The sequence below is a fragment of the Bacteroidales bacterium genome (genome assembly GCA_021648725.1).
GTDB lineage: Bacteria > Bacteroidota > Bacteroidia > Bacteroidales > JAADGE01 > JAADGE01.
On record JAKISF010000010.1, the window covers coordinates 1 to 96,822 of the forward strand.

Below are 96,822 nucleotides of genomic sequence, written 5' to 3' on the forward strand. Positions count from 1 at the left end.
GAATGGATTGAAAATATCCTACATGGTGTTGCAACAAAATATTTACAAAACTATTTAAACTGGTTTAGGTTTAAGGAAATATATAAGGGAGTTGATATTATCAAGGAAATGATTAATAGTGCTCTTGACCCGACAGGCTATCTGAAATATCAAAATATTGAAGTTAATTATGCAATGTTTATTAAATCACAGAATATTTAAACCATAGCCTTGCTTTTTCATATGATATTATCTCGTTTTAAACTAAAAGCATCTTATTTTGGGGTAATTTACCCTGAAAAATTGTTTTATTTTGACTTTGTAAAAAATATTGAAATTTTAACAAATATATATTGGGCTGACAATCAATAAAATATAAAAAATTCACATAAGGGATAAAGTATTATAATATTTTTTAATTTTAATATAAAAAACCGAATAACCATAAAGGAATCTTATTTGCAAATCCTGTTTCAATATTATCAATTGAAAGAAACGAATTTTCAATATTCTTAATTTGTTTATTATCCTTATTTTTTCCGCCAATTTCAAACGTATATTTATTATCTATCAAGAAATCACTGCTTTTAGTATAATTAACAACATGTTTATATCGTAATTGATTCATAAAAAAAGTTTCTCTTTGAGTTCCTCTATTTATATTGTTTTTATCAATTGCAAAGGCTAAATTTGTATTATTTAAAAATATTTTTTGCGGCTTACTAAAAATTCTATTACCGATTACTTTTGCTCCGAGCGTATTAATAAGTTCTGCTTTTTCCAGCAAATTAAAATATTTAATTAATGTTCTTTGATCTGTAATATACAGTTTATTTGAAATATCACTTAAATTTACCGAATACGGAACAGTAGTTGCAACTGAAAATAATAATTGTTTTAATTTGGACAATGTTTCATATGAAATATCCGAAACATAAGGAATGTCAGTTTCTATAACAACATTAATAATATCTGCTAATCTGTCATTATATTTTTCGGAACTTTCAATAAAAAAAGGATAATAACCGGTTTGTAAATATTGTTTAAATTCCGGTAATATTTTTATTTTATTTATAATTTCATTACTGATATCTTGATGATTACTTATAAGTTCACTTAAAGAAAAAGATTTAAAATCTATTTCTCGATAAAATTGTAAATATTCTCTAAAAGACAATCCATTAAGAGAGTAAGAAGATTTTCTGCGACTTAAATCACCTTTACTTTGATATAATTGCAAAATCGAAGAACCTGAATATACTACAAATAAATCCGGTATAGTATCATATATATTTTTTAACTCTTGTGCCCAGTCAAGTTCTTTTTGCTTCTGAGGATATTTATGAACCTCATCAATAAATAAATATTGTCCGCCGTATTTAAAATACTCTTCGGCAGTTTCAAATAATTGGTTTTTATAAAAATAAGGAATATCTAATGAAATATACAAAACATTGTTACCCGTATCACTTAATTCTTTCGCCTTTTGAAGCATTAATGTTGTCTTACCCACACCTCTTGCCCCTTTAATTTCAATTAACTTTTCATTCCAATTAATTTGAGTAAATAAACTTCTTTTAAAATTTAATTTAACAGATTTTAATAACCTGTTGCTTATTTCGTGTAATTGTTCCATTTATCTTTTTTACAAAGATAAACAATTTTGTAATTAATTACAAACTAATTTAGCAGAAACATGTAATGTATTACAATTTATTTGCAATTCTTTTCTGCGTTATGTACAGCTTTTCAACACCATATATTTTAACATTTGAATCTATATTTTAAAACCATATTAAGTAAAAACTTGTTAATTAGAAATATAAGCGATAAAAAAATACGATTATAAAATATTTAATATTCATTTCATTTTTTTACTTTACTAAACTTAAAACCTTTTGGTGCTTTTTGAGAAATCTTTTTATGGTATGGGCTAATATAAATTGTTGCAATTTTTTCTTTAGCTACTGAAATAATATAAGCATCAATCGGATTCTCAATATTATTAACACTCATAGAACCTCTCCTTTTAAATTCAATTTTATTTCCATCATTTGTTATCAGTCTTTTTAGGTAAACCGTGCTTCCAAAAACACTATTAACCGGTACCGGATTTGTAATTTCAATTCCAAATTCTCCGAATCCTTCGGGTATAATATCTAAATCCGTCCCTTGTGGATTTTCATCTGACATTAGTTTCATTAGTTCCATTAATTCTTTCATTTTATAATTTTTTGTTATTTTATAATAAATTTTTCAATTCTTGTTTTTGTATATTCCGGCAAATCGGAATTGTAAAGCTTAAATGAGTTAACATTCATTTCTGTAAACCATTTTGTCAAATATGCTTTTATTACATCTTCATCATTTTTATGTTGAGGTGAAGGATTAATTTCTAAAACCAAAATGTCAAGATTGTTCAAATCGTTACGTGTTGTAATATAGCCATAATCATCTTTTGTAATTTTTTCTTCCCAATTTGAATTTCGTAAATTATTTGATTTTATCAATTTTGGGAGTAAATACGAAGTCCTATTTTTTTGTTTATCTCTTGTATCAAAATGATATAAATAACCATCAGTTATAAGAACTAATATATTTCTGTAATTCTCATCTTGCTCTATACAATAATCTACAACATCATTCTTAAAAAAGCGCCAAGTGTCAGAACCGAGATATTTCTTTGTTTCAAGTGTTTTCGTATATATTTTTGATAAATTACCTTTAAAACTTGATGAAATATTATTAAATATTTGTTTTTTTTCTTTTGGGCTTCTAATTTTTGACAAATCAATACTCAATTTTGAAGCAACGGTATTTACCTCGCTATCTTGAGGACGTGGGCTAAATATAACTTTTAATTTCCCTTTTGTATTAAAAGCACCCTTACTTTCCATATCTTGCTTAAATAATTCAGTAAAATAATTAACAATTTCAATATCTCTTTCAAAATGTTCCGGGCTTGCGGGATATTTTGTAGGTTCTATCCTATCTGATAGATCTAACAAAATTGTAATATTTAATTGCTTCTCTTTTTTAGTATCTACAATGTTAGTATCACTTGTGGTTTCTTCGCCTGAACTGTTGCCGTTCCCGCAACTATACAAACTTAACAAAATAATTGGTATTATATAAAACTGTATCTTTCTCATAATAATTAATTTACGTTATGTATTTTAAATTCTCTAATATTTATTTTAATAAATTCATCTGCTTTAAATGTTGCTTCATCAATTCTTATTTGGTCTAATTTATTCGCATTCATCCATTCTAACCAACCTCCTAAGAATTCATGTAATATTTTGTCAAACTCTGTTGTATCTATTATTACTCCATTAATTTTACCTTGCAGATTCTTTATAATTTTTTTAATCTCTGAAATATCATCAAATAATTTTCCAACTTTTAATCTTTTTGTATTTAAATCATCTTTTATATATGATATTTCCCTTTCTCTTGCTTTAATTTCTTGTTTTATTACATCAAGTTTGTCATATGCTGCTATAGTAAAATCGAAAACAAATCCCCAAATAATATAAACTACAAAACCTGCAAAAATAATTAACCAAAAATTTACAGATTTAAAAGCAAGATCAAAATTATATTCAGGCAAGTCTTGAAAACTATTACCAACCTTTATATTATATATCTTTTCTGTTATTTCATAAGCTAAAATTGCATCAAATACAAAAGTCACTAGAATTAAAGCTATAATCTGAAAATACTTTTTTAATCCTTTACCTTTTTGAAATTGGTGTATCAAAAATCCCATACCAATAAAAACAAAAGGCATAGAAATAATAAGTATTAACTCTGTAACCCCATCTTTATATGCTTCTGAAATTGCATTTGGGTCAAATATTGAACTTGCAACACCTAAATCACTTAAAGAAAATGATTTAAAGAAGGCTGAAAAAGATGCTGAACTATAAAAAATAAATAGGTAAATTGTTAAAACAAGTAAAATTAACAAGCCAATAACAAATCCAACTTTACTCAATTTATCTGGCATCACTAAAATAGAGTTCTTTCTAATTTCGTTTATTTCTCTTTTTAATTCCTCAATTTTATTTTCTTTTTCGGGTATGATTCTTTTTTCAATATGTCCAATTTTATCCTCTTTATCCTCTTTTTGCTCTTTATTAGAATTAAGTTCTGCAATTAATGGTTCTTTTAATCTATTTTGTGTATTCTCATCTCGTTGAACCATTTGTTTATGGTCTTCTCTTATTAATGCTAAACAAGCAAGTAAACCGGTATTTGCACCGTTTAATTTTTTTGCTTTATCAAAACCCCAGTTTTCATAGGATATTTTTTTTGGTTTATTTGTTTTATTATCAAACTTTTTTTCTTCAATATTCCTTGTATTTGTCAAATTGTTATTGTTAATTTTTGTCTTTAAACTTTCTTTTAATTTACTAAATTTCGTCATAATCTTAGCTATTTAATAGTTTGTCAATTTCTTTATGTAATTGATCGTTCGTTAAGTCATTTTTTGCAATATCCAATAACCATTCTGTTAATTCGTTTGCTGTTTCACCTATAAACCCAAATTTATTACAAAAATCTAATAATGAAATGCGTTCTCTATCATCTACTTTACCGTCTGCCCAAATAATTCTTGCAAAATCAAACAAATATTCAATTTTTATAATAATATCATCCGGGATTGTAAATGGAACATTAGTTGGTTTAATGATAATTTGTTCAAATTCATTTTTACTAATACCTTTACTTTCTGCTATTGAGATAATTGTTTCCATTTCTTTTTCATCAAATTCTGCATCACTCATAGCAATTAGATACATATTTAATAAATGGCTCTTCAACTCTTTTGTAAGCATATCTTTTATTAAGTTTAAGTTCACTTCCAATTCCCAAAAAGCAAATTCATAAAAAAAGAGGCGTGGGAACTGTAACAAATCTGAAATCGAGGTATCCCCATACCCACATTGACAAATAAGAACAGCCCACGCCATAGGCGTGAGCATTAATCTTATTTCTTGTCAATGATAAAAAAATAGGGATTTTCGATTTCAAGAAAATAAGCTAACGCTTTTATCTTTAATTATTTTTATTTATGTCATAATATTTGTTTTTTTGTTGTTTCTGTAAAAGTATATTTTTTGTTCTTTAAAACCTAATAATTATTGTTTTTACTAATTGAATTTACAAAATTTAATTTATGAACACATTCGGACAAATTTTCAAAATACAAATCTTCGGAGAATCGCACGGTGATTCTGTCGGTGTGGTAATTGACGGTTGCCCTGCCGGAATTTCAATAAAAGAAGAAGACTTTAAACATGATTTATTAAGACGTAAAAGCGGTGCAAAAGGAACAACTTCTCGAAAAGAAGAGGATAAACCTCAAATTATCAGTGGGATATACAATAACTTTTCAACCGGTGCTCCGATAACGGTTCTTTTTAAAAATACAAATACCCGTTCTTCCGATTATAATTTCAGAAATCATCCCAGACCGGGACATGCCGATTTTACAGCCGATAAAAAATACAATTCATATAATGACGACAGGGGAGGTGGTCATTTTTCGGGAAGATTAACTGTAGCACTTGTTGCTGCCGGTGTAATTGCAAAAAAGATTATTTCAAAAATTACAATAAAAGCAAAACTGACGGAAGCAGGAGGAAGTACAAATATTAATGAAGCCGTTGACGAAGCAATACAATCAAAAAACTCAATCGGCGGTATTATCGAATGCAGAGCAAGCAATATTCCTGTCGGTTTAGGCGAACCGTTTTTTAATTCAGTTGAATCTTTAATAAGTCATGCAATTTTTTCAATCCCGGGTATAAAAGGCATTGAATTCGGCAGCGGTTTTGAAGCCGCAAGAATGAAAGGTTCCGACCATAATGATTTGATTATTAACAAATCAGGCGAAACAAAAACCAATCATGCAGGGGGCATAAACGGAGGCATTACAAACGGAAATGACTTATTTTTTAAAGTTGCGGTAAAACCGACTTCAAGCATTTCTATTCCGCAAGAAACCTATAATTTTGAATCAAATAAAATTGAAACATTAGAAATTAAAGGCAGGCATGATGCCTGTTTCGCACTCAGAGTTCCCGTAATTGTTGAAGCAGTTACGGCTTGTGTTTTGGCAGATTTGTTTTTAATTTCGAATTAATAAAAAGTGGATTTTATTTCAATCATAATCATAGCAATCGGATTGTCTGCCGACAGCTTTGCAGTTTCGGTTTCAAACGGAATAAGCAAAAATATGCTTAAATTTAAACATATTTTTTTGATTGCTGTTTTGTTTGCTTTTTTTCAGGCAGGAATGCCTTTAATAGGTTGGTTTGCCGGAAACGGTTTTTCTGAATACATTAAAACAACCGATCATTGGATTGCTTTTGTTTTATTAAGTTTTATCGGAATAAAAATGATTTACGAAAGTTATAAATCAAAAGAAAATCAAGAAAAATCAGGATTTAATTTTTTAACAATTACGGCACAAGCAATTGCTACAAGCATTGATGCTTTGATTATAGGAATAAGCTTTGCATTTATTGATGTTTCAATTTATTCGGCAATATTAATTATAGGAATTTCCACTTTCATATTTTCACTCGTAGGTTTTGGCTTCGGAAAAAAATACGGAAAAAAAGTTTCAAAACATGCCGAACTTATCGGCGGAATTATATTAATTTTACTCGGGATTAAAATATTGATTGAGCATCTATTTTTTCATTAAATTCATTTTCACATAATATATATAATAAATTACAATGATTTTCAGACAAGCAAAAGAACAAGAACGAAACGTAATCGCCGGTTTTCAGCAAAAAATGGCATTAGAAACGGAAAACTATCATTTAAATATTGAAACTGTTTTAGAAGGAGTTCAGGCTGTTTTTGATGACTCGAAAAAAGGAAAATATTATATTGTTGAAGAAGACGAAAAAGTTATTGCATCATTGCTCACAACTTTTGAATGGAGCGATTGGCGAAACAGTTTTGTAATTTGGATTCAATCGGTTTATGTGTTGCCGCAATACAGAGCAAAAGGCGTTTTTAAATTAATGTATAACGAGATTAAAAAGATTGTTTCTGAAAATCCTAACTATTCCGGAATTCGCCTTTATGTTGATAAAACAAATACAAATGCCCAAAAAGTTTACACAAAAATAGGAATGCAAGGCGAACATTACAGTTTGTTTGAAGATATGGAATAAAAAACCCGATTCATAAAATGAACCGGGCATCCTAATTACTAATTCTACTATTATGAAAACTACTCAGCTGCTACTTCTTTCACTTCACTTTGCCACAAACCGTGTTTAGTGCAGTAAGCCATTGCAGTTAATTTTAAATTACTTTTCGTAGGAACAATATAGAAGTCAACTTCTGCATGTCCTGAAACGTTACCGAATGTTCCCGGAGGAAAGCTTGTTTGAGCTAACATTGTTTCTCCGCTCCATAATTGAATATATTTAATGAAGTGGTCAAAATCATCCGGATGCGAATATTCATTTCCCATTTGTACTTTTACTTTAAATTTTTCACCTTTTTTTGCTTTATCATCACAATGAATAAAAGGTGAATGTCTGTCAATATAGTCTTTTTTTGCTTCTCTTTCTACTTGACTTATATCTTGATATTGATTAATTTTTGCCATTTTACTTTCTTATTAAGATTAAAAGATACTTTTATGTTTATTTATACATTTGCAAATATAAAACAAAAAATATTAATATGCAAGCTTATTTAGAATTATTTTAAATAATATTTTATTTATGAAAAACGGTCTTAATATTTTTTAATATTTTAAGCCTGTTTATCAAATCAATCATTTGTTTTTTATTATTTACTTTCGCAATTACATTTCCTTCAAACATACTGTTTTTTAATGATTTAAGAGATATTGCCTGCATTTTCAAATTAAATTCTTTTGTAATAATATCTGAAATAACAGATGTAATTCCCGTAAAATCTTTACCTGAAATATAAATATTTGCAGAAAAAGACGAATTAATATCAGAAATATTCCATTTTGCTTTTACTGCCCTGTAAGGATACCTTCCCAACATATCTTTTGCATTAGGGCAAGTTTTTTTATGAATTCTTGTTCCTTTATTAACTGTTACAAATCCGAAAATATCTTCACCGGGCAAAGGGTTGCAACACTTAGATAATGTATAATCTAAATCAGAAATATTTTCATCAATTAATAAAAAATCACCGTAATTAACATCTTCCTTTTCTTGACTTCCGGTATCAGTTTTAATTTCAGTAATTATTTCGTCTTCAATTGTTTTTTTCTTTTCAAAAGCTTGTTTTATTTTTGAAATATCAACTGTACCCTCTCCTACACTATGATAAAATTCAACTGCTGTTTTAAAATTAAAATGGTCAGTAAGAAGTTCAATGTTTTTTTCGGAAAATCCGAATTTTAAACGTTCCAGTTTTTCTTTAATAATATCTTTACCGCTTTCTGCTCTGTTAAAAGTTATTGATTTTAATGCTCTTTTAATTTTATTTTTAGTCCTTGTACCTTTTGCTATATCAAGCCATTCAGTATTAGGTTTTTTATTTTTATTTGTTAAAATTTTTACGGTATCTCCATTTTTAAGGATATAAGATAAAGGCTGAATTTTATTATTGACAACAGCTCCCGAGCAAGTTTCGCCTACTTTTGTATGAACGGAAAAAGCAAAATCCAGAACTGTATAATCTTTTTTAAGACTTTTTAAATCACCTTCCGGTGTAAAAACTAATATTTCTTCTGAATATAATTGACTTTTAGAACTTTCGTCCGTTTCGTTTTCATAATCTCCTGCATTTTCAAGTGTTTCTCGTATTTTTGCCAACCAATTATTGCTGCCGCCTTCTTTTCCTGTTTTATATCTCCAATGTGCAGCAGGTCCTTTTTCAGCAACTTCATCCATTCGTTCGGTTCTTATTTGAACTTCAACCCATTTATTTTCAGCACCTAAAACCGTTGTGTGCAAAGATTCATACCCGCTTAATTTCGGTGAAGAAATCCAATCTCGAAGTCGTTTTGGATTAGGTTTATACAAATCGGTAATAATTGAGTACACATTCCAACAAACAGATTTTTCATTATTAAAGTCAGATTTTAAAATAATTCTTATCGCAAATAAATCATAAACTTCTTCAAACGGAACATTTTGCGATTTCATTTTATTCCAAATTGAGTGAATAGATTTCGGTCTGCCTTTTATGGTAAAATTATAACCGGCTTCTTTTAATACTTTTTTTAACGGAGTAATAAAACTTTCAATATATGTGTCTCTTGTTGCCTTTGTTTCTTTAAGTTTTTTTGCTATAAAACGATACATATCTTCCTCCGAATATTTCATCGTTTTTTCTTCAAACTCGGTTTTTATATTGTATAAACCGATTCGGTGTGCCAGCGGTGTATATATAGCTTTAGATTTATTGATAATTGAAGCTTTTTCTTCTTCATTATATTCATCAATATGTCTTATTTTATACAACTCAGCGGCAAGCATAATTAAAATTGCTCTTACATCGTCCGTAACCGTCAATAAAAATTTTATAAATTGTTCTGCTTGTTTATCAATTTTTTCTGTTTTAAGAATCGGGATTTTATATAAACCCGTAAGAATTTTTAATACATTAGTACCATATTCATTTTTAATATATTCAGAATCTATGTCTTCTTTTTTATAAAAACTGTAAAAAACGGCAGCAATTAAAGTGTTCACACCACCTCCGGTATCATTTATTATAATATTGCAAATTTCGGAAGTATATTCTGAATTATTCTTAATTATATTTTTATCGCTGCCGGATAAAAGATTTAAGACTTTATATATTTTTTCCTTGCTTTCCCTATTATCAAACTTATCGGCAAATTTGATTAATTCGGCAAATTGAAATTTAATATTCTTGTTAATTGTTTCTTGCATTATATTTCTCCGGTGTTATTAAGTAAGATACAGGATTTAAAATATTTTTTTAACTTTGCAATTCTGTTTTATAAAACAGTATTTATGAAAAACACTTTTTACATTATTTTATTATCTTCTTTTATGTTTATTTCTTTTAAAAAAGATGATAATAAAAATTTTGAAGCAAAATTAGCAGATATTCAATATTATTCGGTTAATAAATGTAATTCTGATGAGCATATATACGTAATGGTATTGTATGAAGTTAATTATAAGAACCTTGCTTCACTAAAGATGAAACATGAGTTTGACGGAAAAATAAGTACCTGTTCTCCCGTAATCGAAACTGATAAAAAAGGGAATGTTGTTTATGGTTTCTGTTGTTCAAAAAATGATAACAAAACATTTACAACAAAATTTATTTCTCCGAAAGGAAGAGTAAGCAATAATGTTTTTGTGAAAATAGACTTTTCTGTTGCTGAAATTATCTCAGGAACACCTCCGCTTACAAAAAAAATCGATTGATTGCCTAAAAAAACTTCCCGTAAGCAGAGCTCAGGGAAGTTTATGCTGTGATTTTACTTTTTTACAATCCCAGTTCTTTTAAACCTTGCTCAAATACAATATCTACCGGTATTCCTGCTTCGTTTACTTTTTCTAAATCTTTTTTTAATTCTTCTCCGATTTTCCCTTTTTCTTCAATCCATTTTTTTGCTTCTGCATAATTTCCGTCTCCTTGAATAACTAAAATCTTTTCTGTTAAAGAATTCATTGCTTCTTTCATCTTTTCAAAGTTTACGCTGTATTGTCCGGTTTCGGTATCCTTAGAGAAAGCACCCATTTCTTTAAAATAAAAGAAACGTAACATATTTGCTTTTCCGTGGGAACTTGAAACTCCGAATCTTACAGAGCGAAAAATTCCTGCCATAAATGTAACATAGTTATCCATTAAGTCTTTTTCGGGAAATTCTCCGTCATCAAATAATTTTGTTACAAAAAATAATCCGAGGATATCAGCCTTCCCTTCTTCTATTGTTGTTGCATATTCTTTTAAAGCATCGCCTACGGTTTTTGTTTTATCATTCAGCAAATACTTAATACCCAGCCCATGAGCTGTTTCATGAAACATTGTATTTTCAAAAAATGCATCAAAAGTTATATGTTTTTGTTGTTCTTCTGCAATTAACACTTTACTGATGGGAATTAAAATTTTATCGAATTTTGCTTGCATTGCATTTTTTAATTGTAATCTTCTGCTGCCTTTTGCAAGGTGAACTCTTTTATCATTCGGTAAGTTGATGGCAATAGTTTTGCTGCCGGCATTACAATCACCTGCATAATAAACTACGTCATAAGCTCCTAAGTCAGAATTTCTTCCGGGAACTTCTTGCTTATATTCTTCGGTAACAGGTAATGCTTTTTGCATATCAGGCAACATAGCAGCATATTTTGCTAATTTATCACTCCAAACTTTATCTTTTATTAAAATAAATGCTTCATGTGCTGCTTTATAACCATACAGGGCATCTTCATAATTTTCAATAGGACCTACAACAAAATCTATATCATTGTTCTTCATATCCATCCAAGCCATATCGCTTTCTAAATAATCATCAGTAAGTAATGCTTCGGCTCTTAAATTTAAATAATTTTTAAAGCCTTCGTCATCAGCTAACTCGGCAGCTTGTTTTAATAAGTCGGCTAATTTTTCTGTTTGCTCTTTATATGCATCGTGGTACCAAACAGTTTTTAATTTACCGTTTTCATCTCGTTGTATTAATGTGTATAACGAAGTTTTGTTTTTATCTTCAATATTTTCAAATTCTTCTTCGGTCATATCTGCAGGATAAAAATTTGCTCCTTTCGGTTTTTCGTTTATTCCTTCAATAAATGATTTATTTCCGTTAAGTCTTTCCCACGGTCCGTAATTTATTTCAAGAAATTTCTTTGTATATTCATCAATATTTTCCGTAAACAATTCTGTTTTATCTCCATAAGCTTGTGTCCAGTAGATTTCATTACAGATATCTGCCGCTTCAAACAACAAAGGTAACATTTGCTTCTGATTGTCAGAAAGATGCTCAGTATTTGCAGTTAATTTAAAGCTTATAAATTGCTCTGTTTTTGCTTTCATGGGATTATCATTTTCATTTGTTTGAACTTCTTGTTCGGTTTCTTTACATGCACCCAAAATAAAAAGAAATAATACTGTTGATACTAAGAAAAAAAGTTTGTTTTTCATTTTTTTAACTTTATGATTTATATTTTAATTGCAAATATATTGTTTTAATACTTAAATTTTGAAACTTTTTTAAATATATTGCGTATTCTAATATTAAAACTGTTTATTAACTAAAAAATAATATATGAGTTCAATAGTAAAATTTTCGGAAGCAGCTTCAATAGGGCTTCACGGAACGGTATTAATTGCAAAATCAGAAAATTTCCTAAATGTTAATAAAATTGCTGAGAAAATAGGAAGCTCTCGTCATCATGTAGCCAAAGTAATGCAACGCTTAGCAAAAGACGGATATATAAGGTCAATGAGAGGGCCTACGGGCGGTTTTGTATTACTTAAGAAACCTGAAAAAATCAGTTTTTTAGATGTCTATGAATCAGTAGAAGGAAAAGTTTCAACCAACGATGAATATTCAAATATTAAAGAAACAGAAGCAATTGATAAAAAGATATTAAAAGATATTACAAAAAAAATGACTCAAGATTTTATTAATTATATGAAAAAGCAACATATTTCTGATTATATTTAAAAAAAAATCCCGAATGTTTCGGGATTTTTTTTAGTTCATATCATTTATAATCCTGTATGATTCTTCAAGATAAATATCCTTTTTCAAATTTTTAATCCATGATTTTACTCTGTCAATTTTAATTGTATCAGAATAAACTTTGAGAGAATCTACTCTTGAAACATAAAATTTCAAACCGGAAATTCTTCTGTCTGCATTTCTAAATCGCTTATTTATTTTACTTTTATTTTCTTGTTCTTTTCTGTATTTATTTAGGTTCAACGTAAGTAATGTTTCGTCTTGCGACTTTTTTAAATAATCGGAATACTCATCAATAATAATAAATGATGTATCTGCCGAAACACGATTATTGCTTTTTTGTTTAATTTTCTCAAAATTAATATTTGTATTAAAAACAGAATATTCAGCTTTCGGAATTTCATCCCATTCAATAGGGTTATCCATGTCTTTTTCGCCCATATCCATCTTTGAATAAGCATCGGGTAAAACTATGTCAGGTTCTACTCCTTTTAATTGAGTTGCACCTCCGTTAATTCTGTAAAATTTTTGAATAGTGATTTTCAGATGCCCGAGAGGTTTTAAATCATCATTAGAACGTGTCATTTGGTCGAAGGGAATAAATCTTTGAACCGTTCCTTTTCCGAAAGTACTCTTACTTCCTACAATAACCCCTCTTGCGTAATCTTGAATTGCAGCAGCCATAATTTCAGAAGCCGAAGCACTGAATTCATTGACCATTACAAGCAATTTTCCGTCATATAAAGTACCGGCTTTTTTATCTTTTAATACTTCCGGCATACCGAATCTGCTTCTTACCTGAACAACAGGACCTTTATCTATAAACAAACCTACTATATCAATAGCATCAATTAACGAGCCGCCGCCGTTGCTTCTCAGGTCTATAATTATTCCTTCAATATCTTCTTTTTTAAGTTTCTCAACTTCTTTTTTTACGTCAACTGAGCTTCTGCGACCGTTTTTATCTTCAAAATCAGCATAAAATTGAGGTAAGTATATATATCCTATTTTTTTTCCTGAAATTGAATCTTGAATTACTATTGATTTTGCAAAAGTTTCTTCAAGAATAACAACATCCCTGATAATGGGAATGATATGGATGCTTCCGTCAGCTTTTTTTACGGTAAGCCTTACTTCTGTTCCTTTTTTTCCTCTTATCATTTTAATTGCTTCGTCAAGTCGCATATCAACAACATCAACAGGTTCATCAGCTCCTTGTGCAACTTTAAGAATTAAGTCGCCGACTTCAAGTTCCCCTTGTTTCCAACAAGCACTTCCGGCAACAATTCTTTCAACTTTAATATATGCATTAGGTTGCGAAAGTGTTGCACCTATTCCTTCTAATTTTCCGGAAATGCGAATATCGAAATTTTCTTTGTCTTTCGGAGGAAAATAACTTGTATGAGGATCAAAAAATCCGGCAACAGAATTAAAATACATTCTTAATAAATCTTTTTCATCTATTTTTGTCATTCTGTGATACCAATCTTCATAAGTTTTTTTAACTTCTTCCCTTGCTTTTTTTTCAAGTTCTTCAAATGTTTTTATTTCAATAGTTGTATCATTATCTTTTTTAGCTTTTTCCTGAATTTTAAGTTTTGTTGCTAACTTTGTCATTACGGAGTGCTTCAAATATTTCTCCCAATTTTGTTTTAATTCTTTTTTGCTTTCTGCAAAATTTCGTTTTTCAGAATCAATTTCAATAAATTCGTCTTCGGTAAAATCAAAAGGCTTTTTTAACGCAGCTTCAATATACTTATCAACTTCTTTAACCCTTTCAATATAAGTGTCTTTTGTTAATTTAAAAAAGGTAAAATCAGCATCTTTAACAGCTTCGTCAATTTTATATTTATATGCAGCAAATGTATTAATGTCAGATTGTAAGAAGAAGCGTTTGTTATAATCCATTTTTTCCAGATACAAATGAAAAACTTCTTCAGAGAACTCATTATCAAACTTATGTTCATAATAATGATATGTTCGCAAGCTTTGCTTCATTATTTCCAAAATCAATTTATTTTTTCTGTTATCATTATTGTCAGAAGTAAATGAAACAATAAATGAAAACAGTATAATTATATATATCGGAATATGTTTTTTTCTCATAATTTTTTATTTAACTAACGATAATTATTCATTTTATGTTTTGTAATATATTTTATAATTTTCGGAAATTTTATTAAATATGGAATTATTTTCATTTCCGTCGATTGTTAAACCGGATGCAAAGATATTAATTTTAGGAACAATGCCGGGAAAAACATCTTTAGAAATTAATGAATATTACGGCTACAAACATAATGTTTTTTGGAAAATAATGTTTGAACTTTTTGAAATTGAATATTCAAATAATTACAAAATAAAGAAAAGCTTACTTAAAAATAATAATATTGCACTTTGGGATACTTTGAAATATTGTGAAAGAAAGGGAAGTTTAGACTCAAATATTAAAAATGAAGAGATTAATGATTTTAATGTTTTTTTCTCGGAAGCCCGGAATATAAAAGCTGTTTTATTTAACGGAAAGTCGGCATATAATTTTTATAAAAAACATATAGGATTTAATGATGATTTCCGTTATTATTCTTTACCCTCAACAAGCCCTGCAAATGCAAGCATGAACTTTGAAACAAAATTGAAACATTGGTCAATAATTAAAACATTACTAAATGAGTAGCATAACAAAAAAAGATTTCAGAATAATTTTTATGGGAACTCCTGATTTTGCTGTTGAAAGTTTAAAGTCATTATATAAAAACCATTTTAATATTGTTGCGGTAATAACTGCTCCCGATAAACCTGCCGGCAGAGGAAAAAAAATACAAACTTCCGCAGTTAAAAAATATGCAGAAGAAAATAATCTCTTGATTTTGCAACCCGTAAATTTAAAAAATGAACAATTTATAAAAGAACTGCAAGAACTTAAAGCAGATTTACAAATTGTAGTTGCATTCAGAATGTTGCCGGAAGTTGTTTGGGCAATGCCTGAGTTCGGAACAATAAACATACATGCCTCTCTCCTGCCCGACTACAGAGGTGCAGCACCTATAAATCATGCAATAATAAACGGAGAAACAAAAACAGGTGTTACAAGTTTTTTTATTGAAAGGGAAATTGATACAGGAAAAATAATTTTTCAAAAAGAAGTTAAAATTTTACCGAATGAAAATGCAGGGCAATTGCATGATAAATTAATGACAGCAGGCGGAAAACTCATAGTTAAAACTGTAAATGCAATTATTAATAAAACCGTAAATCCTGTTTCACAGAAAACAGTTAATATTTCTGAAATAAAACCTGCGAATAAGATATTTAAACAAGATTGTGAAATTAACTTTAATCAAAACACAGTAGATGTTTATAATTTTATCAGAGGTTTAAGCCCGTATCCGGCTGCTTGGACAAAACTTACCGATAAAAACGGCAAAAATATTACTTTAAAAATATTTGCGACTGAAATGATTATTGAAAATCATTCAAATAAAGCAGGTAAAATAATATCAGACAATAAAACTTATATTAAAATCGCAACACCGAACGGCTACATAAACATTGCGGATTTACAGTTACAAGGAAAGAAAAGAATGCCCGTTAAAGATTTGTTAAATGGTTTTGACATTTCTGAATACATATTAAATTAGCAAATTACAATAAGCTTTTTATTCTTTTTATTTTTTCCTCAAGAGGAATATAACCGTCAATTTTATAAATTTTATGTCCGTCTTTTTCCATTTTTCTGAACCACGTCATTTGTCGTTTTGAGAACTGATGAATTGCAACTTCCAACTTATCAAACATTTCATCACGGCTTAATTCTCCGAGAATAAATTCCGTTATAAATTTATACTCCAAACCGTAATATTTTAAGGTCTCAACAGGAACATCTTTTTTAATTAATATTTCAACCTCCTCAATCATACCGTTTTGCAAACGCTCTCTTAATCTTTGCGTTATTCTTCTTCTTCGAGAATCTCGGTCAAACACAACTTGAATACTCAAACTGTTAATTTTAGGATAACTGAAATCAATTTCTTTATTTTTTTGATAATAAAGGGCAATTTCAACCGCTCTTATCAGTCTTTTTCTGTTTGATGTATCACTTCTGTTATGTAATTCTTTGTTTGTTTTTAAAATTTCAATTAATTCTTTATCTGTTTTTTTTTCTAATTCAGCTTTTAAACTTTCGCTGTGCGAAACATTAATCAATTTGTAGCCTTTCAGAACTGCATCAATATACATTCCTGTACCGCCGCTTAAAATCGGGAATTTGTTTCTGTTCTTAATATCTTGATAAACAGACAGAAAATCTTTCTGATACTCAAATACATTATATTTGTATCCTGCATCAACAATATCAATTAAATAATACGGAATTTGTTTTCCTTTAACGGTATAATCTTCCAAATCTTTGCCCGTAGCTATATCCATTCCTCTATATACTTGACGTGAATCAGCACTTATTATTTCTCCGTTTAATTCAGAAGCTAAATTTGCCGCTAATGAAGTTTTACCTCCGGCGGTTGCTCCGAGAATGGTAATTATATCGTATTTAGGCTCTTTATTTTTCAAGATTACAAAGATAATTATAAATTTGCAAGCTATGGCAAATGTACTGAACATAAAAAACAAAAAAGCAAGGCATAATTATGAGTTGCTGGATAAGTTTATTGCCGGAATTCAACTTTACGGAACAGAAATTAAATCTATAAGAGCCGGGAAAGTCAGTTTAAATGATTCGTATTGTGTTCTTTTAGAGCAAGTAAATAAACCGGGAGTTTTTGAAGTTTGGGTTAAAATGCACATCTCGGAATATACTCACGGAACTTATTCTAACCACGAACCGAAAAGAAACAGAAAATTGCTGTTGAACCGAAAAGAAATAGATAAAATTGTTAAAAAGGTAAAGGCATCTTCACTTACAATTGTCCCTACCCGACTGTTTATCAACGACAGAGGACTTGCAAAATTAGAGATTGCCATTGCAAGAGGAAAAAAATATCACGACAAAAGACAAAGCCTTAAACAGAATGATGATAAAAGAGAAATGGATAAATTGAAGAAAATGAGGTTGTAGTTACCGGTAAAAAGTTATTTGTTCCTTCCCGTAATTTCAAACTTCTTAATTAGTTTTTCTCCTTTTTCATCAACTAAAGTCAAAATATGCTCTCCTTCTTTCGGGCTCAGTTCAATTTGATGAATTTTAATTGTTTTTCCGACAAGTTTACTGTCAACATACCAAAAAATCGTTGTTTTTTTATTTCTGTGTGCCGCTTCAAAAACAGTTTTTCCGAGTTTGCCGTCTAAATCAACGGGAACATAAATTTTTGAATTATGAAAAGGGTAAATCAACTCCATATCTTTATTTGTTTGTTCAATATTATTGGAGCAATCATATCGATACGGCGGTAAATATTTATAAGATGCATTTCTTTTTTTATAATAAAATTCAACCGAAGGAGGAAGAATAAACCAAGGTTTTGAAACAATATTACTTACTGATTCACAATTTCCGTTTACACGATATTGTTCAGTTTCATCAAGGTAAATTAAAGTGTGATAAGGGCAAACATCTGTTCTGTTTCCTGTTGAAGGAATCCACATTTCTTCTGTATCATCGCAAACCAAAGAAGCTAAATGACCGCTTTTTTTACAAATTTCTGCTTTTATCATATCCTGCTCAGGCATTGTAAACCAATTTTGAGCATCAGGCAAAATATCAAATACATCAAACAAAACCGGAGCAGCGGCTCTTACTCCTACAATTCCGGGGCGACCTTCACCGTCGGCATTTCCTGCCCAAACACCCACAACATATTCAGGAGTTACACCTATTGCCCAAGCATCTCTGAAACCGAAACTCGTACCAGTTTTCCATGCAATGCGTTCCGAAGATTGAAACATTTCCCAATTATTATCATCATCAGGTCGTTCAACATCCAACATGGCTTGAAAAGTTAAATAAATTGCAGATGCAGAAAAATATGAACTGTTTTCAAAATGTTGCCAATCTTCGTCAATATTTCTTTGTTGTTTATCTTTCAAAATATAAACAGGCGGGTGAAAATCATTTTTATCGTATTGATAACCGTATTCTTCATAATGATTTAAAGTTCGAGCCATTGACGCATAAATTCCGCAAATATCCCATAAAGTTCCTTCGCAACCGCCGAGTATTAACGATAAACCGTAATAATCGGCATTATTATGCAAAGTAGTCATTCCGATGTCTTCGAGTTTTTTGTATAACTTTTTGTTTCCGTATTCTCGCAACATTATTACGGCAGGAATATTAAGAGAACGAGCCAAAGCTTTATGTGCGGGAACTGCACCGTCATATCCTCTGCTGTAATTCTTCGGTGTATAACCGCCTATTCTTGTAGGAATATCATAAATTAAAGTATTAGGCAAAATCTCTCCTTCCGTAAGCATGGATGCATACAGAAAAGGTTTTAAAATACTTCCTGTGCTTCTTTCGGAAGTTATAATATCAACAGAATTTTCATTAGAATTATCCGAAAAATCATTAATATTTCCGATATATGCCGATACATCTCCGGTTTCAACTTCGATTACCAAAACGGCTAAATTATTTATTTGATTTCCTGAAAGTCTTCTGTGATGTCTTTTAACTATCTCATTTACTTTCTCTTGCAAATCAGATTTTAAAGTTGTTTTTACTACTTTACTTCCTTCATTTTTTACTTTCATTAAAAGATGCCTCGAAATTGACGGGAATGACTTTGTGATTTCAGGCACTTCTTCTTCCTTTGCCAATTCATAAGTTTCTATATCAATTATATCTTTTTCGTATAAGCGTTTTAAAAGTCTGTTGCGTTTTTTAAAAAGAGCATTTCGGTTTCTGCCGGGATGAATTAATGCCGGAGCATTAGGTAAAACAGCCAAAGTTGCCGCTTGTGCCCAAGACAGTTTATCTGAATTTACACCGAAATATCGCCAAGATGCAGCATCAATTCCTACGACATTCCCGCCAAAAGGTGCATGAGATGCATACATTGCAAGAATTTCAGTTTTGGAATAAGAAAATTCTAAACGAGTTGCCAGAATAATTTCAATAATTTTTTCCCAAACAGTTCGTTTTTTGCCTTTCCGGGAAAGCCTGATTACTTGCATAGTTATTGTACTTCCTCCGCTTATTACTTTACCTGCCGATAAATTTTGTTTTATTGCTCTTCCGAGACTTATTATATCAACACCCCAATGATATCTAAATCTTTTATCCTCAAAAGTAATAATTGCTTCTTTAAACTTATCGGGTACTTTTTCCGTGAGGGGAAAACGATATTGTCCGTCTTCGGCAATATGAGCACCGAGTAATTCTCCGTTGCAATCTTTAATAACGGTGCAATACGGGTCGTTAAATAACTGCGAAGGAAGTATTTGCCAATAAATTATTATCAGAAGTAATATGACTGATAATTTTAATATTTTTTTTACTTTTTTGGGCATTGGTGCTTATTAAACTTAAAATTAGACATATTTCAGCTGCATATATCATATACTTTTCCAATAATTTTTTGTATGTTTTTTTCAGAAAGTTAATTTCTTCCGACAACTTTATCATATCTTTTCTTCCGGGATTTCCTGCACCAAGAACAGCTGTTGCATGTTCGCCGCCGAAACCTTTACTTTTTAATTTATAAACAAAATAATATAAAGGGTTTTATTCATAACACTACTCAATATAAAAAACTGCCGATTTCAAAGAAATGACAGTTTAGCTTATTGAAATTATTTTTTCAGATACTTTCTAAATCATTTTTTAGTTTCGGTAAATGCTTTTTTATAATTTGCCATACTTAATATTCATCAACTCCGAAATAATCATGTGCAACTATATTTCTGAATGATTATATTTTATACCATTCAACATAACTATTTGTATTTTTAAAACTCTCACTAAACTTTAAAGTAGTTTCTCCAAGAGCAATAAAATTCATTAAAACTGCATCAAAACTTTTTTCATCTTTTACAAACTCGTCTGCATTACTAAATTCAGATATATAATCAAAAATCTTATCGATTGTTTGTATCATCAATAAGCATAATATATCATCTTTATTAGACATAGATTACTTCGTTTAAAATGAAGGTTTTAAAAATAGGTTTAATTGAACGCTCTCTGCATAAATCAATCTCTCGGTTATACTTTTGTTTTAATATTTTTTTTATTTCTTGTTTTTTTTCAAATATTTCTTCAGTATCTAATTCCATTTCAATCAAAATATCTATATCACTTGTTTCATTTTGTTCATCTCTTGCAAATGAACCGAAAATACCAAGTTTAATAACATTATACTTTTCTTTGAACATTTCTTTGTTCAAAGAAAAAAAATATAATATTTCTTCTTTTGTTAACATTATTTTCAGGTTTATCTATTTCTCAACAATTTCATTTATTCCTGAATTATACGAAAGTCCGTGTTTTTTTAATGATTCTTGAAATTCAGATACGGTAAGTTTTCCGGTACGCCAAAGTGCAAGTTCTTTATTTAAATTTTCAATTTTAATTAACATCCAATGCTTTTCATCATCAGATAATTCCTTTTTTGAACTGATTTCAACAAGCTTATTTTCAGTCTGTTCACTTCTTTTTTTTATGCCGGCAGAGGCTAATAAATTATCAAGACCTCCTTTAAAGCTTTTCTTTGCCATTTTAGTTTTATTTAGTTACCGAATTTTTCTTCCATATCAATAACTTCTTGTACAATTCTTCTGTAGTCAAATGCTCCGTTACTGTTGTTGTCGTATTCAAAAATATCTTGACCTACGGCAGGTGCTTCCGCCAAAGCAATATTTGTTCTTACTTTTGTTTTAAAAACTCTGTCGTCGAAATACATAACAATTGTGTCTAAAACATCTTTATGAAGAATTTTTCGTTTATCAAACATTGTTACGAAAACACCGCTTATTTCAACTTTTCTGTTCACATTTGCTTTTATGTTATTTACAACTTCAATAATTTTAGCTAAACCTTTTACTGCCAGAAAATGCGGTTGTATCGGAATGATTACTTCCGTTGAAGCTGCAAATGCATTTAATGTAAGTAAACCTAACGAAGGCGGACAATCAATAATGATGTAATCATATTTGCCTTTTAAGGGTTCAATTAATTTTGCAATAGAATTTTCCTTATTTTCTTCAGATTTTAATTCTATTTCGGCAATAGCTAAATTGGATGATGCAGGAATCATATCAATATTTTCCCTGACAGAAATCGGCTTTAAACCGTTTCCGTTAGTGTATGCATCATAAATATGATTTTCTGATTCTGAAAGCCCGTAACTTATTGTTAAATTTGCCTGCGGATCTAAATCAATTAACAGCACTTTTCTTCCGTGCGATGCCAATCCTGCACCAATATTAACAACACTTGTTGTTTTTCCTACACCGCCTTTATGGTTACTTACTGATATTATTCTGTTCATTTTTTGATAAAATCTTAATTTATATGCCTTACTAATATTGAGTTACGAAAATATTTAAATTTTGTTGCAATAATCTTGCAAAAGACACTAAATTATAAAGTAAAATTAACTTTAACAAGAATATTTCAATATTTAGTTATACAAGTAACTTTTTTTGATAATCTAAAGCAATTATTTAATTTTGTTAAATACTAACATCTCGGTTATGAAAAAATATTTGAACATTATTATACTTTTATTTTTACCTGTTATTTTTTATTCGCAAGGACAAAGTCCTAACTCGGTAAAATGGGCAGAAATAAATACAGAATATGCACAATTTATTTTTCCGGAAGAAATTACAACAGAAGCACAAAGAGCTGCAAATCTCATAGACTATCTGTATTCTTTTGAGACTAAAACGCTTAACTCGAAGCCGAAAAAAGTTCCGATAATATTATACAATCAGTCAACAACTTCAAACGGATTTGCAGCATTAAGACCCCGACGTTCTGTTTGGTTCTCAACACCATCACAATATGCAAGTGATTTAGGGACTGACGATTGGTTTTATACTTTGGGAACACATGAATTCAGGCATATTGTTCAGTACTCGAAAAATAATAAGCATTTCACAAAACTTTTAAGCATTATTTTCGGTCAAACAGGTTTGTTAATGGGTGAATATTCAATACCTTATTGGTTTTTTGAAGGAGATGCCGTTTGTATCGAAACTGCATTATCAAAAGTTGGGAGAGGCAGAATTTCTCAGTTTGATATGGGAATAAGAACAATACTTTTAAATGATATTGATATTTCTTATGATAAAGCAAAATTTCGTTCTTATAAAACATTTTATCCCGGACATTATAATTTAGGTTACTTAATGACATCGCAAGCACGGGAAATATACGGTGCAGATGTTTGGGATAAAACTTTAAATCATACTTCAAAAATATCATTTTGGCCATATGCGTTTTCAAGAGGACTGAAAAAAACAACAGGGCTGAATGAAAAAAAATTATACAAAAAAATAATGAGTCGCTTAGATTCTGTTTGGACAAAGGAATTAAAAAATACTGAAACTTTTGAAGCAAATATTATAAATAAATCAGAAAAAAAATCTTGGACTAAGTACACAGAACCCAACTATTTAAATGATAATCAGATAATTGTAAAAAAATCAAGTTTAAGAAGTGATATTACAACCTTTTACATAATAAATGAAGACGGCACAGAAGAAAAAGTTAAAGCAACCGATGCCGGATTAATTTCAACAGCAAAAAATAAAGTTGTTTGGTCAAGAAAATATCATGACCCCAGATGGCAAGTGAGAGATTATTCTGATATAATTATTTTTGATATTAATACAAAAAAAGAAAAAAGGCTTACAAAAAACCGAAAATTATTTGCTCCCGCTATTTCAGAAAACGGAAAAACTATTGTTGCGGTCAGCTACGATTCAGAAATGAAAACTAAGCTTGTATTGATTGACTCCGAAACAGGCAAAGAAATAAAATACTTCACAAGCCCGAACAATGATTTTATCAGAACTCCGGCTTTAGATGAAAATGCCGAGCGAGTTGTTTTTACGCGAACAAATGCAAAAGGAACAGCACTATCATATATTGACTTAAAAACAGAAATTATTTACGACCTTACAGAATATACCGCCGAAAATATCGGCAGACCTGTATTTTATAAAGACTTTATAATATATAACTCCCCTTACAGCGGAATAGGAAATATTTACGCAATAAATATTAAAACAAAAGAAAAATATCAACTTACATCTGCAAAATACGGTGCTTATAATCCTAAAATATCGGATGGTAAAATGATATATATTAATTACGGTAAAAACGGTTATGATATTGCAGAAATTAATCTTAAAGAAATTAATTTTAAACCTATTTCAGAAGTTGAAGAATATTCTTTTAAAACCGCTGAGAATCTACAAAAACAAGAACAAGGAAAAGTTATTTTGCATCCGGATTTAATTCCGAATAAAACTTATGAAGTTAAAAAGTATAAAAAACTAAAACATGCTTTTAATATTCACAGTTGGGGATTAACAAGTAATTACCCCACTTATTATGATGCCGATTATCTGCAAAGTTTTAAACCGGAAATAGGAGCAGAAATATATACCGCAAATATGTTAAATACTGTTTTCGGTTCTGCAGGCATAAAGTATAATACTGATGATAAAACATTTAACACAAACATTTCATATATCCTAAAAAAATATTATCCGGTATTTGATTTTACAAGCCGCTGGTATCAAGTTTCTGATAATAATTATATACAAAACAGCATCGGAGTTAATCTGCCCTTAAATTTCTCGAAAGGAATATATTACAGCGGAATTAATTTAAACACAAGGCTTGCATATAATAACTTAATAAATAATACTTCTGATTATTTTATGCCTTCTGTCGATAATTTCTCAGCTCTAAGCTATTCCGGAAGTATTTATAAATTCAGGCAACAAGCAAACCAAGACATTAACCCGAAATTCGGTTATTTTTTCTATGCCTCCTATGCTCATACATCTTTCGAATCTGTTTTTACAGGAAATCAAACTGCACTTTTAGGTTCTGTTTATCTACCGGGCTTAATAAATCACCATTCAATTAACATTAAAGGGGGTTATGAAAGGCAAAATACAAATTTAGGAACTGATAATATTTTCAGAAATACAATTTCTTATCCAAGAGGATATACATTTTCAGCGTTTTCAAAAATTAATAAAATAAGCTTTGATTACTCCTTTCCTGTTTGGTATCCCGATTTTAACATAGGACCTTTTGCATACCTTAAACGAATAAGAGCAAATTTGTTTTTCGATTATGCTGAAATTGACGATTTAATTATTAACGGAACTCAAAATTTACAATCAACAGGCTTAGAATTATTATTTCAAGTATATTTTTTCAGATTAGGAGAACCGATTGAAATAGGCGGGCGTTTTTCTTATTTATTAGGAAATAACATGTTTAGCCCGGATAACATTATTCCTGAATTTTTAATTTTAAATATTCCGTTTTAGATAAAAAACGATAACAGCCTTAAAAATTATAATTAATTACTAAGTTTGAACTTATGTTTTATTCCGGATTAAAGCAAATACTTATTTTAATATCTTTATTTTGTTTGCTGATACCGGTATATTCTCAAAACAATAACATAGCTGACAGTTTATTAAACAAACTAAACAAAACAAAAGTTGATACTGATAAAGTTAATATTCTTAACGAATTAAGCTGGTTGTATAATAAATCTGACTTTCAAAAAGCATATACTTTTGCAGACAGTGCATTAAAACTTTCACAAAAAATATCATTTAATTCAGGGATTGCTCTTTCATATACACATAAAGCCTATGCTCAAATACGCCTCGGGAAACCTGATGATGCCCTCATAAATATAAATAAATCTTTGGCTGTTTATGAAATTCTTAAAGACAAGGTAAATATTGCAAAAAATTTAACTACAATCTCTCAAATTTATTACGGAAAACAAGATTATGATAAAGCTGTTGAATATACTGAAAAATCAATTGAAATTCGAAAACAGAACAATATTTTAAAAGACACCGAAATAAACTATATGATACTCGGCGTAATTTATACCGAACAAGGGAAATATACCGAAGCACTGGAAATGCTGTTTATTTCTGTTGATAATTGTGAGAAAAACAGTAATAAAAACAGTTTAGCAAGTAATTATAATAATATAGCAATAGTTTACAGAAAATTAAACGACAGCGAATCTGCAATTGAATACTACAATAAAGCACTTGATATATACAAAAACCTTAACAATATATACGGTGAGCTTAAAATATTAAATAATTTAGCTGTTATTTATGAAAAAGATAAAAATCTTGAAAAAGCAAAAGAGTATTACTCAAAAGCATTAGAATACAGCAAAAAAGTGAATTTCCCGAAAGGAATTGCAATGACACTCTCTAATTTGGCAGGAATTAATATATCAGAAAAAAAATATAACGAAGCAAATGAAAAATTGGACGAATCAATTAATATTTATTCGACAATAAATGACAATTACGGAGTAACTAATGTCAATTTGCTGAAAGGTCAAATTTATTTTGAAACAGGGAATTATGAAACTGCTTTAATTTATACCGAAAAAGCATATAATAAAGCAAAAAAAATAGGACTGCTTAAACATGAATCAGAAGCTGCTCTTCAACTTTCAAAAGTTTATGAAAAGATGTTAAATTTTAAGAAATCTCTTAAATATTATCACGAGTTTTATAAAACAAATGACAGTATCTTTAACATTGAAAACTCAAAGATTACAGAAGAAATGAAAAACAGATTTGAAGTTGAAAACAATAAAAAAGAACTAACCATTAAAAATCAAAAAATAACATTACTGGAAAATCAGAAAAAAATAAATTCTGTCAAGAACATTGCTTATATTTCTGTAATTATACTAATCTTTATTTTTATTTTATTTACCGTCATTTTCTATAAAAACAAAATAAAACGAAAAAATGAACTGATTGAGAAAAACAAAAAGATTAATGATATTGAAAAAAAAGCACTTCAAATAGAAATTGAAGCAAAAGAATTCAAAACAAAACAACTTGAACATGAAATTGAATATAAAAATAAAGAACTCCAAACTTTTGCTCATTACATCATTGACAAAAATGACTTTATTATAAAAATTCAAAAAAATATAAAAGATATTCAAAAAAACCTTTCGGTAAATTCACATAAACATTTGCAATCAATTCTGATAGACATTAATAATAAAATTCAAGCAGTAAAAGAAAACGAAGAATTTTTAGCCCATGTTGACCATATTAACAGTAACTTTTATTACAAACTAAAAAATACATATCCCGACATTTCTGAAAACGAACAACGTTTGGCATCACTTCTTAAAATTGGCTTATCTTCAAAAGAAATCGCTTCAATTCTTCATATTACATCAAAAAGTGTAGATACAAATAGGTATCGTTTAAGAAAAAAGCTTAATTTACATCAAGATGTTAATCTGAATATATTCTTCCGAAATTTGTAAAAGTTGAGATTTTAAAACACATTAGCTCCACATTATCAGCAATATAATAAATATGTTGTTGTGATTATAAATGCAAATAATCAAAAATTGTAGTTATTAAACCAATAGTATTTACTTGCTGCTGACATAAAACCGTTGTATAATTGCACTAAAATAATTTATAAAAATTTATTGATATGAAAAACCTTGTGCTTATAATACTAATCTTTATCGGAATATCTGACACGGTTGCCATAAATACTCCGACACAAAGTTCGCCTGCAAGCGGAACAGTCAATTTACACACAAATACAGTTTTGTGGATTAATCAAGTAACCGGTGCAACAGAGTACGACTATTTGCTTGATACTGTACCGACTTATGATTCACCCGCATTAAGAACAAAAACTCATTCAAGTTCATTCGGCGGATGGACTACAAACGACCTTTTTTACGGAAAAACCTACTACTGGAAAATCAGAGCAAGAAACACAACAGATACATCTGCATGGTCGTCAACTTGGACTTTTACGACACACAGCATCGGAGTATCACAAAGTTCGCCGGCAAGCAATGCCTTACAGATGGATTTAAGCTTAGTTTTGTGGATAAACAGATTAGGTTCTGAAAATTATGACTATCAGTTAGATACTGTTCCTACATTTGATTCTCCCGATTTACAGGAATACACACATACAGATGTTTACGGAGGACAAACCGTAAATGACTTAAGATACGGAAAGAAATATTATTGGCGTGTAAGAGGAAGAAATAGTTCTGATACTTCAAATTGGACAGGAACTTGGAATTTTACTACTAAAAATTACGGGGTAACACTGCAAAGCCCGTATAATAACACTACAAATATAGATCCTCAGATATCTTTGTTCATCAATAAAGTAACAGGTTCTGAAAACTATGACTACCAATTAGATACTGTTTCAACATTTGACTCGCCGAACTTAAAGGAATTTTCACATACAAGCTCATACAGCGGTTGGGCAGTTTCCGACTTAAGATACGGACAAAAATACTATTGGCGAGCAAGGGGAAGAAATAGTTCTGATACTTCAAATTGGACAGGAACTTGGAATTTTACTACTAAAAATTACGGAGTAACACTGCAAAGCCCGTATAATAACACTACAAATATAGATCCTCAAATATCTTTGTTCATTAATAAAGTTACAGGCTCTGAAAACTATGACTACCAATTAGATACTGTTTCAACATTTGACTCGCCGAATTTAAAGGAATTTTCGCACACAAGCTCATACAGCGGTTGGGCAGTTTCTGATTTAAGATACGGACAAAAATATTATTGGCGAGCAAGGGGAAGAAATAGTTCTGATACATCAAATTGGACAGGAACATGGAATTTTACTACTAAAAATTACGGGGTAACACTGCAAAGCCCGTATAATAACACTACAAGCATACCGCCATTGATTGCATTATTTATAAATAAAGTAACAGGTTCAGATAACTATGATTATCAACTGGATACCCTGTCAACTTTCGATTCTCCGGACTTACAAGAATTTTCACATACAAACTCATACAGCGGTTGGTCTGTTTCTGACTTAAGATATAACAAAAAATACTATTGGAGAGCGAGAGGAAGAAATGATACTGATACATCCGGTTGGACAGGAACATGGAACTTTACCACTAAGGTTTACGGTGCAACACCATCCTCACCTGCAAGCGGATCTATAAGCATATCAACAAATACCACATTATGGTTGAATAAAGTAACAGGAAGTGATAATTATGATTATCAAATTGATACAAGTTTAAACTTCAATTCTCCTTTACTTGCGGAATATACGCATTCAAGCACTTACAGCGGAATAGGTATCAGTTTAACACGTTACGGTCAAAAATACTACTGGCGAGTAAGGGGAAGAAATGATACTGATACTTCACGATGGTCATCTGCTTGGAACTTGACAACTTTCTTTGAACTTACAGAATCTCCGGTATTAATTGCTCCTGCAAACGGAAGTATTGGTATTACTTACAGTTCTGTTTCTTTAGATTGGAACTCAATTGCAAGTGTTAGTTCATATCAATATGAAGTAAGTACAAGCAATGATTTTTCTGCACTTATTAAAAGCGGAACAACATCTTTAACTGATCGTACAATAACCGGCTTAGACCCTAACACAGTTTACTATTGGCGTATCAGAGGTGAAAATTCTAACGGATTCTCTCCTTGGTCAGAAGTATGGAGTTTTACGACGGAAACAACCACAATGACAGCTCCTGTTTTAATAAGCCCTGCTAATTCCGCTACGAATATTTCTTCAACTTCAATTGACTTTTCATGGCAAAGCGTATTCGGTGCAAATGAATATATTTTTGAAATTTCACAAGATAATACATTTACAACAGGTGTTACGACTCAAAATATTTCAAACACATCAAATAATTTAGTCGCACTTAACGAAAACACGACTTATTATTGGCGTGTTGCTTCAACTGACGGTTATACAACAAGTTCGTGGAGTGACGTTTGGAATTTTACGACAGAAGGAACTTTACTTGCTCCTTCATTAATCAGCCCTTCAGATAATGCAACAAATCAATTAACAGATATTACACTTAGTTGGAGTGCCGTTACAAATGCTGCAAGTTATGAATATCAATACAGTACGGACAATAGTTTTTCAACATACATCAGCGGAACAACAAACAATACCGATTTCTTAATAAGCGGCTTAAACAATAATACAACCTACTACTGGAAAGTAAATGCAACTGACGGAACAAACTATTCTGCTTGGAGTGAAATATGGAGTTTTACAACTGAAAATAACAGTAAAGTAGGTAATATAAACAATATTAACACAGATATATATCCGAACCCTGCCGATAATGTATTTAATATAAAATCTGATATCGTTATTGATTATATAAATATTACAGATATTTCAGGAAAAGAGGTTTATTCGAGCAAAAAAGCCGATAAAGAATTTACCATTCAAACAAACAACTTTACGGAAGGAATTTATATTATTAAATTATTTTATTCGGATAAAAGAGAAGTTAAAAAGATTATTATTACACATTAAAGCAATTTATTTTCTCAGTAAAAAGCAAGGCAAAAAATGGTCTTGCTTTTTTATTGCAGTTTTTCCAAATAATCAATAATCATATTGGCAGCATCAACGCTTTTGGCATATTCAGCCATATTCATTTTTTTAAACATTATTTTCGGGTTTGCACCGTTGTCAATAAGAAGTTTTATCATAGGGAAATTTGCCTCTGCAATTGCCATGCTTAAACAAGATTCGTGATATTCATTTTTAAAGTTAACATTTGCTCCGGCATCAATCAAAACTTGTGCAGAAATATATTTATTATAATCAATTGCTTGCATTAAAGCCGTTTTATTAAAATACCCCGAATACTCCAAATTTGCTCCGGCATCAATTAATAATTTCACAATTTCATCATTATCTGTATATACCGCAAACATTAAAGCTGATTTTTTTGTCCATTCTTTTTCGTTAGGGTTTGCACCCTGCTCTATATAAAATTTAATTAAATCAACATTTTTGCTTTTAATAACTTCTAAAAAAGGATAATCGGCTGTCGATCTGTCTTCCCTGTACATAATGTTAACTCCTGCATTTTGCAGTTTCTTTATTGTATTAACATCTCCGTATTTTATTGCTCCGAATATTAACGGATCTCTGTCAGGAAATTTCCCTGTTGAAGTATTATTCAAGCCTGCTTCAAGAAGTATATCAAGAATTTTTTCATTTCCGAATAATATTTTGTAATCAAATTCAGAATTATTAACATTAGGCTTTAAGTTCAATACACGTTTTAATAATTGCTCATTTTCTAAGGCAAAATTAATATCAATTGTTTCATTATCTGCACCAAGTTCAACCATCTTTTCTAACACATCAATATTTTTACAACCTGATAAATTTGCATATTCAACTTTACATCCGGATTCTAAAAGAAGATTTATAATTTTCTTATTATCAACACTTAATGCAACATCAATCGGAAATATTTTATTCTTTGAAGGGGCATTTACATTTGCTTTCAATTCAATCATTTTTTTAACTACATTATATTTGCTTGTGTTTATTGCTTCTAAAAAAGGAGTTGAATTATCTGAATAAGTTCTGTATCTGTTTCTGTAAAAATGTTTAATAATCGGAATATAAGTTCCTGCTTTTCTTATCGAATACTGATATTCTATTACGGCATCAGGATTTGCTCCTTTATTGATAAGAATCTCAATATTCTCAATAAACTTTGTTTCTGAATACTTTTCATATTCCGTAATCAAATTAAATAATGCTAAATCTAATGAATCTTCCGAAATTTTAATTTTGTCAAAATCAATTGTATCTTTCGGATGATAATCTGTATCTGAAATTTCGGAATTTAATATATCTGATAAATTTACAATTTTCTCATCTTTATTATTTTTAGAACTTGTTCTTATACAAGAACCTAACAATATCAAAACTATTATTGAAAAATATATTTTCTTCATGGTTATCGTTTTAAAAAGTTTCCTTTATTTGCTTTTTGTAAAGATAATTGATTATTTTTAAAAACAATATTACCTTTTAATAAAATAAACTCGGTTTTACCCTTTATTATTGCAGATTCAAAAATATTCAAATCACAATTTTGATGATGTTTTTTTGCAGAAATAACACTTTCCGCTTCTTTATCCCAAATAATAATATCGGCATCGGAACCTATTGCAATTTCTCCTTTCTTAGGGTATAACCCAAAGATTTTTGCGGCATTTGTTGATGTTAAAGCAACAAATTCATTCAGGTTAATTTTATTTTCAAGAACACCGTAAGTGTAAAGTAAAGACAATCTGTGCTCAACACCACCGGCTCCGTTGGGTATTTTTCTGAAATCATTTTCTCCTTGTTTTTTTTGCTCAAATGTAAAAGGGCAATGATCTGTACCTACAGTTTGAATTGTTTTATCTTTTAAAGCATTCCAAAGAGCATTATTATCTTCCTTTTTTCTTAAAGGCGGACTGAAAACAAATTTTGCAGTTTCTTCAAATTTCCCTTTTAATTTTGAATCGTCAAGCAAAAGGTATTGCGGACAAGTTTCACCATATACATTTACACCTTTTTTTTGTGCTTCTTTAATGTATTCTACTGACTCTTTGGTCGATACATGAACAATATAAACAATACAATTTGTTTGCTCGGCAAATGCAATTACTTTTTTTACCGCTTCGGATTCACTTCTGTTCGGTCTTGACAAGGCATGATATTCCGGGCTAAGTTTATTTTGTTCGGCATAAGCATTTCTTAATTCTTCAATCTCATCACCATTTTCGGCATGAACGGTAATAATTCCGCCGGCATCTGCAACAGTTTTCATAACTTTTAATAAAACATCATCTTCCAAACCGATGCTGTTTTTATATGCCGTATAAACTTTAAAAGAAGTTATGCCTGCTTTAATTACTTCTTCAATTTCGTTTTCTATATTCTTGTGCCAATCAACAGGGGAAACATGGAAACTGTAATCAATAACAGAATTTTCGGCTTCTTTTTTTCTTTCATTTAATGCTTCAATCAGACTTTGAGCTTTTCGGGGAGTAACAAAATCAATTATTGTAGTTGTTCCGCCAAAAAGAGCGGCTTTGCTTCCTGTATAGAAATCATCGGCTGAATATCCTGCCGGTGTAGGAAGGTGCATATGAACATGTGGGTCAATTCCGCCGGGAAAAATATATTTATCTTCGGCATTAATAATCTCTGCGTTTTCAATATTTGAAATATTTTCAGATATTTCTGAAATAAAGCCGCCTTTAATTAAAATATCCGATTTAAAAGTTCTTTCGGAAGTTACAATTATACCGTTTTTAATTAAAAGTCGCATTTTTAATTATTTTTCTCGAGAATTTTAATGTAATTTCCGTCTTCTTGTCGAACAAAACCTATTTTTTTCAGATATTTTACATGATTATACGATTGAGGGAAAACAATAATTTGTTCAATTCCGTCTTCAATAAAATTATTTCTTAATCTTCCGTAAACAAATTTTGCATTTTTATAATCTCTGTATGCAGGAACAACAAAATCAAGACCTACTTTAAGTGTCTTTTTATCAATTTTATGAGCAAGAAAGATACCTGCAACAGCCATATTTCTTAATATGAAAAAACTGATTGTATTAAGTTCCGGTTTATAAGTGAAACCGGGAAAAAATTTATCAATTTCTTTTTTATGAAACTTTAAAAACTCTAATAAATATTTATTTACACTGCGAATTTCAATTGTAGTAAAAAGCTCTTTTTTATTGTAAATTCTTACGAGGTAAAAAATATCAACAGAAATAATGAACGTGTTTAAAACAACAATAGGTATTGCGTTAAATAAAATACCGTATGTTAAAAAAAATGATGCTCCGGCTAAATTTATCCATCTGAACTTAACAATCGAGTTCATTGTCATTGACACGGCAATTATTATTGATGCGATGTATCCTATTATTTGAATGTAATCCATTAAATTAGTTTAAAGTTTAAAGAAAAAAGTAAACGCAAAGCAAAGTCAAAACTTTTACTTTTCAAAATATTATTTCTCATTGAACATTATTAATTTCTCATTGAACTCCAAAGACGCAAAGATTGTTCTTGTGCAAATTGCATTATTTCGCTTTCATTCACATTTTGGATAATTCTGTTTTTAACAATTAATTTACCGTTTGAAATAACGTGCTGAACATCGTTTGAGTTAAACCCGAACACAAAATGACCGAGAAAATTATCTTTTGTAAGTGGTGTGGGCGATTGATAATCCATCACAACCAGGTTGTTTTCTCCGTCGCCTGCAAAGCTATTTTCTGCAAGATAGTTATGTACATTACGAAAACGTTGATAAACACCGGGGTAATCAATTGTGTCGAAACCTTGACCTACAAAAAAGGCTTGTTGTGCCGAACGCAGCATATCACTGTGCATTCCGTCAGTGCCTAATAATAAGTTGTTTCCTAAATCTTTTGCATTAAAATAGCCTACATTATTATTTAAATTACTTTCTGTGTTTTGAACCACATAAGCTTTTGAGTTTTTAATCAGTTTTTTTTCATTATCAGAAAGGTGCAAGCAATGCCCAAGTATTGTTTTTGATGAATTTAAAACACCGTAATCATCCAATCGTTCAATAACCCTTTTGCCGTAATTGATTAATGAATGGTCTTGGTCGTAACGGTCTTCGGCAACATGGATGTGAAAACCGGAATTATATTTTTGCATTAAATCAGCAGCTTTTTTCATGCTTTTGTTTCCTACGGTGAAAGAAGCATGCAAACCAACAAGAGCTTGGTTGTTTTTAAGATAATTTTCTGTTTCTGCAAGTCCTTGTTCTGCTTTTTCAAGTCCGTCACGATCTGTTATTTCATAACATAAAAGGTGACTCACCCCCACTCTGTCGAATGCATTTGCGATGATATCCAAAGAGCCTTCAATAAAATTTGGCGATGCATGATGGTCAATGGCAAATGTAGAACCTGCCTTTGCACATGCAATTGCCGTAGCCAATGCACTTGCTTCAATCATGTCCTTATCCAAGGATTTATCCAGAGTCCACCAAACATATTTTAGGATTTCATAGAAATTCTCGGGATTTTTTTTCGGAGCCCCCATGCCTCTTGCTAATGCTGAATAAACATGATGATGCCCGACTGCAAAAGATTTCGTAACAATTTTACCGGTGCAATCTATCACTTCAGCACCCTTAACATCTGCATTTCCGGAAAAGCTTATTCTTCCTTCAATTCCTTCTTCTGCAAGAATATTGGTTTGTTTAATTTCCAGGGTTTTATAATCTATAAATGTTGCGTTTTTTAAGAGTATCATTCTTTACAATATATATATTAAACATTATTAAAGTAACACATTCCTTACATCAACCGCTAAATGTTCATATATTCAGCGATTACAATCCCCAAACTTACATTTTTTAAACATAAATATTAAAACTTCTTCGTATAAAAATGACAATAAGGCGTTGTGCCTTTATGCTCATAGTAATCTTGATGATAATTTTCTGCTTGCCAAAACTTCGGTGCTTGTGTAAGTTTGGTAACAACTTTGTAAGCTTTTTCTTTCAATTGTTTAATTAATTTCTCCGAAACTTGTTTTTGATTATCGGTTGTATAAAAAATTTCGGAACGGTATTGATTTCCGATATCAGGTCCTTGTCCGTCAACTTGAGTTGGGTCGTGTGTTTCAAAGTAAATTTTTGCAAGTTCTTCATAAGCAACTTCTTCCGGATTAAAAATAACTTTTACGGCTTCGGCATGGCCGGTAGTTTTACTGCAAACTTGTTCATAGGTCGGGTTTCTTACGTGTCCTCCTATATAGCCGACTTCCGTAGAAATTACGCCTTTTTGTTTTTTCATCCAATACTCAGTTCCCCAAAAACAGCCGGAAGCAAATATTACTGTTTCGGTTTTCGGCAATTCAATGTCTTTAATCATTCCTTTTAACGGACTGAATGAAAGAGAGACTGAGTTTACGCAATGCCTTGTATTTTTATCAGTAAAACCTTCTCCGAGAAACACATGCCCCAAGTGTCCGCCGCAATTTGCACAAACAATTTCGGTTCGCATTCCGTCAACATCCGGAATTCGTTTTACCGCACCTTCTATTTCTTCATCGAATGAAGGCCAACCGCAATGTCCGTTAAATTTAGCATCAGATTTGTAAAGTGCTGTTCCGCATTGCTTACAATTAAAAGTTCCTTCTTCAAAAAAGTCGTTATAAATTCCGGTATGCGGTTGTTCTGTTCCTTTATTCAGGATAACATTCTGTTCTTCTTTTGTTAATTTATTATATTTCATTGTTTTATTATCTTGTTTATTATCAGATGTTTCCGGATTTGTATTTTTATTATTTTGACAACTGACTGTTGTTATTAAAAATAGCAAAGCTACTATGTTTATAATTTTTACCATAATATTTTATCTTCAAAACGAAGAATAAAAGACATTGTTGTCTCCTATTAAAAAATGCCTGTATATTATTCAACTTTTCTTATTGCAACAAACAATGAAATAAGCATACTTCTTAAATATACAATTGAAATTCAAACTTAACCCAAGCTAATATTACAGCAATGATTAAAGCAGGAAATAGATTAAATACTTTTATTTTTTTTATATCCAGAATATTTATTCCTAAGCCGATTAATAATATTCCTCCGACTGCTGTCAATTCATTTACAATAATGACATCAATAAATTCTCCGAAATACATGGCTAACAAAGTTAATCCGCCTTGAAATATAAGCATCGGAATAACAGAAAAAGCAACACCGATTCCGAAAGCAGATGCTAATGCTATGGATGAAAACCCATCCATCACCGATTTTGTGATTAAAAGCGTAGAATCATTGTTCATGCCTTCTTCCAAAGCACCCAATATCGTCATTGAACCCATGCAATACAATAAAAAAGCAGTAAGCATACCTTCCGAAAACTTATCTCCTCCGAATTTGATTTTTTTCTTAATTGCATCTGCTTGCCGTTCGGTAAACTTTTCAATATTTAAAGCTTCACCAATAATCCCGCCTATTACAAGGCTGAATACCAATATCAAATAAGAACCGGTTTTCATGGCCATTACAAAACCCAAGAATAATGTAAATAATCCTAAGCCTTGAAAAACGGTAAGTACAATTCTTTTCGGAAGTTTGGTTTTTAAAAGCAAACCTATACCGCTTCCGATGATTACGGCAATGATATTGATTATGGTTCCTGTCATAAAATACTTTTTTATTGCAAATATACTTTTTGCGTATGATTAATCGTTTTACCTGAAAGTTGAATAAAGAAAATGCCGTGCAGATTATTTAATTCGTAATTAATTTCATTATAGCCCGAATTAAACATTTGTGATTCAATATTTTTAATTGTTCTGCCTTGTACATCGTATATTTTAATGCTTACAAATTGTTCTTGCGTAAGCTTAAACGAACAAAACTTATCGGTAATTCTAATCTCCGTTTCATTTACAGAATTTATATCCGTTCCCGGAAGAAATATTTCTTGTGCAACTGAACCGGTCGCATATTCCATATCTACATCAAGAAGTAAGGATGCTGTTACGGCAAAATCAGGAAGAACTCGATAAGTATCGGATATATAATTTTGTTTAACATCAGGTCCAATAGCCAGAAACATAATATGCTTGCAACCTTCACAACCGCAACCATGCCCGGAAAAATCATCTGTATGTCTGCCGTGGTCATTTGTAACCAATAGAGTTGTATTGTCTTTATAAAAAGGATCATTTTGAATGAAATCCCATAATCTAAAAACAAGACTGTCAGCAGTTTTTATAGCTCCGGTATAGTTCTCCCAAACATCGCTGTGTCCTTCAGAGTCGACATTTGCCAAATACACCCATAATAATTGGGGTTGGTATGTAGCCATATCTGCCTTGGCTTGAATAACAACATCTTCATCAGAATAATTTTGACTGACTGTATAAGGCCAATAATCCGAACCGTATTCATTATGAAAACTTTGTAACCAAAGTGAACTGACATACTTTAATTCATAAATACATTTTGTATCCGGTTGATTTTTTTGTTTTCTGAAATATTCAAATAATGAAGGATCAACGGTATATTGTGTATTTGAACCTTGATAATTAATACCTATTACATCCGTCCATAATCCGCACCATAAAGCCGGGACAGCTCTTGATGTATAAGTAATGCCGTCATTATAGAATTCAGAAATTATGGTTCCTTCCTCTGCCAGTGCTGCCATTTTAGGAATATAAGTATGTGCAGGATCTCCGAATGTTTCTGTATATCTTGCTCCGTCAATAATGACAACAACCACATTTTTTGTTTGGGAGAACAACAGTTCTAATTTGAAAAATAGTAGGATTGCTAATAGGATATGTCTTAGTTTCATTTTATTCTTATATTAATTTTATAAAGCAATTATAGGTTTGTCATCCGAACAGTTTTCCGAAAAAACCTTTATTTTTTTCTTTCGGAACTTCTTTTATTTTTATCTCTGTTTGAATTTCTTCTGTTTGAACATCAATTTCCTTTATTTTATTTTTACCTATACCTATAGTTTGCATTACCGAACCGCAATACGGACAAGCAGAACTTTCTGAAAGTGAAAAAGGAGCGGCACAACCGGGACAAACCACTTGCCGGTTTTCAATATCATTTGTTGTTCCGCAAGTTTCGCAAACTTTTTGCTTGCTGCCTTCCGGAATAGTAAGTTCACTATTACAAACAAAACACTTTGTTTTAATTTGCGAAATATCTTCAATTTCAACAAATTCCGATTTAAATCCGAATTTTTCAATAAGTTTTTTAATCGTATCTGTATCGTACATCTGTATAACCATATTCATACTTTGCTTATACATTACATCCTTCGTTCTGCTTGTAACCGGTTCGGGATATTTTTCCATACATTCCATTTGCATATTTTCATCAATAGATGTTTTAATGTATGCATCCATTTTTTCAATATAATTATTAAAGTTTTCATCATATTCAGGAATACATTTACCGCCTTCATAACTAAATTTTAAACCGGTATTTAATTCTGAAAACATTTTTTGAGTTTCTTTATTTTCATTAAAATAACCCACGGCTATTTTTTCAGACCAATAGCTTTTATAATAGTCAAGAAGCCTTTGCCTGAAAGCGTTTTGTTTTATTTTAGGAGAAAATCGTTTCGGAAATAAATCAAATTCCAAAGTATGTATTTCACATTGTGTTGTTACAAACCCGTCTGCATTCTCGGTTTTTATATGGCTTGCAAGTTCTTGCAGCTTTTGAGTATATATTTGTTGTTTTTTTGTATTATCATTTTCTGCGGAAAAAACTTCGGATGACTCTTCTGTCATTTTTTCCATATCAAAATCTATTAATGAACTGCAATAATCACAATAAACATATCCGGTAGATATTTCGTCTGTTTTATTTCCGCCGCATGACGGGCATTTGTATTTTCTTACTAACATAATTTATTTTTTCGGAAATAAAGGCAACTTAAAACGCCTAATCTTATCAAACTGGTACAAAGCATTTGCAACTGCTCCGGCAGTAGGAACAAGTCCGATTTCTCCGATACCTTTTGCTCCGTAGGGTCCTACGGGATCTTTTACTTCTATGCCTTTTACAATTATTTCGGGTGTTTCGTGTGCTTTTAAAATACCGAGTTTTCGGTATTTGTCATGAACTAAATAACCGTCTTTCATCGGCAAATCTTCTGTTAAAGCATATCCTAATCCCATGTGTACACCGCCTTCAATTTGTCCTTCAAACAGCATTTGATTCATAATTTTACCGGCATCGTGAGCAGCAACTATTTTTTCGACTTTACCTTTATCATTTACTACACAAAGTTGGGCTGCATACCCATAAGAATAGTGTATAATCGGCTCTTCGACTTCATCACCGGGTTTTGTTGTCCAGTCGCAAACAAATTGCCCGAAATATGTTTTACCGCTGAGGTCTTTTAATGAATTCCTTTTCAAATCTTCGTTTAATGCTTTTGACGCATTTATTACTGCTAAACCGACTAATGCCGTTCCCCTTGAAGATGTTGTCATGCCGGTTTTGATGTTGGCATCAGTATCTACAATTACGTCAACGATTTCAGGAGAAATTCCGATTTCCTCGCATAAAGTTTGAATTGCCATATTATGAACACCTTGCCCCATTTCCGTCCAACCGTGTTCAATAATTATTTTATTTTCAGAGATGATATTTATTTTAACTTTTGATTCATCAATCATACCGTTTCCTACACCTGAATTTTTAATGGCACAAGCTAATCCGGCATATTTTGCGGCATAAAAGTCACCTTTTATTGCTTCAAGGCATTTTCTTATACCTACCCCCGTTACTTTTTGTCCGGTAGATGTTTTCAGTCCGTCAATTAAAGCATTATCCCAACGGAATTGCCAACGGTCGAAACCGGCTTGTTCGCAAATATCATCAATACAACTTTCCAAAGCAAAAGCCACTTGATTTGCACCGAAACCGCGCATAGCTCCGCAAGGAATATTATTTGTATAAACTGTCTTTGCTTCAACATCAACATTAGGCACAAAATAACCGCCGGTAGCATGCCCGGCAACTCTTTCCAATACTTTTGTTCCTACTGATGCATAAGCTCCTGTATCTCCGACCGCTCTTAATTTTATGGCAGTTAATTTTCCGTTTTCATCCGCACCGAGTTCAATATCCATAAAAACAGGGTGCCTCTTCGGATGCAACCGTATGGATTCTTCTCGTGTTAAAGTGATTTTTACGGGCTTTTGCATCATAAAAGCGAACAATGCCGTATGTCCTTGAATACTCAAATCTTCTTTTCCGCCGAAACCGCCGCCGTTAGGAACTAATGTAACTTTAACTTTTTCAACAGGTAAATTTAATATATCGCCTACTTGTCGTTGGTCTTCATAAACACCTTGCGATTGTGATAATACTTCAATACCTCCGCTTCCGTCAGGACGAGCAATTGCAGCTTCTTTTTCTAAAAAACCGTGTTCAATTCTTTGAGTTTCATACTTTCCTTTTGATGTATATTTTGAAACTTTAAGAGCATTAGCTGCATCTCCTATTGTAAATTGTGTTGTATTAAAGTTATTCGGTTTATCAGGATGAACACGTTCGCCGTTAATTGCTTTAAAAACATCAGTTTCAGGCTTAAGCACTTCATATTTAATTTCAATTAAATCAACTGCTTGCCGGGCAACTTCATCAGTTTCAGCAACTACACCGGCAATAACATCTCCGATATAGTGCGTTGTTTGCCCTTCATCAATCATTACTGACCAATCTTGATAAATTAAACCTATGATTTGTTTTCCGGGAATATCCTTAGCCGTAATAATACGATGAACACCTTCTAATTTTTCAGCTTTTGAGCTGTCGATTTTTAATACTTTTGCTTTCGGATAATCTGAGAATTTCAATGCACCGTACAACATTCTTTCAAAAACGATATCATCGACAAATTTTCGCTCGCCTATTGCGGTTTCATAGGCTTCGTATTTAGGTTGAGATTCTCCGATTTTTCCGGATGTTTTCCGTATTTGAAGTTTTTTACCGGTTTTAATTGCATCGGCAGCCTTTAAAATTCCTTTTTCAATCTTTTTATAACCTGTACATCGGCAAATATGTGCTTTTATAGCTTTACGAACTTCATCAATCGTAGGATTGGAATTTTCTTGCAACAGTACCTTTGTTCTGCTTATGAAACCCGGCGTACAAAAACCGCATTGCACTCCGCCTTCATTTACAAGTGCTTTTGCTATGGTATCTTTCACGTATTCGGAAAAACCTTCGGGTGTAAAAATTTCAGTATCTTGTAACTTACTCATTTTTGTTACACAAGACAAAACGGCTTTTCCGTTTATTTCAACCGTACAAGCACCGCACGCAGCTTGTCCTGAGCAACCGTCTTTTACGGAAGTTAAACCTTTATCATTTCGAATATAGTCAAGTAAAGTTTTGTTTTCGGTTCCTGTATATGATATTTCTTCGTTATTTAGTTTAAATTTAATCATAATTCTGAAAATTTATTTAATAGCCCGTAAAAATATAAATATTTAATCAATTCTTTGTAGATTTGTATGAACAGAAATCAATACTTATGAAAAAAATAACACTCCTTTTTACAGCTACTCTATATTTTATTACGATTCAAGCATTTGCTCAACAACCTGAGGTTTCAATAACAACAGGGCATTCAGGTTTAATTATGCGAGTTGCAATTGCTCCTGCCGGGAATTTGGTTGCGAGTAACGGTGCAGACCACCTGATTAAAATATGGGATAAAAATTCCGGTAAGGAAATAACAACACTGAGCAATAAAGTGAAAGGTGTTGATAATGAGCAAAGAATTGATGATTTAAAATTTTTTGATGACGGAAAGCATCTTTTAACTTCCGATGAAAACGGCTCAATAAAAATATGGAATATTGAGAAAGAAAAAATTGTAAAAGATTATGAAAGTGCAGGAGGAATGCCCGGCTTAACAGAAGACATTGCCGGTAAAAGAATTGTTTTTATTGACAAAAACTATTTACTTGCAGTTACGGAAACAAATAATCCGGAGATTAAAACATATTCTGACTTTAGAATAAGAATTGTAAAAATTAATCCGAATAATCCGAATGAAGTATTTGTTGTTGATCTTCAAAATAACTTCTTTATGTTTAATATTGAAACAGGTTTAAAAACAACAACTTTTGAAAAAACAGACAAATATGTTTTCAAGGTTGCAATAAGCAATAACGGGAAATACCTTTCAATTGTGTTTAGTGATATGACTTTAAAAATTTGGGATATTAAAACAGGTAATTTAATAAAAGAAATTAAAGGCATTAAGCCGACAAACATTTATTTTCATCCGATTACGGGTGAATTTGTTGCATTAATTCAAGATCCGATAAAATTTCAGAATATCATATATGTGTTTGATAATAAAAAGTTTGAACTTAAACGTAAAATTGAAAATATCGGTTATTTTGCTTCTTTTATGGATTTATCGGCAAACGGAAAACTTATTGCATTAAATTCAATGGTAATGAAAAACAATTCTTCTTCATACACCATTAATCTGATTGATTGGAAAACAGGTAAATTAATAAAAATTTTAAGAAGCAGAGCTCATTCTGTTTGGCAGATTGAAGCAGCAATAAATTCACCCAGAATTGCATCCTTAAACGGTGATTTGAATTTAAGAATCTGGAATATTTCTACTTTACAAATTGAAAAAGTATTTAAATTCATACAAAAGATTGCAATAAACACCGACGGAAATATTCTCGCCGTGCACGGTTATCATAAAGAAGGTCCGGGTTATACCTGCATTGCTCTTTGGGATTTGGATTCAATGAAAATTAAAAGCTATTTACCTGTTCCGGATATTTTAAGCGATTTAAACTTCTGTGCTGATAATGAACACATTATTACTTCTACACTATCAAGCCGAATATCGGTTTGGAATATTAAAAGCGGTAAGCAAATTTACACAATTCAAGGCGATATTTCGGGAACACAAAGTGCCGTTATTTCAAAAGACCTTAAATATATTGCATACGGTTCTTCCGGAACAGGCGGAGTTAAAATCTATGATACAAATTCCAAAAAAACAATTAAAATTGAAGAAGCTCATAAATATCTCGGAGCAAGTGATCTTCGTTTCAGTTCAGACGGAAAATATTTGTTATCGGGAAGTTTTAACAGCGAAGTTATTGCTTGGAAAATCGGAACATGGGAAAAAGCAACAGATTATCTCGGAAATATCGGACCCGTAAGTTGCATTTCGTATAACTTTAACAATACCGAAACAGCAAGCGGAAGTATGGGCAGTGCTGTTACGGAAACTGACTATGCCGTTAATGTTTGGAATACCGAAACCGGAAAACTTAAATGTAAGTTACTGAATCACGACCTTGCTGTTACAAGTATTGCTTTTAACGAAAAAAATCATTTGCTTTTCAGCGGAAGCAATGACGGAACAATAAAAATATGGTCGTTAGACAGTTGTAAAGAAATAATGTCGTGCATTGCCATAGATTATGACGATTATATTTTTGTTACACCCGATTATCATTATACCGGTTCAAAAGATGCATTGAAAGGCGTAGGTTTTAAAATGAACGGCGTAAAACTTTATCCTTTTGAACAATATGATTTACGCCTTAACAGACCGGATATTATTGCCGAACGATTAAATATTGCACCGCAAAAAATGATTGATGCTTTTAAAAGAGCCTATCATAAACGTCTTGAAAAAATGGGATTTAATGAAAATATACTAAACAATGATTTTAATCTGCCCCAAATAGAACTAATAAATAAAAATGAAATTACATTTCAATCGGCAACAAACGAATTGTTACTTGAAATTTCTGCAAAAGACGAAAAATATATTTTAGACAGAATCAATATTTGGATAAACGATGTTCCGCTTTACGGAAGAGAAGGCATTAACTTATTAAGTGAAAAATCAAAAAAGATAAACAAAAAGGTAAAGATATTTCTTTCGGAAGGAAAAAATAAAATTCAAATTTCAGTTTTAAACAGTAAAGGTGTTGAATCTTTAAAGGAAACCATAGTTACAATAGCACCTTCTTCAAATAGAAAGCCGGATTTATACATTGTGGCAGTCGGAGTTTCGGATTATATTAATGATGAATATGATTTAAATTATGCTGCAAAAGATGCAAATGATTTAACGGATATCTTTGAAACTAAAAAAAACAAATTTGAGAACATACACATTATAAAAGTATTAGACCATGACGCAACTAAAGAAAACATATTAAAAACAAAAGAAGAACTAAAAAACAGCAATATTAACGATTTGGTAATTATTTATACAGCCGGTCACGGATTTCTGGACGATAACTTAGATTATTTCTTTGCCACAACCGATATTGATGTTTTAAACCCTTCAAAAAACGGACTTTCTTATGACGAACTTGAAAGTTTATTGGAAGATATTCCGGCAAGAAAAAAATTATTGTTGATGGATGCTTGCCACAGCGGAGAAATTGATTTTGACGAATATGATTTATATGTTGAAAACATGGGCAATAATGTTGTTGCAAGAAATATCTATGTTTCAAAAACTTCGGCATCGCATATCGGTTTAGATAATTCGTTCAGGCTGATGAAAGAATTATTTGCCGACTTACGAAGAGGCTCCGGAGCCGTTGTTATATCATCTGCCGGAGGAGTAGAATATGCTTTTGAATCAGACGAATTAAAGAACGGCGTATTTACTTATGTTTTGATAAATGCTTTAAAATCAATGAAAGCCAATTCAAATTATGATAAAGTCATTACCATTTCAGAACTTCAAAAATATGTGATGAAAACTGTAAGCGAATTAACCGGAGGCAAACAAAATCCGACAACACGAAGAGAAAACTTGGAATTTGATTTTGAGATTTGGTAGTTTAAGTGGTTATTGTATAAAATACTCTAAAATTTGTAAATATTATTTTTATTTTTTACATTGCACTATATTTATTAGTATAAAAAATGTCAATCTTAAAAATAAAAATATGAGAAATAAATACCTTTTTATACCAATTATTATCTTTATAGGGCTCTTTGCTTCTTCTTTCACTATTGAAAAAGACTTATCTGTATTTGAAAAAAAGGTTGAGTTAAGAAAACTAAATGCTTCTTTAAACAAAATAAATATTGATAACAATGAATTTCAAAACAGAAGGAATCAAAAAAACTATATCGTAGATTGTGATAATATTATTTTAAAGAACGGAAAAGAAATATCAGGAAAAGTTTTAGAGGTTGGGATTACTGAAATTAAATATAAAAAATGTGATAATCTGAATGGACCTATTTTTACATTAAAAAAATCAGACATATTAATGATAAGATATTCAAACGGCACAAAAGATATATTCCCGACAGAGGATATAGTTAAAGAAATATTTCCTGCCGAAAACTCAACCATAAACAACCGGGCTGCTTCTGTAGAAGCATTAGGCTTAGTTGGTTTTATCTTAAGTATTGTAGGGTTAATAATATTAGGAATTCCTCTCGGATTAACGGCAATAATACTGGGAGCAATAAGTCTGAAAAAAATAAGGACGAACCCTAAAAAATTTAAAGGGAGGGGGTTTGCTATTGTAAGCATAATTATTGGAATAATTGATATCGTCGGATATTTGATTTTATTAGCTTTAATTTTATAATAAGGACAGCTTTTAATTTACTAAAGCGAAGTTTCCGAACTTCGCTTTTTTATTATTGGCTTGTTTATAAACTAACAATTAATACCGGTTAAATGAAAAAATACAAATCAAATAATTAATCTCACGCCTCCTAATTCTTCAATTCTGTACGGGAATTTATCTCCGGGAGAGCCCATAAACATAAAATTAACAGGAATATTCCATTTTATTGATAATTCTTGGATTAATTTTGGTTCAAACTTACCTTTTATTATAACAAATTCAATCGTTATATCAGGATACTCTCTTCTTAAAAACTCCAAATCAGATTTTAAATCTTTTGACCTTTTTCCTGTATCATTAATATTTACAATCTTTAACTTTTTTGTATGTTCATTTTTGCAAATATATATCATTGCTTTATTCAGGTTTGCAATATTATCTCCTTTTGTAAAAAATACAAACTCCTGAGATCTGATTTCATCAATAGTTTTTAATAAATACCTATCAATTCGAATTACAAACTTTCTGATAGGATCAAACAGAAAATGAATAAAATTTAACAAAAATTTCATTATTAATGTTCTGTTAAGCATAAATGCAACAAAAAGAACTGTAGGAATAAAATAATCAAGAAATACGGTAAAGTTAGAGCTTTGATTCGGGTCGTCAGGTTTAATCAATATATTTCCGACTATTGCAGTAATCACTGCCGAAAAAGCTACAAAAAGACTTAACCAGCCGGCATTTACAGGACGAGGTAATCCGGCTCTGCGTACTTTTAAAAAAACATTACCTATAACAAATAAAGCCATGACAGATAAAAACGAAATTGTATATACACCTGCCAGTGATTTGACATTTCCTTCGGTAATTAATAATATTGAAACTGATAATAGAAAGAAAAAAATAATAATTCTGTATGAACTGCCTTTTTTATTCTTTTTCAAAAAATAATTAGGCATAATTCTGTCAAGTGTTAATCGTTCCAATAGCCCTGAAACTCCTATAAAAGAAGTTAAAACAGCACCGCTTAATACAAGAACAGCATCAATTGAAATAACATAAGAGAGCCATGATTTTGCAGAAATTTCCGCCATGTGAGATAATAAAGTATTTGCATATAATTCTTTTACTTCGTGAAGCGGAACTAATGATAATGCTAAAAATGCCATTAACGGATTTAATATACTCACAACAATCCACATATTTCTCAGCGTTTTAGGGAAAACCCCTTTTTCTTGTTCTTCCACAAAATTTGCTGAACTTTCAAAACCCGAAATACCTAACATAGATGCCGAAAAACCAAAAAAGATTGCCATTAATATACTTCCGCCTTTTAAATTTGTATGCCAATTTTCAAGAAACACAGAAAACCCGTTTTGAGACAGATAAAGAAAAACAAAAATAATTAATATAAACATAGAACTGAGATGGAACAAAAAAATTCCGACAGCAACTTTTGACGACTCGGTTATTCCTGATATTGTAAGACCTGCAAAAATTGCTAATAAAACTATAGTTGCAATAATAACATTCAGACTTGGAATTAAGCTGTGTAAATAGTGCATACCTTCATTGGCAGAAATAACAGCCGTTGCCATATATGACAAAAGAGTTAATGTTGCGGCAAAAGATGCCATAGATTTACTTGTGGTATTCAGTAAAGCATTGTAAGCACCTCCGTTTAACGGTAAAGCACCGACAACTTCTGTGTATATTTTTCTGAAAAGAAATAAAACAAATGCAACAATCAAAAGTGTAATCCAGGCATATTGTCCGGCATATATTATTGATAAAGCCGATACATAAAGAACTGATGAACTTATATCGTTACCGCAAATTGCTGTTGAAGCAAGTTCTTTTAGTTTGATTTTCTTAATTTTTGTACTTCCCATTTGAAATCTGTTGAAAAAACAAATTTATATTTCTTTTTTTACAATATTTGAAAATCTCCGATTAAATTTTCAACATCCGGTTCAACAGCATCCGGTATTGAAATAACAGATTGTACTGATTTTAAATCTTTTAATCCGCTGCCGGTTAAAAGCACAACATTGTTCGAGTCAGCTTCTAATTTATTCATAATCATGTAATTAGTAATCCCTGCAAAAGCTGTTGCCGCTGCCGGTTCGGCAAATAATCCGGTATTTTTTGATAATTCTGCCGATGCACTTATTATTTCATTGTCAGAAACAGTCATAAGTTCACCCTTGTATTTTTGAATAAATTGCTTATGCTCAAAGACGGAGAATACTCAATATGAATGTGAACATGATTTTTACTTACTACTCCTTTAATATTTGAACATTTTCTGTATTACATGTCTGAACTATCAAATCCCGACATCGCTTTTGAATATCTCCTTTTAAAACATTATAACGATATTTCGTTACCCAAACTATATGTGCCGTTAAACGACTTACTGTATGTGAACTCGTTCTGTAATTCATACAGTAAAAGTAAAAAATTTATAGAAACTAAAGTAACTGCAATGGAATTGCAGAGTTTTAACTTAAATAATAGAAAATAAATATAACAATTTCTTTTTAGTATATTAAATTCTATCATTACAACATTTTAGAATTTAAGTATTAATTTAAATTCCCGTGTAATTTTCCGGCGTAATTTGTTTTAGCTCTTGTTTAATATCATCACTTACATCAAGTCCGTCAACAAACTCAGAAATTACTTCTGCGTTAATAACTTTATTTGTTCTTGTTAAATCCTTTAATGCTTCATAAGGGTTAGGGTAATTCTCACGCCTTAAAATTGTTTGAATAGCCTCTGCAACAACAACATAGTTATTTTGCAAATCATTTTGAATGGCTGTTTCGTTTAATTCAAGTTTTCCTAAACCTTTCAATAAAGATTTAAATGCAATCATAGAATGTGCAATCGGCACACCTATATTTCTTAATACCGTAGAATCCGTTAAATCTCTTTGCAATCTTGAAATAGGAAGTTTAGCTGAAAAATGCTCATAAAGTGCATTTGCAATCCCTAAGTTTCCTTCTGCATTTTCAAAATCAATAGGGTTTACTTTATGCGGCATTGCCGATGAACCGACTTCGTTTTTATTTATTTTTTGTTTAAAATAATTTTGTGAAATATATGTCCAAAAATCACGAGACATATCAATTAAAATTGTATTAATCCGTTTTAAGTTATCAAAAAATGCAGCCAAATTATCGTAATGTTCAATTTGAGTTGTGGTTTGTGAACGGTCTAAATTTAATACATGGTTTACAAACGAGTTTGCAAATTGCACCCAATCAATTTCAGGATAAGCCACATAATGTGCATTAAAATTACCGGTTGCACCACCAAATTTTGCAGAAAACGGGACTAATTGCAAATGAGATATTTGCTTACGCAACCTTTCAATGAATACTTCGATTTCTTTACCGAGTTTTGTCGGAGATGCAGGCTGTCCGTGTGTTCTTGCCAACATCGGAATATCAGCCCATTGCTCTGAAAGTTCAAATAATTTTTCGATAACTTGTTTTACCGAAGGTAAAAAATCAACCTCAAAAGCATCTCGAAGCAACATCGGAGTTGCTGTATTATTTATGTCTTGTGAAGTCAGTCCGAAATGAATAAATTCTTTATGTTCGGACAAACCGAATTCATCAAACTTTTCTTTCAAAAAATACTCAACAGCTTTAACATCATGATTAGTAATCTTTTCAATATCTTTTATTTTTTGAGCATCTTGCAATGAAAAATCATCAATAACTTTCCTTAGTTTACGAAATACTTTTTTGTCAAAACATTTTAGTTGCGGCAAAGGTATTTCGCAAAGGGCAATAAAGTATTCAACCTCAGTTATTAATCTGTATTTTATTAAACCGAATTCCGAAAAATATTTTGCAGTTTCAACAATCTTGCTTCTGTATCTTCCGTCAACCGGTGATATTGCGGTTAATTCTGCTAAATTCATATTCTTTATTTTGTACAAAAATATGAAAAAACCGCATAAGATATAATGAATTATTAATTAAAATATTGCTAACTTTACTTTTCAATGAAAAATAATTACAGAAAAATAATACATATAGATATGGATGCCTTTTTTGCTTCAGTTGAGCAAAGAGATAAGCCCGAATTGAAAGGGAAACCTGTTGCCGTCGGCGGAAAAGGTGCAAGAGGTGTTGTTGCCGCGGCAAGTTATGAAGCTCGAAAATACGGTGTTCGTTCGGCAATGCCTTCAAAAATTGCAATCAGAAAATGCCCGCATTTAATTTTTGCAGACTCAAATTTTAAAAAATATAAAGAAGTTTCAAATCAAATACGTGAAATCTTTTTTGAATATACAGATTTGGTTGAACCTTTATCTTTGGATGAAGCTTTTCTTGACGTTACCGAGAATAAAATTAACTTGCCTTCCGCAACTTTGATTGCAAAGCAAATTAAGAAAAAAATTAAAGAACGAACTCAATTAACGGCATCTGCCGGGGTTTCATTTAATAAATTTTTGGCAAAAATTGCTTCCGATTATTATAAACCCGATGGATTTTATGCTGTAACACCCGATATTGCTCAATATTTCATTGAGAAATTGCCAATTGAAAAATTTTTCGGAGTAGGAAAAGTAAGTGCCGAAAAAATGCACAAACTCGGCATAATAACCGGTTTTGATTTAAAGCAAAAATCTTTGCAAGTATTAATAAATAATTTCGGAAAACAAGGGAACTACTATTATAATATTGCAAGAGGAATTGATAACAGAGAAGTAAATCCTGACAGAATAAGAAAGTCAATAGGTGCAGAAAAAACTTTTGCTTATGATATTCAAAATATTGAAAATATTTACAACAGAACAGAGCAAATTGCGGAAACATTAATTGAACGTTGCAAAAAAGCCGAAACATACGGCAAAACCTTAACTTTAAAGATTAAATATTCTGATTTTAAGCAAATTACAAGAAGCAAATCCGTAAGTAATAAAATAAAAAACATTAATGATATAATGCAAATAAGCGATGAGTTATTTGAACAAATTGATTTTTCATACAACTCAATACGATTAATAGGATTATCAATTACAAATTTGGACAATCAACCGGAAAATGTTGCTTTTCAATTAAGTATTGAATTTGATATTTAGTGTAAAAATTCTCAAGCAACCTTATTTTTATTATTTTTGTCATATCTTTGTTATTATACGAGTAATTCTCAAAACTATGAACCTTAAACAAATCTTAATATTAAGTGTAATTTACATTATTTCTGTAAACACTTCTTTTTCACAAGCAAATGCAGGCGTTGATCAAGAAGTTTGTACCGATGCTACAACACTGGCTGCCGACCCGCCTCTTTCGGGTTATACCGGAGAATGGACTGTAATTAGCGGTGCTTGCACTATTAATAATAAAACTTTATACAACACAACAGTAAGCAGTTTACTACAGAACTTTAATGAATTACGTTGGACAATTACAAACGGCACAAACACTTATACAGACGAAGTAATAATTACAAACAACTACCCCACGCAAGCATTAACAGCTTCCGATGAAGAAATATGCAATAATTCATATACATTAAATGCAAATATATATGGTTCGGGAGAATCAGGCATTTGGACTGTTGAGAGCGGAAGCGGAACTTTATTAACACCCACAATTAATACTTCTGATGTTACAGGGCTTGCATCCGGGAACAATACTTTCAGATGGACAATAAACAAAGGTATTTGCAGTTCTTTCGATGAAATCATTATTACAAATCATACTGTTACGGCAAACGCAGGTACAAACGAAACAATTTGCGAAGATTATACAAGTCTTTCGGCAAATAACCCTTCACCCGGTGCAGGAACATGGTCAGTTGTTGCATCAGACGGAAGTCCTGTTTTCGGAAATATAAATGATTTTAATACTACAATAAGCGGTTTAGGTCCGAATACAAATTCTTTACAGTGGACAGTAACATACGGCATTTGCATCGCATATGACAATGTCATTATTACAAGCAATAAACCTACTGTTGCCTTAGCCGGAACATATCAAATAATTTGTGATAACAATACATTCCTTGCCGGAAACAACCCTGTTCAAGGTACCGGAAAATGGAGCATTGTTTCGGGTACGGCAACTTTTATAGATATAAGCAATTACAACACACAAGTTACCGGAATCAGTAATTTTTCTAATATATATAAATGGACAATCAACAAAAACGGATGTATTTCGGAGGATAATGTTGAAATATATTACGATTATTTTGTTGCAGATGCAGGAACAGATGATGTTACATGTACTGACAGTTATAACCTGAATGCAAATCCGCCGGCTCCCGGAACAGGAGAATGGAGAGTAACCGGGGGAAACGGTACTTTTGTTGACGCAACCCTTAATAATACTGTGGTAAATAACTTACTTGCAGGAGAAAATACTTTTGAATGGAAAATTACACATGGTGCATGCATACAAACTTCTTATGTTATCATTACCAGAAATACCGCATCAACAGCCGATGCAGGTTCTGATATTGAAACTTGTAACGGAACAACTACGCTGTCTGCATTAAGTCCTTCGGTCGGAACAGGTTATTGGTCTCTGATTTCAGGAACAGGAATATTTGTAAATTCTCTGCAAAATAATACCGATGTAACAAATGTAGGGTTAAATTCTAATACATACAGGTGGACAGTTACAAATCTCGGGTGCTCAAATTTTGATGACGTAACAGTTACAAACAATTATGTTTATTCCTATGCCGGAGTCGATCAAATTATTTGCGGAACAAATTCTGTTTTAAGCGGAAACCAACCGCAAACCGGAGAAACCGGAGAATGGTTATTATTAGCGGGGACAAGCATAATTTCAAATCTTACGCTTTATAACTCAGTTGTAAACAATTTAAATTCCGGCTTAAATAAATACCGTTGGACAATTACAAAAGGAACTTGCAATGCTTTTGACGAAATTGATATTACAAATAACCAATACATCGCAAATGCCGACATAAGCGGACCTTCTGATATATGTAGTGATTCTTCCGCTATTTTAGGAAATTCTCCGCCGACAGGAGGAACAGCTTATTGGACTGTTGAAACAGGCACAGGAATAATTGATAATTCTGTTGACCAATCTACCTTTGTAAGAAACTTATCTCTCGGTGCAAACATAATAAGGTGGACAATTGTAAAAGACGGTTGTTCTGATTTTGATGAAATTACAATAAACAGAAATACTGTTTTTGCCGATGCCGGAGTAGATCAAATAATCTGCGATAATTTTACAAGCTTATCTGCTGTTCCTGCAGGAAGCGGACTTTCAGGAGTATGGACTGTAGGCGGAGGTTCAGGAAACTTAGCAGACCCGAGCTTAGCAAATACACAAGTAACAGGTTTAACATCAGGTTTAAATACATTTATTTGGACAATTTCCGGAAACGGTTGCTCAGCGGATGACATAGTTGAGATAACAAACAATATGTTTTTCACATCAACAAGTTCAAATCAAGAAATTTGTGTGTCTTACACTACAATAAGTGCAACGGACCCTTTACCGGGAACAGGATATTGGGAACTTATTTCGGGTTCGGGAGTATTCGGTAATGTCTCAAATTATAATACAACGGTAAGTAATATTTCAAATAATTCAGTTAATATTTACAGGTGGAATGCAACTTTAAACGGATGCAATGCTTCTGACGACATTCAAGTAAAAAATAATTTTGTTCCCGCTGATGCAGGTTCAAATATAACAGTTTGTACAAATTATGCTGTTTTATCGGCAGTAACTCCCGATGCCGGCACAGGTTTATGGAGTGTGCAATCAGGTGCAGGATTATTTGCAGATGAAAATTCGGCAAGTACATTAGTTACAAGCATTAACTTAAATGAAAATATTTATCGTTGGACAGTTACAAATATTGTATGCTCAGATTATAGCGATGTTTCAGTAACAAATAATAATGTTGTATCATCTGCCGGAGGCGACCAAGAATTGTGTTACGACTACACACAATTATCTGCAGAACAACCGCCGGTAGGAGGAACAGGAAACTGGGAGTTAATTTCAGGATTTGCAAATATTAATAATACAACTTTATTTAATACAAATGTAACAAATCTACAAAGCGGAATTTCTGTTTTTAAATGGACAGTATTTAACAACGGATGTTCAAGTGGTGCAGGAGATGAAGTTTCAATAAACAATAAGAGTTTTACCGCTTATGCAGGAGAAGACCAAGCACTTGAACCCTTTGTAACATCAACAAATTTAGCAGCCGTTCTGCCTGAGAATGCTACAGGAGAATGGATGCTTGTCGGCGGAGGCGGAACTGTAAGCACAATTTCTGACCCTAGTACGGCGGTTACAAATATGCCTACGGGAATTAATACATTTATGTGGACAGTAAACAAGAATCTATGCACTTCTTATGACTATGTTGAAATTACGGTAATAAACTTTACGGTAAATGCAGGAATTAACAGAACAATTTGTACTGATTCTGTTCAATTAAACGCAGCTGATTATACAGGAGCAACACAAAGCTGGTCTGTAGTTCAAGGAACCGGTAATTTTGATAACCCAAATTTATATAATACTTGGGTAAGAAACTGCAGCATGGGAGCAAATATATACCGATGGACAGTTACACAAAGCGGTGCAACAACTTATAATGATATAATTGTAACACAAATATTTGCCTATGCCGGAGAAGACCAACTTGTATGTACAAACAACATTACGCTTGAAGGAAATATCCCCGGTAACGGTTACTCCGGGTTGTGGTCTGTTGTTTCGGGAACCGGAAATATTATCTCTCCCACTTTTTATAATACCGAAGTTCAAAATATTGACTTTTTAAATAATATTTTTCAGTGGTCGGTAATTTCACCTGAATGTATTATAAGTGATTATGTTTATGTATATAATGATATGGTTACTGCTGATGCCGGAACAGATCAAGAAATAGAAACACTTGATACTTATCTTAATGCTGTAATGCCTTTCAATACAAATACAGAATTATGGTCAGTTATAAGCGGCTCAGGTACCTTTACAGACGATACCGACCCCGGCACATATGTATCAGGCTTATCGGAAGGCGAAAATATTTTCAGATGGACTGTTTCTAATGATAATTGTTCAGATTTTGATGATGTTACCGTAAGATATATATATAATAACGGAGGAGGAACATATATTAATGATATTAATGATAATTTTAGAATATACCCAAACCCTAATTCCGGTAAATTTAATATAGAAAAAAATGATAATACTGCATTTAATATCGAAATTTCAGATTTATACGGTAAATTAATTTATTTTGAAGAGAATATTTCAGAAAATAATAAAACAATAAATCTATTAAATGTTCCTGCCGGAATTTATTTCTTAAAAATTACATCCGGGAAAAGTAAAAGAACCATTAAAATAGTCAAAAGGTAAGATGAACAATACAAAAAGTATATAATAGCAAACATTTACAACTAAAAAATAAATTTTTAACTTTTATTAAGATTTATAATTAGTATTTAACAATAAAATAACATAAATTTGTAGTAATTAAAATTAAGTTTTCATAGTTTTAAGGTTTAGGTTAATAAAGAAGGTTGGAAAAAGCACTCACTCGGGTGCTTTTTTCTTTATTATTCTAATTTAATTAGTTTTAATTATGGTTATTGCAGTAGATTTTGACGGAACAATTGTTGAGCATAAATATCCTAAAATAGGGAAAGTAAAACTTTTTGCATTTGAAACTTTAAAACAACTTCAAAAACAAGGTCATAATTTAATTTTGTGGACATACAGAGCCGGTAAAGAATTAGAAGATGCTGTTTTATTTTGCAAAGATAACGGAATTGAATTTTATGCAGTTAATTCAAACTACCCGGAAGAACAATTTGATGAAAAAAAAATAAGCAGAAAAATTTATGCCGATATTTATATTGACGATCGAAATATAGGCGGCTTTTTAGGTTGGAGTAAAATTTGGGAATTAATATCCGATTCACAAGAAAAAATATCAACAGCAGAAAAAGAAATCAACAAAACTGATTTTTCACAAAAGTTTAAGTCTATATTCAGGAAAAAATAGTTATTTCTTAATTTTACCGGTAAATGTTTTAAGGAAATCTGCAAATTTTTGTGTTAAATATTTTTCATCTTTAATGTAAGTTAAAATAGGTTCTAATTGCGAGGCAGATAAAAATCCGTGAACTTCGTTAATTTTTTGTTTCTTACTGTTAATAAAAACAAAAGCCGGAAACTTAAAATTTTGGTTTAATAATGAATATGTTAACTTATGAGGTTTCCCTTGTCCGTTTCCCGAAAGTTCCTGCCCGAATAAAACAACCTTTTCCTGAGAAGCGGCATCAAAATTTACAAAATAAAAATTATTATTTAATAAATCTGCAATTACGGGGTTTCTAAAAACTAAACCTGTTTCAATTTTACAAGATTGACACCAATTTGTGTACATATATATCAAAACGGGCTTATTATTCTTCAAACATAACTCTGATGCTTCTTTTAAGGAATACCGGTTTACAACTCCGCTTGTATCAAGAACTTTATTTTTGTTCTCTTTTAATTCTTCCTCATAATTTTTCGGATAATTATGTTGATAAAGATTTTTCCATTCATCATAAACCAATGTTTTATTAATATCTTCATTAAAATAAACTAATAAAGGCTCAATCTCTCTCACTTTCATATAACCGGGTATTTGATACATTTTTCTTTGCTTATCAACATAAACTATTGTAGGAAAAGAATAACGCCCTTTTAAAATAAAATCAGCAAAATCATGCTTCGGCTTTGCTCCTGTTCCTTTATTTGTATATACTTTGCCTTGGTATTTAATTGTGTCATAACCTTCGGCATCAAACCTTACCGGGTAAAAATTATTGTTGATATATGCAGCTATTCCTTTATTTGCAAAAGTTGTCTTCATCATTTGTTTGCACCAACCGCACCATTCGGTATAAACATCTATCAACATTGGTTTAGGAAAAACATCGAACAAACTGTCTGCCTGCTCAACCGTGTACCATTTTATCGGAGACGGTTCAACCGTAACCTGAGAAGATGACACCTTTAATAAAAAGAATAATAATATTGATAAGGTATAATTTCTTAATTTCATAAATTCAGATAATTTTGTGCAACTTTTAAAGATTAACGAACAAGATTAATAAAAATTTTACAAAAAAAGAATGAAATATTCATTTGTATTAATATTCTCTGTATTAACTTTTACACTACTTTCGCAAAGTTACGATAAAAATTATTTTGATTCTCCTGTTCATATTTCTATAAGATTAGTAGGAAATTTTGGAGAAATAAGACCAAATCATTTTCATTCGGGAATTGACATTAAAGTTCCTTATTCAGGTGTCAAACTTTATGCTCCTGCCGACGGTTATGTTTCCCGAATAAGAAAGTCTCCCGGAGGATACGGGAATGCACTTTACATCACACATCCTAACGGTTTAATGACTGTTTACGGGCATTTACAAAAATTCAATAAAAGATTTGAGCAATATGCAGACAGTATTCAATATGCAGAAAATAAATTTGAATTTACAAAATATCCCGACTCAACAGAATTAAAAGTAAAAAAAGGAGAAACTATAGGTTATGCCGGAAATACAGGAAGATCATACGGTCCGCATCTGCATTTCGAAATCAGAGATGCCGAAAAAGATATACCGATAAACCCGTGTTATTTTAATTTTGACATAAAAGATAATATTAAGCCGAAAATTTTCAGCCTTGCAGCATATGCGATTGACGAAAACGGAAAAATTAATAATTCCTATAAAAAACAAAAGTTTAAAGTTTACAAAAAAGGAAATACATATTACATAAACAAAATAATTAAATACACCGGAAGAATAGGTTTTGCAATAAGAGCAAATGATTATCTGAATTCCGTAAAAAATTCTCAAGGAATTTATTCAGTAAAACTATTTTACGATAACGAATTAATATATTCTCATAAATTAGACAGAATAAGTTTTGAAGAATCAAGATACATAAACAGTTTCATTGATTTTGAAGAAAGACAAACAACTAATTTGAAATTTCAAAAATGCTTTATAGAACCCGGAAATAAATTAAGTGTTTATAATTTTAATCTAAATTCAGGAATAATTAATGATCCTGACAAAAAGTTACACAAAGTTCGCATAGAAGCTGCTGATATTTACGGAAATACATCAATATTATATTTCAAAATATCAGGCACAAAAGCTTCAGGAACAGTTAAAAATGATAAATTATTAAAATATAATGAAGATAATTTTATTGAAGAAAAAGATTTCAGAGCATATTTAAAAAAAGGAAGTTTATACACGAATATTGAACAAAATTATAAAGTTATTCCAAACACAAGTCAATTTTATTCAGACATACACAAACTTAACTCATATAAAATTCCCTTGCACGAAAAGATGTATGTTGCAATAAGATCGAATAAATTACCTAAAAAATTGCTGGGAAAAGCGTTTATCGTATTAATTAATAAAAACGGAAATAAAAAATATTTGGGAGGAACATACATTAATAACTTTTTTGTAGCAGAAAGTAAAGCATTCGGTAAATTTGCAATAGCAGTTGATAATACTCCGCCCGAAATAATAGAAGAAAACTTTAATTCTGAAAAAGATTTCAGTAAAATGAAGAAAATTTCATTTAAAATCAAAGATAATATGTCAGGAATTGAAAAATATTATGCAACAATTGATAAAAAAAATATTATATTCGCTTACGATAAAAAAAATAACAGGATAAGTTATACTTTTGATAATCATATAGATTACAAAAAAAATCATAAACTTATTATAACACTTTATGATAAAAAAAATAACAAAACTGTTTACGAAACAATTTTTTTTAAGTAGATTGCAAATTATATTAAACCTAAAATAAACATTTTTTATGAAAGTTCTGATTGTAGAAGATGACAGTGCATCAAGATTTTTTTTAGAAAGCTTATTGGAAAGTAACAATTATGAATTTCGTTCGGCTGCAAACGGTATCGAAGGCTTAAATATTTTTGAAGAATACCGACCTGATATTGTTCTGTCTGATATTCAAATGCCTATAATGGACGGCTTAGAGTTGTTAGAAGCCATAAGAGATAAAAAATCTGACACCATCGTAATAATGGTTACCGCATTCGGAACTGAAAACTACGCAATTCAAGCACTTCACCTCGGTGCAAACAATTACTTGAAAAAACCTGTATCAGGACAAGAATTACTGAGGTTACTAAAAAAATATCAAGCAATACTTACAAGTAAATACTCGCCGGATGCATTACCGGGAAGACTTGTCAGCAGAAATTTTATTTTAGAATTTAATACTGAATTCAATAAAATACCAAAAATTGTTGATAAAGTTATAGTTGAATCTGCAATTGATATTGATGATAATGAAAAGGTTAATATTGAACTAGGCTTAGTTGAACTAATTACAAATGCAATTGAACACGGCAATTTAAATATAGATTATTTTGAAAAACAAAAAGCTCTTGATGAAGGAACATTAGGCGAATTATATGATGAAAGAATGACCAGCCCGGTTTATAAACACCGAATTATTACTATTAAATTTTTTGCCGATAATGAGAAATACCAATGGACTATTATTGATGAAGGAGATGGTTTTGATTGGAAATTGCTCCCCGATCCTACTGATGAAGCACATATTCTTGAATTAAACGGAAGAGGTGTTTTTATTTCACGGTTTTTATTTGACGAAGTTGAATATCTCGGCAAAGGAAATGCTGTTATTGCTACAAAATTTTTAAAAAGCTGTTCATAATTATTTTTTACAGCAACTCTTTTTTGAATTCCCCAAATACTCTTTGTTAAAAAATGTTAAATATTTGACAATAAGAAATATTCATTATTATTCTTCGTTATAACATTGAAATCAGAATATTTACTAAATTATTAATTGCGTATGAAAAAACCTTATACTTTTATTTCTTATTCTGTATTAATAATAAATAAATCAGTTGTTAAATCTGTATTTGTAAAAAACAAAAAAGTTAAAAACATATACAGAAGAATCTCACAAGCATTAAGTTCTTTTAAGCTGTGTCCGAGAGATGAAGTTGTTAACAAAATACTGAAATATGCTGATTTATAGCACTTAATACAGTCAATAATTTAACCGCCTTTCGGCGGTTTTTTTATATCGCAATATGTAACTTTGCATATTTACTTATAAATTATTTTGAAAAAACTAATGAAAAAAAAATATTCCCTTTTCACTAAAATCTCTTTACTGATTACCGGCGGTATTATTATTCTGCTGTTTCAAAGCACGGCATCTTTTAAAAATTATGAAAAAAGTTCCGCCTCACAATATAAATCAAATAATTGGATAGACTCTATTATCTCAAAAATGTCACCGGATGAACGTCTCGGACAATTATTTATGGTTGCTGCATACCCGAAACAAGGGAAAGAACATAAAAATTACCTTACTAAAATTATTAAAGATTATAAAATCGGGGGGCTGATTATGTTTCAATCAGGGCCGGTTCAACAAGCAAAACTTACAAATTATTATCAATCAATTTCAGAAACACCTTTAATGATTGCCGGAGATTATGAATGGGGACTTTCAATGAGAATAGACAGTACCGTAAGATATCCTCGGCAAATGATGCTCGGTGCAATTCAAAACGACTTATTAGTTAACGAATTCGGTATCGAAGTTGCAAGACAATGTAAAAGGCTCGGAATACATATTAACTTTGCTCCTGTTATTGATGTTAATAATAATGCCGACAACCCCGTAATTAACAGTCGTTCTTTCGGAGAACTAAAAGAAAATGTTGCTCGAAAAGGCTTGGCATATATGGTTGGTTTACAAGACAATAACATACTCGCAACAGGCAAACATTTTCCCGGACACGGAGATACTGATGTTGATTCTCATAAAGATTTACCCATAATCTTACATTCCAAAGAAAGACTTGATTCTTTAGAAATGTACCCTTTTAAAGAGCTTATTAAAACAGGCTTAGGAGGAATAATGATTGCACACTTGAACATTCCTTCGTTAGACCCTTCCGAAAATGCTGTTTCAAGTTTATCGAAGCCTATTGTAACCGATATTTTAATCAACAAATTAAAATTTAAAGGATTAATATTTACCGATGCTCTCGGAATGAACGGTGTTACAAAACATTATGAACCCGGAGAAACAGAAGTTGCCGCCCTAATTGCAGGAATTGATGTTTTATTAATGCCGAAAGATGTTCCGCTTGCTTTTCAAAAAATAAAAGAAGCAATAAAAAAAGGCTTAATAACTCAAGAAGAAATTGATAAAAGATGCAGAAAAATTTTACTGGCAAAAAAATGGTTCGGTCTTAATAATTACAAAAAAATCAAAATTAACAACATATACAAAGACTTAAATTCTGAATATGCTAAAAATTTAAATCGAAAACTAATAGAATCTTCTTTAACATTAGCAGTAAATAAAGATAAAATAATACCGTTTAAAAACTTAGACAAAGAAACAATTGCCTCAATATCAATAGGAAACGGACAAATAAGTAATTTTCAAAAAACTCTTAATTTATATGATAAAGTTGAAAATTATACAATCCTGAAAGATGCAAATATTGATGTATTTAATAAAAGAATAATACAGCTTTCAAAATATGATAAAGTTATTGTAAGCGTTCATAAAATGAGCCGAAGACCCAAAACATTCGGCATCAATCAAAATACAATTAATTTTGTTAACAAACTGTCCGAAAAAACAAAAGTCGTACTCGTGCTTTTCGGAAATCCTTATGCTCTCAGTTTGTTCAAAAAACCGGAAAAGTTAAATGCAATATTAGTTTCTTACAACGATTGGAAACTGACAAGAAGTTTATCAGCACAACTTCTTTTCGGCGGAATTACTGCACAAGGGGAATTACCCGTTTCGGCAGGAGAACTTTTTAAAGCCGGAACAGGGAAACTGTCAGTTAAGCAAAGACTTAAATATTCAAATGCTTTTGAATTGGGACTAAAACAAGACACCATAAACAAAATTGATTCGGTTGTAAATGATGCAATTACAAAAGGTGCAACACCCGGAGCAACGGTTTTGGCAATAAGAAACGGCATCGTATTTTTTCAAAAATCCTACGGATATCACACATACTCTAAAAAAAGAAAAACAAAAAATACCGATATCTACGACTTGGCTTCTTTGACGAAAATTGCATCAACATTACCGTCTTTAATGAAATTATTTGACGAAGGAGAAATTGATATAAATAAAAAACTGTCAGTTTATTTACCCGAACTTCGCAATACTAATAAAAAAGACATTTTAATTAAAGACATTTTAGCTCATCAAGCACGTTTAAAACCTTGGATTCCTTTTTACAGAGACACCTATGAAGATGAAAACAAAACAGTTTTAAACAGCAAAATTTACTCAACATATAAAACAGGGAAATTTACCGTGCAAGTTGCAGGTAATCTTTTTATTAATGAAAATTACAGAGATACTATTTATCAAAAAATTTATGATTCGGAGTTAAGAAGCAAAAAAAAATATAAATACAGCGACTTAGGTTTTATACTTTTCCACAAGTTAATTGAAGATATTACAAAGGAGCAACAAGAAAATTATGTTTATGAAAAATTTTATAATTCTCTCGGAGCTAACACATTAGGTTACCTTCCGTTAAATCGTTTTAAGAAGTCTGAAATTGTTCCTACCGAACAAGACAACTTTTTCAGACATCAATTAATACAAGGATATGTTCATGATTATGCAGCAGCAATGACCGGAGGCGTTAACGGACACGCAGGACTTTTTTCTAATGCAAACGATTTAGCAAAACTTTTACAAATGTACCTTCAAGGAGGGAAATACGGAAAAATAAGATATATTTCAAGTAAAACATTGAAGAAATTTTCATCCTGTGCTTTTTGTAAAAATCATAATCGCAGAGGCTTGGGGTTTGACAGACCGCTCAGACCAACAGGAGGACCGTCGTCGCAATACGCATCTGATTTAAGTTTCGGACATTCAGGATTTACCGGAACTTTGGTTTGGATTGACCCGAAATATGATTTTGTTTATATTTTTCTTTCAAATAGAATTCATCCAAAAAGCGAAAATAATAAATTATTAAAAATGGATGTAAGAACAAAAGTTCAAGATTTATTTTACAAATCATTTCCTGATTTAGATACTTTAAAAACAACAGCAAGCATAAATTAATACTAAAAATATGAAAGTAATGATATTAGCTGCCGGGCTGGGAACTCGACTTAAATCATTAACCGAAAATAAACCTAAAGCTCTTGTAGAATTACACGGAAAACCGATTCTTGAACATCTTATCCTAAACCTAAAATTGCAAGGATTTAACGATTTTGTTATTAATGTTCACCATTTTGCCGATCAAATTGAAAATTTCCTTGAAAAGAACAATAATTTTGAGTCAAATATAGAAATTTCAGACGAAAGAAAAATGCTTCTCGAAACAGGAGGAGGATTATTAAAAGCAAAAAATTATCTGTCTGATTCAAATACTTTCATTCTCCATAATGCCGATATATTTTCTGATATTAATTTAAATGATTTAGTAGCTGCTCACGAAAAAAACGATTCATTAGCAACACTTGCCGTTCAAAACAGGGATTCATCAAGAAAATTGCTTTTTGATGAAAATAACTATCTTTGCAGTTGGCAAAATTTTAACACCGGAGAAACTAAAAAATCAAGAGAACCCGAAGGTAAATTGACAGCCCGAGCTTTTACCGGCATTCATATTATTAACTCCGAAATATTTAAATACATAACAGAAACCGGTAAATTTTCAATTATTGATTTATATTTAAGGCTTGCAAAAAGTTATAAAATTTCAGCCTTTGAAACAAAATACAAATATTGGTTCGATTTAGGAAAACCTGAAGATATTGCTGATGCCGAATTACTTTTCTGAATTGATGCAACTATTTTAAGATATAATTAATCTAAATAATTTAAGTTATTAGTCAAAATGAACAAAATCAAACTTATTCTAATCTTTTTCTTTATCATTTCTTTTTCTTTTGCTCAAAAACAAGAGAAGATAGCAAATACATTATTGAAAGAAATTGAAAATAAAGGTACAGATAAAAACTTTACTGTTTGGATTTTCTTTAAAGACAAAGGAGAAATTACAGATAAAAAATTAAACAGTTCTAAATCTTTACTGAGTAAACATTCCTTAGAAAGAAGGCAAAAATTACTAAAATCAAAACCTTTAGTTGATTTTTACGATATTCCTGTTGAAATATCATACATTAACTCTGTAAAACCCTATATTTCAAAACTTAGGCATCAATCAAAATGGTTAAATGCTGTTTCTGCTGAAGTAAACGGAATCCAACTTCAAAATATAGCTTCGTTAAATTGTGTTAAATCAATAGATATTGTACGAAAAGGTAAATATAACAATAATTTAATTCAAGGAAATGAAATTAAAAACGAAACTTCCTATAAAAGTACAGCTTATAATTTAAATTACGGAGCTTCTTTAACTCAATCAGAACAAATAAATGTGCCGATTATTCATGATTTAGGATATAGCGGCAACGGTATAATAATATGTTTATTAGATGCCGGCTTTAATAACTTGGAGCATCAAGTATTCGAAAATATTAATATTTTAGATCAATGGGATTTTGTTAATAATGACGGAAATGTTGATGACGAAAGTGATATGGGCTCAGGAAGTCACGGAACCATGACACTAAGTACAATAGGAGGGTTTTATGAAGGACAATTAATAGGTACAGCATACGGAGCAAGTTACTTATTAGCAAAAACCGAAAACACAGATTCTGAGACACAAGTTGAAGAGGACAATTGGGTTGCAGGTGTTGAGTGGGCAGAAGCCTTGGGAGCAGATATCACATCAACTTCATTAGGATATATAAGTTTTGATGACGGAAGCGGATACAGTGCAGCTGAACTTGACGGAAATACTGCAATTATTACAATTGCCGGAGATATTGCTGCCGGCAAGGGTGTTTTAGTTGTTAATTCTGCAGGAAATGAAGGAAGCGGTATTACTACAATAATTGCTCCTGCCGACGGTGACAGCATTCTTACGGTAGGAGCAGTATATTCTGACGGAAACAGAACTTATTTCAGTTCAGTAGGACCTACCGGAGACGGAAGAATAAAACCTGACGTTATGGCTATGGGAGCAAGCGTTGTTGTTGCAGAAACTTCGGGAAACGGATATACAACATCAAGCGGCACATCTTTTTCTTGCCCCATAGTTGCAGGTGCAACGGCTTTACTTCGAGAAATATTCCCCTTTGCAAGTAATATGGAAATTATAGATGCCTTAAAAAAAACAGCAAATAATACAAACAGCCCGAATAATGAATACGGTTGGGGAATTATTGACCTGTTTGCTGCATATAATTATTTAATTCCGAAAAACTCTTATTCTGCTTCTTTTAATGTTATAAATAAGGAAAATTCTGTTGAAAACGCAGAAATTATCTTTAAAACAAACAAACAAACAACTGATGTTAGGGGATATGCCGTTTTTCAAGATATACTGGCCGACAAAAATATTGAATACCGAATATCTAAACCCGGGTTCTGTACATATTATGATACAATACCTTCTTTTAACCGAGATATTAATATTACTGTTGAATTAATCGAAACATCAGTTCTTGTATATCCTGCACCTGCCTCAAACTATATAATATTTGATATTAAAGAAGATGAACCAAATAATAACTCTCTGTTATTTTATAATCTAAAAGGGCAAATAATTAAATCGGTTAATAAGTATGAAAATAAAAGTAAGCTGGATATATCCTCTCTTGCTGCCGGAATTTATTTTGTACAAATAAAAATAAATAACTCTGTTTACCTAAAAAAAGTAATTATATCAAGATAATAAAAACTATCTATAAATCAAAGCTTTTGAATATCAATAATAAACTCCTGAAGTATTTTTTTATTATATGCCTTCCAGCCGCCTCTAAAATCACGGCTTGATATTTCAATAAATTCTTCCATTTGCTTTGAGTTTAATTGTTTTAACAATTTTTTATAATCACCGAAGTATTTTATACAATAACCAGAATAAAAAGTTGATTTTGTATCATTAATTAAAATGAAGTTAGGTTTTTTATTCATTGGAGAAAACAAAATCTTTTTACCGAAACTTGAATTTAAACTTTGGGTTCTTCCGAAAGCATACCAAGCAACTTTATTTGGTTTTCCGTTGTCTCTTTTATCTAAAACATCTTTAACTGACAATAAATATTTATATGCCGAAGGATAATTTGTCTTTAATTCGACTTCATCTATTATCTTATTTTTACCATTTATTTTTTTATAAGGAAACAGAATTATCCTCCTTTGCTTATCTTTCAAATTCCCTAATAATGAAGCCTTTATAATAGGTTTTAATATAGCTTTTTCTATTTCGCAGTCTCCTTTCAGTTCTGTTTTTACGGTTACTGTTTCACCCTTCTCTTTTACAATTTCAAATATATATGCTTTATCAGCAAGCGTAGTTATCCCTACATGAATATTGCAAATATCACCGAGCCTTTTACCTTTAATTTGATTAGTTTTATTTACCGATAATTGCCAAAAATTACGATTATTTAATTCTGAATAATTTATTTTTCTGTGTAAAAAGCTGTTTTTATTTTTTGCTTTCTCATATAAAAAAGATTCGTATTTCTGCTTTGAAAAAATTGTAATTGCACTGTATGTTGTTGCATTTTCAAAAAGTTGTATTGCACCGTAGTTTGTGATTTGAATCAAATTCTTTTTCAATTCAAAAAAATTCCGTAATTCTTTTCCGGTTTCAGTATTAAAATATGTATTTGGAGTAATAAAACCACATATTCCGTTATTTTTCAATAATTTATAGGCAGATTCAAAAAATGCAATGTATATATCAGTTGAACCTTTTTTACAAAAATTATAATGTTCTTGAATATATAATCTTTGCTTTTTTTCTAAATGTTGAATTCTGATATACGGAGGATTACCTACAATGAAATCAAATAACTCTGTTTTTTTTTCTTTTAAAGTATCTTTTTTAACTAATTTCCAATCTATTTTAAAATGAAAATCTTTAATCAGTTCATTCAAATTATTTCTTGCATCTTTCAATGCAACTTCATCTATATCCCAACCTTCTATCTTTTCCAAATTTTCTTTTAAATTTTCTTCGGAAGAAAAACGAATTATTCTTTTTGCTGTCTCACATAAGAATCTGCCGTCTCCACATGCCGGGTCTAATATCGTTTTTCCTAAAGAAGCAACTTCATTAAATTTAATATCGTTTAATATTTTGTTAATAATAAAATCAGGGGTATAAATTTTACCGTTTAATTTTTCGTTGCTGTATATTTTTTGAAGTGATGCCATTTATCTTAAAATCAACTTGTTAAAACCTTCAAAGCTTTTTATTCTCGGACTTATAAGCGGAGTTTTTATATCTTTAAAGCACACTTCATAAGTATCTTCATAAAAAGTAAAAGAAGTTTTATCTGCACGTATTCTCGTTGTTCCTTTTTTATATAAAATACCGATTTTTCCTTTCGATATATCTTTTTTAAGAACATATCCTAAAAATGATGCAAACATAGTTTTTGCTTCTTCATGCAAACTTATACAAAAGTAATAATCTGTAATACTGTCATTTCGATGTATATTCCTTGCGGGAATATTTAAAACATATTTTTTGAAAAATACATTAGATTTTCTGTGCATGGTTTTCACATCAAAAATGTATTTTTTATTATGATAACTTAATTCAAAATCTTTACCGAAATCTTGTCCGTCAATTGCTCCGAAAGAACGAACCGGTCTTTTTAACTTATATGTATCTGCGAAAATAACTTCTCCTGTTGTTCCCGTTATCCTCATCTTTTTTGTATCATCTTTTTTTTCCTTGTCCCAAATATTACTTATCGGATGATTCTTTAAAGAAAATTCAACAAGTTCATTTGCATATCGAATTTGCTCTTTGCTGACTTTTATTGAAAAATAAAAACTGTTATACATACGAGAATAGAAAATCTTCGTCAAAATTAAAAAAAACAGACTATAGTTAAAATTTATCTTAACCGTAATAAGTCTTTTGCTTCTTTAACAGTTTTAACCGGCTGATTACAAACATTATTTTCACACACATATATTAGTGTTTTACCTTTTTTAAATCTGTTTTGAAAAATTGGAATTTTACTCTCATTTTCGCTTCCGGCAAAAATAATATCCGGTCTGAATTCTTTTCTCAGCTCTTTTTCAATTTCTTTATATTTTTTTCCGATAATTATTAATTCAAAAGAAGGTTTTGAAAAATGCAGACTTAATGAAGCCCAATTTGCAAAATAATTCAAATTTGCTAATGTATTTTCTTGAATATTTGCCGTCATCTTCTCAGAAATATTCATATAAACTTCATCTGTAAAAAATAATCCGAGAATGTAAAGGTTTTTTGCCATTGAAGAATTTGATGCCGGAATTACATTATCCGATACTTCTTTTTGTCGAACGCTTAATTCAGAATTTATATCAGAAGTATAAAAAAACATATTTGATTTTTTATCGTAAAAATGTTTCAACATATAATCCGTTAATTGTTTTGAAATCATCAAATAATCTTCTTTTCCGGTTGCTTGATACAACTTTATAAAAGCTTCAACAGTAAAACTGTAATCATCAGAAAACGCATTAATCTTTGAGTTACCGTCTTTATAACTTCTTTTTAAAGCGAAATCTTTACTTAACATTTTGTTTTTAATAAATTCTGCTGCTTTTGTTGCAGAATTTAAATACAGTTCGTCTCCAAAAACCTCATAAGCATCCAAAAAACCGATAATCATCAGCGCATTCCAAGATGTTAAAATTTTATCATCCAGTCCGGGTTTTATTCTTTTATTTCTTTGTTCTGAAAGGATTTGTTTTGAATGCTCAATTTTCACGGTTAATTGTTCTTCCGAAAGTTTATATTTCTGTAAAATCTTTTCAAGATTATCTTTTACTAACAGTATATTATTTCCGTGTTCCCAATTTCCGGTTTGCGAAACATCATAATAATCGCAAAATAAACCGGAGTCATCTTTTAATAAACTGTCAATTTCTTTTTTAGACCAAACGTAAAATTTACCCTCCTCCCTTTCACTATCGGCATCATAAGAGGAATAAAAAGCATTTTCGGAAGATGTCATTTCATTAATAATATATTCCGATGTTTCTTTTACAACTTTTTCAAACAAGAAATTTTCACTTAATTTATAAGCGATGCTGTATAAACTTAACAGTTGAGCATTATCATATAACATCTTTTCAAAATGAGGAACTTTCCATTGTGCATCAACCGAATAACGAGCAAAACCGCCTGCTAAATGATCATAGATTCCGCCGTTTGCAATCTTTTCAAGCGTTAATAATACATGCTTTTTTATTTCTTCATCTTTTGAATAATGGGCATATTCAGTTAAATATTTCCACACAGCAGGCATAGGAAACTTTGGTACGCGGTTAAAACCTCCTTCTTTATAATCAAAATTATTTTTTAATTTTTCAGTTGCTTTTTTTATTTTTTCAAAAGAAAAAATCTGTTCACTTTCAGAATTGAAGTTAAATTCTGACTTTTCAATACCAGTTTGAATATTTTCTGCTGATTGCAAAAACCTTTTTTTATCAACTTTATATGATTCAGACAAAGAAAGCAGCATCTTCTTCCAATCGCCGGGTTTGAAATAAGTTCCTCCGTACACCGGACGACCATCAGGCAATGCAATACAATTTAAAGGCCACCCTCCTCTGCCCGTTATTAATTGAACAGCTGTCATATATATATTATCTACATCAGGTCTTTCTTCTCTGTCAACTTTTATACAAATAAAATTATCGTTCATAACTTTTGCAATATCCTCATTTTCAAATGATTCATACTCCATAACATGACACCAATGACAAGCTGAATATCCGATACTTACAAGAATTAATTTATCTTCATCTTTTGCTTTTTGAAGAGCTTCATCTCCCCAAGGATACCAATTAACAGGGTTATGGGCATGCTGAATGAGATAGGGACTGTTTTCATTTATGAGTTTATTTGTATATTTATATGTTTGTTCCATTTTATGAGTTTGTGTTTTAACTGTATTTTGACAAGATAATAATGTCATAATCATTATTGTAACTAATAACTGTTTCATCTTTTTTTGTAAAGATATGCAATTTAGACTGATTCTAAATAACTTTTCCCGATAAAAAAATTAAACCCTCAAAAAAACACATTGAAAAACTTGAATAACTGATATTTTTTTAGTATATTACCTGCAAATAATTTAATTATTAATTCAAAACTCTTTTACCATGAAGAAAGATACCCGAAATGTTATTTTAATACCTACGGATTTTTCCGAAGTATGTGAAAATGCAATTAAACATGGTTTGATTTTAGCAAAAGCAATGAAAAGTAATGTTTGGTTATTGCATGTTATTAATAAAGATACGAATAAATTTCTTGACGAAAAGAATTTAGAAGAAGGCAATATTGAAGAAATGCTGAAAGAATCAGCAGAGAAATACAGTAAAGAATATGGTATTCCCGTAGAGACTTTTATCAGTTCGGGAAATATATTTGAAAAAATAAAGGAAGTAAGTGACAAATTAGGAGCTAAGTTAATTATTCTCGGAACTCACGGTAAAATAGGCTTTCAAAAAATTGCAGGAAGTTATGTATTGAAAGTTATAACAACAACGGGAACGCCGACTATTGTTGTTCAGAAAGAATCAAATACGGCAGGATATAAAAATATTGTTTTCCCTATAACTTCTTCAACACAAGACAGACAAAAAGTAGCATGGGCAGTGAGCATAGCGAAAGTATTCGGAGCCACAGTTCATTTAATTCCTAAGTTTGAATCTGAGAAGTTTCACAGAAACCGAATTATGACCGTAACAAAACAAATCAAAGATATAATGAAAGATTACGGTATTAAATTCGTTGATAAAGTATCTTCTCCCGAGGCAGGTAACTTTGCAAAGCAAGTTATTGATTACAGTGTTGAAAACAAAGCAGATTTAATAATGACTTTAGTCGATAAAGATAAAACATTCTTTTTCTCATCTTGGGATGAACAAATTATTTATAATTCTTCACAAATTCCGGTTATATGTATTAATCCGGTTGCAACAAAAAAAACAGCTTGGGATAAAGGCTGGTAAAACACTTAAGTCGGTTTTCCCTAAAACAACAGATACAATTAAAATTTTACTGAGTTTGTTTCTTTATGATTCAAACTCTTTTTAATTAATGCTTTATTCCTACTTTTGCAATTTACGATTTATCATTTACTTTTGAACTTAAACTTTAAAAATGAAACAACACTTATTCGGTAAAACTTTAACGGAACTTAAGGAAATTGTATCCTCACATAAACTTCCGGCATTTACTGCAAAACAGATAGCTGACTGGTTATATAAAAAACAAATTTCAGAAGTTGATGAAATGAGTAATCTGTCAAAAAAAGCAAGAGGATTACTGAATCAAGATTACGACATAGGATTAAAAAAATATGTTTCTGTTCAAAGTTCAAAAGACGGAACAAAAAAATATCTTTTTAAAACAGGAGAAAATTTTATTGAGGCAGCATATATCCCTTCAAGCGACAGAGCAACGCTTTGTGTCTCATCACAAGTAGGTTGCAAGTATGCCTGTGAATTTTGTATGACCGGCAGACAAGGATTTCAAGCACATTTAAGTGCAAATGAGATGCTGAATCAAATTAAAAGTTTACCGGAATTTAATACATTAACAAACATTGTATTCATGGGAATGGGTGAACCTTTTGATAATTTAGATGAAGTATTGAAAACTCTTGAAATTATGACTTCTGACTACGGTTTTGCATGGAGCCCGAAACGAATAACAGTTTCAACAAACGGAATTATTAAAGGTTTAATACGTTATTTGGATGAAAGCAAGTGCAACTTGGCTATAAGTATTCATACACCTTTTGATGACGAACGGTTAAAAATAATGCCCGTCCAAAAAAATAATCCTATTAAAGAAATTTTAAATGTTGTTAAAAATCATCATTTCGGCAGACAAAGACGAATTTCTTTTGAATACATTATGTTTAAAGATTTTAATGACAGTATGAAACATGCTGATGAATTAGCAAGATTAGTCAGCGGTTTTTGGGCGAGAGTAAATTTAATTCGTTTTCATGAAATACCCGGTACTGATTTAAGAGGAACCGATGAAAAAAGCATGGAACAATTCAGAGACCGACTGAACGACAAAGGAATAACAGCAACCATAAGAGCATCCAGAGGACAAGACATTGATGCTGCTTGCGGAATGTTATCAACAAAAGAGTTAATAAAAAAGTAATTACTTGAAAAGAATTTTATTCAACATAGTATCTGCCTTTACATTTATTATTCCGATTAAATTTTTAATCAAATTAACCGGAATAAAAATCATTTACCCTTTTTACCATATTGTAAATAATAATCCTCCGGCTCATATAAAACATTTATATTCTGTAAGAACAGAAAAACAATTTAGGAAAGATCTTGACTTTTTAACACGTTATTTTCAAAATACAAAAGAAGTATTAAGCGAATCAAAAGATAAACAAAACTATTTTCATCTATCTTTTGATGATGGTTTAAGTGAATGTTATACTGTTATTGCTCCTATTCTTAAAGAATACAATATCAAAGCTACTTTTTTTATTAATTCCGGTTTTGTTGACAATAAAGATTTATTCTTTAAATATAAAGCAAGTATTATTGCTGATGAAATGTATAAACAATCTTTTCCGAAAAGTGAAATAAAAAAAGTTCTGAAAGTTAAATATGAAAACAGGAATGAATTAAACGAGATTGCACAAAAAATTAAAATTAATTTCAATAATTATCTTCTTGAAAACAAACCGTATCTTACAAGTAAGCAAATAAAAAAATTGTCAGAAGGCGGGCATCAAATCGGTGCACACAGTATTGACCATCCTTTGTATTCAGATTTGAATGAAACAGAGCAAATCAAGCAAACTTCCGAAAGTATACAATATACTGAAAATAAGCTTGGTACAAAAACAAAATTGTTTGCTTTTCCGTTTACGGATGACCAAGTTGAAACTACATTTTTTGATACTATTTTTCAAAATAAGATTATAGATTTTTCCTTCGGAACAGCAGGAATTAAAAAAGATTCGGTATCAAAAAACATTCAAAGAATTCCGATTGAAAAGAAATCAATGAGTGCAAAACGATATATTAAAACAGAATATTTACTTTATTTTCTTAAAAAGCTTGCAGGAAAACATATCATCAAGCGTAAGTAAAAAATTCGATATTCTTCCGTTACAAATATATTTTTTACAGATATAGATTATTTATATATTCGCAACCTTTATTTAAAAAAAAATTTATGAATCTGGCAGAGAAAAAAGGATTAAAAGGTTTTTCACGTGCATTTTGGACGGCAAATACAGTTGAACTTTTAGAAAGAGCAGCTTACTACGGTGTTTTTATCGTTATTACATTATATTTATCTCGCATTATCGGTTTTTCAGATATTGAAGCCGGAATAATTGCCGGAGTATTCTCTGCAGGTTTATATTTTCTTCCGCCTTTTACCGGAGCTTATGCAGATAAGATAGGATTTAAAAAATCATTACTTCTTGCCTTTACATTATTGACAATCGGTTATGCCGGTTTAGGGATTTTTCCTACATTATTAGAATCTCACGGTCTTGCAGAATACGGAAGAGAAGTCAAGTTTACAGGTTTAAGAGAATCGAATTCAAGATTTTATATAATACCGATTATGCTTTTTATAATGATCGGAGGTTCATTTATAAAGTCGGTTATTACGGGAACAATTGCTAAAGAAACCTCAAAGAAAAATCGAGCAAGAGGTTTTTCTGTATTTTATATGATGGTAAATATAGGTTCCTTCTCCGGTAAAACAATTGTTAAACCTTTAAGAGAAAGTATGGGAAATTTAGGTTTAATAAACTTAAATTATTTTTCTGCCGGTATGACTTTACTGGCTTTAATTATCATTTTCCTTATATTTAAAACTCAAAAGCAAGAAGGCGAAGGAAAATCATTTAAAGAAATTTGGCATGCATTAGTAAAAGTATTTACAAACTTTCGATTAATGGCTCTGATAATGATTATTACCGGCTTTTGGATTGTGCAACATCAATTATATGCAACTATGCCAAAGTATGTTTTAAGAATGGCGGGAGAAGGAGCCTCACCTTCTTGGTATGCAAATGTTAATCCGTTGGTTGTTGTGCTTACAGTTGCTTGGATTACACAATTAATGCGAAAAAAAACATCATTATTTTCTATGTCTGTAGGAATGTTTATTATGCCTGTTTCCGCATTAGCGATGGCATCCGGTAATTTATTAAGCGAACCTATTGATTTAGGTTTTATGACAATGCACCCGATTGCATTTATGATGATTATCGGAATTATGTTTCAAGCATTGGCAGAATCATTTATTTCTCCGAGATTTCTTGAATATTTTTCATTGCAAGCTCCAAAAGGCGAAGAAGGTTTATATTTAGGATTCAGTCACTTACATTCATTTTTTTCATCACTTTTAGGTTTCGGAGTTTCAGGTTTCTTGCTCGACAGGTATTGCCCCGATCCGACATTATTTGACACACATGAAGAATGGGTTGCCGCATCGGCAAATGCACATTATATATGGTATTTTTTCGCAATAATAGCCTTTGTTGCTGCAGTTATGTTAATTATTTACGGTAAAGTATTAAAAGCCCGTGATGCAAAAAGAGCTCAAATTCACATTTAAAATTTGAATATGTTACGATTTATATTTATCAGTTCGTTTATCTTTATTTTAAACTTTAATTTATATAGTCAGATTTCCGAAGATACTAAAACCGACTTATCTGTGTCAGAAAAAGTTGAGAATTTTGAAATTATTATTACAGTTAGGCATTTCGGCAGAAAATTTCATATTGTTACCGTAAATCAAGACAGCATTATTGTGGAAAGAAATGTAAATAATAAAAAGAAATATTTTAGAGAAAGCAGATTATTTATGAATGAAGAAAAAACAAACTATACTTCTTTCTTAGAACAATTTCCGATTGAAGAGTTTAAAGAAAGTTATTATAATAAAAATGTAAAAGACGGTACACAGTTAAATTTTTCGATTAAAATCAATTCAAAGCTAAAAGAAATCGGTATTGCGAATTATTACATTAAAGAGTTAGGAGAATTAGTTTTTGAAACAAATAAACTAATTCATGAGAAATATATGATTTGGTATTCAAAAGAAAACTGCCCGACTGAAATTGAAAAATAATACTTTATTCCACAAAAAAGATACCGCCGCCGTCATACAAAAAATCATCATGCAAACAGATTATCTCATAATCTAAATTTGTTACGAAATTTCGTAAGCCAACTCCGTCTTTATGTTTATCAATATTTCCGTTAAAAAAGATTTTATTCTCAAATACTCCGCAAGTACCACCTAAAAATCCGTTTTTATGGTCAATTATTTTTATATTTTCCGGAGAAAAGTAAAAGTTTTTCAAATTGTTATTGTCTAATACTTTTTTTATACCTAAATCTGAACTGATAAACACATTATTTTTCAAATGAATCATACTGCAACGTGTATATGCTTGCGGCAAATTAATATATTTTTTATCGGAATTATTTTCAAGAATTATTTTTTCAGTCATTCCTTTTTTATGCAGAAAGAAATTATCACCGGTTACACAGTTATATTTCACACTATTTTCAAAGGTTTCATCAATTTTACTTATCCCTGTTTTATAATTTACATTATGTTTTTTAAGAAAATTAATAAGTAGTTCAGGAGAGTTAGGTGCAATAATCAATTCATTTTTATATTGAAATATAAAAATATCAGGATGCCCTGAAATTGCATTATATGTTATTCCGTTTGTTTCAAAAAACAAGATGTCATCAACATATTTTTCCAAATTTGTTTTTGCTTCTTCAGAAGAACGTACATCAATAACAGCTAACATTTATTTCAAATTTTTGTAAAGAATCATTTACTTCAAATTTTACAACTTTATATTCTTTCAACAACTTATTTTTATTCTTAGATTTAAAACCTACGGCATAATTCAACTGTGTACTATTTACCTGAATTACAATGCTTTCTGAATTTATATCTTTTAGTCTTTTGTCTAAAATATCAGCCCAAATTTCGGTTAAAACCAGCTCTTTAAAAGACACATGATACGGTCCTGCAATTAATGATTTTTCATAAGTTAATTCCTCCGAAGGATGCAAACCGGTTCTAATGATTTTCACATTATTTTCATCAAATAATTTATACACAACTTTCGTTATTTCAACGGCTTCGCCAAGTTGTAAAACCTTGTATTTACCTGAATGATACATTTTTTCAAGAGCTGTTCCTTTTACGACCAATGTTGGATAAATGCGTGTATTCTCTGCTCCCAAGTTAATAATATCTTTTGTAGTTTGTAATGACTTTTCAATTGTATCGCCCGGTAAACCTATCATCATTTGCAAACCGAGTTTAAATCCGTAACTGTTTATTAATTCAGATGCGTTTTCAATATCATTGTATGTATGTCCCCTACCCGATTTTTGCAAAACATAATTGTCGGTTGATTGTGCACCAAGTTCAATGGTTTCAACCCCGTATTTTTTGAGTAAATCTAAAATTTCTGTATTTATATAATCGGGGCGGGTTGATAATCTTATTCCTGCAACTTGTTTTGTTTCAACAAATTTATAGGCTTCTTTTAAATAACTTTCTTGCAATTCAAAAGGAATTCCTGTAAAACTCCCGCCGAAAAAGGCAATATTAATATGATTTTTTTTCGGAATGGTTTGCAGATATTGATTTACAATATCCGGAACATCTTTAGCTTGCGGAATATTTTGAATACCGCTGATTTTCGTTTGGTCACAAAAAACACATTGATGCGGGCAAGCTAATTCGGGTATGAAGATGGGAATGTTGTTGTATTTTTTCATATTTAAACCTCAAACCAACTGTCAAAAGCCTCAGGAACTTTTCGCTTAACATCTTTATGGAAAAATTCGCCGACACTTTTGTCAAACTTATAATCTTTTTCCCATTTTTTAATATTTGTTACAATTTGTTTTATTGCATCTAAAATAAAGTCTAATTCGGCATCAGTCATTACCGGATGTAATGAGAGTCTTACCCAGCCCGGTTTTTCGGTTAAATCACCGGCATCAATCATTTTTGTAATTCTGTGAGATTCTTGTTTTGAAACATGCAATAAATAATGCCCGTATGTTCCTGCACATGAACAGCCGCCTCTTACTTGAACTCCGAATCTGTCGTTCAACAATTTTACTATTAAATTATGATGAATTTTTTCTGTATAAAAAGAAATAACACCAAGCCTTTCTCTCTGATTATCAGCCAAAATATTAATTTCAGGGATTTTATCAAATTCTTTATATGCTTTTTGTAAAAGTTCATGCTCTCTTTCAAGAATATTTTCAACTCCCATTTTTTCTTTTAATCTTAAAGTTAAAGCAACTCTCATTGTTTGCAGAAATGCAGGAGTTCCGCCGTCTTCTCTTTCTTCGATATTTTCAAGATATGCATATTCATTCCAACGGTTTGTCCACAGAACAGTACCTCCTCCGGGATTATCGGGTCTTTTATTTTTATAAAGCTTCTTATTAAAAATTAATACGCCTGCACTTCCGGGACCGCCGAGAGCTTTATGAGGCGAAAAGAAAATTGCATCTAAACTTTGCAGTTTATTTTCGGGATGCATATTCACATTTATATAAGGTGCGGAAGCTGCAAAATCGGCAAATGCAATTCCGTCGTATTTATGCATTATTTCGGCTAATTTATGATAATCGGGAATAATACCCGTTACATTTGAGCCGGCACTGAACGAACCTATTTTAACTTTTCGATTTTTATATTTTACAATTTCTTTTTCGAGTTCTCCGGGCAAATCAACTTCATCTTCGGGGAGCAAAACAACAACATCTGCAATAGTTTCGAGCCATGCCGTATGATTAGAGTGATGTTCCATATAAGTTACAAATACAACAGGAATTTCTTCTTCGGGGATGTCTTTAATTATATACTTTTCAGCTTGGTCGGGAATACTTAAACCGAGTATTCTCATTAATTTATTTGCTGCACCTGTCATACCCGAGCCTTCCGTAATTAAACAATCATCTTCACTTGCATTAACGTGATTTTTTATAATATTTTTTGCTTGTTTGTAGAGCATTGTCATTATAACACCTGTTTCAGATGCTTCTGAATGAGTATTGCCGACCATCGGAGCAATTCTTTTTTGCATAATTTCTTCAATCGGCTCATATAATCTTCCGCTGGCAATCCAATCGGCATAAATCATTTTTTTTGTACCGTAAGGTGTTTTAAATTCAGCATCAATACCGATTATATTTTTTCTGAATTGTGTAAAATATTGCTCTAAATTCATGTCGGAAAATTAAATTTAAATTTCGCTAAAATTAATAAATTTGGTTTTATCTGCTAACAGTTTAAATAAAAATCTTTTGTCAGTTCTTTATATTGTTCAGAATAATTATTTGTTATGCTGTTTCTTATTATTATCTCTTCCGTAATCATCTTGTTTTTAATTCTTGAAAGCTCAAAAATTATTCTGTTCGGTTTCTTTTTTTCATTGGGGAATATAATAATTTTTCTTTTGCAGAAGAGTTGCTTTTCAAAAGACAGTTGCATAAATTTTTTATGTTTCTCAAACGGTAATATTAATGCAAAAATTCCTTTATCAGACAGTAATATTGAAACAATTGAAATAAGTTCAGAATAAGATAATTCTTCTGTGTGCCTTGCCGTATTTCGAGATTTGTTTTCAGATTTAAATGAATTTTCAAAAAAAGGAGGATTTGTTATTATAAAATCAAACTTTTGAGTTGTTTGTCGTGCAAAATTTTGAGCTGAAATATGAAAAACCTTTATGTTTTTAATTTTATTGTTTAAAGCAACATTTTCAACACTTTGTTTGAAAGCACCTTCATTTATTTCAACTGCAACAATTTGAGCATCAGTTTTTTGTTCTGCCATAAAAGATAAGATGCCTGTTCCGGCACCTATATCTAAAACATTTTCGGGATTATTAAAATTAACGGTTGCTCCTAACAAAACACTGTCAACCCCGACTTTCATTGCTGTTTTGTCCTGATTAATTCGGAATTTTTTAAATTGAAACCAAGTGTTGGACATGAATACAAATTTGTGAGTTGTGAGTTACAGTTACTATTTTAAGATAATTTTAACTCACAACTCGTAGGTCAAATAATTTATATATTCTCCAAAACATCAGCCAATAAATCCCAAAATTTTTGAACCGTAGGAATATTCATTCTTTCATCGGGAGAGTGTGCTCCTTTTATAGTCGGTCCGAATGAAATCATATCTAAATAAGGGTATTTTTCAAGAAATAAACCACATTCCAAACCGGCATGAATGGCTTTTACGTCAGGTTTAACATTAAATAACTTTTTATAAGATGTTTCAGTAATTTTCATTATTTTAGAATCAGTATTCGGTTTCCAACCGGGGTATCCGTCACCTTGCGTTACTTTTGCTCCGGCTAATTTAAAAACAGATGCAACAGTTTGTGCCATATCATATTTTCCGCTTTCAACAGAACTTCTTTGGCTGGTTTCAATTCTTATGTAATTATCTTCAATAAATTTTACTGATGCTAAATTTGTAGAAGTTTCTACCAAACCGGGCATATCCGAACTCATGGCATATACACCGTGCCAACAAGCATAAAGCGAATGCATTAATCTTCTTTGAACTTTTTTAGAAATTACAAATTCAGGAAGTTCAACATTCTCAAGTGCTATTGACAGATTTTTTTCCGTTACGGAAAATTCATTTTTAATATTTTCAGAAAGTTCAAAAATCAGCTTTTTAAATTCGGCTTCATTTTTTTCTTTAACGGTAATTATTCCGAACGCTTCTCTTGCGATTGCATTTCTTAAATTTCCGCCGTTAAAATCAGCTAATCGAACATTAAATTTTTTAGATGCAGTTAAAATTAAACGATTAAGAATCTTATTGGCATTTCCTAATCCGCTGTCAATTTCATCTCCGGAATGCCCTCCGTTTAAGCCTGTTACAGATATTTTATAAGCAACAGATTCTTGCGGAACTAATTTTGTTGAATATTTAAATTCAGCAACAGTATCCATTCCGCCGGCACAACCGATAAATAACTCTCCTTCATCTTCCGAATCTAAATTAATCAATATTTTACCTTTCATAAATCCCGGTTGCAAACCGAAAGCTCCGGTCATTCCGGTTTCTTCGTCGGCTGTAAATAATGCTTCAATAGGTCCGTGTTTAATATCGTTTGATGCTAAAACAGCAAGTGTTGCGGCAATCCCTATACCATCATCACCACCAAGTGTTGTTCCTTTTGCTTTTACCCAATCTCCGTCAATATATGTTTGAATAGGGTCATTGTCAAAATCATGCACTGTATCGGCATTTTTTTCACAAACCATGTCTGAATGACTTTGTAGAATAACAGTTTCAGAGTTTTCTTTCCCCGGAGTTGCAGGTTTTCTGATTATTATATTATCAACTTCGTCTTTTTCTGCTTCCAAATTATGTTTCTTTGCAAAATCTAATAAGTATTGAATTATTTTTTCTTCTTTTTTTGAGGGTCTCGGTATTTTTGTTATTTCATCAAAATATTTCCAAATCTCCGTAGGTTTTAAATCTAATATTGTCATTTTTATTTACTTTTATAGTTTTGAGAATTAATTGAGTCAAAGGTATGTATTTTTTTCTTGTTTTTTTGAAATGCCCGGAAGAGATTGAACAGAAGAATTAATTTTATTAAACAAAAATGAATTCCGATCAATATAAAACCATAAAATCAAAATCAGAAGGCTTTTTTAAAGATCGAAGCAGCAAATTTTATGCACTTGCTTTTCCCGTTAAAACAGATGAAGAGATTAGAATAATCAGAGAATCGGTCAGAAAAGAATATCACGATGCACGACACCATGTTTATGCATACCGCTTAGGTTCGGACATGAAAATTTTCAGAGCAAGTGATGACGGAGAACCTTCAAATTCATCGGGGCCTCCTGTTTTAGGCAAAATAAAATCATACGAACTTACTGATATTCTGATAATTGTAGTTAGGTATTTCGGGGGAACAAAATTAGGTATTCCGGGATTAATAAACGCATACGGTTCGGCCGCCGAAGATGCAATTAATAATGCCAAAATAATTATAAAAACGATTACAAAAGAGCTGACAGTTAAATTTGAATATCCTCAAATGAATGATGTTATGCGAATAATAAAGGATAATAATTTGAATATTAAAGAACAAGATTTTCAATTGAGTTGCAAAATAGTACTGGAGATTCCGGAAAATGATTTTGTTAGAGTTTATAATTCATTTAAAAACAATCACAAACTTGATATTGCATATTAAAATTAATCAGAATACATTATACGAACAGTTCCTTTATATACTTCAGCGATATTCGGATTTGTTAAAATATAATAATAAGTCGTGCTTGCCAATTTTCGACCGAAAAAGTCTGTTCCGTCCCAATTATTATTGTATTTGTTAAAACGGTTGACTAATTGCCCCCAACGATTATAAATATCTAAATTCCAGATGCCTTCTTCAATTCCTTTAATAATAAACAATTCATTTATTCCGTCGTTTGTCGGAGTAAAAATATTCGGAATAAAAACATCACCGCAATAGCGGTAATATACATTAATGCTGTCAGACCACGAACCGCAAATATTTTCTGAATTTAGTTTATAAAAACCCGAATCGGTTACCTGAAAGAAATTTTCATCAGTTCCGTCTTGCCATAAAAAATTAACATCATTATTAAGATTCGGAGATAACAATAAAACTTCGCCGTCACAAAGAGTTGTATCATCAGGAAATTCAAATCTCGGAATTAATTTATGTGCCAGTTCAATAGAATCAATATTAAAGCAACCATCTTCATTTGTAACTTTTACGAAATAAGTTCCGGGGGAATAAGCAGTAAAATACGATTCATTTGATAAATCTTGCCATATATAAGTACAGAAAGGATGATATGCATTTAAAAAGTAACTTGAGTTTTCACAAAAACTCGTATCATTACCAAGATTGATTTCAGGAGCTTCTGAAAATACAACATTTATTGTATCAGAATTTTTGCATCCGGTATAAATATTCTCAATATCAACCCAATATTTTCCATTTTCAGAAATATCTAAATATGGTAAAATTGATAAATCACTCCAAAGATATGTTGCATGATAAGAATAGGCATTAAGACTATAATTACCTGTATAACAAAATATTGTATCATTTCCTAAATTTAACTCGGGTAAAGCAACAATTTTAATATTTTCTGAATACTCATTAGAAACATTGTTAAACCAAATCGTTAATGTAACCTTAAAGATTCCGGCGTTTGAAAATACATGAACAGGACTCAGCTCCGTGCTAAAATTTAAACTTCCTGACTCAATATCTCCGAAATCCCACTCAACAGAATCAATATTCGATAAATTTTCAATAAAAAATTGAGTTTCATCAAAAACACAAGTATTTTGGTATTTTAAATCGGGCTTTTTAAAATAAGATTGAATAAAATTAGGCAAACCTAAACGAGCCTTTCTGCCTTCCAAATAAACCGCATCTTGTTCAAAGCCGCAAACGGCAGGAAAGCTGTCAGGATAGTTTATCACACTTAAATAATTCGAAGTATCACTTGTGATGTATAATTTCCCGTTTTTTGCAAGCTGCAAAGCTCCTATATCAGAATTAAGTTCTGCAATTTCGGTAACTGAATTAATTATATCGGCAGGAGTTCCCGCATTCATGTCAGCTTGAAATAATTTTCTGTTACCCGTCATGTAAAGTTTTGAAGCATCAGGAGAAAATTCACAACCATAAGCAGAATAAACAGAAGGTATTGTAAACACGTTTGAGATTATTCCTGTTAAATTATTAAAATCAAAAACTTGATATTGCTTTGCAAGAAGAACAGCAACTACAATTTTTTGAGAATTTGGAGAAATCTTCATATACCCTATTGAGTTTAATTCGTGGTTATAAAAAAGACCAATTGAACTTATTACGGGAGTATTTGAAACACCGTTTTCACTTATCAACCAAGCATAAAACTTATCATTATTCCATTCATGTGCAATTAACCATATATCTTTTCCGTTTTGATGATATATTGCAGTATTTTTCTCCAAAACGGAATCAAGCAACAATATATTTTTCGCTGTAATTTTGCCTAATCCTGAGTTTTCAGTCATATCGGCAATTGAATATTTTAATCCGTCAGTATTATATTTTGAATTCTTATTATTTAAAAAATCATCAAAAGTAAATATATAATATAAGTTGTCATTTCCGGGTTGAGGAATTATAATTGCAGATTGTGTTGAAGATGTATCTCCCGTAAGACCTTCTCCGTTTTCCATAATTTGATGTTCTTTATTCCAAACTGTCATTCCGTTTGTGTAAAAAAGCAAATTCCCCGCAGAATCTGATGCAACCGCACAACCTTCATAATTTTTTAATTGTCCGTTTATTAACGGTTCCGGTTTTCCTGAACTGAAATCTAAACCGGCATAATTTCCGAAATACCAATAATCTGATTCATGTTGACTGAATGAGATAAAATTTAAAACTAATAAACTTGATATTATTATATATATTTTCAGCACAAAAAATTATGTTTTTCATATTTATGACTTTAAAATTAAAGTATAAGTTGCAATATCCAAAAGATTTTTAAATATAACATATTAAAGCTGTTTCAATGTTTGTAACACAACAAAAAGTTATTAATTTTGTTATGTTAATAAACTAAAAAATCTATTCCCATGAAAAAGCTATTAATTATCATTTCAATATCAGCATTTTCAATAACTTCATTCTCACAAGATAAAAAGATTCTAAAAATAGAATCGTATTTTAATCAAGCCGAATACAACAAATGTATCTCAAAATCAAATGATTATATTTCTAAAAATGACAAACAGCCTGCTCCGTATTTTTATCTTGCAATGTCGGAATACGAAATTTACAAAAAGCAATCTGATATTAAAACTTTTAAATCAATTGTAAAAAATTTATATAAAGGACTAAAAAAAGACAAAGACTTAAAATATAAAAAGCTTTTTGAAACTGAGCTTAATGATATTCACACAATTTTAAAAACAAATGCCTATAATTATTATGAAGCAAATAAAAATCAATCAAGATTTTACTATGATTATCTTGCAAAAATATATAATGACACACTTGAACAATATAATGAAGTTGTATTAAATATTGAACCGAGACCCGATGCAAAAATAATAGAACTTATAAAAAAAGGTGAACTGAATCAAACTGATGAAAACGGATTAAAACAAGGAAAATGGAAGAAAGTATATTCCAACGGTGTTACTGCTTATGAAGTATTCTTTAAAGATAATAAACCTACCGGAGAATTAAAACGTTACCATGAAAACGGAACACTGTCTTCACTACTTGATTATGATGACGAAGGTAAATTTGCCCATGCAAATTTTTATAATGAAAAAGGGAAAAAGATTTCGGAAGGTACTTATAAAGGCAAGCAAAAAGTTGGGAAATGGATTTATTTTAAAGAAGACACAAAAATAAAAGAAGAAGAATATAAAGACGGAAAGTTACACGGTTTTCAGATAACTTATTTTGACAACGGTCAAATATACGATAAAAAGAAATTTGTTAACGGAATCCAAATAGGTGTTTGGGAGAAATACCATAAAAACGGAAAACCAAGCTTAAAAGCTTTTTTGGTAAACGGTTTAATGGACGGACCTGTATTAAGATATTATCCTTCGGGCTTAATTGAAGTAAAAGGACAATATAAAAATGACCTGAAAGAAGGAAAATGGACTTTTTACAGTGAAGATGGCGAAACTGATATAATTGAATATAAAAAAGGAGTTGATATAAACGAAGCAGAAGTTGAAAAAAAGGAATCGGAAGAATACAAAAAAAATATTGAAAAAGGGAAAAATCTGTTAGACCCTGCAAATTTTAAAGATAACCCCGAAGATTACCCGTTTAAATAAACTTTCTTACAGTTAAAACTAAACCATGAAACCATTCAAATTTATTCTCACAGCACTATTTTTTATTACAATATCATCCTGTAATTCAACCTTTTACACAGTCAGCACAAATACTGACCATATTAATAATGCAGGAATTATTTATGCATTACCGAAAACCAAATTAAATATCAATATTGAAATAACAGAAATTTATAAACAAAAAGGACCGTTTTCAGATTACACATATTTATACTTTAATACAAAAAATGCAATAAAGAAAAATGAAGTTAAGTATAAAATATCCGGCATTTCTGTTGAAACTATTCCCGTTTTAGATTCTTCAAATATTTATTGCATAAATACGAAAAAAAACAATACTCCTAATTTGGTAAATTTAACTCCCGAAGGATTTATTGCAGGAATTAACCTTAATGATTACAGAGCAGAAAAAATACAAATTGAACAAAAAAATGTCTCAGAATTAACTCAAAAAAATAAAATTTTAGATTATGCAGATTTTTCTTTAAAATCAATTCAAGAAACAAAATTTGATACAATTTATAAAGAAGTAATTAAAGACTCAGTTTTAGTAAGAATCCCCATAATTAAAAAGAAAAAAGTTTTTAAATCCGTTGAAAAACAAGCAAAAGAAATTGCCGAAGTTCTATTTTTATTAAGAGATGACCGAAATGCCTTACTTACAGGCGAAAACGACGGAAATAACTTCCCCGACGGAAATGCCCTAAAAACAATGCTTATCGAATTAAGCAATTTAGAAAAGCAATATATGAGTTTGTTTACAGGACAAGAAGTTAAAATAAAGAAAAACTATAACCTTAGTATTATTCCCGAAAAAAGCAAAACAGACAGTTTATTATTCCTTTTCAGTTTTTCTAAAAATACCGGAATTTCATTTAATAACAGTCAAATATCAAAAAATAATATCTATTTAAAGTTAAATAAAAATGATAAGCTGAAATTTACAAAAGAATATACAGACCTCAATAATAAAAAAAATAAAAATGCTCCAAAAGGCTTAAAGGGGCTTATATACATAATTCCTGCAGATATAAGTTCGGAAGTAATATATAACAATACAGTAATTCTTGAAAAACTTATTAAAATTTCACAATTAGGGACATTAAATCTTATTCCTTCAAAAATTTTACAAGAAAATATCAGTATTGAGTTTTACCCTCAATACGGCTCTTTAAAAAGAATTTCAAAAATAAAATCCGAATAATGCAACCAAGAAGCGATTATACTATCAGTTATAATTCAATCCTTAAATATCTTTTATGAAACTTAAATATTTATTATTTGCAATTGTTTTATTTTCCGGAATTCAATTATTTGCTCAACAAAACTATTCTAAAGTCAGAATTTATACTGACATACAAGGAATAAACAAAATTCAAAAATTAGGAATTGATTTAGAAAGCCTGAAAGGTAAGCCGGAAAAATTCATAGAACTTGAAATATCTGAAAACGAAATAAAAAAAATATCTGAAAACGGATTTAAATACGACATAATAATCAAAGATATGTCAAAATTCTACCGAGAAAGATATTCACAATCTGTCATCAAAAACAATAATTCATTAAAAGGTGTTAATTATGTTACCCCTATAAACTTTAATTATGGTTCTATGGGAGGTTTTTTAACACTTGATGAAGTTTATGCCGAACTGGATGAAATGACAAATTTATACCCAAACTTAATTTCTGCAAAATATACAATCGGGAATACACAAACAAATGAAGGAAGAAATATATATGCAATAAAAATTTCCGACAACCCGAATGTTAACGAAAGTGAACCGGAAGTTCTTTATACATCATTAACACATGCAAGAGAACCCGCAGCAATGCAAGCATTAATTTGGTATATGTGGTATTTTCTTGAAAATTACGGAACAAATGACGAAATAACTTATTTAGTCGATAATCTAGAATTATATTTTATTCCTGTGGTTAATCCTGACGGTTATGAATACAATTATTCAACCGACCCCAACGGAGGAGGAATGTGGCGAAAAAATAAAAGAGATAATAACGGAGGAGGGTTTAGTGAATATTATGACGGAGTTGATTTAAATAGAAACTACGGTTTTAAATGGGGATATGATGATATAGGATCTTCTCCTGACCAAACAAGTTCAACTTACAGAGGAGCATCTGCTTTCTCAGAACCCGAAACACAAATAATAAGAGATTTTACTAACCAACATGAATTTCTTTTAGCACATAACCATCACACATACAGCGAATTAATTATTATCCCTTACGGCTATGAAGAAATTCATTCCCCTGATGATAATTTTTTAAGAACTTCGGCATATCTTATGGCTTCCGAAAACGAATATACCGTAGGACAAGGATGGGAAATTCTTTATACAGTTAACGGTGACGCAGATGATTGGATGTACGGAGAACAAACTTCAAAGCCCAAAATTATGGCTTATACGCAAGAAACCGGACAAAGTTTTTGGCCTTCGCAAAGTCAAATTATTCCTTTATGCGAAGAAAGCTATTTATCAAATTTATATTTAGCTCGTTTTGCTACACCTTATGCAGAACTTTCGGATAATTCTCCGAATTATGTTTCGAGAACGGGATATTTAAAATATAATATTAAAAGAATGGGATTATCGGGTAACGGAAATTATACCGTAACAATTACACCAGACAATGCTGTTTTTTCATCATTAGGAAATACCCAAAATATAGTTTTAGCAGAAACTTTAAACGAAAAATCAGATTCAATTTCATATGTTTTAAGTAATAACATTCAATACGGTGATGAATTTTCATATACGGTAACCGTAAGCCAAGGGTCGTATTCATTAAGTAAAACTTTTACAAAATCATATTACGAAACGGAGATTATTATTAAAGACGAAGGAGATGATTTAAATAATTGGACTACATCAGGATGGTCGGTAACTTCGGAGAATTATCATTCTGCAAGCAATTCAATTACCGATTCGGAAGGCGGAAATTATACAAATAATGTAAGCAGTGCAATAACACTTACAAATGAAATTGATTTAACCGGAATTGAAAATCCTCATTTAACATTTTGGGCAAAATGGAATATTGAAAGTGATTGGGATTATGTTCAATTCTCTATTTCAACAAACAACGGTTCAACATGGACACCCGTTACAACTAACAATACAAACCCGGGGGAAGGTTCTTTTCAACCTTCGGGAGAACCTGTTTATGACGGTGCAAGTGTATGGGTGCAAGAAATGCTTGATTTAAGTTCTTATGTAAATCAATCAGTAAAATTCAGATTTGAATTGCACAGTGACGTTTCCGTAACGGATGACGGTTTTTATTTTGATGACTTTACTGTTTCATCAACATTAACATCTCCTTTGTCTGCATCAATAACAGTTGAAGCAGGTTGCGGAGCAAATTCGGGAACTGCGACAATTTATTCGACAATGACAGGTACTCAAACTTTTTATTTAAAAGATGATGCAGGAAACCCTGTTAATAACCGGACAGGAGATGCAAGCTCTCATCAATTTACCGGATTAAGCAACAGAATTTACAGAGGGCAAGTTGAAAAGGGCGTTGATATTTCTACTTTATCAAATCCGGCAGAATTAATTAATGTAACGGAAGTTTCCGTTGCCCCTTCTTACGTTAATGCAAGTGAAACTTCCGCCTGCCTGTCTGCCGGAACAACACTTTCATATTCAGGTGGTTCGGGCAGCATATTTAATTGGTATGCCGGTTCTTGCGGTAATATTTTAACAGGAAACGGGAACAACTTAGTAGTATATCCGACATCAGAAACTACTTATTACGGTCGCTGGGAAAATGCTTGCGGAAATTCTTCCTGCGAACAAGTAACCGTAAGTATTTTACCCGAAACAAATATTATTTCACAACCGCAAGATGTAAATACTGTAACAGGAAGCAATGTTTCATTCTATGTTACGGCAGAAGGCAATAATATAACTTATCAATGGCAAAAAAACAGTTCAAATATTTCAGGAGCAACAAGTGCAACCTATACAATAAATAATGCTCAAGTTTCGGATGCAGGAGATTATAATGTTACAATAAACGGAGATTGCGGAAGTGTAACTTCTGAAATTGCAACATTAAGCATAGCTTCTTCTGTTAAAAATATACAAGAAAATTTATTTACTATTTTTCCGAATCCTTCAAAAGGCAATTTTAATATTCATTTTTCAGAAATAAGTAAAAATGTAGCGGTTGAAATTACTGATATTTCAGGAAAAACTATTTCAAACTCATTTTATAAAGAAGTTAATCAATCCGGTATTAGAATTAATGACTTATCGGAAGGATTTTATTTTATAAACATTACAATTGATAATTTAAGGTATTCAAAAAAGCTGATTATAAATTAAATGAAAAAGTAAATAATAAAAATATCGATTTGTTTCGGTCTTTTTTATTATATTTTATCTTTTAACCTCCAATATTTCCATATTCAAGAAATCTCGACCTCTGATATCAAATCGAATTGCCGTTCTTACTTTGTGCATACCGGATTTGCCGTATGCCCCCGGATTTATGTGCAAACAATTTAATTTATCGTCAAAAACTACTTTTAGAATATGTGAATGTCCTGAAATAAATAATCTCGGCGGATTTCTGAAAATTTCCGGTTTTACTTTTCTGTCATATCTTCCCGGATAACCGCCGATATGTGTAATCCAAACATCGGCTTCTTCAATCCTGAATCGGTTGTGTTCCGGATAATGAATTCGAATATCTTGCCCGTCAATATTTCCGTAAACAGCTCTTACAGTTTTTATCTCTTCCAAACGTTTAATCACTGACTCATAATCGCCGGAATCTCCTGCATGCCAAATTTCATCAACATCTTTAAAAAAATCAAGCAATTTATCATCAATATATCCGTGAGTGTCGGAAAGTAAGCCGATTTTTGTCATTTAGTTTTATTTTAATCAAATATAATAATTATTCTTTGTAAATATATCAATCTAATATTCGTAATGTAAAATAGTATAAGTTCCTGAAATAAATTCAGGATAAGTAATCTTGTTTTTTTATTTACTCGTTTCCCTCGATATACACTCATCAGATGACTCCAAGCAATCCGGTAAGTGCCGACCGGGTTTTAATAAAATGAATTTTGCAATAAAAAATCTTGCAAATGTAAATGTTTAATCCCTTTATAATCTCCTATTGTAAAAGTATCAAGCGATACAACTATTTTTGTGTAATTATCTTTAATGCGAAGTAAATTACCAAATTCTCTTTCTTTTATTTTTTTATCCGGAATAAGATAAGTAACTTGTATATAAATAGTTTTGCCTGATTTTTCTGCAACAAAGTCAATTTCAAGATTTTTTAATAAGCCTACACTTACCGTATAACCTAATTGTTTCAAATGTGAAAAAACAACATTTTCCAAAACATCAGGAACTGAAAAATGTGATAATCCGAGTAAAGCATTTCGTAAGCCCCAATCTTCAAAAAAGTACTTATTATTTATCTCAAAAATTTTCTTGCTTTGAATATCAAGTCTTTTTAGTTTGTAAATTAAAAAGGCGTTTTGCAAATAAGCTAAATAATTAATTACAACTCGGGTAGAAATATCTGTTTTTTGAGATTTTAAATATTCGCTTATTTTTTTTGCAGTAATTAAATTTCCTGTATTTGAGGCAATAAAACGAATTAAGTTATCAAAAAAATCTACATTTCGTATTTTATATCTGTAAAGAATATCTTTATATATAATTGTTGAAACAATATTTTTTAAATAATCGAAAATAACTTCATCTTTTTTTTGCAAATTTTTGATAAAAGGTAAACCGCCCCATTTCAAGTATTTTTGTAATGATGTATTATCTGTTTTTAAGTTATGAAATTCTAAAAACTCCGAATAAGACAATGTGTTTACTTGAATTTGAATAAATCGTCCGCTAAGCAATGTTGCCAAATCACCGGAAAGCATTTCGGCATTACTGCCTGTGCAATAAATATCTGCAATATTTTTATTTTGAAAATGCCTTAATGCTTTTTCAAATTCTTGTATTTCTTGCAGTTCATCAATAAAAAGATAATTGGGTTTGTTTTTATCAAGCTCTTCTTCTGTATATTTTATTAAAGAATGATAATCTGAAATAAAATCAAAATCGTATTGCTCCTTATCAATAAAAATAATATTTGCATCCGGTTTAACAGACTGAATATATTGTACAGTCATTTTTAAAACATAAGACTTGCCTACACGCCGTTGACCGGTAAAAATTTTTATGATATTTTTATCAATATACGGTTTTACTTGCTCTAAATATGTATTTCTGAATATTATTTCTTTACTCATATGTAAATATTTGCTGCAAATATAGCAATTGTTTACTTATAGGTAAATAAAATTTGTGTTTTTTACTATATTTAAAACTGTCTATAACAATATTTCTGTATCTTTTTTTGTAAATATGTCAATCTGATATTCGTATCCGAAGTCATCGTATCAATGTATCAGCAGACATACTGTCAGGTTAAAACCTGTTTTAATTAAATTGAAATAGTGATACGATGACTGTTAACTACACCGTGACTGTCATGTCAAGCCGATATACTACTTGTAATGTTAAATAGTATAACTTGTCTTGTTCTTTTATTTACTCGCTATCGCTCATGAAAATAGTTGATAAGCTGTTGACATTAACTTTTCTTAATCATTTTAATTTCTCTCTGTTTAAAAAAAATGCTGTTGCATTTTAGCAGATAAAATCTACTGTTATTGTTCGACGAAGTTACGCTATCGCTAAACTTCGCCGAGCGGAGTTTTTAATAAAACAGTAACCCTTAAAAAAAAGTTTTCAAATTCTGCACCTCAAAGGCACGGTAGTAAAATAATTTTTTCATATTATAAATTTTGCTATTTTTGTAATAATCTATTCAATTAAAATTTTATAGGCATGAAAAGTTCAGGACTATTTTTATTAACCGTCTTATTAAGGTTATTCTCCGTAAATTATGGAGGAAGCAGCAGTTCATCAGCTTATATGAAATTAACCGAATTGAATTTTGCCGATAAAGGGATTCCTGTTACGGTTCGAGCTTCTGAAGGTGCCGAAATTAAAAACGGTATGTTTATGAGAGTGTTCGGAGGCATTACAGAAAAAACCTACACCATCACCGCTGAAGATTTTCAGAATCTAGAGGGAGATCCACCCGATAGTGTCTGGGGATTTTCACTCACGGATATCGAAGCAGCAGGTGGGGGAAAGGCTTTTTTTGAAATGCACAAAGATGAAATCCAAGCCTATGCTGATGCTAATGGAATTAAATACAATGGAAATCCAAAGTTTCTTTTGATAAAATTTAATAGTGAATTTAAAATTGTAAAATCTAAAAAAGAAATCGCAAACATAGATAAAAATATTGAAAACATAGATAAAAATATTGAAAATGATAAAAAAGAAATCGCAAACATAGATAAAAATATTGAAAACATAGATAAAAATATTGAAAACATAGATAAAAATATTGAAAACATAGATAAAAATATTGAAAACATAGATAAAAATATTGAAAACATAGATAAAAATATTGAAGATATGAATAATTCTATGGTGCAAAACTTAAAAAATAAAAAGGAAAAACCACCAAAAGAGTAAGTACTGAGTTGCTTTTGGTACATATTTCTGGTAGAATTTAGAGATGGCTCCTATAGATAGTTCTTCTATGTCAAAAAATGCAGAAACAGTGAAAGCTATTTCTGAGGAAGAAGTGAAACTAAATACGGATATAAATGCTGCGAGCGAAGAAATCGAAGCAGTTTTTCCACCCGCCGGCACTCGTTTGCAACGAGTGCCTTTTCGCCTGTTATTATCATATATCTATTTTTACTGATTAATTACAAGTTATTTGTTGTGCCGATTCTAAAACAATATCAATCATACTATCTAAATCTGCATAATTTCGAGCTGAACTGAATAAATAATCTTACGGATATTCTACAATCAATTCTTTAACCGGATTTTGATGATTAGGTCTGTCTTTATCTGTTATTTTATATTTGTCTGACACTGTTTGTTATTTTATTTTTTGTTTGCTCTGTTGTACTCGTTGCAAACGAGTGCCGGCAGGTATTTCTTAGTTATTTCCCTGAAAATTTCTTAATAATTTGATAAGCTTCCAAAATCTCCTGAAATTTATCTTCCGCTTTTTGTATAATTTCGTCACTTTGCCCGTAAAATTTATCGGGATGGTATTTCTTTGCCAGAGTTCGGTACACTTTTTTTAGTTGAGATTTTGTAACGGAAGGAGTAACACCCAGAATTTTATATGCTTTATAGGGCAGAAAAGATTTTGAAAATGATTTTGCTTGTTTTCTTCGGTTTTGTTCTTCGATTATTTTTCGTTCTTCTTTTAAGCCTTGTTTTATATATGCATTTTTAATGAAATTATAGGTTTTTTTATGAACTAAGAGTCTTATTCTTACTTTTTCAATAAAATTTTCTTCATTTATTGTTAAAATTGTATCATTTGCAGATAAATCTAATAAAACGGACAACACAAAATATTTTACTTCAGACTTCTTTGTTGCTAATCTGTCACAAGCTTTATTGACATCTGTTTCTGTTAAAATAATTTTTTTGAATAGCTTCTCAATTTTATCTTTTTTATAAACTTTAGATATTTTCAATATATTTTGTTTTATTATGTTAGTTTCAATTTGAGAATATTTTAAAAAAGCAATTATTATTTTTATTATCTCAATTTCTGTTTTTTTTATTTTTAGGAGGGATGTTTTTATTATTATTGTTGTAAATGTTAGTATAATTGTAAGAATTAAGAAAGTAAACATGGCATTTTTGTCCCCTGTCTCAATAGTTAATATAATAATAATTAAAAACAAAATTATAATTGAAATTAAGCAACCGATGCCGACTCCCTTCCTTGCTTTAAATTCATCATTAATACTATTTAAATAATTTCCCATTTAAAACAGTTTTTTGTAGATGTTCTCATCATTTATATTCAACAGAATATTTTTGTCATCAACTTTAAGACGGTATATCAAAAATCTTTTTAAATATTCTTTTAAATTAGAATGAATATTCTTTTCTGAGCTTAATTGCTTGATAATATTTTTATTAATCATAATCGGATGCCCGCCTTTTTCCTTATATGCCGGAACAATATATTCTGCTTCATTTCTTTTTTCATAAAGAACAGTTAAAAGTTCTTGATTAACAAACGGATTGTCACTGTTTTGGATAAAGCAACAAAAGCAACAGTTGTTTTTTTTTAAAGCTTTTAATCCTGTTTGTAATGAAAAAAATCTTTCACGTTCAGGAAACTTGTTAAGAACAAACTTTACGATATCAGGAAAGTTTAAATTAAGTGTATTTTTTATATTAATTCCGTCCGGATTCATTACAACAATAATTTCCTCACATCCGAAAGTAAGGTATTCTCCGACAATTTTTTCAAGAAAAGTTCTATTTTTTTCAAATAATAATGAAAACTTTGCTTGTTTCATTCTGCTTGAAAAACCGGCTGAAAGAATAACAACAGAAGTGTTATTTTTTTTAATCATAATACAAAAATATAAAATGTGGGTATTTATTGCTATAATTAATAAAAAATGATACTTAATTTTGCTTATTATTTTATAGATTTGTCCTTTCTAAAAAAAAGACTATGAAAATTTTAATTAAAAGAATTCCGACTATATTATTAGTAGCAGCAGTAATTTTTTCTTTGAACAGTTGCTGTGAAAATAATGATGAAAATTTACAGACACTTGTTGATACTGTTAAAAAGGAAGAAACAGTTAAAAAGACTCGTGAAGAATTAATCGTAAATCGAGACACAATGTTAATTGCAAATACTGACAGTATTACCGAATTTGAGAATAAACATACACCTGAGATTACCTTTAGTGAGATTGATGAAAAAGGATATGCAAAGATTTATGTTTCAGTAGGTTCAAACGGAATAGTTCATCCTTCCGTAAATGAGCATTGGATTGATTTTATCACTTTATTGATAAACGACAAAGAAATTAAACGCATTGAAAATGAGAATAGTGAAGGAAGCAATAAACATGAGTTTTTTATTCCTTTGAAAGAAAATGATATTATAACAGTTATAATAGGTTGTAACTTACACGGTATCTGGAAAAATAGTGTTCAAGTTGAATAAATAATCCGGAATAAATTAAAATTACACTTTCATCCGAAAGTTTTTCAAAATTAGTTAAATTTATCTTGTAAGCCCAATAAAACAGGTTAGATTCTTTTGTTTTTAAAGAAAATAAGTCTGTCTGAAAATGGATTTTCTTCTGTGGCTTGCCTCTTACTCTTTTGACCTCTTGGCTGATATGGTTACATACATAGTCTAATGTCAGATAAAATGATAAACATATTCTGATTTTTTCTGCAAAATTTGAAAAACCTTTGCTTTGTTTTGCTATTGTTCTTATTATTAATTGCAATAACAGATATGTTATTAAGGCTGTGTAAATCTGCAATTGTTCTTGCATTCCGGTCTAAGTTATTGCATATTATACTGATAACCTTATTCTCATCTTCTTTGTAAACTTTTACAAGACGTAATTTATGTTTATATAATGCCTGTCTTTTTAGCTTTATCGGATGTTAATATTATTATCTCATCTTTTAAAATATCTTGGTCTGTCTTATCCGGTAAATCCAATTCTTCAACAGTTTCGTATAATGTATTAATCTTTATTCTTGTTACAAAATGATTATCTGTTTTATTCTTAAAAGCATTAATGAAAAATCCAAGGCAGTACTAAAGGGCACTCCTAAAAACTCAAAAAGCATTGTTATCTTGCTTATTATTAGTATCTTTAGGGCTTGAAAACAATATTTTTTATGAAAAGATTTAAACGTTGCAAAAATTACGGATTTTTTGACCAAGATATACGCTTATCAAAACTGTCTCAACTTGGAGACCCATTAGAGAGGCTTAATAAAGGTGTTGGTTTTGAAATGTTTAGGGTATTGTGCTTGAAGAAAATCTCACAAGATTATCTGAAGGCAACGGAGGTCGTCCTCCATATGATTATGTATTTGATGTTCAAAATTTATAATACTTCAACGTTATTACAATTTGTCTGATGAGCAAGTAGAATATCAAATAAATGACAGGATGAGTTTTATGCGTTTTTTAGATTTGACAATTGCTGATGATGTTCCCGACAGTCGTACTGTTTGGAATTTTAGAGAACAGTTGACTGATTTAGAGCTAATTGAACCTTTGTTTAATTTGTTTTTAAATGAATTGGAGACACTCGGGATTAGTTGTTAATGAAGGTAAAATAATAGATGCAAGTTTTGTTGAAGTTCCTCGTCAACGTAACAACAGGGATGATAATAAGAAAATAAAAAACAACGAAATACCGGAAGATTGGAAAAATAAGCCTCGAAAATTATCGCAAAAAGATAATGATGTAAACTAAAAAAACAGCCCCTAAAAAATACTATTCAAAAAATAAGTAGTTTTTAGCGGAAGTTCACCAAAAATATCAAGACAAAACAGCCCTATAAGTTGTGATTTTCAACAACTTATGGCTGTTTTGTCATATTTTTTTTCTTTCCTACATTATTCTATTTTTATTTTTAAAATTTCTATAATTTTTTTTTGACATTCTAATAAGTTATCCGGAATAGTATTGAGGGTTTTCCCTTGATGAATATATTGCAGATAATTTATTTTATCAAGACTTTCAATGATGTATTTTCGACTGTAATTTAGTTCAGCCAAAGCATCTGTGAGATATTTTATAATCATATATGCAAGCATTGCCA

At 30.6% G+C, this 96,822-nt stretch carries 79 protein-coding genes and 2 pseudogenes; 37 read left to right on the forward strand and 44 right to left on the reverse strand.

Annotated features, from left to right (window positions below):
• A partial coding sequence (locus L3J35_05495; protein ID MCF6365640.1) for a hypothetical protein occupies nucleotides 1-201 on the forward strand: 201 nt, incomplete at its 5' end.
• A 199-nt stretch (nucleotides 202-400) separates the two neighbouring features.
• Here the strand turns inward: L3J35_05495 and L3J35_05500 are convergent.
• From L3J35_05500 to L3J35_05520, 5 genes are all read right to left on the reverse strand, one after another.
• Entirely contained in the window at nucleotides 401-1,615 is a 1,215-nt protein-coding gene (locus L3J35_05500) for an AAA family ATPase (GenBank protein ID MCF6365641.1), read from the reverse strand.
• 230 nt (nucleotides 1,616-1,845) lie between these two features.
• The gene (locus L3J35_05505) at nucleotides 1,846-2,202 is read right to left on the reverse strand and encodes a hypothetical protein (GenBank protein MCF6365642.1); all 357 of its coding nucleotides are present in this window, start codon (nucleotides 2,200-2,202) and stop codon (nucleotides 1,846-1,848) included.
• A 14-nt stretch (nucleotides 2,203-2,216) separates the two neighbouring features.
• On the reverse strand, nucleotides 2,217-3,131 hold the full coding sequence (locus L3J35_05510; protein MCF6365643.1) for a hypothetical protein: 915 nt from the start codon (nucleotides 3,129-3,131) through the stop codon (nucleotides 2,217-2,219).
• Between the two features lie 5 nt (nucleotides 3,132-3,136).
• Nucleotides 3,137-4,189 (reverse strand): hypothetical protein, encoded by a 1,053-nt coding sequence (locus L3J35_05515; GenBank protein ID MCF6365644.1) that lies wholly within the window; start codon nucleotides 4,187-4,189, stop codon nucleotides 3,137-3,139.
• Nucleotides 4,190-4,415: 226 nt separating this feature from the next.
• Nucleotides 4,416-4,970 carry a hypothetical protein gene (locus L3J35_05520; protein ID MCF6365645.1) on the reverse strand — a complete coding sequence of 185 codons (555 nt, stop codon included), beginning with the start codon at nucleotides 4,968-4,970 and terminating at the stop codon, nucleotides 4,416-4,418.
• A 194-nt stretch (nucleotides 4,971-5,164) separates the two neighbouring features.
• Between L3J35_05520 and L3J35_05525 the strand changes: the two genes are divergently transcribed.
• The 3 genes from L3J35_05525 to L3J35_05535 are packed head-to-tail and all read left to right on the forward strand — an operon-like array spanning nucleotide 5,165 to nucleotide 7,181.
• Entirely contained in the window at nucleotides 5,165-6,133 is a 969-nt protein-coding gene (locus L3J35_05525; protein MCF6365646.1) for a chorismate synthase, read from the forward strand.
• A gap of 6 nt (nucleotides 6,134-6,139) precedes the next feature.
• Nucleotides 6,140-6,700, forward strand: a complete 561-nt coding sequence (locus tag L3J35_05530; GenBank protein MCF6365647.1) for a manganese efflux pump MntP family protein — start codon at nucleotides 6,140-6,142, stop codon at nucleotides 6,698-6,700.
• Nucleotides 6,701-6,734: 34 nt separating this feature from the next.
• Entirely contained in the window at nucleotides 6,735-7,181 is a 447-nt protein-coding gene (locus tag L3J35_05535; GenBank protein ID MCF6365648.1) for a GNAT family N-acetyltransferase, read from the forward strand.
• Nucleotides 7,182-7,240: 59 nt separating this feature from the next.
• Here L3J35_05535 and L3J35_05540 read toward each other — a convergent pair whose 3' ends face one another.
• Together L3J35_05540 and L3J35_05545 are read right to left on the reverse strand one after the other, a co-directional pair.
• The gene (locus L3J35_05540) at nucleotides 7,241-7,624 is read right to left on the reverse strand and encodes a class II SORL domain-containing protein (protein ID MCF6365649.1); all 384 of its coding nucleotides are present in this window, start codon (nucleotides 7,622-7,624) and stop codon (nucleotides 7,241-7,243) included.
• A 112-nt stretch (nucleotides 7,625-7,736) separates the two neighbouring features.
• On the reverse strand, nucleotides 7,737-9,902 hold the full coding sequence (locus tag L3J35_05545) for an HD domain-containing protein (protein MCF6365650.1): 2,166 nt from the start codon (nucleotides 9,900-9,902) through the stop codon (nucleotides 7,737-7,739).
• Nucleotides 9,903-9,986: 84 nt separating this feature from the next.
• On the opposite strand from L3J35_05545, the gene L3J35_05550 reads away from it, so the two are divergent.
• Nucleotides 9,987-10,409 (forward strand): hypothetical protein, encoded by a 423-nt coding sequence (locus tag L3J35_05550; GenBank protein MCF6365651.1) that lies wholly within the window; start codon nucleotides 9,987-9,989, stop codon nucleotides 10,407-10,409.
• A gap of 61 nt (nucleotides 10,410-10,470) precedes the next feature.
• On the opposite strand, the gene L3J35_05555 is transcribed toward L3J35_05550, so the two are convergent.
• Nucleotides 10,471-12,126, reverse strand: a complete 1,656-nt coding sequence (locus L3J35_05555) for a Zn-dependent hydrolase (GenBank protein ID MCF6365652.1) — start codon at nucleotides 12,124-12,126, stop codon at nucleotides 10,471-10,473.
• 124 nt (nucleotides 12,127-12,250) lie between these two features.
• On the opposite strand from L3J35_05555, the gene L3J35_05560 reads away from it, so the two are divergent.
• Nucleotides 12,251-12,652, forward strand: coding sequence for an Rrf2 family transcriptional regulator (locus L3J35_05560; protein ID MCF6365653.1), 402 nt, complete (start codon nucleotides 12,251-12,253; stop codon nucleotides 12,650-12,652).
• A 30-nt stretch (nucleotides 12,653-12,682) separates the two neighbouring features.
• Here L3J35_05560 and L3J35_05565 read toward each other — a convergent pair whose 3' ends face one another.
• Nucleotides 12,683-14,776, reverse strand: coding sequence for a carboxy terminal-processing peptidase (locus L3J35_05565; GenBank protein ID MCF6365654.1), 2,094 nt, complete (start codon nucleotides 14,774-14,776; stop codon nucleotides 12,683-12,685).
• 79 nt (nucleotides 14,777-14,855) lie between these two features.
• Between L3J35_05565 and L3J35_05570 the strand changes: the two genes are divergently transcribed.
• Both L3J35_05570 and fmt read left to right on the forward strand, forming a co-directional pair.
• Entirely contained in the window at nucleotides 14,856-15,347 is a 492-nt protein-coding gene (locus L3J35_05570) for a DNA-deoxyinosine glycosylase (GenBank protein MCF6365655.1), read from the forward strand.
• A 1-nt stretch (nucleotide 15,348) separates the two neighbouring features.
• The gene (gene fmt / locus L3J35_05575) at nucleotides 15,349-16,311 is read left to right on the forward strand and encodes a methionyl-tRNA formyltransferase (protein ID MCF6365656.1); all 963 of its coding nucleotides are present in this window, start codon (nucleotides 15,349-15,351) and stop codon (nucleotides 16,309-16,311) included.
• Nucleotides 16,312-16,315: 4 nt separating this feature from the next.
• Here fmt and miaA read toward each other — a convergent pair whose 3' ends face one another.
• Nucleotides 16,316-17,239, reverse strand: a complete 924-nt coding sequence (gene miaA, locus L3J35_05580) for a tRNA (adenosine(37)-N6)-dimethylallyltransferase MiaA (protein ID MCF6365657.1) — start codon at nucleotides 17,237-17,239, stop codon at nucleotides 16,316-16,318.
• 31 nt (nucleotides 17,240-17,270) lie between these two features.
• On the opposite strand from miaA, the gene smpB reads away from it, so the two are divergent.
• Complete coding sequence (gene smpB, locus L3J35_05585) at nucleotides 17,271-17,744, forward strand: SsrA-binding protein SmpB (GenBank protein ID MCF6365658.1); 474 nt, start codon at nucleotides 17,271-17,273, stop codon at nucleotides 17,742-17,744.
• Nucleotides 17,745-17,758: 14 nt separating this feature from the next.
• On the opposite strand, the gene pbpC is transcribed toward smpB, so the two are convergent.
• From pbpC to L3J35_05610, 5 genes are all read right to left on the reverse strand, one after another.
• Nucleotides 17,759-20,137, reverse strand: a complete 2,379-nt coding sequence (gene pbpC / locus L3J35_05590; protein MCF6365659.1) for a penicillin-binding protein 1C — start codon at nucleotides 20,135-20,137, stop codon at nucleotides 17,759-17,761.
• Nucleotides 20,138-20,538: 401 nt separating this feature from the next.
• Nucleotides 20,539-20,724: a DUF86 domain-containing protein gene (locus L3J35_05595; protein ID MCF6365660.1), complete on the reverse strand. Its 186-nt coding sequence runs from the start codon at nucleotides 20,722-20,724 to the stop codon at nucleotides 20,539-20,541.
• A gap of 25 nt (nucleotides 20,725-20,749) precedes the next feature.
• Nucleotides 20,750-21,049: a nucleotidyltransferase domain-containing protein gene (locus L3J35_05600; protein MCF6365661.1), complete on the reverse strand. Its 300-nt coding sequence runs from the start codon at nucleotides 21,047-21,049 to the stop codon at nucleotides 20,750-20,752.
• Nucleotides 21,050-21,064: 15 nt separating this feature from the next.
• Nucleotides 21,065-21,343, reverse strand: coding sequence for a hypothetical protein (locus L3J35_05605; GenBank protein MCF6365662.1), 279 nt, complete (start codon nucleotides 21,341-21,343; stop codon nucleotides 21,065-21,067).
• 11 nt (nucleotides 21,344-21,354) lie between these two features.
• Nucleotides 21,355-22,116, reverse strand: a complete 762-nt coding sequence (locus L3J35_05610; protein ID MCF6365663.1) for a ParA family protein — start codon at nucleotides 22,114-22,116, stop codon at nucleotides 21,355-21,357.
• Nucleotides 22,117-22,321: 205 nt separating this feature from the next.
• On the opposite strand from L3J35_05610, the gene L3J35_05615 reads away from it, so the two are divergent.
• The 3 genes from L3J35_05615 (at nucleotide 22,322) to L3J35_05625 (ending at nucleotide 30,212) form a co-directional block, all read left to right on the forward strand.
• On the forward strand, nucleotides 22,322-25,147 hold the full coding sequence (locus tag L3J35_05615; GenBank protein ID MCF6365664.1) for a hypothetical protein: 2,826 nt from the start codon (nucleotides 22,322-22,324) through the stop codon (nucleotides 25,145-25,147).
• Nucleotides 25,148-25,200: 53 nt separating this feature from the next.
• Nucleotides 25,201-27,156, forward strand: coding sequence for a tetratricopeptide repeat protein (locus L3J35_05620; GenBank protein MCF6365665.1), 1,956 nt, complete (start codon nucleotides 25,201-25,203; stop codon nucleotides 27,154-27,156).
• A 176-nt stretch (nucleotides 27,157-27,332) separates the two neighbouring features.
• The gene (locus tag L3J35_05625) at nucleotides 27,333-30,212 is read left to right on the forward strand and encodes a T9SS type A sorting domain-containing protein (GenBank protein ID MCF6365666.1); all 2,880 of its coding nucleotides are present in this window, start codon (nucleotides 27,333-27,335) and stop codon (nucleotides 30,210-30,212) included.
• 50 nt (nucleotides 30,213-30,262) lie between these two features.
• Here the strand turns inward: L3J35_05625 and L3J35_05630 are convergent, their stop codons facing one another.
• The 9 genes from L3J35_05630 to xdh form a co-directional block, all read right to left on the reverse strand.
• The gene (locus L3J35_05630; protein MCF6365667.1) at nucleotides 30,263-31,660 is read right to left on the reverse strand and encodes an ankyrin repeat domain-containing protein; all 1,398 of its coding nucleotides are present in this window, start codon (nucleotides 31,658-31,660) and stop codon (nucleotides 30,263-30,265) included.
• Between the two features lie 2 nt (nucleotides 31,661-31,662).
• A complete protein-coding gene (gene hydA, locus L3J35_05635) occupies nucleotides 31,663-33,027 on the reverse strand; it encodes a dihydropyrimidinase (protein ID MCF6365668.1) in 1,365 nt (454 codons plus the stop codon).
• Between the two features lie 2 nt (nucleotides 33,028-33,029).
• On the reverse strand, nucleotides 33,030-33,656 hold the full coding sequence (locus L3J35_05640; GenBank protein ID MCF6365669.1) for a hypothetical protein: 627 nt from the start codon (nucleotides 33,654-33,656) through the stop codon (nucleotides 33,030-33,032).
• A gap of 89 nt (nucleotides 33,657-33,745) precedes the next feature.
• Complete coding sequence (locus L3J35_05645; protein MCF6365670.1) at nucleotides 33,746-35,008, reverse strand: amidohydrolase family protein; 1,263 nt, start codon at nucleotides 35,006-35,008, stop codon at nucleotides 33,746-33,748.
• A 116-nt stretch (nucleotides 35,009-35,124) separates the two neighbouring features.
• Complete coding sequence (locus L3J35_05650; GenBank protein MCF6365671.1) at nucleotides 35,125-35,994, reverse strand: bifunctional methionine sulfoxide reductase B/A protein; 870 nt, start codon at nucleotides 35,992-35,994, stop codon at nucleotides 35,125-35,127.
• Between the two features lie 226 nt (nucleotides 35,995-36,220).
• Nucleotides 36,221-36,916 carry a DUF554 domain-containing protein gene (locus L3J35_05655; protein ID MCF6365672.1) on the reverse strand — a complete coding sequence of 232 codons (696 nt, stop codon included), beginning with the start codon at nucleotides 36,914-36,916 and terminating at the stop codon, nucleotides 36,221-36,223.
• 11 nt (nucleotides 36,917-36,927) lie between these two features.
• Complete coding sequence (locus L3J35_05660; GenBank protein MCF6365673.1) at nucleotides 36,928-38,079, reverse strand: alkaline phosphatase family protein; 1,152 nt, start codon at nucleotides 38,077-38,079, stop codon at nucleotides 36,928-36,930.
• Nucleotides 38,080-38,119: 40 nt separating this feature from the next.
• Nucleotides 38,120-39,154 carry a hypothetical protein gene (locus tag L3J35_05665; protein MCF6365674.1) on the reverse strand — a complete coding sequence of 345 codons (1,035 nt, stop codon included), beginning with the start codon at nucleotides 39,152-39,154 and terminating at the stop codon, nucleotides 38,120-38,122.
• A 3-nt stretch (nucleotides 39,155-39,157) separates the two neighbouring features.
• Nucleotides 39,158-41,710: a selenium-dependent xanthine dehydrogenase gene (xdh, locus tag L3J35_05670; protein ID MCF6365675.1), complete on the reverse strand. Its 2,553-nt coding sequence runs from the start codon at nucleotides 41,708-41,710 to the stop codon at nucleotides 39,158-39,160.
• A gap of 86 nt (nucleotides 41,711-41,796) precedes the next feature.
• Here xdh and L3J35_05675 point away from each other — a divergent pair, with 86 nt between their 5' ends.
• The gene (locus tag L3J35_05675) at nucleotides 41,797-45,114 is read left to right on the forward strand and encodes a caspase family protein (GenBank protein ID MCF6365676.1); all 3,318 of its coding nucleotides are present in this window, start codon (nucleotides 41,797-41,799) and stop codon (nucleotides 45,112-45,114) included.
• Between the two features lie 109 nt (nucleotides 45,115-45,223).
• Nucleotides 45,224-45,880 carry a DUF4190 domain-containing protein gene (locus L3J35_05680; protein ID MCF6365677.1) on the forward strand — a complete coding sequence of 219 codons (657 nt, stop codon included), beginning with the start codon at nucleotides 45,224-45,226 and terminating at the stop codon, nucleotides 45,878-45,880.
• A 107-nt stretch (nucleotides 45,881-45,987) separates the two neighbouring features.
• On the opposite strand, the gene L3J35_05685 is transcribed toward L3J35_05680, so the two are convergent.
• The 4 genes and pseudogenes from L3J35_05685 to purB all read right to left on the reverse strand — a co-directional run bounded on the left by L3J35_05685 (nucleotide 45,988) and on the right by purB (nucleotide 49,802).
• Nucleotides 45,988-47,757, reverse strand: coding sequence for an APC family permease (locus L3J35_05685; GenBank protein MCF6365678.1), 1,770 nt, complete (start codon nucleotides 47,755-47,757; stop codon nucleotides 45,988-45,990).
• A gap of 38 nt (nucleotides 47,758-47,795) precedes the next feature.
• Nucleotides 47,796-48,062 (reverse strand): hypothetical protein, encoded by a 267-nt coding sequence (locus L3J35_05690; protein MCF6365679.1) that lies wholly within the window; start codon nucleotides 48,060-48,062, stop codon nucleotides 47,796-47,798.
• A gap of 17 nt (nucleotides 48,063-48,079) precedes the next feature.
• Nucleotides 48,080-48,312, reverse strand: a pseudogene (tnpA, locus tag L3J35_05695) (IS200/IS605 family transposase).
• 146 nt (nucleotides 48,313-48,458) lie between these two features.
• Nucleotides 48,459-49,802 (reverse strand): adenylosuccinate lyase, encoded by a 1,344-nt coding sequence (gene purB / locus L3J35_05700; GenBank protein MCF6365680.1) that lies wholly within the window; start codon nucleotides 49,800-49,802, stop codon nucleotides 48,459-48,461.
• An 84-nt stretch (nucleotides 49,803-49,886) separates the two neighbouring features.
• On the opposite strand from purB, the gene dinB reads away from it, so the two are divergent.
• From dinB to L3J35_05715, 3 genes are all read left to right on the forward strand, one after another.
• Nucleotides 49,887-50,969 (forward strand): DNA polymerase IV, encoded by a 1,083-nt coding sequence (dinB, locus tag L3J35_05705; protein MCF6365681.1) that lies wholly within the window; start codon nucleotides 49,887-49,889, stop codon nucleotides 50,967-50,969.
• Between the two features lie 76 nt (nucleotides 50,970-51,045).
• A complete protein-coding gene (locus L3J35_05710; protein ID MCF6365682.1) occupies nucleotides 51,046-55,272 on the forward strand; it encodes a T9SS type A sorting domain-containing protein in 4,227 nt (1,408 codons plus the stop codon).
• 226 nt (nucleotides 55,273-55,498) lie between these two features.
• Nucleotides 55,499-55,921: a hypothetical protein gene (locus tag L3J35_05715; protein ID MCF6365683.1), complete on the forward strand. Its 423-nt coding sequence runs from the start codon at nucleotides 55,499-55,501 to the stop codon at nucleotides 55,919-55,921.
• Here L3J35_05715 and L3J35_05720 read toward each other — a convergent pair whose 3' ends face one another.
• Entirely contained in the window at nucleotides 55,922-56,971 is a 1,050-nt protein-coding gene (locus L3J35_05720; GenBank protein ID MCF6365684.1) for a thioredoxin fold domain-containing protein, read from the reverse strand.
• Nucleotides 56,972-57,041: 70 nt separating this feature from the next.
• On the opposite strand from L3J35_05720, the gene L3J35_05725 reads away from it, so the two are divergent.
• The 6 genes from L3J35_05725 (at nucleotide 57,042) to L3J35_05750 (ending at nucleotide 65,770) form a co-directional block, all read left to right on the forward strand.
• Nucleotides 57,042-58,730, forward strand: coding sequence for a M23 family metallopeptidase (locus L3J35_05725; GenBank protein ID MCF6365685.1), 1,689 nt, complete (start codon nucleotides 57,042-57,044; stop codon nucleotides 58,728-58,730).
• 37 nt (nucleotides 58,731-58,767) lie between these two features.
• Nucleotides 58,768-59,655: a response regulator gene (locus L3J35_05730; protein ID MCF6365686.1), complete on the forward strand. Its 888-nt coding sequence runs from the start codon at nucleotides 58,768-58,770 to the stop codon at nucleotides 59,653-59,655.
• A gap of 141 nt (nucleotides 59,656-59,796) precedes the next feature.
• Nucleotides 59,797-59,985, forward strand: coding sequence for a hypothetical protein (locus L3J35_05735; GenBank protein MCF6365687.1), 189 nt, complete (start codon nucleotides 59,797-59,799; stop codon nucleotides 59,983-59,985).
• A gap of 99 nt (nucleotides 59,986-60,084) precedes the next feature.
• The gene (locus tag L3J35_05740) at nucleotides 60,085-63,078 is read left to right on the forward strand and encodes a serine hydrolase (GenBank protein ID MCF6365688.1); all 2,994 of its coding nucleotides are present in this window, start codon (nucleotides 60,085-60,087) and stop codon (nucleotides 63,076-63,078) included.
• A 10-nt stretch (nucleotides 63,079-63,088) separates the two neighbouring features.
• A complete protein-coding gene (locus tag L3J35_05745; protein MCF6365689.1) occupies nucleotides 63,089-63,805 on the forward strand; it encodes a nucleotidyltransferase family protein in 717 nt (238 codons plus the stop codon).
• A 57-nt stretch (nucleotides 63,806-63,862) separates the two neighbouring features.
• The gene (locus L3J35_05750) at nucleotides 63,863-65,770 is read left to right on the forward strand and encodes a S8 family peptidase (protein MCF6365690.1); all 1,908 of its coding nucleotides are present in this window, start codon (nucleotides 63,863-63,865) and stop codon (nucleotides 65,768-65,770) included.
• A gap of 17 nt (nucleotides 65,771-65,787) precedes the next feature.
• Here the strand turns inward: L3J35_05750 and L3J35_05755 are convergent, their stop codons facing one another.
• From L3J35_05755 to L3J35_05765, 3 genes are read right to left on the reverse strand one after another with little or no spacing between them, the layout of a single operon-like run.
• A complete protein-coding gene (locus L3J35_05755) occupies nucleotides 65,788-67,263 on the reverse strand; it encodes an SAM-dependent methyltransferase (protein ID MCF6365691.1) in 1,476 nt (491 codons plus the stop codon).
• Complete coding sequence (locus tag L3J35_05760; protein MCF6365692.1) at nucleotides 67,264-67,926, reverse strand: hypothetical protein; 663 nt, start codon at nucleotides 67,924-67,926, stop codon at nucleotides 67,264-67,266.
• Between the two features lie 29 nt (nucleotides 67,927-67,955).
• Nucleotides 67,956-70,064: a thioredoxin domain-containing protein gene (locus L3J35_05765; GenBank protein ID MCF6365693.1), complete on the reverse strand. Its 2,109-nt coding sequence runs from the start codon at nucleotides 70,062-70,064 to the stop codon at nucleotides 67,956-67,958.
• A gap of 160 nt (nucleotides 70,065-70,224) precedes the next feature.
• On the opposite strand from L3J35_05765, the gene L3J35_05770 reads away from it, so the two are divergent.
• The 5 genes from L3J35_05770 (at nucleotide 70,225) to L3J35_05790 (ending at nucleotide 75,214) form a co-directional block, all read left to right on the forward strand.
• Complete coding sequence (locus L3J35_05770) at nucleotides 70,225-71,079, forward strand: universal stress protein (GenBank protein MCF6365694.1); 855 nt, start codon at nucleotides 70,225-70,227, stop codon at nucleotides 71,077-71,079.
• 151 nt (nucleotides 71,080-71,230) lie between these two features.
• Nucleotides 71,231-72,250, forward strand: coding sequence for a 23S rRNA (adenine(2503)-C(2))-methyltransferase RlmN (gene rlmN / locus L3J35_05775; protein ID MCF6365695.1), 1,020 nt, complete (start codon nucleotides 71,231-71,233; stop codon nucleotides 72,248-72,250).
• A 4-nt stretch (nucleotides 72,251-72,254) separates the two neighbouring features.
• Complete coding sequence (locus L3J35_05780) at nucleotides 72,255-73,208, forward strand: polysaccharide deacetylase family protein (protein MCF6365696.1); 954 nt, start codon at nucleotides 72,255-72,257, stop codon at nucleotides 73,206-73,208.
• Between the two features lie 86 nt (nucleotides 73,209-73,294).
• Complete coding sequence (locus L3J35_05785; protein MCF6365697.1) at nucleotides 73,295-74,695, forward strand: MFS transporter; 1,401 nt, start codon at nucleotides 73,295-73,297, stop codon at nucleotides 74,693-74,695.
• Nucleotides 74,696-74,704: 9 nt separating this feature from the next.
• Nucleotides 74,705-75,214: a hypothetical protein gene (locus L3J35_05790; protein MCF6365698.1), complete on the forward strand. Its 510-nt coding sequence runs from the start codon at nucleotides 74,705-74,707 to the stop codon at nucleotides 75,212-75,214.
• 4 nt (nucleotides 75,215-75,218) lie between these two features.
• On the opposite strand, the gene L3J35_05795 is transcribed toward L3J35_05790, so the two are convergent.
• The 5 genes from L3J35_05795 to L3J35_05815 form a co-directional block, all read right to left on the reverse strand.
• A complete protein-coding gene (locus tag L3J35_05795) occupies nucleotides 75,219-75,911 on the reverse strand; it encodes a hypothetical protein (protein ID MCF6365699.1) in 693 nt (230 codons plus the stop codon).
• Nucleotides 75,895-76,899: a radical SAM protein gene (locus L3J35_05800; GenBank protein MCF6365700.1), complete on the reverse strand. Its 1,005-nt coding sequence runs from the start codon at nucleotides 76,897-76,899 to the stop codon at nucleotides 75,895-75,897. Before L3J35_05800 ends, L3J35_05795 begins: the two co-directional genes overlap by 17 nt.
• 2 nt (nucleotides 76,900-76,901) lie before the next feature.
• Nucleotides 76,902-78,371 carry an aminotransferase class V-fold PLP-dependent enzyme gene (locus L3J35_05805; GenBank protein MCF6365701.1) on the reverse strand — a complete coding sequence of 490 codons (1,470 nt, stop codon included), beginning with the start codon at nucleotides 78,369-78,371 and terminating at the stop codon, nucleotides 76,902-76,904.
• Between the two features lie 53 nt (nucleotides 78,372-78,424).
• Nucleotides 78,425-79,138 (reverse strand): methyltransferase, encoded by a 714-nt coding sequence (locus L3J35_05810; protein MCF6365702.1) that lies wholly within the window; start codon nucleotides 79,136-79,138, stop codon nucleotides 78,425-78,427.
• 77 nt (nucleotides 79,139-79,215) lie between these two features.
• A complete protein-coding gene (locus tag L3J35_05815; protein MCF6365703.1) occupies nucleotides 79,216-80,664 on the reverse strand; it encodes an aminoacyl-histidine dipeptidase in 1,449 nt (482 codons plus the stop codon).
• Nucleotides 80,665-80,780: 116 nt separating this feature from the next.
• Between L3J35_05815 and L3J35_05820 the strand changes: the two genes are divergently transcribed.
• Nucleotides 80,781-81,380, forward strand: coding sequence for an IMPACT family protein (locus L3J35_05820; GenBank protein ID MCF6365704.1), 600 nt, complete (start codon nucleotides 80,781-80,783; stop codon nucleotides 81,378-81,380).
• 2 nt (nucleotides 81,381-81,382) lie between these two features.
• Here L3J35_05820 and L3J35_05825 read toward each other — a convergent pair whose 3' ends face one another.
• Entirely contained in the window at nucleotides 81,383-83,644 is a 2,262-nt protein-coding gene (locus tag L3J35_05825; GenBank protein ID MCF6365705.1) for a gliding motility-associated C-terminal domain-containing protein, read from the reverse strand.
• 159 nt (nucleotides 83,645-83,803) lie between these two features.
• Here L3J35_05825 and L3J35_05830 point away from each other — a divergent pair, with 159 nt between their 5' ends.
• Genes L3J35_05830 through L3J35_05840 form a run of 3 tightly spaced genes read left to right on the forward strand, consistent with a single transcriptional unit; the run spans nucleotide 83,804 to nucleotide 89,403 of the window.
• The gene (locus L3J35_05830; GenBank protein ID MCF6365706.1) at nucleotides 83,804-85,027 is read left to right on the forward strand and encodes a hypothetical protein; all 1,224 of its coding nucleotides are present in this window, start codon (nucleotides 83,804-83,806) and stop codon (nucleotides 85,025-85,027) included.
• Nucleotides 85,028-85,052: 25 nt separating this feature from the next.
• Nucleotides 85,053-86,252, forward strand: a complete 1,200-nt coding sequence (locus L3J35_05835; protein ID MCF6365707.1) for a DUF4831 family protein — start codon at nucleotides 85,053-85,055, stop codon at nucleotides 86,250-86,252.
• Nucleotides 86,253-86,307: 55 nt separating this feature from the next.
• Nucleotides 86,308-89,403 (forward strand): immune inhibitor A, encoded by a 3,096-nt coding sequence (locus L3J35_05840; GenBank protein MCF6365708.1) that lies wholly within the window; start codon nucleotides 86,308-86,310, stop codon nucleotides 89,401-89,403.
• 54 nt (nucleotides 89,404-89,457) lie between these two features.
• Here L3J35_05840 and L3J35_05845 read toward each other — a convergent pair whose 3' ends face one another.
• Nucleotides 89,458-89,952 (reverse strand): metallophosphatase family protein, encoded by a 495-nt coding sequence (locus tag L3J35_05845; GenBank protein ID MCF6365709.1) that lies wholly within the window; start codon nucleotides 89,950-89,952, stop codon nucleotides 89,458-89,460.
• Nucleotides 89,953-90,140: 188 nt separating this feature from the next.
• A complete protein-coding gene (locus L3J35_05850; protein ID MCF6365710.1) occupies nucleotides 90,141-91,352 on the reverse strand; it encodes an ATP-binding protein in 1,212 nt (403 codons plus the stop codon).
• A gap of 601 nt (nucleotides 91,353-91,953) precedes the next feature.
• Here L3J35_05850 and L3J35_05855 point away from each other — a divergent pair.
• Both L3J35_05855 and L3J35_05860 read left to right on the forward strand, forming a co-directional pair.
• A complete protein-coding gene (locus L3J35_05855; protein ID MCF6365711.1) occupies nucleotides 91,954-92,655 on the forward strand; it encodes a hypothetical protein in 702 nt (233 codons plus the stop codon).
• 43 nt (nucleotides 92,656-92,698) lie between these two features.
• Nucleotides 92,699-92,890, forward strand: coding sequence for a hypothetical protein (locus L3J35_05860; GenBank protein MCF6365712.1), 192 nt, complete (start codon nucleotides 92,699-92,701; stop codon nucleotides 92,888-92,890).
• A 247-nt stretch (nucleotides 92,891-93,137) separates the two neighbouring features.
• Here the strand turns inward: L3J35_05860 and L3J35_05865 are convergent, their stop codons facing one another.
• Both L3J35_05865 and L3J35_05870 read right to left on the reverse strand, forming a co-directional pair.
• The gene (locus tag L3J35_05865; protein ID MCF6365713.1) at nucleotides 93,138-93,983 is read right to left on the reverse strand and encodes a DnaJ domain-containing protein; all 846 of its coding nucleotides are present in this window, start codon (nucleotides 93,981-93,983) and stop codon (nucleotides 93,138-93,140) included.
• On the reverse strand, nucleotides 93,984-94,583 hold the full coding sequence (locus tag L3J35_05870) for an NTP transferase domain-containing protein (GenBank protein MCF6365714.1): 600 nt from the start codon (nucleotides 94,581-94,583) through the stop codon (nucleotides 93,984-93,986).
• A gap of 104 nt (nucleotides 94,584-94,687) precedes the next feature.
• Here L3J35_05870 and L3J35_05875 point away from each other — a divergent pair, with 104 nt between their 5' ends.
• Nucleotides 94,688-95,191 (forward strand): class II SORL domain-containing protein, encoded by a 504-nt coding sequence (locus tag L3J35_05875; GenBank protein MCF6365715.1) that lies wholly within the window; start codon nucleotides 94,688-94,690, stop codon nucleotides 95,189-95,191.
• 106 nt (nucleotides 95,192-95,297) lie between these two features.
• Here the strand turns inward: L3J35_05875 and L3J35_05880 are convergent.
• Nucleotides 95,298-95,865: pseudogene (locus L3J35_05880) on the reverse strand (IS4 family transposase).
• 259 nt (nucleotides 95,866-96,124) lie between these two features.
• On the opposite strand from L3J35_05880, the gene L3J35_05885 reads away from it, so the two are divergent.
• The gene (locus L3J35_05885) at nucleotides 96,125-96,322 is read left to right on the forward strand and encodes a transposase (protein MCF6365716.1); all 198 of its coding nucleotides are present in this window, start codon (nucleotides 96,125-96,127) and stop codon (nucleotides 96,320-96,322) included.
• The gene (locus L3J35_05890; GenBank protein MCF6365717.1) at nucleotides 96,291-96,473 is read left to right on the forward strand and encodes a hypothetical protein; all 183 of its coding nucleotides are present in this window, start codon (nucleotides 96,291-96,293) and stop codon (nucleotides 96,471-96,473) included. The genes L3J35_05885 and L3J35_05890 overlap by 32 nt, the downstream gene beginning before the upstream one ends.
• Nucleotides 96,474-96,616: 143 nt before the next feature.
• Here the strand turns inward: L3J35_05890 and L3J35_05895 are convergent.
• The coding region (locus L3J35_05895; protein MCF6365718.1) for a hypothetical protein at nucleotides 96,617-96,822 on the reverse strand (206 nt) is incomplete at its 5' end.

Bases quoted from the DNA above. Each gene is read 5' to 3' on its own strand.
- purB (MCF6365680.1), bottom strand. From the start codon at position 49,802: ATGAATTTAGCAGAATTAACCGCAATATCACCGGTTGACGGAAGATAC.
- L3J35_05845 (MCF6365709.1), bottom strand. From the start codon at position 89,952: ATGACAAAAATCGGCTTACTTTCCGACACTCACGGATATATTGATGAT.
- pbpC (MCF6365659.1), bottom strand. From the start codon at position 20,137: ATGCCCAAAAAAGTAAAAAAAATATTAAAATTATCAGTCATATTACTT.
- L3J35_05660 (MCF6365673.1), bottom strand. From the start codon at position 38,079: ATGAAACTAAGACATATCCTATTAGCAATCCTACTATTTTTCAAATTA.
- L3J35_05535 (MCF6365648.1), top strand. From the start codon at position 6,735: ATGATTTTCAGACAAGCAAAAGAACAAGAACGAAACGTAATCGCCGGT.
- L3J35_05555 (MCF6365652.1), bottom strand. From the start codon at position 12,126: ATGAAAAACAAACTTTTTTTCTTAGTATCAACAGTATTATTTCTTTTT.
- L3J35_05860 (MCF6365712.1), top strand. From the start codon at position 92,699: ATGGCTCCTATAGATAGTTCTTCTATGTCAAAAAATGCAGAAACAGTG.
- L3J35_05525 (MCF6365646.1), top strand. From the start codon at position 5,165: ATGAACACATTCGGACAAATTTTCAAAATACAAATCTTCGGAGAATCG.
- L3J35_05520 (MCF6365645.1), bottom strand. From the start codon at position 4,970: ATGCTCACGCCTATGGCGTGGGCTGTTCTTATTTGTCAATGTGGGTAT.
- L3J35_05745 (MCF6365689.1), top strand. From the start codon at position 63,089: ATGAAAGTAATGATATTAGCTGCCGGGCTGGGAACTCGACTTAAATCA.
- dinB (MCF6365681.1), top strand. From the start codon at position 49,887: ATGAAAAATAATTACAGAAAAATAATACATATAGATATGGATGCCTTT.
- L3J35_05870 (MCF6365714.1), bottom strand. From the start codon at position 94,583: ATGATTAAAAAAAATAACACTTCTGTTGTTATTCTTTCAGCCGGTTTT.
- L3J35_05610 (MCF6365663.1), bottom strand. From the start codon at position 22,116: ATGAACAGAATAATATCAGTAAGTAACCATAAAGGCGGTGTAGGAAAA.
- L3J35_05750 (MCF6365690.1), top strand. From the start codon at position 63,863: ATGAACAAAATCAAACTTATTCTAATCTTTTTCTTTATCATTTCTTTT.
- L3J35_05710 (MCF6365682.1), top strand. From the start codon at position 51,046: ATGAACCTTAAACAAATCTTAATATTAAGTGTAATTTACATTATTTCT.
- L3J35_05595 (MCF6365660.1), bottom strand. From the start codon at position 20,724: ATGATACAAACAATCGATAAGATTTTTGATTATATATCTGAATTTAGT.
- L3J35_05630 (MCF6365667.1), bottom strand. From the start codon at position 31,660: ATGAAGAAAATATATTTTTCAATAATAGTTTTGATATTGTTAGGTTCT.
- L3J35_05545 (MCF6365650.1), bottom strand. From the start codon at position 9,902: ATGCAAGAAACAATTAACAAGAATATTAAATTTCAATTTGCCGAATTA.
- L3J35_05720 (MCF6365684.1), bottom strand. From the start codon at position 56,971: ATGAAATTAAGAAATTATACCTTATCAATATTATTATTCTTTTTATTA.
- L3J35_05685 (MCF6365678.1), bottom strand. From the start codon at position 47,757: ATGGGAAGTACAAAAATTAAGAAAATCAAACTAAAAGAACTTGCTTCA.
- L3J35_05675 (MCF6365676.1), top strand. From the start codon at position 41,797: ATGAAAAAAATAACACTCCTTTTTACAGCTACTCTATATTTTATTACG.
- L3J35_05600 (MCF6365661.1), bottom strand. From the start codon at position 21,049: ATGTTAACAAAAGAAGAAATATTATATTTTTTTTCTTTGAACAAAGAA.
- L3J35_05770 (MCF6365694.1), top strand. From the start codon at position 70,225: ATGAAGAAAGATACCCGAAATGTTATTTTAATACCTACGGATTTTTCC.
- L3J35_05500 (MCF6365641.1), bottom strand. From the start codon at position 1,615: ATGGAACAATTACACGAAATAAGCAACAGGTTATTAAAATCTGTTAAA.
- L3J35_05850 (MCF6365710.1), bottom strand. From the start codon at position 91,352: ATGAGTAAAGAAATAATATTCAGAAATACATATTTAGAGCAAGTAAAA.
- L3J35_05765 (MCF6365693.1), bottom strand. From the start codon at position 70,064: ATGAAACAGTTATTAGTTACAATAATGATTATGACATTATTATCTTGT.
- L3J35_05785 (MCF6365697.1), top strand. From the start codon at position 73,295: ATGAATCTGGCAGAGAAAAAAGGATTAAAAGGTTTTTCACGTGCATTT.
- L3J35_05550 (MCF6365651.1), top strand. From the start codon at position 9,987: ATGAAAAACACTTTTTACATTATTTTATTATCTTCTTTTATGTTTATT.
- L3J35_05755 (MCF6365691.1), bottom strand. From the start codon at position 67,263: ATGGCATCACTTCAAAAAATATACAGCAACGAAAAATTAAACGGTAAA.
- xdh (MCF6365675.1), bottom strand. From the start codon at position 41,710: ATGATTAAATTTAAACTAAATAACGAAGAAATATCATATACAGGAACC.
- L3J35_05650 (MCF6365671.1), bottom strand. From the start codon at position 35,994: ATGAAATATAATAAATTAACAAAAGAAGAACAGAATGTTATCCTGAAT.
- L3J35_05740 (MCF6365688.1), top strand. From the start codon at position 60,085: ATGAAAAAAAAATATTCCCTTTTCACTAAAATCTCTTTACTGATTACC.
- L3J35_05645 (MCF6365670.1), bottom strand. From the start codon at position 35,008: ATGATACTCTTAAAAAACGCAACATTTATAGATTATAAAACCCTGGAA.
- L3J35_05890 (MCF6365717.1), top strand. From the start codon at position 96,291: ATGAATTGGAGACACTCGGGATTAGTTGTTAATGAAGGTAAAATAATA.
- L3J35_05615 (MCF6365664.1), top strand. From the start codon at position 22,322: ATGAAAAAATATTTGAACATTATTATACTTTTATTTTTACCTGTTATT.
- L3J35_05505 (MCF6365642.1), bottom strand. From the start codon at position 2,202: ATGAAAGAATTAATGGAACTAATGAAACTAATGTCAGATGAAAATCCA.
- L3J35_05830 (MCF6365706.1), top strand. From the start codon at position 83,804: ATGAAAAAGCTATTAATTATCATTTCAATATCAGCATTTTCAATAACT.
- L3J35_05735 (MCF6365687.1), top strand. From the start codon at position 59,797: ATGAAAAAACCTTATACTTTTATTTCTTATTCTGTATTAATAATAAAT.
- L3J35_05875 (MCF6365715.1), top strand. From the start codon at position 94,688: ATGAAAATTTTAATTAAAAGAATTCCGACTATATTATTAGTAGCAGCA.
- L3J35_05840 (MCF6365708.1), top strand. From the start codon at position 86,308: ATGAAACTTAAATATTTATTATTTGCAATTGTTTTATTTTCCGGAATT.
- L3J35_05665 (MCF6365674.1), bottom strand. From the start codon at position 39,154: ATGTTAGTAAGAAAATACAAATGCCCGTCATGCGGCGGAAATAAAACA.
- L3J35_05835 (MCF6365707.1), top strand. From the start codon at position 85,053: ATGAAACCATTCAAATTTATTCTCACAGCACTATTTTTTATTACAATA.
- L3J35_05690 (MCF6365679.1), bottom strand. From the start codon at position 48,062: ATGACTGTTTCTGACAATGAAATAATAAGTGCATCGGCAGAATTATCA.
- L3J35_05815 (MCF6365703.1), bottom strand. From the start codon at position 80,664: ATGACAATATTAGATTTAAAACCTACGGAGATTTGGAAATATTTTGAT.
- L3J35_05560 (MCF6365653.1), top strand. From the start codon at position 12,251: ATGAGTTCAATAGTAAAATTTTCGGAAGCAGCTTCAATAGGGCTTCAC.
- L3J35_05795 (MCF6365699.1), bottom strand. From the start codon at position 75,911: ATGTTAGCTGTTATTGATGTACGTTCTTCTGAAGAAGCAAAAACAAAT.
- L3J35_05790 (MCF6365698.1), top strand. From the start codon at position 74,705: ATGTTACGATTTATATTTATCAGTTCGTTTATCTTTATTTTAAACTTT.
- L3J35_05810 (MCF6365702.1), bottom strand. From the start codon at position 79,138: ATGTCCAACACTTGGTTTCAATTTAAAAAATTCCGAATTAATCAGGAC.
- L3J35_05510 (MCF6365643.1), bottom strand. From the start codon at position 3,131: ATGAGAAAGATACAGTTTTATATAATACCAATTATTTTGTTAAGTTTG.
- L3J35_05655 (MCF6365672.1), bottom strand. From the start codon at position 36,916: ATGACAGGAACCATAATCAATATCATTGCCGTAATCATCGGAAGCGGT.
- L3J35_05620 (MCF6365665.1), top strand. From the start codon at position 25,201: ATGTTTTATTCCGGATTAAAGCAAATACTTATTTTAATATCTTTATTT.
- L3J35_05855 (MCF6365711.1), top strand. From the start codon at position 91,954: ATGAAAAGTTCAGGACTATTTTTATTAACCGTCTTATTAAGGTTATTC.
- L3J35_05820 (MCF6365704.1), top strand. From the start codon at position 80,781: ATGAATTCCGATCAATATAAAACCATAAAATCAAAATCAGAAGGCTTT.
- L3J35_05540 (MCF6365649.1), bottom strand. From the start codon at position 7,624: ATGGCAAAAATTAATCAATATCAAGATATAAGTCAAGTAGAAAGAGAA.
- rlmN (MCF6365695.1), top strand. From the start codon at position 71,231: ATGAAACAACACTTATTCGGTAAAACTTTAACGGAACTTAAGGAAATT.
- L3J35_05805 (MCF6365701.1), bottom strand. From the start codon at position 78,371: ATGAATTTAGAGCAATATTTTACACAATTCAGAAAAAATATAATCGGT.
- hydA (MCF6365668.1), bottom strand. From the start codon at position 33,027: ATGCGACTTTTAATTAAAAACGGTATAATTGTAACTTCCGAAAGAACT.
- L3J35_05640 (MCF6365669.1), bottom strand. From the start codon at position 33,656: ATGGATTACATTCAAATAATAGGATACATCGCATCAATAATAATTGCC.
- smpB (MCF6365658.1), top strand. From the start codon at position 17,271: ATGGCAAATGTACTGAACATAAAAAACAAAAAAGCAAGGCATAATTAT.
- L3J35_05565 (MCF6365654.1), bottom strand. From the start codon at position 14,776: ATGAGAAAAAAACATATTCCGATATATATAATTATACTGTTTTCATTT.
- L3J35_05515 (MCF6365644.1), bottom strand. From the start codon at position 4,189: ATGGTTCAACGAGATGAGAATACACAAAATAGATTAAAAGAACCATTA.
- L3J35_05800 (MCF6365700.1), bottom strand. From the start codon at position 76,899: ATGAAAAAATACAACAACATTCCCATCTTCATACCCGAATTAGCTTGC.
- L3J35_05730 (MCF6365686.1), top strand. From the start codon at position 58,768: ATGAAAGTTCTGATTGTAGAAGATGACAGTGCATCAAGATTTTTTTTA.
- L3J35_05715 (MCF6365683.1), top strand. From the start codon at position 55,499: ATGGTTATTGCAGTAGATTTTGACGGAACAATTGTTGAGCATAAATAT.
- L3J35_05625 (MCF6365666.1), top strand. From the start codon at position 27,333: ATGAAAAACCTTGTGCTTATAATACTAATCTTTATCGGAATATCTGAC.
- L3J35_05725 (MCF6365685.1), top strand. From the start codon at position 57,042: ATGAAATATTCATTTGTATTAATATTCTCTGTATTAACTTTTACACTA.
- L3J35_05865 (MCF6365713.1), bottom strand. From the start codon at position 93,983: ATGGGAAATTATTTAAATAGTATTAATGATGAATTTAAAGCAAGGAAG.
- L3J35_05570 (MCF6365655.1), top strand. From the start codon at position 14,856: ATGGAATTATTTTCATTTCCGTCGATTGTTAAACCGGATGCAAAGATA.
- L3J35_05680 (MCF6365677.1), top strand. From the start codon at position 45,224: ATGAGAAATAAATACCTTTTTATACCAATTATTATCTTTATAGGGCTC.
- L3J35_05605 (MCF6365662.1), bottom strand. From the start codon at position 21,343: ATGGCAAAGAAAAGCTTTAAAGGAGGTCTTGATAATTTATTAGCCTCT.